We start from the raw sequence: 115,343 nt of genomic DNA on the forward strand, positions 1-115,343 counted from the left end.
TGCTTGTCATAATGAAGGTGCATAATCTGACAGCCACCACACTCATTATAAATAGTACAATCTGGAACTACTCGAAACTTGGATTTTTTATTGACCTCAAGCAGCTTAGCCTCAACGTAGTTACGCTTAACCGAAGTCACCTGACAATAGATATCTTCTCCCTTGAGGGCACCTGGAACAAAAACGAGGGTTTTCTGGTAAAATCCGATACCTTCCCCGTTTATCCCCATACGCTTGATTTTTAATGGAATTTTTTGTTTGACTTTTAGATTCATAAGTCTATTATACCACGTAGTTTCTCAATGGTTAAGAATATGTTACAATAAAACCATGAATACAAAGATATCTTTTTCCTCATTGGATTTTCCTGAGCAATTACGAACTTATATAGAGGAGGCAAGCCTTTCTGACAGCTCTTCTCATTCAAGCGCAAGGGTCCTTTATCTTGACTCAGGTTACTATTTAAAAATTGATCAAAAGGGAAGATTAGAGCGAGAAGCTAGCATTGCGAGTTGGTTTGAACAAGAGGGAATAGGAACTCCTGTTATCGACTATTTATCTACGGATAAAGACTATCTTCTGACAAAAGAAGCCATTGGCCGTGATGCTCTCGCTTTTTTAGATCAGCCAGAAAAAATCTGCCTAACAATGGCAGAGGCTCTTAAAAAGCTTCACAGCTTAAACCCACACAATTTTCCATCAGAAAATCATTTACAGACCTATAAAGACAGAGTCTTTAAAAACTATGAAAAAGGGGAGTTCTATGCCAAGGCGCTCCTAGCCCAATTCCAGATTAGCAGTCGCGAAGAGGCCTTCCAACTCATCCAAGAACAAGGGCACCTTTTAAAGACAGATGCCTTCATTCACGGGGACGCCTGTCTACCGAACTTTATTCTAAAAGATGCTAGCCATTTCTCTTGCTTCATTGATCTTGGTTTGGCTGATTTTAGTGATCGGCATATCGATCTCTTTTGGGCAATTTGGTCCCTCAATTACAACTTAAAAGATCCCAAATATGCTGAACTATTTCTCGACTATTACGGGAGAGAGCTGGTTGATAGCAACAAACTTCGACTCGTTGCTGCCTTTGAAGCATTTGGGTAAGAGGAAAACATGAAAATCACAAAACTTGAAAAGAAAAAAAGACTCTATCTGCTCGAGCTTGATAGCGACAAATCCTGCTACATTACAGAGGATACCATTGTGCACTTTATGTTGACTAAAGGGAAAGAGATCTCAGCTGAAGAACTAACTGAGATTAAATCATTTGCGCAATTTTCCTACAGTAAAAATCTAGCTCTTTACCACTTATCCTTCAAAGCCCGTACTGAAAAAGAAGTTAGAGATTATCTTGCCAAACATGAAATTGATGAGAAAATCATCCCCAAAGTTATCCAGTCTTTAAAAGATGATAATTGGATCAATGATCGCCAATATGCTCAAGCAATCATCAATTCCAATCAGCTTTCAGGAGATAAGGGAAGCTATATGCTGATGCAGAAGATTTCTCAAAAAGGTGTTGCCAAATCCATTATCCAAGAAGTCATACAAGAATTTGAAATGACGGAAGTGGCAGAGCGTACAGCTGAAAAACTATTGAAAAAATACCAGGGGAAATTACCTGCCCGTGCTCTACAGGATAAGGTTATCCAAGGTCTAACCAACAAAGGATTCTCATACTCAGAGGCCAAAACAGCCTTTGACCAATTGGACAGCCAGGTCGAAGAAGAAACCGTTCAGGAACTTATTTTTAAAGAGTTAGACAAGCAGTATCGGAAATATTCACGAAAGTATGAAGGATACGAACTGAAACAACGTTTGACCCAAGTTTTAGCTAGAAAAGGCTACGATTTTTCGGACATAGCCAGCGCTCTTAGAGATTATCTGTAACTTTTTCATGAAAAATTAAGAACTTTAAACAAAAATATGATACAATAGTAAACGATAAACTTATAAATTGTAGAAAGTTGGTTAGTTATGAAACTTCCAAAAGAAGGCGACTTTATTACAATTCAAAGTTATAAGCATGATGGGAGTCTTCACCGTACTTGGAGAGACACCATGGTACTAAAAACAACAGAGAACGCTATTATCGGCGTCAACGACCACACACTTGTTACCGAAAGTGACGGTCGTCGTTGGGTAACTCGAGAACCGGCTATTGTTTACTTTCACAAGAAATATTGGTTTAATATTATCGCTATGATTCGGGATAATGGTATCTCCTACTACTGCAATATGGCAAGTCCTTACTATCTAGACGAAGAAGCTTTAAAGTACATTGACTATGATTTGGATGTTAAAGTTTTTACAGATGGTGAAAAACGCCTCTTGGACGTTGAGGAGTATGAACGACATAAGCGAAAAATGAAGTATTCTTCTGACTTAGACTATATTTTGAAAGAGCATGTTAAGATTCTTGTTGATTGGATCAACAATGAACGAGGCCCCTTCTCAGAAGCCTATGTCAACATTTGGTACAAACGCTACGTAGAACTAAAGAATCGGTAAAGTTGTCAAAGGTCAGGAACAAAATCCTGACCTTGTTTTTATTTGAAAAAATACAAATCACCTTCGTATCAAAATAGTTAGTTTTGTCTTTCTACATAGCACCAATCCTTTAGTACAATCCTTGGAAAAAATGACTTAACAAAGAAAATGTTATTTAATCTACTAACTGATTTAATCGTTTTTGAAAATATAAAGCAATATTTTTAGACTCAATAAACTCAAAATATTTAATGACATTGTTCATTTGTTTAATTCCAGATTCTTTAGATTCTGTCAGGTATATTTTATATCCTTCTACAAATTTGAATGTAGATTTTTCAAAAACTTTTGTGTCATCTTTTAATAATTTTTTTAATTTCATTTCAAAGTAGTCTGCATATATTAGATGTGAATTTTCAAGGCAACAAAACCAAAAATTTAAACAAGCTGACACAACTAAATTCCTATTCTTGCCGATTTTTTCGTAATAATGTGTACGCTCTAGTATTTCTTTTCCGACCCTGTAAATATAATCTATTTCAAAAAGATGATATAAATTACCAATCAGCGTTATCTCATAGGACTCCCATCGTTCCTTCTGGAATAAATAGTCATATACTAAATTTAGATCATCTCTACTAACTACATGATTACAATCTATTTGATTTAATAATCCTTGAACCATAATTGTATTTATTTTATGAGTTTTTTCCCCACTCTTCTCAAAAAGTTTTTGTTGCTCATTTTTTATTTCCTCCAACCCTTTAGTATTCAAACTATAAAAATTTGGAGATAAATTAACCAAAAAATCATCAAGCTCAGATCTTTTATAATGTTCTAGGTAGTTACAAAAATTCTCTATCGAAACATTGATATTTGATAATAATTTAAAGAACGTTGAAAGAGAAATTTCATTTTCTCCCCTTTCAAATCTAGAGAGTTGAGATTTTGATATAGAATCAGCTGCAGCATACTCTAAAGAATATCCGTTTAATTTTCTAAAATATCGAAAAGCTTCTCCGTAATTTTTCATACTTTCGTTCCCTTAACTTTCTTTTCGAGCGATAAACATACCATATTCTTTAGGAATGATCAACGTACCATTATTAAACTCACTTTCCAATCTTTTACGTATTATTTCCTCTTCTAGTGAACCTATTTCTGAAATTCCTTTAAACGATTGGATGTATTTAACTAGGTCATCTATTCTAGTTACCTGTAACTCATCATCATAGAGTAATGTATCGACAGAGTTAAAATACCTACTCAGGTACCTTTTACCATTTTGTAAAGTAAACGTTTTATTTTCTAAATCTTGATTAACCTCATCTTTCAATAAACTGGCCAAAAAATCTACAACTCCATTTTCACCAAATGTAGCACAGTAAAAAATGCCCCCTGTTTTTAGAACCCTATTCACCTCAGAGAGAACTTTAGGAATATCATTCACATGATGTAGAAGCATATTAGCAATAACAATATCAAATGTTTCATTCTCAAAAGAAATCTTTTGAATATCCATTATTTCATAGTTGACATTGTCTCTATTTCCAATCACTGACTTCGTTGTTTTTACCATATCTTGAGAAAAATCTGTAACAACCAACTGCTTCATCTTGTCTATAGAATCAAGATTACTTTTCCACAGTTCTCCTGTACCACATCCCAATTCTAGAACCTTTACTTCATCAGTGATTTCGTAGTTAGAAAATATCCAATTGTTAAATCCCAATTTATTTTTTGAATACTTCTTATGCAATTCTACTCGAATATCAAGATTATCATGATTTTTATATTGTTCAATTACCTTATCAATCATTAAAAATGACCTCCACTCTATAATTTGACATTATATCACAAGAATAAAGATAGTGTAAAATAAGTTGTATAAATGCAAAAAGGAATAAATTTACCACAGCATTGCTAAACTCCCTGGATTAAAAATAAAAAATATCAATAAATTTTCCATTTTTTTCTTGAAACAGCATTAAACTGTTTATCTGTCTTCTAGATTCCAAATATCCCCAATCAAAATTTTTTCTTTTATTCACAAGTTTTAAGAATTCACATGTTTATTGAAGTCTCACAAGCTCGAACTAGGAATTCAAGACTTGCTCCATTGATTTCTATTCTACCACCTTTTGTTAGCAAAAAACCTGCCACATTAGGCAGGTTTCCCTTTAAATATCTAATTTTGTAACGGTGAACTTGATATGCGAATAGTCTTTCTCGATATCCTTATCTAGCATGAAGGCTGTTGCATCTTTCTTGACTTGTACCAGGTCGATATTCTGGGCTTGAGCTGCATATACACAACCACAGTAACATTGGCGATAGATGTCATACTCTTCACACATCTCTACAGAACGTTTGTAGCCTTGATTTTTCTTAAAGTCACTCGGAAGATAATGAGTGGTGTAGATTTTCTGCACATCAATTCCAATACTATTGATGGTTTGCGAATTTTTATGAGGACTGATCGTCAGGGCCGAACCAAAGTAGTCAAATCCTAAGTCCATGGCCACCTGCGCTGTCTTATCCAAGCGATAGTCAAAACAAACCTTGCAGCGGTCACCACCTTCAGGTTCTTCTTCCAAACCTCTAACCAGTTGACGGTATTCATTAGGCTCATAAGGTGCTTCTAGGTATTGGACATTATTGCTAGTTCGCTCATTGAAATCACTGACAAACTTTTTTGTTACATAGGCGCGCTTATGATACTCAGCTTTGGGATGGATATTTGAATTTGCAAAATAAATGGTCACATCTGCATACTTGGTCAAATACTCTAAAGTATAGGTGCTACAGGGGGCACAACAGACGTGCATGAGAATAGTTGGCCTCTCTTCATTTTTTTCCCACACTTGGACCATCTTTTGCATGACACGGTCATAGTTGATCTTTTGATTGGGATTCATCTTACTTAGAATTTCTTCTACATCGATCATACTCTTCTCCTTTTCTTCTTGTTATTTTATCACAAGAAGCCTCTTTGGGCAAATAGGTTTTCGTGCTTTACTCAGTTTTTAAGTCCTAGTCCAATACCTTGCCCATCCTTTTTAGACCGATTATTAGGATAGGGGAGGTTAAAAGCAAGATAAGACCTAGAACTAAAAAGACAGCTACAAGACCCCAATGATCGATCAACCAACCTGTCAATGGGAAAATGACAATCATAGATAAACTAAAGAGCATAGAATTGATACTAAGCATGGTGGCTCTTACACTTGAGGGTAAATAGCCTTGTAAATCATTGAAGTAGATCGGCTGATAAACTGCATAGAGTCCATTAGTCAAGAGATAGATCAATAGATAAGCCAAGGGTGTGCCAATAACTACAAATAACAAGGCCAATCCCGTTAGTACAACAAGAATCGGAAAAACTTGGTTGCTATTCCATTTTTTACCGATTTGACTAGCTACATAAACCGCAAATAGATTTAGCAAACTACCAATCAGCATGACCAATGAAACCTGCCATCCTGCTAAGTCACTTATTTTCTGCTGATAGTAAAAGTAAAACATGCACATGAGTGTCCCGACTAGCTGGTAAGCCATCATCCAGTAAAAGAGCACTGGTTTTTCTTGCCATTCTTGTTTCACTACCACCAATATCCGTTTTAAGGTCAAATGCTCTCTTTCATCACTCTTGCTCTCTGGCTCTTTCATTAGAAAAATCAAGAGAATGGATAGTGATGAAAGTCCAATAGCAATCAAATAAGTCCAAGCCAATGCTCCGTGAATAAAGAGGCCTGCCACAACTGTACCTAAGGTTCGGGTGACTTCTGCCACACCAGACAAAAAGCTAGAAATATAAAGATAACGGTCCTTTTGACCTGCTTCTACAGCTGAATCATATAAGAAAGCCGTACTGGTCCCCGAATCAAAATTGTAGGACCAAGCATTAACCATCATGGCAAGCGCATAAATCCAAAAATTCCCCTGACCAAACAAAATCAAGATAGAGGATACAATACTGGCCAAGCGAGCCAAATAGAGATTGGTCTTGTAGCTAAATCGATCGGCCAACATACCAGAGGGGATTTCACACAAGAGACTTGTACCGTGAAAGATACTTTCTAATAGACCGATTTGAAGTAAGGAAAGACCATTTTGGATGAAAAATAAAATCCAAAAACTGGTAATACCAAAATAAGATGTGAATTCCAGTCCTGCTAGGAGTGGAATATTGCGTTTGTAAGTTCTTTTAAACATTGTTTTCTCTCTTTCAATATGTAATATAATTGTTTCTAAAAGACTTACCTAGATTTGCCTACATTTTCTCCACCTCTTTCATTTAAAGTGAGAGTAGGGCTGTAAAAGCTGATGAAATCAACGTAGTAGAGCCCACTCAACCACTGCGTCTTGCTCGACAATCCAAAGATAATTGAGAGGCTAGGACTTTTGTCCCAGCCTCATCGTTATTAAGGTTTGATACGGTGCAACATACGTGGGAATGGGATCGCTTCACGGATGTGTTTAGTTCCAGCTGCGAAGGTGACCATACGCTCGATACCAATACCAAATCCACCGTGTGGAACTGTACCGTATTTACGAAGGTCAAGGTAGAATTCGTACTCTGTACGATCCATGCCAAGTTCATCCATCTTAGCGACAAGGGCATCGTAGTCTTCCTCACGCATAGAACCACCGATGATTTCTCCATAGCCTTCTGGAGCGAGCAAGTCTGCACAAAGCACGCGCTCTGGATTTCCAGGAACTGGTTTCATGTAAAATGCCTTGATGGCTGCTGGATAGTTCATAACAAATGTTGGCACACCAAAGTGATTTGAAATCCAAGTTTCATGTGGTGAACCAAAGTCATCACCATGCTCAAGATGTTCGTAGTCAGCGTCTTCATCATTTTCATGCTCTTGCAAGAGGTCAATAGCTTGATCATAAGTGATGCGTTTGAATGGCTCTGCAATGTAGCGTTTCAAAAGTTCTGTATCACGTTCCAAGGTTTCCAAGGCTTGAGGCGCACGGTCAAGAACTCCTTGAAGAAGAGCTTTTACATAAGCTTCTTGCAAATCAAGTGACTCATCGTGTGTCAAGTATGAGTACTCCGCATCCATCATCCAGAACTCAGTCAAGTGACGGCGAGTTTTTGATTTCTCCGCACGGAATACTGGACCAAAGTCGAATACACGACCAAGAGCCATAGCACCAGCTTCAAGATAAAGCTGTCCTGATTGGCTCAAGTATGCTGGTGTTCCAAAGTAGTCTGTTTCGAAAAGTTCTGTAGAATCTTCTGCTGCATTTCCTGAAAGAATTGGGCTATCAAATTTCATGAAGCCGTTCTTGTCAAAGAACTCATAAGTTGCATAAATGATTGCGTTACGGATTTGCATAACAGCGACTTGTTTGCGTGAACGCAACCACAAGTGGCGGTTATCCATCAAGAAGTCTGTTCCGTGTTCTTTTGGTGTAATTGGGTAGTCTTGAGATTCACCAATCACTTCGATGTCTGTAATGTCCAACTCATAGCCAAACTTAGAACGTTCGTCTTCTTTGACAATCCCTGTCACATAAACAGAAGTTTCTTGGCTTAAGCGTTTGATAACATCAAACTTCTCAAGTCCCACTTCTTCACCAAATTTTTCGATAAAGTTTGGTTTAAAAGCCACACCTTGGAAAAAGGCTGTTCCATCACGCAATTGTAAGAAGGCAATTTTCCCTTTTCCTGATTTGTTGGCAACCCAAGCACCGATAGTGACTTCTTGACCAACGTAGTCTTTTACTTCGATAATTGTTACACGTTTTGTCATCATTTATCTTCCTTTATTCGTTTAACTTGTCCAAAGACATTATTACTCATTATTGTACCACAAATAATGCCTGATAGCTAGCTAGTTTGACAGAAATTCCTAAGTTTTTAAAAATAAAAACCTCCGTTATTAAGACGAAGGTTAAACTTCTTATTTTTCCATAAATTGGTGCAAACGACGAATGGCTTCTTTAAGTGTATCTAGATCTGTCGCATAGCTGAGACGGACATTTTCTGGTGCTCCAAATCCAGCACCTGTTATCAAGGCTAAACCAACTTCCTCAAGGATAGCCGTTGTAAATGCTGTTACGTCTGTATAGCCTTTCATCTCCATAGCTTTTTTAACATTTGGGAAGAGATAGAAAGCTCCTTGTGGTTTGACAACTTCAAAACCAGGGACTTCACACAAGAGTGGATAGATGGTATTCAAACGTTCTTCAAATGCTTGACGCATAACTTCCACAGAATCTTGCGGTCCAGTTAGCGCCTCGATTGTTGCGTATTGTGAAACAGCGGTTAGGTTAGAAGTCGTTTGACCTGTCAATTTGCTCATGGCAGCAATGATTTCTGGATCACCCACTGCATAACCTACACGCCAACCAGTCATAGCATAGGCCTTAGACACTCCATTGATGACAATGGTTTGGTTGCGAATGGCTTCTGATAGACTAGAGATTGGGACGAATTCATTTCCGTTATAGACCAAACGACCATAAATATCATCTGCTAGGATGAGAATGTCATGTTCAACAGCCCAATTTCCAATGGCCAAGAGTTCCTCACGAGAATAGATCATACCGGTAGGATTAGATGGTGAGTTAAGAACCAAGACCTTGGTCTTAACTGTACGAGCTGCTTCTAATTGCTCCACAGTTACTTTAAAGTGATTGTCTTCTTTGGCTTGGACAAAGACTGGAACACCTTCTGCCATCTTAACCTGATCCCCATAGCTGACCCAGTAAGGTGTTGGAATAATAACCTCATCTCCAGGATTAACCACAGCCATAAAGAAAGTGTAGAGTGAGAATTTTGCACCTGTAGCAAAAGTGACTTCGTTAGCCGCTACGGAATAACCATAATAACGCTCAAAATAGGTATTGACCGCTGCTTTTAACTCAGGTAAACCTGAAGCTACCGTATAGAAAGAAGCACGTCCATCTCGAATAGCCTCAACAGCAGCATCTTGAATATTTTCAGGAGTATGAAAATCGGGCTGACCTAAAGTTAAGAAAAGAACATCTTTTCCTTCAGCCTTTAATTTCTTTGCTCTTGCATCGCTAGCCAAAGTCACACTTTCTTCCATTTCTAAGACACGTTTAGATAATTTCATAGTTTCTCCTTTTCGATTAGGGCACCAGATTCAAAATCCACTAGATAGTAGTCTCCACCAGACTTGATTTCCCAGACGGGTTTATCAGCATACCGTCCAAAGGTAACCGTATCAATTTCAGTTGCTCCTTTTTCTCTAACAACTGCTTCTGCTTTTTCTTGTGAAGTACCATTTTCTAGTTGATATACATAGATTTTTTGACTATTTTTCTCAATTAAAACGGCTACTGGCTTTTGATTCTTGTCTTGGCCAAGGACACTATAATAGCTCTCTAAACCATTGAAGAAATCAACCTGACTGACCGTTTCTAGATTCGCATACTGCTTGGCAAGCTTTTCCCCTTCTACCTTCGCTGTTTGATAAGGCTTCATGCTAAGCCACACCAAATAGAGAAAGGAAGAAGTCACAACTAGTGCCAGCAGGGTCAAGCCAATACTGTACTGAAATAATAAGGAATTTTTTTCTTTTTTCTGTCTCATTTTCACTCGTCTATTTTACCATCTATCCAAGTGAATTACAAGTGAGTAAAAGAGGAGGATTTGTCTCGGAACTTCTCTTATGACAGGAATATATGACGCTTGAATCATTGATTTCACAGACTTTTCATAATCTCTACTCCTAAAAATAATCTTGACTATCATCGATTTTTATTTTCTGGGCAAATTTCTTGCAAATGATTTTGTTTTGTTGTAACATCGTTTATAACAACAGAGAAAGCTCTGATTAAAATCTAAAGGAGACTCCCTATGTCTAAAAAAGTATTATTTATCGTTGGTTCACTTCGTGAAGGTTCTTTCAACCACCAAATGGCTCTAGAAGCTGAAAAAGCTCTTGCAGGAAAAGCTGAGGTTAGCTACCTTGACTACTCAGCAATCCCACTTTTTAACCAAGAACTTGAAGTTCCAACTCTTCCAGCTGTAGCAGCAGCTCGTGAAGCTGTTCTGGCTGCTGATGCTATCTGGATTTTCTCACCAGTCTACAACTTCTCAATTCCTGGAACAGTTAAAAACTTGCTTGACTGGCTTTCACGCGCAATTGACTTGTCTGATACACGCGGAGCATCTGCTCTTCAAGATAAGATTGTAACAGTATCATCTGTAGCCAATGCTGGTCATGACCAACTCTTTGCAATCTACAAAGACCTCTTGCCATTCATCCGTACACAAGTTGTTGGTGAATTCACTGCAGCTCGTGTCAACGATTCTGCTTGGGCAGATGGTCAATTAGTTCTCGAAGACAGTGTTGCTTCTTCACTAAAACAACAAGCTGAAGACTTGGTTCAAGCTATTCAATAATTGAATTAAAAAAGAAAGATAGTAGAAAATGTTAGTTTCTACTATCTTTTTCTTAATCAACTAATTCATCAATCATACTATGTTTCAGTGGTAAACTACACATCACTAAAAGGAAAATAAAGGAAGATTGAATCCAAAAGAGAGCCAAATCAAAAATTCCGTGCACAGCTACTACTGTCAAGAAAGAGAGGTAAAGTCCAAGGATAGGACGCTTACTAGGTACTTGACTCATATCAATCAACATTCGTACTGGAGTGGAAGAAGCAATCCCCAAGAGAACGGTACCAACAACTCCATAACTCAAAATCGTATCTATATAAATACTATGAGCATGTTCATGATAAGGTGCTCCAATACGAGGAAAAGAGTGCATATAGGTTAGCGGTCCTTCACCCCAGAATGGATTTTGCTTAAACAAGGCCATCCCAGCATTCCAGATAGAAACACGCTCTTCCATAGATGAATCTAAGGTTCCCATTCGAACACCCAAATCACTTGAAAATAGAAAAGCTAAACCAACCCCAAAAACTCCAACACTAAGCCAAAAGGCACGCCAGTTCTTAATAGTTGTGAAGAGATAAATAATCGCTCCAAAGATGATGGCTGGAAAAGCTGTGCGATTCTGCGTAAAGTTTAAACCGAATAAATTAGCAAAGATGGCAATCATAGAAAAGATTCGTAACCACCTTAACTTCGTTGTACTAATCAGATAAAAACCAATCATGATACAGAAACAACAGATAATTCCATAGTAATTGGGATTAAAGAAGGCAACCTCCGCTCGATTTTGATGCCAAACCTGCATTCGTGGTGAGAGGAAGGTATAATCAAATTTCTTTACAATTTGGAAATGTTCCAAGGCTGCAAAGGCTGCTGCAAAGACACTTAAGGCTAATATTCCTTCAATCGTCAACCTGAAAAATTTAGGAGTCAACTGGGATTGATAGTAGTAAAAGAAGATGGCAAACAGAAACATGGCCACCGAAGAAACTACTCCCATCACATTTTGTGCCAGAAGAGAAATTGCAGTGCTATAAGCAATAAAAAAGAGCAAGACAGGGTGTTGAGACAAACGTTTCAAGATCCCCTTCATCTCCCCAGTATATACTAACCAAAGTAAGTAAGAGATAAAAATAATAACAAAAAGATAAAAAGGAAGAAAAATACTCAGAATAACTCCTAAAAGAAGTCCTTCTTGTTTCGATAAACTTTTTAACTTTTCAATGACACCTATTGATTTCACAACAGATCCTTTCCTTCTGAATATCACATTCAGATAAATAAGCTATTAAAACATTTTACCATTTTTCAAGCGATTTGAAAACCTCTTTGCCTCTATCATCCTAACTAAAACTGGGTAAAATTTTATAGTTAGCTAAGATTACTCTAAAAAACGCTATCCCTTTTTTAAAAATATGGTACAATAAATCTAATTATTCCAGAAAGGGTCTAGCATGAAATCCTACCAAGAAGTCTATAAAATACTAGCTACTGAGACTGATTATCTAAGCGGAGAAAAAATAGCTGAGAGATTAAACCTATCTCGAACTTCAGTATGGAAGGCGATCCAACGTCTCCAGCAAGAGGGACTGGAGATTGACAGTATCAAAAATCGTGGGTATAAACTTCTGGACGGAGACCTTATCTTGCCTCAGGAAATCGAAGCGAATAGTCCCATTACTGTCCTGTTTAAACCCTCGACTAAATCTACCCAAACCGATGCTAAAGAGGCTATGGAAGCTGGTGCCAAAGGGGATAAACTCTACCTTTCCACTAGCCAAACTATGGGACGCGGTCGTTTTCAACGTCCCTATTATTCTCCAGATAAGGGGGGGATTTACATGTCCCTTCACCTACAACCCAATCTCCCTTATCAGAATCTTCCTGCCTATACACTTCTAACAGCTGGAGCTATCTACAAGGCTATCAAAAACCTTAGTTTAATCGACGTGGATATCAAGTGGGTCAATGATATTTATCTGAACCAGAAAAAAATTGCTGGTATTCTAACCGAAGCCATTACCTCCGTCGAAACTGGACTCGTTACAGATGTTATCATTGGGGTCGGGATCAACTTTTCGATCGCTGAATTTCCCAAGAATCTACAAACTAAAGCTGGAAGCTTATTTTCTCAAAATACTCCCATTACTCGCAATGAATTGATTGCTGAAATTTGGAAATGTTTCTATGAAACAGAAGCCGATGAACTCCTCTATCTCTATAAAAAACGCTCAATCGTTTTAGGAAAAGAGATCTCTTTCAAGAAGGATCAAGAAATAATCACAGGAAAAGCCTGTGACATCTCTGACCAAGGCCAACTGCAGATAGAATTAGCAAACGGTGAAAAGATTTGGCTCAATAGTGGCGAAGTTTCACTGACTAAATGGTAGTTTTCCTAGATCAAAAAAATCGACCTTTATTATTGAAGGTCGATTTTTGATCTGTTATTTTTTCAAACGTTCAACGTCACGCGCGATAACGAGTTCTTCATCTGTTGGGATGACAAGTACACGAAGTTTCGCAGCATCTGTAGAGATATCGCCAGTCACACCAAAGACATTTTTCTCTGGATCTACATCACAACCGAACCAAGAAATCCCTGAAATAACATCTTCACGTACATTAGTAGAATTTTCACCGATACCTGCTGTGAAAATAATAGCATCTGCTCCATTTAGGACTGCAAGGTATTGACCAATATGTTTTTGGATACGGTCAACATACATTTCATAAGCCAAAGTGGCATCGTGATCTCCTGCCTCCATAGCAGCAATTACATCACGCATGTCACTAGATTTACCAGAAACACCCATCAATCCTGACTCACGATTGAGAATACGACTGATGTCCTCAGGCTTGTTAAAGTCCTCTGTATATTGCATTAAATAAGGAATGATGGCTGGGTCAATATCCCCTGTACGAGTTCCCATCATTACACCACCAAGTGGAGTGAATCCCATTGAGGTATCAACAGATTTCCCACCCTTAACAGCTGTAATAGAAGCACCATTACCGATGTGACAGGTGATTAACTTCAACTCTTCAAGTGGACGTCCCAAGAGTTTTGCTGCTTCTTGAGCAACGTACTGATGGCTTGTACCGTGCGCTCCGTACTTACGAACCTTGTTTTCTGTGTAATATTTTGTTGGTAGAGGATAGCGATAAGCTTTCTCTGGCATTGTTGTATGGAAGGAAGTATCAAAAACAACGACACTCGTAATATCTGGCAATAATTCTTTGAAGGCGCGAATACCCGCAGCATTTGCAGGGTTGTGCAATGGAGCAAGGAGACCTAACTCTTCAACTTTTTCCAAGACATCGCCTTCAACGACTGTAGACTCTTTGAAGTACTCTCCACCTGCAACGACACGGTGTCCAACACCAGTAATTTCATCATAAGATTTAATAATATCAAAACGAATCAAGTCATCAAGCAAAATCTTAACTGCCAAAGTATGGTTGTCAATGTCAAGGACTTGTTGCTCTGAACGACCATCGAACTTAACTGTAGAAATAGAATCCTTCAATCCGATTCGCTCAATCAACCCTTTTGCAAGCACCTTTTCTTCTGGCATTTGGTAAAGTTGCCATTTCAAGCTAGAGCTTCCAGCGTTAATTGCAATGGTTTTTGTCATAATGTTTCCCCTTTTTAAGCGTTTTCAACTATTATATCAAAATTTATACTAGATTTCATGTTCTTGACACCAATTTTGAAAATTTTCCTTAAATTCCAACAAAATTTCAGGATCCCGAAGGCTAGTAAGTGGATAAACAAAGGGATCTGTACCTTCTCCCACCTTCTTTTGCAAAACAAAAATGGTCTTAGACTGGGCTCCTTGAGCGAATAGATCCTCTGGTAAAGCTAGGATAGCGACTAGTTGAGCTTGATCAGTCAGCCAAGATTTCAAGAGGTCACTCTGGGGACTCGTCAAAAGATCTGTTGGAGCAAGGAAAATAGCATAGCCTCCCGTCTTAAGATACTTGAGTGATTGCTCCATTAATAGATGATGAGCGTAAGTATGTTCATCCTTTGCTGCCACTTGGTAACGTGAGGCAATCTGATCGTCTGGGTAGTAGCCAATCGGGAGGTCGCTCACAATAATATCACTTTCTTTTAATACTTGTGGACGTACTGCATCTCCTTGGACAAAGCCCATTTGCAGATCCATAACTTCAGCCATACTTGCAGCCAAATCGATCAAGAGGTCATCTAGTTCAATCCCAAGGTAATCTACCTTTTTGTTCATGGACGTTAAGAAGCTAGCGCCCAGAATTCCCATCCCAGACCCCAACTCTAATAAACTTAGATCTTCAGCAGGCCACAGTTGCTCTATCAGAAAAATCATCAAGTGACCAATGGCATCTGGTGTAAACTGGTGATTTGCTTGGAGAGGTTCTGTTTGCGCTGCCTTCATTAACAAGAATTGGTAGGTTCGTAACCACTCTTCTTTTCGAAGAGCCAATCGTTTTAATGCTTGATTATTTTTCTTGACATCTTCCAGATTTGTCTGACCATCCAGATAGATTCCATTTTGCTCAATCAAGGCATCGTAAAAATTTGTCGTCAAATCATTTTGAATGATTTGGACATTTTCTAGTAAATAGGTATATGCTTGTTCAATTTTTTCAAAATACATACCCTTATCTTACCAAAAATAATGTCCTTTTTCCAGATTTTCATGATAGTGAAAACAAATTAAAACCTCTGAGATGACTCTCAAAGGTTTAATCATGACTATTTACTATTTTCGACAGCTGCTGTTACAAAAGCAGTGTAGAGTTCTTCTGGGCGGTTTGGACGACTTGAAAGCTCTGGGTGATACTGACAAGCCACAAAGAATTTGTTTTCTGGAATTTCCACAATTTCTACCAAGCGGTTGTCTGGTGAAACGCCTGAAAAGACAAAACCTGCTCCTTCAAACTGTTCACGGAAAGCATTGTTAAATTCATAACGGTGACGGTGACGGCGTTGCACCACCTCTTTGTTATGATAAGCTACCGCTGCCTTAGAACCACGTTTTAACTTAGAAGGATAAAGTCCCAAACGAAGGGTACCACCCATGTCCTCAACATCAATCTGATCACGCATGATATCGATGATAGGGTATTTGGTATCAGGATTTAGCTCTGCTGAATTAGCTCCTTCAAGACCTAAGACATTACGGGCAAACTCGATACAGGTCAACTGCATACCCAAGCAGACTCCCAGCATTGGTACATCATTTTCACGCGCATAGCGAATCGCTTCAATCTTACCTTCAGTTCCACGTTGACCAAAACCACCCGGCACGATGATTCCGTCAGCGTCAGATAGGAGTTCTGCCACATTGTCAGCTGTCACATCGTTAGCATTGACCCAATCAATCTTGACTTCTGCATCATTGGCATAACCAGAGTGTTTCAAAGCTTCAACAACTGAGATGTAGGCATCTTGCAACTCAACATACTTACCAACAAGGGCAATCTTGACTTGTTTTTTGAGGTTCATAACCTTGTCAACCATAGCTGACCACTCTGCCATATCTGCTGCAGGCGCATCAATTTTCAAATGGTCACAAACGATTTGATCCATACCTTGTGCTTGCAGGTTAAGTGGGATTTGGTAAAGATGATCGACATCCAAGGACTCAATAACTGCTTCTGGTGCCACATCACAGAACTGGGCTAGTTTATTTTTAATTCCTTGTCCAGCTGGTTTTTCTGTACGGATGACCAACATATTAGGCTGGATTCCCAGACCACGCAATTCTTTGACAGAGTGTTGAGTTGGTTTGGTCTTCATTTCACCAGCTGCCTTGAGGTAAGGAAGCAAGGTCGTATGGATATACATGACATTATCTGCACCCACATCTGCCTTCATCTGACGAAGAGCTTCTAAGAATGGAAGTGACTCGATATCCCCGACTGTTCCACCAACCTCTGTAATAATGACATCAGAGTCTGTCGTAAGAGCAGCACGCTTGATTTTTTCTTTCAAGGCATCTGTAATATGAGGAATAACTTGGACGGTTGCACCCAAATACTCTCCACGGCGTTCCTTACGAAGAACTTCACTGTAGATTTTACCAGTTGTCACGTTTGAGTATTTATTAAGGTTGATATCGATGAAACGCTCATAGTGACCCAAGTCCAAATCTGTCTCAGCCCCATCATCTGTTACAAATACTTCTCCGTGCTGGTAAGGGCTCATGGTTCCTGGGTCAATATTGATATAAGGGTCAAATTTTTGAATGGTCACCTTCAAACCACGGTTTTTCAAAAGACGCCCAAGGCTCGCTGCAACGATCCCTTTTCCAATAGACGATACCACACCACCAGTGACAAAAATATATTTCGTAGACATAGATTCCTCTTTCTAAAATGCTCAAGGTCTTGTTTACTAACAGGGGATTGAGGAAACAAGACCTTCATCAATAACTACACCCCAAGAAGAAAAGCTTCCTGGAAAAAACAAAAATAGCTCCCTAATAACTAGGGAGCTCCGACCTCTAAAAGAGGTGCCCGAACAATATATTACCTCAAAATGAATCATTTGTCAAATAGAACAAATCGTTGACTTGGCATTCCATCTTGCATAACTCATTCAAACTAAAAAGTAAAAAGAGGCTGGATCTAGGAAATCGAGACTTGATAGACCGATTCCAGCTCCAACTCCTTTTTATTTTTATTCTTCCTCTTCTTCAGAGTCTTCGTCGTCTTCTTCATTAAGATCGACTTCTTCATCTAGATCATCTGGGGCGATTTCATTGATTTCAGCATCGTAGGCTTCCACTTCATTCTTCTCATCATCTGGATTTTCATCATCATAAGAAAGAGCTGGATCTTCTTCGTATGCATCCTCATCTTCTGGATCATCTGCACTGTAATCAATAGCATCTGCATCACCATCCATAAAGGCGTTGACACGTTTTTTCTTAGCCTTAGGTGCTACTTCTTCATCATCACTTTCTTCAAGAGCAATGATTTCCTCATCGATTTCATCGACTCCATACCATGAACGAAGCCCCCATTTGTTATCTCCAAGTGAGATAAAGCTACCGTCAAAGTTCAACTCTGTGTAGAACAAAGGCAAAGCTTCACGAATATCGCTATTAGAGGTACCGAGATAGTTTTGGATTTCATTAACCAAATCACTAAAATGCATTTCGTGATCACGACCACGGAGTTCCAAGATGGCACGAGCCACCTCAATCATAGATAGTTCACTTTTTTCTTGCCCAGCAAATACTTCTAATTCCAAAGCGTTTCTCCTCATTTTTTACTACTAACGCCAGAGTGGATAAACTCTGATCTCATTTTATCATGTACTCTTTATTGTACGATAATTTTGCCTAATAGTCAAAGGTTTAGGAGAAATAAATGTGAAATATTTCAGCTAATTAATACTCAATGAAAATCAAAGAGCAAACTAAGAAGTTAGCCACAGGCTGCTCAAAACACTGTTTTGAGGTTGCAGATGGAAGCTGACGTGGTTTAAAGAGATTTTCGAAGAGTATAAAAGACCTGGGAGATACACTCACAGGTCCGTGACTTTATTTGTAACTTAAAGCTCGTTTAAAGGTTTTCCAGATCCCCAAATCATCTGTTTGAAGGACCAAACTAGCATACATCCGTCCGATAAAGGCTGTTGCAGTAACTGCAAAAATAACCGTTATAGCAAGCGAAATCCAAGCTTCTAGTCCATTTGCGTAACCATTGATAGCTCTGAATGGCATAAAGAAGGTTGAGACGAATGGGATGTAAGAACCGATTTTCAAAATCAAATTATCCCCAGAAGTTCCTAAGACAGTTACTCCAATGAAACCTACCATAATCAAAAGCATCAAAGGCGATAAGGCCTTACCAGAATCTTCTGGTCGAGAAACCATAGAACCTAAGAAGGCAGCCAAGACCACATACATAAAGAGACTAACCAAGACAAATAACAAGGTATTGATCGAAAATGCTTCTCCCAAGTGATTTAGAATACCTGAATTTGCCAAGATAGGCATATCCTTAAAGAAGAAAATAGCTCCAAGTCCACCTACAACATAAATACCAATATGAGTCAAAATAACTAGAAGTAAGGCAATCATGCGGGCGTAGAAATAATGGCTAGCACGAATGCTTGAGAAGACCACTTCCATGATTTTGGTTCCTTTTTCACTAGCTACCTCTTGAGCAGTGACACTAGCATAAGTAATCAAAATCATATAGAGAAAGAAACCTAGTCCTGCAGCCGCAAAGGTTTGGACCATCTTTTTATTTTCCTTGGCTTCATCAATCTGTTCTGTGAATTGAATTGTTTGAGCCAAGCGTTTTTCCTGTTCCTGAGACAAATTTGCTTCTGAACGGTTGAGTTGGGATTGAAGTTCATTCAACTTAGCGGTCACTGCTAACTTAATGCCACTCTCTAGTGAAGTCTCACCATGATAGACTGCCTTGAGGATACTATTCTCCTGGTCAATGGTTAGATAGCCTTTTATTTTTTCATCCTTGATGGCTTCTTTGGCACTTGCTTCATCCTTATAGTCAAAGTTAAGACCATTGGTCGATTTAAGTTCTTCTGTAACAAGAGGAACAGAACTAACTACTGCTACCTTACTATTTTGAGCCAAGGAAGAACCTTGGAGAACACCAATTCCTCCAGATAGACCTAAAAAGAGGAAAGGCGAAATCACCATAAAGAAGAAACTCCAAGACTTGACATGTCTTAGATAGGTTTCTTTGATTACAACCCACATATTTCTCATACTTCCACCCCTGATTCTAATTTAAAGATTTCATCGATTGTTGGAGCTTGTTGATCAAAAGTCGCGATATATTGACCTTGAGTCAATATTGGGAAGAGTTCTCTACCTGCACTTTCATCATCTAAAATCAACTTCCAACTACCTTGCTTGGTCAAGCTAACCTGTTTGACATGAGGAAGGCTCTCCAGTTCTTCCTTGCTTCGGTCACTTGAAACAAAAAGTCGTGTTTTGCCGTATTGATTGCGGACTTCTTGAACCGGTCCATGCAAGACCACACGCCCATCACGAATCATGAGGATATCATCACAAAGTTCTTCAACATTGGTCATGACATGGTCAGAAAAGATAATGGTCGCGCCACGTTCTTTTTCTTTCAAGATAACCCGCTTAAGAAGTTCGGTATTAACTGGATCCAAGCCACTAAAAGGCTCATCTAGGATAATCAAATCTGGTTCATGAATCAAAGTGATAATCAACTGAATCTTCTGTTGATTTCCTTTTGAGAGACTTTTAATCTTGTCCGTCAGTTTCCCCTTAACTTCCAGTTTTTCCATCCATTGAGGGAGTTTTTCTTTGATTTCCTTGGTGTCCATGCCTTTTAGGGTAGCCAAGTAACGAACTTGTTCAAGGACTGTCAATTTAGGCATAAGACTGCGTTCTTCAGGTAGATAACCAATGCGAGCATAGGTCTCCTGACGAATGTCTTGACCATCAAGCTCAATCTCCCCTTGATAGTCTAAAAATTTCAAAATACTGTGAAAAATAGTTGTTTTCCCAGCTCCATTTTTACCAACCAGCCCTAAAATACGCCCTGGTCTTGCTTGAAAGTCAACACCAAACAAAACTTGCTTAGGCCCAAAACTTTTCTCTAGATTTCTTACTTCGAGCATCATCCACCTCCGAAATTTATTGCACTCATTATACTCCTTTTTGATAGCATTTACAATGATTTATGTACATTTTTAAAACTTAATTTCAAGAAGGATATTTACTGGATAGGAACTTTATTGGCTCATCACCAAGCATTTTAGTCCTCCAGATTTTAAGTGATAAATTTATTATACTCATTTCTTGATAAATCCGTTGGCTATGTCCTCAAATGTTCATTTTCAGTCCTGAATTGTTACTACTAATCTTCATCATCCTGCCTAGCTTATCGTGCTATTTTATGGTATATTTTTGATAGACTATAGATTATCTTAGGCTAGGAATCTGATATGAAAAAAAGACTTAAACTCGAACCAAACAACAATAACTTAATCATTTGGGAAGCTGAACAGCCAAAAGCCATTCTTCAGCTTGTACATGGCATGGTAGAATACGTAGAACGATATGAAGAATTTGCTCTAGCCATGAATAACGAAGGCTTTACTGTTATCGGCCATGATCATCTCGGCCATGGTTATACTGCTCAAAATCCAAGTCAACTCGGAGTCTTTCCTGAATCTCCCGAGGAACTCATCGATGATATTGAAATAGTGACCTCTTTTATTCAAGAAAGCTATCCAGAACTTCCAATCGTCCTTCTAGGGCATTCTATGGGTTCTCTTATGTGTCGCTATTATGTAGCCAAACGAAAACCACCTATCAATGCCTTGATTATCATGGCGACTGGTCAACAGCCTCAATTTCTGACTCGATTGGCTCTCATCCTAACAGAATGCATTCGACTTATAAAAGGGAATAAACACCGTAGTAAACTCCTGACCTATCTATCAACTGATAGCTTTAATCGAACTATTAAGCATCCTAAAACATCTGTCGATTGGCTCTCAAAAAATGAGGAATCCAATCATGCTTATCTGAAGGATCCATTCTGTCAATTCATACCTACTATTCCCATGTACAGAGCCATTTTTTACTTCTCTAATCAAGTAGCGAGTAAACAAGTGATCGATGAGATTCCAACCCAACTCCCAATTCTCGTGATTTCAGGACAAGAAGACCCTCTAGGCGAAAATGGTAAAGGTATAGAGAGATTTGTAAAACTCCTAAAGGCTTCACATTCGAAAGTAAGCCTTCGATTAGTTGAAGAGGCTCGTCACGAAATTCTAAACGAAATCAATCGACAAGATACTTACCACTTCTTAGCTGATTGGATGGCAAAAAACATCGATGTCTGATCATCTTGTAACACTATTAAAAAAGAGTTATTTCTCCGTCAATTTGATTCAATCATCAGGCTAAAACTTGATGATTTTTTCTACTAAAAAATCCATCCCTAGGGATGGATTGAAAATTTTTAACGCACTTCTGCATTCACTTTTTCTTCGAGTGATGCTTGGATTTTTTCCATGTAGCGTGCGACTTCTTCGTCGGTTAAACTATCTTCTGGATTTTGGAAGGTCAAGCTATAAGCCATAGACTTCATTCCGATACCCAGTTTTTCACCTGAGAAGACGTCGAAGAGTTTGATATCTGTCAAACGTTTCACGCCTGCAGCTTGGATAGCGTCCACAACTTCTTGGTGAGTGACTTCTGCCTTGAGGAGAAGGGCAACGTCACGACTGACTGCTGGGAATTTAGTAATTTCCACAAATGGTGTGGCTGGTTGAAGGGTTTCTTCAATAGCTGAAAGGTTAAGCTCAGCTACATAAGTCTCTGGAATATCGTAAGCCTTAGCCGTCACAGGGTGCACTTGACCGAGGAAACCAAGAACTTGGTCCCCTAGTGAGATCAAGGCTGTACGTCCTGGGTGGAGGCTAGTGATTTCAGAGGTTGCTGTATAGGTCACTTCAAGACCCAAGCGAGCAAAGAGGGCTTCCAAAATTCCTTTGGCATAGAAGAAGTCAACTGGAACAGCTGCAGTTTGGAAGTCTTTTTCAGCGACTAAACCTGTCAAGGCAAAGGCAAAGCTGTTGATTTCAGTTGGCAATTCTTCTTTTGGATTACCAGTTTGCTCGAAGACTTTTCCAATCTCATAAAGAGCCAAGTTTTTATTCTTACGTGCTACGTTGTAGGCAACTGTATCAAGGATACCTGAAACCATATTTTGGCGGAGAACTGAACGGTCCACAGTCATTGGCCACATGAGCTCTGTTAAGTTGCTTGGCTGAATCGTAAATTCAACGGCTTTTTCAGGAGTTGTAAGAGCATAGGTGATAATTTCTGTCAAACCTGCTCCCTCAGCGATGGTACGAACTTGACGGCGGAGTTTTTGTGTCGCAGTCAATTCACCAGCTGTTCCATCATCTTTTGGAAGACTAGTTGGCAAGCGGTCATAACCATAGATACGAGCGATTTCTTCAAAAAGGTCCGCTTCGATAGTGATATCCCAACGGCGACGTGGAACGCTAACTGTGAAGGCTTCTGCATTTCCAGAAAGGCCAAAGCCAAGACGACGGAAGACATCCTCTACATCTGCGTAGGAAAGCTCTGTACCAAGGACACGATTAACGTCAGCAAGAGTTGAAGAAACTTCTACATCAGATGTATCCAACTGGCCTGCTGAAACAATGCCCTTACGCACGGTCGCACCAGCCAATTCAGCAATCATACTTGCTGCTGCATCAAGGGCTTCATTAACGGTTGCCACATTGATACCTTTTTCAAAGCGTGAAGATGATTCTGAGCGAAGGTTGAGACGACCACTTGTCTTACGGATAGATTTGCCATTGAAGATAGCAGCTTCAAGAACTACACGAGTAGACTTTTCAGAGATTTCTGTAGCTTGTCCACCCATAACACCTGCAAGAGCTACTGGTTTATCAGCAACAGTGATCACTAAGTCATTTGTTTCCAAGTCACGCTCTTCACCGTCCAAGGTTACCAATTTTTCACCTTCACGCGCTTCACGCACACGGATCTCGCTTCCTTCAAAGGTATCGAAGTCAAAGGCATGCATCGGCTGACCAAAGTAAAGCAAGATATAGTTGGTCACGTCGACCACATTATTGATTGGACGGATACCTTCGTTCATGAGAAGGTTTTGCAACCATTGTGGACTTGGTGCGATGGTCACATTATCCAAGATACGAGCAGCATAGTAAGGCGCCTTGTCTGTCTCAATGCTGACAGAAAGAGCATCGGCTGCAGCTTGGTCTGTTTCTGTTAAGGTAAATTCTTTAAAGTTGACTGCCTTGTCATAGATAGCGGCTACTTCGTGCGCTACCCCACGCATAGAAAGAGCATCTGCACGGTTTGGCGTGATAGAAAGTTCGATGATTTCATCATCCAAGTCTAGGTAAGAGAATACTTCCTCACCTGGAACGGCATCTTGAGGCAAGATTTGGATGCCATCTGCGAATTCCTTTGGTACAACTGAGTCAGAAATCCCCAATTCACCAAGTGAGCAGATCATTCCGAGAGATTCTAAACCACGGATTTTCCCTTTTTTGATTTTGTAATTGTCAGCGATACGAGCTCCCGGAAGAGCCACCATGACCTTGATGCCTGCACGCACATTCGGTGCACCACAAACGATTTGACGGGCTTCTTCTTCGCCAACGTTAACCTGACAAACATGGAGGTGAGTTTCTGGCACATCTTCGCAAGACAAGACATCACCGACGACAATTTTTGAGAGACCAGCAGCAGGTGAGTCGACACCTTCTACCTCAATCCCTGTAGTTGACATTTTCTCAGCCAACTCTTGTGATGGCACATCAATGTCCACCAATTCTTTTAACCATTTGTATGATACTAACATAATTCTGATCGTAAGATCTCATCAATCGAGACCTTTTCAATTCCTTTCTTTTTCTTCGAGTAAGCTCTTGCCATTTCTCACCGAGAGGAAATGACTAAAACTGTATAGGATTGTGTTTCAGGTTTCAAGCTTATTTAAACTGTTCTGAGAAGCGGACATCTCCTTGGTAGAATCCACGGATATCGTTGATTCCGTAACGAAGCATAGCTACACGTTCTTGTCCAAGACCAAAGGCAAAGCCAGAGTAGACAGTTGCATCGATACCACTCATCTCAAGGACACGTGGGTGAACCATACCGGCACCCATAATCTCGATCCAACCAGTTTTCTTACATACGTTACAGCCGCCTCCTCCACACTTAAAGCATGAAACATCAACCTCAACAGAAGGCTCTGTGAACGGGAAGTAAGATGGACGCAAACGGATTTGGCGCTCTTCACCAAACATTTTTTGTACAATCAACTGGAGGGTTCCTTGAAGGTCAGCCATAGAGATGTTTTTCCCAACAACCAAACCTTCGATTTGGTGGAATTGGTGACTGTGGGTCGCATCGTCCGTATCACGACGAAACACACGTCCTGGTGAGATCATTTTCAAAGGACCTTTAGAGAAATCATGAGCATCCATTGCACGCGCCTGAACTGGAGATGTGTGGGTACGGAGCAAGATTTCTTCTGTGATGTAGAAAGTGTCCTGCATATCACGGGCTGGGTGGTCTTTTGGAAGATTCATACGTTCAAAGTTGTAGTAGTCTTGCTCCACTTCAAATCCATCCACAACTTGGTAACCCATACCAATGAAGATATCTTCGATTTCTTCACTAGTTTGTGTAAGAACGTGACGGTGACCAGTCGCAACTGGACGACCTGGAAGTGTCACATCGATGCTTTCACTTGCTAATTGAGCTTCCACTTTCTTTTCTTCCAAGAGCTTAGCTGTTTCTTCAAAGGCAGCTGTTAGGACATCACGAGCCTCATTGACGTGTTTTCCGATAACAGGACGCATTTCTGCTGATACGTCCTTCATCCCTTTGAGGATTTCAGTAAGCGACCCTTTTTTACCAAGGACAGAAACACGCAATTCTTGCATCTCTTTTTCATTTTCAGCAGTAATCTGCTTCAAGCTAGCTAGCGTTTCTTCACGAAGCGCTTTTAATTGTTCTTCAATAGTTGACATAATTCCTCCATCAGTCTCTCGTAGATAAAAAGAAAACCACATGCCAAAAACTCCATTCGGAGCGTTGACACGCGGTACCATCCGTTTTTATCTGACAAGTCAGACCTTTATTTCTGAATCCATAGGCAAGTGAATTCACCCAGCTTTCATATAGAGAGCTTTCAGTCACGGCTCTCCTCCCTGATATACTTCCCCTGAGATACTAGTCTTGCAGATTCCTATTTAATTATTATTCATTTTATCAAATTTTAAGTAATCTTGCAAGATGTTTTGCGACTAATCAACATAGTCTCCACCTTCAAAACCGTAATACTCTTCCAAACTGAGGCCACTTGCTGCAATTTCTTTGGCTTCTTTGCCAACATAGCGAAGGTGCCATTCTTCAGCCATATATCCTGTTTCTTTTTCCTTACCTTTAAGATAACGAACTACAAAGCCATAGTCAGCAGCATGATCCAAGAGCCATTGAGCTGCTTTTTCTTCTGTCACTAAGTCTCCATCTGTGCCGATAAGGTCAAAAGCAAGACCAGTTTGGTGTTCACTATATCCAGGTCGTGCAGAATAGCGGTCAGCCTCTGCCTTTCCGTCTTGATTGACATAATCTTGATACAATTTAACCTGAGTCTCATAACTTCTAAATCCACTATAGTGGTCGCTGATTGGGAAACCTGCTTGCTGCATAGCTGCAATAAGTTTCAACAGTTCTGCCTTAGCGGTAGGATTTTCTCCTGGATTATAATCTTTAGATAAGGGATAGTGTTTATTAGCGATAACAATTTCATCGTACTTGCCTTGAATGCTATAGTAATCTCCCTTATTGACCACTTCCGCTTTCTTTTGACTAGCTTCCTGAGATTTACTTCCCGCGGTTCCTTCTTGTACAGTCTTTTGCTCTGAAGAAGCTTTTGCGTCAGAAGTTGCTGGTTTTTCTTGCGAACAAGCCGCCAATGTTAGGGCTAGTAGTCCAGACAAGATAAGGTATCTTTTTTTCATGATTTATCCTTTCATATGATAACTTTATCCAATTCAACGGATAAAGTTTGAATTAAGTTTTCTAATTGTTTCGGTTGCGCTTGGCAATCTTCTGCTGCCATTTCTTCCAAAGGAACCCACCAGACTGGACCACGTCCATTAAGACCGTGCCCCTTCATATCACCAGCTCGTCTAGGAAAAATATGCCAATGAACATGGGCATCTCCATTTCCCAACAACTCTATATTCATCTTTTCAGCAGAAAAAGCTTTAGAGACAGCTTCCTGCACCAAACTCATTTCCTCTAAAAAACGAAGTCTGACACTTGGATCTAGATGATGTAGTTCTGTGACATGTTCCTTGGCTAAGAATAGAGTGTAACCTTCAAAATACTGGTGGTCACCAATGACAACATATCCTGTTTCTAACTCCTTGACAAAGTAGGGATTGTCACCAGACTTGATGAGTTCAATTCGTTGACAGATGAGGCACATAAGTTTCTCCTTTCAACTCTAAAAAGGTGTGATTAAGGTCAAAGAGTCGGTGTTTATAGGTCATCATTCCCCTCCCTCTTATCTTTATGAAATAAAATCTTAATCTTATTTAAAAATGGAATAACTTTAAAATAATTTCTTAAGCGTCTCTCACTTAACTTAGGTCCCTGTAGTTTTCTATATTCTTCGATATAAATTGTAGATACTTTACCAATTTCACTTTCCCCGAAAATAATAGCTTTTGAAATTACTTCACCAAGACTTAGACAAAATGAAACCATTCCAACAAGCAGAGCAATAGAAAAATTATTATACAAATAATACGCTATTCCAGCATCAACTGCGGCAATAACGAAAAGGAGTACTGTAATGCGTATTTCAGATTTTCTATCATCGCTTTCATTAATACTCAATTCTGGGAGTAAAAAAATTAAGGTTACAATAACAATCAACCAATAAGCTAATAACAAAGAGAATCCAGTGGGTTGTTCGATAAAACTCTTATACCCAGAGTATATGAAAAATAGCTGAAGTAATAACATCGCATACTGAAATAAATTAAACCATATTTTAGCTGAATTTATGAGCGGAATATTATTTTCTACTTTAATATCTAGTAATCGTTTAGAAATTTGTATCCGATGAGCTAGTTCTTTTAAATCTTCTATTTGAAGTATTTGAGAAGCAAGTTTTTTCTCTATAATTTCTATTTGATACCACACATATCCATCATCTTCTATCCACTGATATTTTCCAAAAGTTTTTATTTTTCGTCCATACGGATTAATCTTTTGAGAAATTTTAAAAAGTAGTTTTTCTAGATCTGGATTAGTAATTCCTTTATCGACCAGTTCATCAGCATAAACAACTAGTTCTTTAAAGTTTTCTTGTTTATTTTCATACACATACTTACGATAGTCCTCTTTTTTCTTTTGAAAATAAGCATACAAACTCGAAATCAACCCTGTTATTATAGCAGGCGTTGCTATTTGTTTCAGTATTTCATACATAGTACTTTATCGACTCTTCAGTCCACCAACTCACTCTTGAGATAGGCGTCCACCATACGCTCAGTAGCCACTACAGAATCAATATGAGTACGCTCGTAAGAATGGCTTGATTCAATACCTGCTCCTAGAAGAGCATGCTTGACCTCTGCTCCAGCTGACATCGCTGCAGAGGCATCTGAACCATAAAATGGATAAATATCTAGCTTAAATGGAATGTCTTGCTCTTTTGCGAGAGCTACCAAGTGTTGACGGAATTCATAGTGGTAAGGACCAGAAGCATCTTTGACACAGATTGACACTGTGTACTCATCCGTCTGCTGGTCATCTCCCATTGCTCCCATATCTACCGCTAGATATTCGACAACTTGACTTGGGATACTTGAGTTAGCACCATGCCCCACTTCTTCAAAGACTGAAAAGGCAAAATGCGTAGTGACAGGAAGTTCAATCCCTTCTTCTTTGTATACTTTAAGGAGATTAAGGAGAATAGCTGCGCTGACCTTGTCATCCAAATGACGAGACTTGATAAAGCCTGTCTCAGTCACGACAGTTCGAGGGTCAAAGCTGATAAAATCACCAACCTCGATACCGAGTGCGCGCGTTTCTTTTTCATTGGTTACTTTTTCATCCAAACGAACTTCCATATTGTCCTGTGTGCGTTCAGCAGTTCCAGCATCTTTATATACGTGGCAAGAAGTTTGGTGGATCAAAATCGTACCTGAAACAGTTTTCCCTGTACTAGCTACATGGACCGTACAGTTTTCGCCTTCAATCATGTTCCAAGGATAACCACCGATACGGTCCATCTTGAGACGACCATCTGGTTTAACAGCGCGAACGATAGCTCCCAGGGTATCCACATGGGCGGTCACATAGCGTTGTTGCTCATTATTTTTACCTTTAATGGTAACGTTCACTCCACCCTTAGCCATGCGGACTGGTTGATAGCCTAGTTTTTCAAGCGTCTCAACTAGATAATTCGTAATTTCACGCGTAAAACCTGTTGGTGACGCAATAGCAGTTAGTTCTTTGATATATTCTACAGTTTGATTCATTTCTTCACCTCTTTTGCTACCTATTATAACACATTTATCATCGGATAAAAAAGAAAATCACTCCTGTAGACTTAGCTACAAAAGTGATTTTAGTGATTATTCCATTTCAAAAGCTTCACTTTCTTGTTTATTTGGAAGAACAAGAGAAAGTAGAATACCAATAATAGCTGGTACCAACCATGGCAGAGAAGCCTCCGCAAATGGTAGAGCGTTCACGATATTTGCAAGGATCTCAACTTTAAAAGTAGAGCCTAAAACACTTGCAATAGCAATGGCTGTGACAATACCAACAGTTAATTGCATTCCTGGTTTTGAAAGAGCAACAAACTTGTTCACAATCACAATCATGACAATGTCAATCGTAATTGGGTACAAAATAACGAGAACTGGTACAGAGTACTTAATAATAGCACTCAAACCAAGATTTGCAATAGCAAAACCAATCAAGGTAAAGACTGTTGCATAAACCTTGTAGCTGACTTGTGGGAAACGTCCGTTAAAGAACTCGGCAGTTGATACAATCAACCCTACAGTCGTTGTAAAGCAAGTAACGGTTACCATAGCTGCAAGGAAAAGCTGAGCAGTAGAACCAAAGATTTCTTGCGTTGCTTGAGACAAGATATAAACTCCGGGAGTTCCACTCTTCATTGCTTCTTCTGTTACTGGGAAATGATTGCCCAAGAAACCTAGACCGATGTAGAGAGCACTAAATCCGAGTGCTACAACAATTCCAACTACCCAAATGGTTGAAATGTACTCTTTCTTACTTGAAAAACCAAGTTGTTTCAAGGTTTGTACTGCAATAACACTGAAGGCAACCGATGCAAGCGCATCAAGTGTATTGTATCCTTCAAGGAAACCTGCACCAAAGGCTGAAGCTTGATAAGCGCCTGAAGCTGCTTGTGGTGCATTCCCACCATACTTGAAAGCTCCAAGGATAACCAGAATAACAATTAAGATGGCAAAAACTGGAGTCAAGATTCGACCGATACGATCCAAGATTTTTGAAGGATTCAGCGAGATTAGGTAGGCAGCTACAAAGTAAAGAATGGTGAAGACAATCAAACCTAAACCTTTATCTGCTTGATCCAAGAGTGGACTAATACCAACTTCAAACGATGTCGTTGCTGTACGAGGGATGGCAAAGAATGGGCCAATCGACAAGTACAAAACTGCAAGATAAATCGTCGCAAACCATGGAGAAATTTTCTTAGAAATTTCATAGATATACCCCTTAGGATTAAGGGTACCAATGATCAAGGTTAGGACGGCAATCCCAACACCCGAAAATACAAATCCTGCAATGGCAGGGAGAAAGTTTTCTCCAGACTGTGCGCCTAGAGTTGGAGGGAAAATCAAGTTACCTGCTCCAAAAAATATTCCAAACAGGAGTAATCCTGTTAAAGCACCTTTTTTAGCCATAAACTCTCCTTATAAAAAATAAAATACTTTCTTAGTATAACATGATTAAAGGCTTGAAAAGGCTATCTCGAAATAATTTTAAAATGTTTTCAATTTTCTGATTTTTAGAGCAAATAAACTCCCTTTAAAACCTTTCTTATTTTCGGTCTCAAAGGGAGATTTTCTTATTCTAAGGCATCCATGCCACCTTGGACATTGATAACCTCATATCCTTGTTCTGCTAAAAATTGACAAGCGCGTGCTGAACGCATTCCTGACTTACAGATCACGTAGTAAGGCTGGGTTTTATCTAGTTGCTCATAAGTATCTGCCAGTTGACTCAGAGGGGAATTAAGAGCACCTTCTAAATGAAGAGCCTCAAATTCCTCTACTTCTCTCACATCCAATACAGAAAGCGACTCTCTCTGATAAAGCTGATAAAAATCGTCAAAAGTAATTTCGTTCATTCTTTTTCTCCTAAAATAATTTTAATTCTTTTTTTCAAATCTGGAACCACTTCTTCCTCAAACCAAGGATTTTTTTTCATCCAAATTTGATTACGTGGTGATGGGTGTACCAGAGGGAAATAATCAGGCAAATAATCTTTAAATCGATGCACACGGTCTGTCACCTTGCCACTAACTTTCTCATGTAGATAGTAGGCTTGGGCATACTGACCAATCAAGAGCGTCAATTGAATATCTGGTAACTCCTTCAAGAGTTTTGGATGCCATTTTTCTGCAAAACCTGGACGAGGTGGCAGGTCACCCGATTTCCCATGACCTGGAAAGTAGAAATCCATGGGCAGGACTGCAAAGTAACCTGAGTTGTAAAAAGTGTCTTCATCCACACCCAACCATTCGCGCAAGCGGTCCCCACTTTTATCCTTCCAGTATAGCCCTGCTTCTTGGGTTTTGAGACCAGGTGCCTGGCCAATGATATTGATACGAGCTGTTTTTGGTGCTGCAAAGAGTGGCTCGATGCCTTGCTCAGTGTAACTGGCATTCTGTGGATCCTCTATGATAGCTTGCTTGATTCTTTCGATTTGAGACATTTTCTCCTCCAAAAAGAAGTCCAAGCATTAAATCTCAGACTTCTATAGCATTATTTGATCAATTCGTAAATAGCTTCAGCGTAGATTGCTGCTGCACGGAAAAGATCATCCAAAGCGATAAATTCGTTGGCTTGGTGCATAGTATCGATAGAGTCTGGGAACATAGCACCGTAGGCTACACCACGCTCTAACAATCGTCCAAATGTTCCACCACCGATGACTTGTTCATGACCTTTAAGTCCAGTTTGTTTTTCATAAACATTCAACAAGGTTTGGACAAGTGGATCTTCCATTGGCACATAGTGAGGTGTGTGTCCGTGTTCTGACAAGCTAACAGAATCAACAGGCAAGGTTTCAAGAACTGACTTGATTTGCTCTGGGCTTGTTCCTTTTGGATAACGGAAGTTGAGGGCAATGGTATTGTCAGCACTTGTTTCGTCAAAGCGGAAGACACCCGCATTCATAGAAAGTGCACCCATCTTTTCATCCACATGAGCTACTTTCAAGTTCTTCCCTTCGTGGTCGTTCAAAAGAATCTTACCAGCAATGTCAAGATAGTCTTTTGCAGGTCCTTCAAAAGCAAATTGGCTTAGGAAGAGGGCAAGATAAGTTGCACCATTGACACCCGAAGCAGGCATGGCACCATGGGCTGATTTACCAATTACAGTCACCTTGTACTGACCGTTCTCTTCTTGGATTTCTCCTCTGAGTTTGTGCTCTGCAACGAAAGCGTCTAGTTTCCCTTGCAAGTCAGCTAAGTCACCTGAAACGACTGCTGTTGCTGATTCAGGAACCATGTTTTCACGCAAACCACCTGTGAAGCTGTGAAGACGAACTAAACCAGTATTTTCACCAGCAAAGTGAAGGTATTCTGTGATGTTTCCTTTTTCACCATTGATGATAGGGAATTCAGCATCTGGAGAAAAACCAAAGTCTGGTTTTGCAAGTCCTACATGCTCAAAGTAGTAGTCCATATCTGCCCAACCTGATTCTTCGTCAGTTCCGACGATGAAACGAACTTTCTTAGAAGTTGGAAGTCCCAATTCTTTGATGATTTTCAAACCATAGTAACATGCTGTAGTTGGCCCCTTGTCATCAGAAGCACCACGCGCATAAAGACGACCATCTTTGATAGTTGGAGTGTAAGGGTCAGTGTCCCAACCGCTACCAGCCGGCACTACGTCCATGTGGGCAAAGATTCCAAGAACTTCTTCTCCTTCACCAAACTCGAAATGTCCTGCATAATTGTCGACATTTTTTGTTGGGTAGCCATCACGGTCTGCGATTTCAAGGAATTTTTCCAAGGCTTTTACTGGCCCAGGGCCAAATGGATGCTCAGCATCTGCCTTGCTGTCATCACGTTCTGAGTTGATTTCCAAAAGGCTAAACAAGTCAGCCAAGAGGTCTTCTTTCCGTTTTTCTACTTCTGCTGTAAAATCAATAACTGTCATTTTTTCTTCCTATCTTTTTTCGATAATTTCATCTACTGGCAAGCGATAGCTTGGTTCTAACTTCTCATCTGTGTATCCCACTGTAATCAAGAGCTCTGGACGGAAGCGTTCTTCGATTTCCAAGACTTCATTGACTTTTGATTTGTCAAAACCAAGGATAATGTTTGATCCGATTCCTTGGTCAGTCAAAGCAAGGACTAAGTTCATAGCTACAAGCCCAGCATTAAGAGCCAAGTAGTCACTGACTTGTTGTTCGTTGTAACGCGCAAATTCTGCTGGAAGATTTTTCATAAAATATTGAAGCTGCTCTTCTGAGAAATTATTGGCACCACCAATACGAGCAATCTTGCGAGCGCGTTTGGCTAAGTCTGTATCTGTAAACAAGGCAATGGTTACAGGTGCAGATGCTACTTGCTCAAAGTTTGAACCGTAAGCCAATTTTGCTAGTTCAGCATTTCTCTCACGAACCACGACAAATTTCCAAGGTTGACTGTTGTGAGCGCTTGGTGCCAAGGTTGCGATTTCGATAGCCATACGCACATCTTTAGGATCGACAGGTTTATCAATAAAATGCTTGGTCGCATGACGTTTTTTATTTAACTCAAGAAATTTCATAATTGATTTCCTTTTCTATTTCTATTGCTTCCATTTTACCACATTCTGAAAGAGCTTGCAGAGTTTTTTCATTAGTGAAACAAATTATCTTTTTTCTTACTTGAGTTGTTTACTACAAAACTGGAAATTATAATATTTCTCTATCACTTCCATAAAATATATATTAGATATCTGATTGATTATCTGTTAAGCTAGATACCATTATCTTATGAAAAAATTATTCTTATTATTAGCCATTAGTCCCTTGTTGGTCGCCTGTGGGCAATCTAAACAGGATAGTGCTTCTACTTCCACTGCTAGTCCTAAAACCATTGTTGTAGCAACTGCTGGAGACATCCCACCTTTTGATTTTGAAAAAGATGGTAATTTGACCGGATATGATGTTGAGGTGTTAAAAGCAGTCGATGAAAAACTGGATCAATACAAGATTGAATTTCAAAAAACAGCTTGGGAAAGTATCTTCCCTGGAGTGGACGCTGGCCGTTACCAAGCTGCTGCCAACAACTTAAGCTACACCAAAGAGAGAGCAGCCAAATACCTCTACTCCCTACCTATCGCTAAAAATCCTTTGGTTCTCGTGAGCAGAAAAGACAAGACTCTTACTTCTCTGCAAGACATCGCTGGTAAAACTACTCAGGATGATACAGGAACTTCTACTGCCAAAGTCGTTACAGACTGGAACCAAAGCCACTCCGACAATCCTGCAACTATCCAATACTCTGGTGAGGATGTCGCTAAACGTCTGACTGATCTTTCAAATGGCGAGTTTGATTTCCTAATCTTTGATAAAATCTCTGTTCAAAAAATTATTCAAGACCGAGGTTTAGACTTGAACCTAGTCGACTTGGAAAGCAATGACAATCCAAACAATTACATCATCTTTTCAAGTGACCAAAAAGAATTTAAAGACCAATTTGACAAGGTCCTCAAAGAACTCTACCAAGATGGAACCCTTGAAAAACTCAGCAAAACCTATCTCGGTGGTTCTTACCTACCAGATCAATCTCAATTACAATAAGATATATTAAAAACGATTGGCTAGTCCAATCGTTTTATTTAGTATCTGTTCGTTAAAGCAACTCTTACAAAAAATCAAAATAATTCTTCACATCCTCCACATAGCCATGCTTTTCAATTAGGCTAGCAAGTAATTCCCTATTATGTCCTTGATAGTTGTCCTCACGTCGTAATTCTTCATACATTTCGATAAAAGGAAGATCTTTGGTTTTGGCTGATTCTAGCTCTGCTTCATAATCATAAGCAACTTTTCGAAATTGGATATTGACCAATTCACCATTTTCAACTTCGAGTAAGGCATACTGGGCTCGGTGATTTTTCAGCTCTTTCCAGTTAAAATAAGGCATACCAATCGAACCTGGATTGATGATTTGTTGCCCTTGGCTACCATAACGAAGCAACTGCTTGTGAACATGACCATAGACCGCCACGTCCGTTACCTCATCTAGCAGTTGGTCAAATTTATCTGTATTATTTTCAACCAGCAAATCACCACCATAATTTTTCTCAGGCAAATTATGTGAAAGAGAAAAGCGCAAGCCTTCGACTTCTTTCTTGGCTATCATAGGTAGCTTTCTCAACCAATCAATATGCTCGGGGTTTATGCGCTCCATCAGATACTGAGTCATCCTGAGAAACTGAATTTCTTCGGGATCTTCTAGACCATATTGCCCACTTAAAGCCTCTAACACACAATCATCCCAGTTCCCTCGAACGGATGCTGTAATGGGAAGGTCTTTCAAAAGAGCCACCAAGTCATTTGCTCCCGGCCCAGGAAGAAAAATATCTCCCAGAAGCCAATATTCAGTCGCTCCCAATTTTTTAGCGTCTTCAAGCACTCCAGCTAAGGCGGTCGTGTTGCCATGAATGTCTGATAAAATTGCAATCTTATGGTTCATTTTCTGCCCTTTCTTTATTGGATAGCATTCAGGGTATCCAAATCACTCTTATTTTTCTTCATTATAGCATAAAATCGCTAGAAGATTTTCACATAGAAATATTATCACCAAGATTCTTTTAAAAATATGTCAAAAATAGTTGACATTATGTTCTTAAAAGAATATACTATAGTCAAATATATGTGACACAATCTAAAAAGGAGGAAGCATGAATCGTGTGAAAGAATTCCGCAAGGAACTGGGAAAGTCCCAACTCGAACTTGCCAAGGATATTGGTGTCTCGAGACAAACCATTAATATGATTGAAAACGACAAGTACAATCCTACCCTGGAACTCTGTCTCAATCTCGCCCGCAGCCTCCAAACTGACCTCAACAGTCTCTTTTGGGAGGATGATTTTTAAAAAGGAGAAGAAAAATGAAAAAAGAACCCCTCTATGAAAAACTGATCAAACGTATCTATGGCATTTCAGGGCCACTTGATGAACACAAACGGCGCGAGGCTGACCACATCGGGAATAAAGTCTTTATGGTTCTCTTTTACCTCATGACTTTAGGCAATCTTATTCCCTTTGTCCTTGCTTTTAGATATCCCCAAGTAGTCGCTTTTGGATATCCAATCATTATCTTTCTAATTTTCATGGTTTGTGCTATCTATGTCACTAGTCAAACTACAAAAACTGGTATTGCTTCTATTGATCCTGACGTGTTGAACCAGAAGGAAAAGAAACAGTTACGTAATCCTGGACTTAAAGCTGGTCTGATCTATGGAATAGTCATGTTATTTGGAATGCCACTTCTCAATATTCTAATGGATGATAGCAAAAGCTATCTTACCGCTCTTTTAAATACAAGAAGTATCTTGTCAACCATCGTTGCAGCCTTCTTTTTCGGATTAACAGTGCATATTGTCATCACTCTTCGTATTCAAAAAGCTAGAGAAGATCAAGACGACGATTAGGAGGAAACTTATGAAATCACTACAAACTTTAATTCTCAGTCATATTTTGATCAGTATCTTTATGACAGTTTTCCTAGTTTATGGCCAAATTACGCGTCCTTTTCTGATCATCTTCTTCATAGCCCTTCCTGTCTTGAACAAAGGACAAAGATTTCAGAAAATCAAATCAAAAAAAATACGCCTCTTAAACGCATCTCTCTGCTTTATCTTCGTATCTTTCCCACAACTGTTAACAAATTCTATGGATTGGAGATATCTATTATTTCTAACAATCTGTATCGTTTTTAGTCTAATCTACTTCTATACTCTCTATCAACTCTTTAAAGAAGCTAATCAAAAACAATCTTATTAAGAGGTCACTACCATGAAAAAAGAAGATTTAACAACTCGCTTAGTTCGAAATTTCTTTCATATCCAAGGACCATTTGATGAATGCCGTCAAGAGGTCATCTACAAGGCTTGCGCCCGTTCCATGGTCCAAATCTTTTACTCTTCCTTCTTTCTCTTCCTGTTCTATCTTTTGTTTGGGCGCTTTATAGAGATAGTTCGAACGGCTATGCCCTATCTCTACTTCTTGATGATTTTTGCCCTCAGTCTCAAGGCAAGATATTCTACTAGAGGGCTCCACTTAGAAGATGATGATCAATCCGAGATTCCACAAATCACTTACAGCAAGCATCAAATCAAGTTAAGAAGTTGGTTAGTTGGAATTAGCATCCCAACTCTCTACTTATTTATCCTATTTTCCAAAAAAGTAATCCTTGAAAATCACTCGATTACAGATTTCTTCTTGCAGTTTCTAGAACTCAAAATGATCGCTTTTTTCCTATTAGTAGGACTTGGAGTAGGATCAATCTTCGGTACTATGACTTATTATTTTTTATCCGAACATGAAGAACAGTAGGTATAAGCTGAACTAATTGATTATGTTTATTGTCGACAACAAACCCCTAACACTTCTCAGTGCTAGGGGCTTTTTTAGTTTCTTAAATACCGCATATATTCTACTAATACATAGACAAGGATTGTTAAACAAATGATCGTTTCCAGCCAAACGAGAAGGTTTAGGACTGGAAACTGCAGGATGCCTTGGACCATTTTCAATGAAGTTGCTGTGATGATAGTTGGGAAGGTTAGGGCTGAAAAAGCTGGTTGAAATCCCTGTTTTAAAATCCTTGGTAAACGACTGAGGACAAAGAAAAAGAAAGTTTGTGAAGCAAGGATCATGACTAGCAAAATCCAAACATGAAGACCTGAACCTCCGATCCGAACGAGTGCTGCTAACAGTAGAGAAAAGGGAGCACAGTAGATTCCTTCTTGCCCCAGTAAAGCCCGTGGCAATGGATTACTTTTCAAATCTTGATAAATCAGAGGATAAAGGAAAAGGGTTAAGGTAAATCCAAAAATCCAAGCGCCATAGGCAATCTCGACTATGCCCACCACTGGGTAGGTCAAGCTTGCTACTGCTATTCCCACATAAAGAACTGTCCAACTTGGCGTTGCGCTCGTTCTTGGTTTAGTCTGCACATAATTTTTAGTGAAGTAGATGATTAAACCTACATCTAGAAGAAAAGCAAACCACCAAAGAGCTTGCGCTATGATACTCATACTCGTAGGTAAGATTCGCAGTAAGTAGGTTGATAAAATCATCCCTGCCATGGGAAAGGTCGCCATTCCCGATAATAGAGGAGCTTTCTTAAGTTCTTGCTGGCTTTCTTGCCAATCACTAAGATGACTGTATAAAAAATAAAACCATAAAATCAAGCCTGACAAACTAAAGACGTGCGATAATAGTGGAAAAATATCCAATATGAGATTGCCTGCTCCAGCCAATCCCAATAAGCACCCTGAAAAGGCCAAGGGGAGTTTTTTCATGTGAACCTCCAATAGTCATGTTATTATCAGTATAGCATAAAAACGCTTAAATGGAGGATTAAAAAACGAAGTTTAGAAAGATAAACCTCGTTTTTATTTTCTTTATTTTTAGTTTGTCGCTAGAATATGTCGCAATTGCACAGCACTAGGAGAAACAATTGGCAAAAATGCGCCTTCATTCCAACGACGTATGAAACCGGATGTCGATTTACTAAAGTATCCTCTACCGCCACCAGCTTGTAGTTCTAATAAGAGACTTTGGGCAACAACATCAACAATATCGATTCGTAACTGGAATAGCTCACGCGGATTTCTAACGAAATAGGACTCTTCAGATAGTCCTTGATAGAGAGAATGTCGAATACCATCTAACTGTTCGACCTGATGCTGCCATTCTTCTTTCAAGACACCTCGTTTCCCCAATTCTTTTTCGACTTCTGAGAGTGAACGTTCAGCCAAACCAAAGGCTAGGCCAAATTGGTAGCCTAAAAAGGCTGGACGATTTTGCGCTAAAAATTGATGAGCATCCTTGGATAGAATCCACTCTTCCTTTAAAGGAACCTTGTTGAAAGTCAGAGCTGCAGTATTACCTCCTTGGAGAGAAACAAATTCCAAATCTTCGGAACGACTAAAGTTTTCTGCGTCCGATGGTACGACTACTACATAACTTGTACTCGGATCATCTGCAAATCCTGCTACAAAAATAGTGAGGAAGCGATCCCTACGAGCATTGGTTACCCAAGGAAGTCGGCCTTTTAGGTAATAATTCCCATTTTCTTCAAGGATTCGAACATTTAGTTCTTCTAAGTCAGATAGATACTTGACTGCATTAGATAAGGCCGTAGCACCTGCATATTCTCCTGATAAGAGTTTTTCCAAGTAAACTTCTTTGAAATAAGCATTATCAGTATGTAGAATATTGTCTATTAAAGTTCGTTGCCCCCATGAGATAAAGGAGGCTGTTAAGGAATGTTGAGCGAGTTCAGCAAGGATATCGATAACATCTTGATCATTTCCACCTAGCCCTCCAAGAACTTTGGGAACCCCTACACGAAAGGCGCCTTCTGCAGCAATTTTCTCAATCAGTTCTTCTCCAGCTTGACATGATTTTTTGTCAATTTCATCAGCGTGCTGGTCTAACCAGCTTAAAAATTCTTCTGAAAAAAATCCCATACTCTGCCCTCCTCTTATGCATAAGGTTGTAATTCTGGATTAATCGGTGTGTTAGCTAGGTTGTTGGCATAGTTACAAAGACTTGCTAGACTGACACCGAGAACAACATCCAAGGCATTTTCTTGTGTATAGCCTGCTTCAAGAAATTCTCCAAGAGCTTCATCTCCTACGCGCCCTTTGGTATTGATAACTGCCAAGGTAAACTTAGCTAGGGTATCCAGCTTAGGATCGCTTTCGATTGGAGTACGATTGCGAAGGGCTTGAAGTAGGTCATCGTTCATCTGGATTTGCTTGATAGAAAAGGCTGTATGGCCAGCGACGCAGAAGGCACAACCGTTGGTTACAGCTGCAGTGATTTGCACCACTTCTCGTTCTACAGGTGTTAGACTATTGCGACGGTTAATAGCTCCAACAGTGCGATAAGCCTCTAGGGCTGTAGGGGCATTGGCCAAAAGACCGATAAGATTTGGGATATAACCATTGTTGTCCTTTTGTACCGTTTCAAGAACTTCTTTCACTTCTGCTGGTGCTGATTCTACTGTGTGGATAGTAAATGTTGTCATAAGGGGACCTCTTTTCATTTTGTAATTAAATAGTTTCTGCGAAAATCTTACGAAGTCTCATCAGCCTATTGAACAAATCCTTGCCTTGATTGATGAGTCATTAGCTTTTCGTTGACAATAAGTCTAACACAGAATCTATACCTTGCATAATATATATTTTAAATTGCACTGATAAAAAATTTTTATGAAAACAAAAAAATCACACCAGATGTGTGATCATAACTGTTAATTTATCTGATGCTTGTTTCTTAAAACTAAGATGGACTCTACTAGCAAACAGAATATAGCCAAGCCAAAGCCAGTAAATACACCAAAATATTCTGTGATAAAACTCATTAGAAAAACAGAGACAGAAAAGGCCAATGTAGAGACAACTTCGATAACGGAGTAAACATTCACAAGTTCCTTCTCATCAACCGATTCCTGTAAAAATACGCTTTCAGGAACTTCCTTAATCTGAGATAGAAAACCAATTACTAGAGATAGGAATAGAAAAGCAGGTGGATTTGGAAATAACACTATCAACAGAGTTACTAGTGCTGTAGCTAACAAAGAAAAGGTCATAGTTTGATATTTATAGGTAACAACTTTCTCGGCTAGACGGAAGATAATAGCTCCTCCCAAGATAATCCCCAAGGAATAGGATGTATTGACGTAGCCCCAATAGCTTTCTGACCGATGTAAAATCTCAGTCACAAACACAAGTAGAACAGAAGATACCCAGATAGCATTGGCTAGAATTTCTAAGAGATTAGCTTGGACAATAAATCTTAATCTTGATTCTTTAGCCACCAATCGCCAACCCTTTGTTAGCGTCTCAAGGCTTGTTTCAGAGGACAACTCTTCTTTTTCGACTAGTGGCAAACCGAACATCAAAATCGTCGAAAATGTAAACAAGGCTAACACAATGAGCAGGCTAGGATTCATTCCCAGACTCGCAAATAAGAAGCCTCCCAAGCCCCAACCAACTAGTTGTACACTTTCACCACTCATAGAAATAGCTGCGTTCGCTTTAGCTAAATCACTTGCATAGCGTGGAACAATCGCATAGGAAACGGGCGCTGCAAAACCATCAAAAACGGAGATTAAGGTAACAATAGCATATAAAAGAGGGAGGGAAATAGTTTCAGATTGCTTGAGTAGAAAAACCAAAATCGCTAGCAGAATCGTCTTACCCAATTGAGTCAAGAAAAGAACACGATTTAAAGCTAATCTCTTCGTTACTAATGGAACTAAGAAACTGGCTAAAAAGGAGGATAGACCTATCAGAATTGGCACTAGGGAGGTTGAAATGACCGAACCAGATAAGACAAACACATTTGCAATCACAATGACTCTAAAAAAGACATCTGCTAGATTCGCTATTCCCTGTGAAATCACTAATTTTCGAATATCTTTTGACATAAACACCTCCAGTTTATTTCTCTTTCGCACATAGATGAAACAAGACATATCAGAACAGAAACAGATTTACGCTGACTATTATACAATAAATAAAAGTGCAAATAAAGGATATCATAAAAGAAGTACTCTTGAATTTCACTCATCTTATGACATAATACTCTTCGAAAATCTCTTCAAACCGCGTCAACGTCGCCTTGCCGTATATATGTGACTGACTTCATCAGTTTCATCTGCAACCTCAAAACAGTGTTTTGAGCTGACTTCGTCAGTTCTATCTACAACCTCAAAGCAGTGCTTTGAGCAACCTGCGGCTAGTTTCCTAGTTTGCTCTTTGATTTTCATTGAGTATAAAATAAAAGACTAGCCCTAGTAGTGAAAAAACTAGCATCTCACAAACAGATGCTAGTCTTATCTATAAATGGTAATATCAATCATACATTATTTATCAAAATACTTCTTAGTCTCAGCAATAACAACTGGCGACAAGGCTAAGAGTGCAATCAAGTTTGGTAGAGCCATGAGGGCATTAACAATATCCGCAATGACCCAGACCATATCCAGCTCGATAAATCCTCCCAGCAAGACCATGAGTACAAAGACCACACGATAAAGCCAGATAAAGCGAACGCCAAAGAGAAACTCAAAACAACGCTCTCCGTAATAGTTCCATCCCAAAATCGTAGTAAAGGCAAAGAGTACCAAGAAGATTGTTAGAAGAGCAGGTCCAAAGAAAGAAAATACTGTAGAAAAAGCTGACTGAGTTAGAGCAACACCATCTAAATTACCATTCCAAACCCCAGTCACCAAGATTGTCAGACCAGTCAAAGTACAGATAATCAAGGTATCAATAAAGGTTCCTGTCATAGAAATCAAACCTTGCTCCACCGGTTCGTTGGTCTTAGCTGCCGCAGCCGCAATGGGTGCTGAACCCAATCCAGACTCGTTTGAGAAGACACCACGCGCCACACCATTTTGAATAGCCATCCGAACACTAGCTCCTGCAAATCCTCCCACTGCAGCTATGGGACTAAAAGCTGATGTGAGAACCAGTGAAAGTGTTGCCGGTACTTTATCGATATTAAAGAAAATGACTGTCAAGGTTCCCAAGATGTAGACAATAGCCATAAAGGGAACAACTGTAGTTGACACCTTAGAAATAGACTTAAGTCCACCAAAGACTGCAATCCCTACAAAAATAGATAAAACAAGTGCAGTAATTGTCGGATCAATACTAGCCGTATTTTGCACGGATTCTGTAATGGAATTCACCTGGGCAAAAGTACCAATCCCCAAAAGTGCAACCAAGACTCCAGCTACAGCAAAGAAGATTGCAAGAGGGCGCCACTTTTCTCCCATCCCTAGAAGGATATAGTGCATCGGTCCTCCTGCTACCGCACCATGGTCATCCTTGGTTCGATATTTGATAGCAAGTAGTCCTTCTGCATACTTGGTTGCCATTCCAAAGAAAGCAGCCACCCACATCCAAAAAAGAGCACCTGGTCCACCAACCTTGATAGCCGTTGCAACCCCGATAATATTTCCCGTACCAACAGTTGCTGCTAGGGCTGTACACAAGGCAGCAAAGCTCGAAACATCACCATGTCCTTTATCCTTGGTAAAAATAAGCTGGAAGGCCTTAGGGAGACGCAAGATTTGTAAAAGTCCTAAACGAAGAGTCAAGTAAATCCCTGTACCAACCAATAAAATCAAAAGGGGTGGGCCCCATACCAGAGCATCTAGCTCTTTTAGCAAATTTAACATACCATTCTCCTATCTATTCAACCCCAAAAGAAAGAGTACATGTTAAAAACATGTACTCTGGAATGCATCGATAAATGCCAAAAAGCGCTCTATCATTGCTCTGTCCTTTTACCTGAGAGTTTGAGCAGTTGCCTGCCTTGCCCCTTCGGTGCCTTTACGGTCTCTCCAGAGTTCCGTCCATTTACAGTCATGAAAAATCAAACGATTTTCCACTTCTATTAAACTTCATTCGGTGTTGTATTTAATTTTTATTTATTTTACAAGAAAATTCAGCTCTTGTCAATTATTTTCAGAAAATTTTATTATACTTTTTATGATTTTTGCTTTACTGAAAGTTCTATAATGAAGTTAGCCATCCAGCCCTCCTAAAAATTAGATGCTTCAACTAGCTTATAGCTAGTACTCGATTTCATTTGATAAGCGGCTTGATGATGTTAGGCTGGTGTCCAAGGCTAAGACTAGCCTTGCTTTAGCTGACAAAACAGCTTCAGGGGCTCCTCTTGTCACATGAAATCTCTTATAGGCATAAAAAAACAGCTCTGTGTTATACTTGTTGTTCAAACACAAACACAAGAAAGGCACAGAGATTCAAAGCCATTATACTACAAAAGCCAAACATTTGACAATCGATAGCCGTCGGTTAATCGAACGATGGAAAAAAAGGGAAATCAAATAGAGAAATTGCCCCTCTACTTGGAAAAACTCCTCAAACTATCCATACTGAAATCAAGCGTGGGACAGTCCTACAATGTGTTGGAATAGGGCGCTTCTAAAAGGTTTATTCTGCCGACTATGCTCAATAGTCTTATGAAAGTGCTGGCATTAAAATATCCTCACACATCACGCAAGGAAATCGATATATCAAGCAAGCTTTGACTATGTCGGGATTGATTGCAGCAAATTCTAAGGATCCAGGCTTTTCTTCTTTTTACACTCGAATTTCCCAAATAGGAAGCAAGATGAAAGCCATCATTACTTGCGCCCATAAGATTCTCATACTCTTCGAAAATCTCTTCAAACTGCGTCAACGTCGCCTTGCCGTATATATGTTACTGACTTCGTCAGTTTCATCTGCAACCTCAAAACAGTGTTTTGAGCTGACTTCGTCAGTTCTATCTACAACCTCAAAGCAGTACTTTGAGCAACCTGCGGCTAGTTTCCTACTTTGCTCTTTGATTTTCATTGAGTATCAGAATCATTTCTCCACCAAACAGACTTATCAAACAGAAAAGGCGCTAGGACTGAGGGAACAGTTCTAACGCCCAAACTAAAAAAATTTTCAATTACAGTGTAGCACAGGAAGTGATTTTTTGCGCTTTTTTACTGTTTTTTTCAAATAAAATACTAAATTATTTTTAACAATCAACTTGAGATAATTGCCTTTAAATAAACATTTTGAATTTTCTTTGTCTTTCTTTACATTAGTAAAAATGCCGATTGCAGGGTTTGAACCTGTGACCTTCGCGTTACGAGTGCGGTGCTCTACCAACTGAGCTAAATCGGCGATTCCACTTATAGTATAGCACTATAAGGACGGATGTCAAGAGATTCTTAACCTATCTTTTTAATCAAAATCTGACAAGGATTTTGGGGTCCCCACAGTTGTGGAAAAATCTCTAATTTTTTAAAGCCAAGACTGCGATAAAAGACATTTGTTCGGTCATAATCTTTATTAGAACCTTCTGCCACTGTTTTCACCTGCAAAAAATCAACATTTTTGCTGGCTTCACTCTCTAAAGTAACAAGCAATTGACTCCCAATTCCTCTACCTTGATGAGCTTTTTTTACACCGAGACAATCAATCTCTGCACAATCTTTACTAGAATAGGAGAGACATACAAAGCCAAGCAAATCACTCTCCTGATAGGCTGCCCAAACTTGCAAGTCCTTGGCTCCTTCTATGTAGGCTTGCGTGCTTTCTGGTATTCCAAACCATTCTGGCAAATCCTTTAAAACCTCAGCAACAACTGCCATTTTTTGATTTTCATCCTTGACTGCTTCAATTACAAACATCATAAGTGCCTTTCTTGATTTTAGTCTTACTTTACCACTTACGAACCCGCACTTTCATAGGCATCCAAGCCCCTGTCCCAGAGTTTAAGGGAAATGACAAAGAAAACAAGGGAAATCAAAATCAAACCTCCGATGTTAAAGATTACATCCTTATCCTGCAAGAAATAGCTGGCAGGATAGTAGGCCGTAAAGGCGAAAGGAACGATAAAGCTAATCAACCATCGAAGAAATGAATTGTAAATAGAAATAGGATACTTGGCAAAATCATTAAACATATAGAAAATGTAAATCATGGCACCTGACTGCTTGGTCCAAAAAGCGATGCTGGCTGTCGCAATTTTCAAGGAAGTATAAATCAAGGTCGCAAAAGGAATACAGACTAGAAAAATCAGGAATTTTGGAAGAGTCCAAGCGATGCTAGTCACTGTTGTTCCTAATAGAATGCCACCGACCAAGAGTTCACCCAAGGCATCAATCTGAAAGGTCTCAACGAGGATGTGAAAGAGAGGATTGATAGGACGAGTCAGATACTTGTCAAACTCCCCTTTTCGAACTAGTCGTTGACCTAAAGCCCAGAGATTATCAAAAAAGAGATGGTCCAGTCCCTTGGGAATCAAGGAAAAACCATAGATAAAGGCAATTTCTTGAAAAGTCCAACCTTCTAGTGATGGAATGTGTTGAAAGATGACATTGAGAAATAGGAGGTTCAAGCCTTGAGTTAGAAAAACTCCCAGCACACCAACCACAAAATCCACCTTGTATTCCATGATTTGTTTGATGTATTGTCTGATAAAAATCAGATGCATACGTTGATATTTTTTCATACTAACCTCCCTGAATGGTAATGAATGACTGGACTCGTTTCCAAATCAACTGAGACAAGCCCACCATCACTAAGAGCCAGAAAAACTGGAGCAAAAGCGCCTGAAGCATCTGACTGGCATCGTATTTCCCAACAATGATCATGACCGGAGTATAAATCAAGGATGAAAAAGGCAAGAAGGAGAGAATATCTGAAACCATCTTTGGAAAGAATGCCAAGGGAATCAAACTTCCAGACATGAAAGCCACTATAGAAGTCTTAAGTAGATTGGAACCCCAAAGATTTTTAAACACAAAGGCAGAAAATCCAAAGCAGATATTAAAGAAAAAGTTAATCAGATAGGCCAGCGTTAAGCTAAAAAGATAAAGGACAGTTAATCCCAGCACTTCTACAATCCCTTGCCCAGATAAGATTTTCATTAACACGATGACACTTAAAAATGGCAGGCCAACAGAGATAAAAATCAACCACTTGGAACCAAGTTCGGTGAAAAGGTAAGAGGCCGCAAAATGCACTGGTCTCAGCAAGCGCATGATAATGGAACCATCCTTGACCTCCTCCCCAATCATAAAGGAAGAATCTGACCTAGTAAGAAGATTGGTCACAAAACTCATGATGATGTAGAGGGTGATATCTGCCATACTGAAGCCCTGAATCAAAGACTCTTGTGAGGAATCAAAGACAGCCTTCCAGAGATAAAAGGCCACAAAAGCCCCCATGACATCGCCTATTCGATAGAGAATAAAGTTTACTCGGTAGGTAATCAATTCCTGAACACCTGCATTGATAAAGGGTTTATAACGTCTCCACAATTTGACCATCTTAGAGCTCCTTTCGATAGAAGCGACGGATAATATCCTCAATATCCGTATCCACCATCTTCAAATCGCGGATTTCAAAATCAGACAGGGTTTGCTTGATAATGTCAGCTGACTGGTAGCGAGAACTATCGAATTCAATGTTGAGACTATTCCCCTGTCTATCAATGCTCATATCCGCAAAACCTTCATAGTGAGAAACGATATGACTTTGACCTGGTAGCAGTTCAAAGGAGAGTGTCTTCATCTTACCAAAGGTTTCCTTGAGCTGGCTAACCGTCCCATCAAAAATCTCCTGCCCCTTGTCTATCATAAAAATCCGATCACAGAGTTGCTCAATATCGCTCAAGTCGTGAGTGGTCAGGAGAATAGTTGTCTCTTCCTCCTGATTGATCTGGGTGATAGCACGTCGAATATTATCCTTGACCGACACATCCAAACCAATTGTCGGTTCATCTAAAAAGAGAACTTTGGGATTGTGAAGCAAGGAAGCTGCAATATCCGCTCGCATTCGTTGACCTAGTGAAAGAGTTCTCACGGGATCCTTGATAAAATCCTTCAAATCCAAGACTTCATTCAAAAAGTCCATTCGCTTATGAAAGAGCGAGTCTGGCACATCGTAAATCTCTTTCAAGACCGTGTAGGTCTCTTGCAGAGCTAAATCCCACCAGAGCTGGGTCCGTTGTCCGAAAACGACTCCAATATCCTTGACATAGTCTTGACGATTATCTTGTGGAATTTTGCCGTTAATCCGACAAAAACCAGATGTCGGTTTTAAAATCCCGGTCAGCATTTTAATGGTTGTCGACTTCCCAGCACCATTGGCCCCGATAAATCCTAAAATCTGCCCTTTTGGAACTTCAAAGGTCAAATCCTTGACTGCTTCAAAGGTCTGCTTTTCAGGATGAATAAAGGAGCGCAAGGCTCCCTTCAAGCCTGGCTCCTTGACTGTCTTCACAAAATTTTTCTGAAGGTGTTGCACTTCTATCATTGCCATATCTATCTCCCTATCGCAAGGAATAGCAGCATTGTATTTTTAACTACAAATATTCTAAATCCTTACTTTCTACACCTTCTCAATATTATTACAGAAGGATTTATACCAACCTATTATAGTCCAATAAAAAAAGGAATGCAAGCGTTTGCCTAAAATTTGTGAAATTGAAAATTTTTCTCTTAAAATAATACTTTTATTCAAAAATTCTGGCTTGATAGTTTCCTTAAAATACCAAAAAACCTGCCAAAAGGGGCAGGTTGCTGTTTTATATGGTTCAGCTAGATTAAACTTTACTTTCTTGAACCTACTGAGCAGTGTCACATGTTTTTTAGAAAGCTTTAACTACGATTTTATATAAAGTGCCATGAAATAGAATATAATCTGACTAAATACGTATACGTCAATCGGATTTGTTCCCGATTTCAAACAGTAATCTGTCCAAGCTACTTGATTGATGTAACACTCTCAAGATGGTAACTGTATCCTTATCAAAGCGATAAAACACTGAATAATTTTTTACTAGTAGTCGTCTAACTTTAATATCTAAACTGAGCAATTCTTCTACAATAGCGCATCTTTCAGGAAATATTTCTAAAGTTTTAATCCCTTCTGCAATAGCTTCAAAGTGATTCATGGAAGTTTTCGGTGATTGAAGCTCATCTGCAATATAATGATAAATGGCTTCCATATCACTTTCAGCTCTTTTTAAAATATTAATGGTTATTTTAGTCATACATTCCGTTCCTTAAATTCTTTAAAGAACTCATTGACCGATCGAACCTGACTGTTTTCTGCTTCATGATAAGCTTCAACCATCATTTGTCCAAATCGTTCAGCTGTCATTTCCTCTACATTCACTGATGAAGGTGCGTCTGGCAATGCAATATCAAAAGGGATTTTCTTCGTTAATGATACTTGTTTCAATAATAGTGTAACTAATGTTGACATCGGCATCCCAAGCTGCTTCAAAACCTGTTCAGCTGATTGTTTATCTAATTCATCAACTCGAACACTAATTGTAGCTGTTTTTCCCATTCTTATCACCTCACTTAAGATTTGTACTGTAATTGTACATCAATTTGCATTACTTGTCAATTTAATGTTTTTCTGAAAACGAAATACCACTATTACACTGTTGAAAGATTAGGCATCAAAAAAAGTGGTTATACAGAAAACTATTGATCATGTAGCGCTCTCGTAATCCTAACCCCTAAAGGTTTCAAGGACCTACTGGTTTATCGAATATTATGGATATAGAAACTAAAATGATAAGAAAAGTCTCATTTATTAAAAAATGAGGTCGTAATTTTTTCCTGACCTCATTTGTATATTTACCCCAAAAACATGAATTCTGAGGGACATTTACCACTTATTGATTTTTATAATTCATCAATTTATTTACAAAACATTAAAAGATTTTGTAGACATATATGACATTGATTTTAATTGACTAGGCTACAAAGTTTCTATGCCTTAATAAGCAGTCATTTTCTGAAATAATTTTGACAATCTGGAATTGAGAATATTTTCTTTCATTTCCTTCTGATACACTAAGAGAAATCGTTTATTACTTTCTAGTATTAAAAGCTGAAATAACAGAGCCGACAGCTGCAACACGTGCTGAACTAGCAATATCATGCTGCAAAGCGCGAGTTTCTTCTTGAATAGAAAGTTGATTTTCTTGAAATTGTTGTGTTTCTAAAAGATTATACGCCTCCTGCAATGTCAAAGCACGTCCTTCTTCAACCAGTTTATAAAGACGGTAAGTATCACTATAATTATAAAATTTCTCTGGAAAATTCTTTTTCCCATTAATGTACCCTGATTGACTGATTTCTGTATTATGTAATTTCTGAGCTTGTTCCAGTTCAGCTTCTGCTGGTTGTATCAAAAATAACTGACGACCACCAAATAATACAATTCCTATCACCAGAAATACAAAACGTTCTAAACCTCTACCACTACCAGTAATCAAAATTAGAAAAGTAAGTACAAACATTGCAATAATAGTTTTTCCTAAGAACTGCTTAGCTTTCGTTAACTTAGTTTGTTTTTCATGTAAATTTTTCAAAGTTACTGCTACTGGAGCTGTCAACTCACGTTTATCTTGTAAGTATTGTAAAATTTCCTCTCTCGTCATTTCCATTTCCTTTTCTTTCTCCTAACTCCCAATCACGGTTCATAAAGAATTTGTCCGTCTTCTTGTAAGATTACCCCGTTTTGATAGACCCAAACTACAGAACCATCTGTACTATGAACTGCGTTATAGGGGATTTCATCTGTCATACCGTAGTTTCCTGCAAATACTTCACGCTCTTTAAAACCTAGCTTTTCGTTTGCATAATCAACGGAGGACTGTCCACCACTTAACCAAACACCAGTATTACGCCGTTTACGTGCATCATCTCCACTACGTTTCACAGTAGTTCCCGTCGTATCTAAAAGCTCCGTGCTCATCTTGTAGTAAAAATCATTTGCATCTGAAAATATACCTTGTTGTCCAGTCCAGATTCTATCTTTTGAACTATCAGAAGCATCATGTTTTCCATCTACTCCATCTGGAAAAACTGTTCCACTGGGCGCCAAGTAAATCATTGAACCAGTAAATCCATGCTGTAAACTAGCCTTTAAAATCCCTCCTTCAAGAGTAGAACGATTTGTATTCAAGCGCGTATCTTGTGGCTCGACAAGACCTTGTCGATCAAATTTCAAGACTTTTCCGTTAGCATTCTGCCAGGTTCCAACTAGACTAGAAAACTCTCCTGACTGGATAGCAGTCACATCCAAAGACTTCGAGGCCCCTTTTTCTTTAGAACTAGTGTTTTGCGAGCTGCTGTTAGTCGATGATTTTGTTGACGTTCCAGCATCTTCACTCCGAGTTGAAGAAGATTGCTTTTCTGATTCTTTTTGACCATTTCCGGTTATTTTTTTCATTACAACTGAGTCTGATGTAATCTTTAAAGCTCCTGAATTTTTCGGTGTTAAAGTAAGAGCCTCCTCCTTCATTTCATAAGATAAGCTTACTTCGTCATCCCTATATGTTCCAGTTAACTCCTTATTTTTAGAATCAACAGACAGATCCACATTATCCTCAAAAACCAAGGCATTCATTCTCAAAGATGCTACTTTATCTTTAATCTCCAAGCGATATGAAACTATCCCATTTTTCCCTTCATAAATACCGTTAAGGTTCTTACTACAACCTGTTAACAAAACAAGTAAGAATATCAATGAAACAAATATATTGACTCTTTTCATTATCTATCCTCTTTTTTACGTTTTGAACGTGTTACTCCAAGTAAGCTAAGCGCACCTAGGCCAATCAAGGTTAAAACAGAGCTTGCACTACCAGTTTTTGGCAATTCTTTATTTCTAGCTACACGGCTATAGCTAACAACCTGATTCGCACTTGGAGTCTCTTTTTTCCCTTTCAGATTTTGCTCTTTACTATCTTTTACATCTGTTGATGGTTTTAGGCGTGCTTGGTATGCTTCGTATTGAGCTTTAATTACTTGATATTCATGAGTTGCGTTAGTAAGCTCAGAAATTGCCTTTTTCAATTCTAGTTCACTTGTATGTTGTAAGTCTAGAGCTTTTTCATACTCTTGTGTGAGTTGATCAAGCGCATGTTTCGCATCTTCTAATCGTTTCGGTGCATTTTTCAATGCATCAACTTTATCTTGTGCACGTTTAAGATCTTGTTTCGCATCTGTTAATACATTTAATGTGATATTAAAGTTTTCTTCTGCATCTGCTAATTGTTTAACGGCTTCCTGATACTTTCTTTCAACTGTTAAAAGGTTATCTTGACGAGATTTTAATTCTTTCTTATCTTGACTTAACTGTTCTTTAGCTGTAAGTAGATCTTTTTCTTTTTCTTCTTTTGTTTTAGAAAGAGATTTAAGTTTTTCTTCTGCAGTTTCTTTTTCAAGTTCAGCTTTACGAAGGTTATCTTTAGCTAATTCTAGTTTTGTTAATGCATCAGGAGTCTGTTCTTTAGATTCCTTAGCTTCTGTAAGTGCTTCTTTTGCCTGTGTAAGAATGAGACCTGCTGCTTGAGCCTGTTCTTTTGCAGTTTCTAATTCAGTTTGTTTTTCAGCTAATTCAGTCTTTGCATTAGAAAGAGTAACTTCTGCATTTTTAATGTCAGTCTTTGCTTTTTCAATACGTTCTGTTGGTGACTCAACTTTAATTTCAGTAGTATCGAATTTTGATGGATCTTTAATATAACGTGGTTCTACATATTCGAAATGTACTTTCCCTACTGCTAATCCATGGCCAATTGCAAGACCAAAGTATGCTGGTTCATTTGTATAACCTACAACACTTCTAGCATGTTGCCATTCATATCCATTAAACAAGAATGCTTCTAATGATTTATAAATTCGTCGTTTAGCTTCATCCATTGTTTTAGTATCAAATTGATCAGCATTTACACCCAAGTGTTTGTATTCATTTTCGTACTCATCATCATTTAATCCATATGAAAATAAGTTTTCATAAAATTGAAGTTTTCCACCAGTTGTTAGACCAAATTCACGTGCAACTTCATTGATAACTTTAACATCATGCCCATCATCCATTTGATAACCATTTGCTTCATCTCTACGTACAACTGTATTTGCAAATTTAAGAGAGTCTTTTGTAATTGTAACAAGTGGTGAACCATATTGCTTACGTACTTGATTAATCAAATCAGCTGCAAATTGTGTTAACTCTAATTGTTGATCGTATGTTAAATTTCGAATATCAATATTTCGAGTTTTGTCAACTTCATTTGACTTGTATTCGTTTTTATCACCAACAATTTCATTAATACGTTTCAAGGTTACTTCATCATCTTCTTTTAGTGCTTTAATATATTCTTCACTAAGAGTTAATGTATTTACAACTTGATTTGTTAATGTTTTTAGCGTTGTAGTAGCATTAGTAAGTGTTTGTTGCGCATCTTGAACTCGTTGTTCTGCTACCTTAACCTCTGCTTCTTTGTTTGTTACTGTATTATTTGCAATAACATTATTGGTTGTTGCTTGGGTAACTTTTTCATCTAAGATATTGATTGTTTCATTACGTTTTTCATCAGCTTCTTTTGCAATTTCTACTTGATGCTCAGCTACTGTAACAGCTTCTTTTGATTGCTCAACAACTGTTGTTGCTTGAGTAAGTGCATCAGTTAGTTCACGTTCATTTGTATGATGAATAGATTCTTCAATTTCTTGAACACGATCTTGTGCTGATTGAACGATATGTTCTTGTTCGTTTACTTGTTCAGTTGCTTGTTTTAGTTTTGTTGTTTGTTCGTCAACTGTTTGCTTAGCATGGGTTACTTGATCTGCTGATACAGAATGTTGCATTGTTGCATTTGTAACATGGTCAGTAGCATTTGTCAGTTCAGTCTCCGCTTTAGCGATTGATGTATCAGATGCATGTTGAGTTTCTTCTGCATCTTGTACATTTTGTTTGGCTACTGATACTTGTTGCTCAAGTTCTTTTACTGTTTTATTTACAGTTTCATTTTCTGTACGTGCATTTTCAACGGTTTGTTCGGCATGTTTTACGTTTTGTTCTGCTTGATTAACTTGTTCTTTTGTAATCTCTACGGTTTTAGTTGATGTTTGCTCTGTGATTACTTGAGAAGAAAGTCCTTGTTCAGTTAATTCCTTAGCATTGACATCTTCAACCTTTGCTAGGCTAGCAGTAACAAGTGCAGCTGCTGCTAAACTCCATTTTGTGCGTTTATCCATATTTCACTCCTTATAAGTCGTTCTTCCATTAGTTTAATACAAAATACCTATTTTGTAAAGTGATTTAAGTATAATTTTAACTCTATAGAGGGGATTTGTGGTGATAATTTAAGAGTTACAATAGAGAAATTAGGGGATTATATGAACAAATACACATTACAAAAACATATCTCTCTTCGAATCCGACATTTAAGAAAGCAGAAAAAAATGACACAGTGGGAGTTGAGTGAGAAAGCCAATCTAGGTATTAATTATATCTATAATATTGAAAATAAAAATTTAAATATAAAATTAGAAACGTTAGAGAAAATTATCATTGCTTTGGAAGTCACTGAAGCTGAATTTTTTAACTTTTTTAATCAAGAAGCTGATTTTGAGACGTCAAAAACATTTGAACTGATTTCTGAACTACCCATTTCAAAACGAAAAAAACTACTTGATGCTATTAACCTCATCTTAGAAACTTTAGAAGAATAAAATGCTAGACTTTTTTATCTAGCATTTTTCTGTTGACACTTCAATTTTATAGTGTGTTGAATAAACAATAGTACAGTCTGGCTTCTAAAATATTACTAGAAATTGATTTGATTTTCCTAGTCAATTTGTTCAGATTTTATTTCATTACACTATATATCTGATAAAAATATGATTCAAATTAGGTCGATGCATCCTTGATGTAACTAGGTTACTGACTTTATCAGTTTTATATAAAATTTAAGGCAGTTCTTCAAGTTGACTTTGTTAGTCATATGAAGTAGGTTAGATAAAAAATTAAATCTACCATATAAGTTAGTGAATATTCCCAAAATGAAACGCATATTATCAAGTTTTTTACCACCTGATAATATACGTTTTTCTGATTTTAAAGACTTGTTTATCAACATCTTTGATTTACATTTATTCTCACAAGTCTATAAAACATTAAATTGAAAAAAACCCACCTTCACAGGCAGGTTTCTGTTTTATATGGTTAAGCTAGATTAAGCTTTACCTTCTGAACCGAATACGTCGATACGTTCTTCAACTGATGCTTGGATAGCTTTTACACCGTCAGCCAAGAATTTACGTGGGTCGAAGAGTTTTTTCTTGTCGTATTCTGCCTCGTTTGCTTCGTAGTCACGAGCAAATTTACGAGTTGCGTTAGCGAATGCGATTTGGCATTCAGTATTAACGTTAACTTTAGCAACACCAAGTTTGATAGCTGCTTGGATTTGGTCATCAGGAATACCTGATCCACCGTGCAATACGATTGGGAATCCTGGTACAGCTTCAGTCAATTTTTGCAAGTGGTCAAGGTGAAGACCTTTCCAGTTTGCAGGGTAAGGACCGTGGATGTTACCGATACCAGCTGCCAAGAAGTCGATACCAGTTGCAACCATTGCTTTAGCGTCTTCGATTGGAGCCAATTCGCCATCACCGATGATTCCGTCTTCTTCACCACCGATAGTTCCAACTTCAGCTTCTACTGATACACCATTTGCATGAGCAAATTCTACAACTTTACGAGCTTTTTCAAGGTTTTCTTCAACTGGAAGGTGTGAACCGTCAAACATTACTGAAGTATAACCAACTTGAATACACTCAAGTGCATCTTCGTAGTGACCGTGGTCAAGGTGGATAGCTACTGGTACAGTGATACCCATTGATTCAACAAGGTTAGCGATCAAGTTGCGAGCAACTTTATAACCACCCATGTATTTAGCAGCACCCATTGAAGTTTGGATCAAAACTGGAGCTTTTTTAGCTTCTGCTGCGCGCAAGATGGCTTGAGTCCACTCAAGGTTGTTTGTGTTAAATCCACCAACTGCATAACCGTTGTCACGAGCTGCTTGGACAAATTTTTCTGCTGAAACGATTGCCATTTTATCAGGCCTCCTGTATATTTTTATGGGACATCCCATTTACATTGTTCATTTTATCACTTTTTAGCAAAAAAAGCTAGTTTTTCCCGTAGTTTCGATTGAATTTCTTCTATTTTTAGATATGTAAACCTTTTCCCACTTGGTCTAATCCTTGTTCTGAGGCAGGTTCATGTAAAATGCCAAGTGGTCGTTATATCTTTCGAAACGATAGTCGATTTCTTCATTTTCTAATAAACTTTTAACTACGAAGAGTCCCAATCCAGCTCCCTTACTTTGTCGATTAGAAGCCGTGAAGGACTGTTCAAATTTATCCTGCTCCTCAGGTGTACAGGCGTTCTCAATAAACATCCAACCATTCTTTTCACCAATTTTTAAATAACCACCTTGAACAGAGTGTTTCACAGCATTACTGATAAGATTTGAAAGAATCAGCTTGAGTACTGAAGGATTTAGATAAACGTGCTGATCAGTTAGCTGGTTCTCTACTGAGATTTTTCTCTCCTTGGCTAACAAGTCATAGTCCTTCAATAGAAGATTGGTCATATCAAGAAGGTTGATTTCTTCCTTCTTATCTCGCAATTCTTGCACTGAAGAAAGAGATAAGATTTGCTGGACATGGTGAGTCAAATCATCCACGATACCCAAAGAAACTCCCAGATAATGGTCCCGATCTTTATAGCGTCCAATATTGGCTTTCATATTCTCCAGAAGAATCTTTAGACTAGCTAGAGGTGTTTTCAGTTCGTGGGAAGCACCTCGCAAAAACTCAACCTTCATCTTTTCCAGCTGGAGGATGGCCTCGTTCTTTTCATGCAAGTCTGCAATGACCGTCAAGAGATGCTGATAAAGGCTATTGATTTGTTCTTTGAGATCGCCAATTTCATCCTTAGAATCCACGCGCAACCTCACTTCTGCATCCAAATCCATCATCCGTCGAGTCACTCGTTTGATTTCCAAAATAGGAGCAACAATGGTTCTAGCATAGATAAAGGCGATGAGGAGCGAAATGATGAAAGACGCTAATAAAGTATAAGGCAGAAATTGAAGACTGATGTCTTCTGCTTCTTTCTGCAAATCCATAGAAGCTAAAAACTGTAAGGTCATGGTCTGACCATCCTTAGTTTGAACTTCTCTTTCCTCAATTACCAAGGAAGCCGTCTGTCGTTGTTTATCAATGGGAAGATTATCATTGACTTCCAACTTATCCTGAGTCATCTCTCCCTTAACAGCTCCCTTAATATCACTGCTTTTTGAATAAAGTTCAAGGACTTCCTGAATAGCTTGACTGTCCTTTCCTTGGAGGGACTGGGCAATTTCTGTAGCCTTGAGCCCTATGCTCTCCTGACGGTGACTGAGATAGGTTGATGGAAAGAGGAAATAGATGGCCAAATGCAAACAAATGACCAAGGTAGAAAATACCGAGAAGGTATAGAGAAAAATTTTTTTAAATAAACCTGAACGTCTCATTTTCTCTCCAATTTATAACCAACATTGCGCACGGTAAGAATACAGTCTAAATCCAATTTTTTCCGTAGTTCCTTGATATAGACATCGATCACTCTGTCAAAAGGAACCTCATCTGTCATCTTCCATACAGCATCGATAATCTGCGACCGTGTTAAGGCTCGACCTTCATTTTTTACCAGATAATCTAAAATTTCCAGCTCTTTTGCATTTACTGCAACTTCTTGACCAGCCACTTTGGCACTATAGCTGTCAAAGTCTACCTGGGTGTCTCTATAGGTAAAAATACGACCAGTATCATAATAACGTTTAAAGATGGCATCCACTCGTACTTTTAACAACGATAGAGAAAAAGGCTTTTCCAAATAACCATCTGCTAATGCAGCAAAGGCACTCATCTTATATTCTTCGTCCTGAAAGGCTGTCAACATCAAGACCGGAACTTGGCTGCTTTTACGGATTTCTGACAAAACCTCTAAACCATTGAGTTTCGGCATTTGAATGTCCAAGAGAATCAAGGCAACTTGGTGATTCGAAAATTGTTCTAAGGCCTCAAGGCCATCTGCTGCCTGAATGGTTTCATAGCCGCAATCCGTCAAATAGTCACTAATCCCCTCGCGGATCATGTCTTCATCTTCTACAATTAGAATTTTCATATAAATCCTTTTCTATCAAAAATGCTACCTATATTATATCTCATTTGACTGAGAATAGGTAGCAGGTTTTTTATTCACTATCCAACAAGAGTTCTTTTGGTTGTTTAAAGAGGAGATTGCTTGAAGCAAGTGCCATAACTAGTACCACTAGAACTAAGCCAAGTACAAAGATGATGGCAAAGTCAGAAGGTTGAATGGAAATATCCAGACTTGAAAGTGTCTTGCTAAAGCCGTCGACTTCTGCACCACCACCAAGATTAGAGGCTTGGGCTGCCTTACTTGCCTGTTTAGCCACATCTGATGTGACATTTGCAAGAACTGTATTTCCAATAGTACGAGCAGTATAGTTGGCTAGGAAATAAGCTGAAATTAGTGCTGGAATTGCAATCATAACTGCTTCTGTGATAAATTGTCCTAGAATACTTGCTTGTTTTAGACCAATTGAAAGGAGAATTCCAACCTCTTTACGACGGGCGTTAATCCATAGTGTCAGTAAGAGAGCAAGTAGAAGAACAGAGAAGCTCAAGCTACCCCAGAAGAGAAGATTAGCCATCTTGTACATGCCTGAGATAGATTGTTCGAGGGCAGGATAGTTAGATGAACTCTTAATCAAGCTATACATCTTCCAGTTGATACCGTTGATCGACCCTAGTTCTTGCATAACAGTATCTAGGTTCTTATCTCCAGCTACAAAGAAGGTAGCATCTCCATAAATAGCTGTATCTTCTGTATAACCATAGAGTTGGGCTGCTGTGTGAATATCTGTGATAGCTGTATTCTCATAAAGTTCTTGTGAGTAGGTTACAGCAGATTTGTTGTGTCCATCAAAAAGTCCTTTGATCGTTACTTCTACTGTTTCCTTGGCACCTTTTTCATTATCTGCATCGTAGATATTGGAGTTCAGTTTGACCTTGTCGCCAACTTTCCAGCCATGTTTAGCAGCCAAGTCTTTGTGCATGAGAATCTGGTATCTGTCATCGTTTGTTAAATGCTCACCTTCGACCAGTTTGTAAGAGCCTGACACAAACTTGTCTTCTTTAGCCGAATCATTAACTCCTGTTATCATCAAGCTACTTCCAAAACGTTGAGCACGATCTGCAGTTAGATTTTTCTTGGTTTCAGGCGTTTCAATAAGTTCATAGCCTGTCAAATCACCGATAGCATTAATCCGTTTGATGTAGGATTCAATGGCCTTGTTCTCGGTAATTTTTTTGATATCTTCACCCTTGATATTCCCAGCACCACGTGGAGTTCCTTGATTGACCCTACGGTTGATTTGCATGGAGAAACTATTGGTGATATTTTTAAAGGTTTCTTGAGAAGCCTTGGCTGTCGCACCCTTGATAGATAAGCCGACCAAACTCAAACTAGCCATCAAGAGAATGATAAGAAAGATCACAAGCGACTTAAAAAATTTTCTTGTGACATAGGCAAATGCGTTGTGTAACATAAGATTCCTTTCTAGATTTACTTCCGTTTTTAATATGTTTAAAAGTTTTAGTTACTGTTTGTTCTTATTTCAGTCAGTTTCTTATCCTTCAATTCAAGTGTAATATCTGATGCTTGTGCCACTTCCTTACTGTGGGTTACAACGATCACACACTTGCCTGTTTTCTCAGCGAGAGATTTGAGCAAATCGATGATATCTCCAGCAGTCTTAGGATCCAAGTTCCCTGTTGGTTCATCTGCTAAAATCACTGGTGCTTCCGATACAAGACTACGAGCAATGGCAACCCGTTGTTGCTGCCCACCTGATAATTGGAGAACATTCCGCTTGATTTGACTTTCATCTAAACCAAGTTCAAGAAGAGTCTCCTTACTGGCCTTTTTATTAACCAAGCGGATATTTTCTAATGGAGAAAGATAATCAATGAGGTTATAGTTTTGAAAAACTAGCGAGATATGGTGCATGCGATGATAAGAATATTCTTGTTCACGAATATCCTTGCCTTCGAATAGGATAGCTCCTTCGACTGGGCTATCAAGTCCTGCTAAGAGAGACAAGAGTGTTGACTTCCCAGCTCCTGATTCTCCGATAATACTATAAAACTTGCCTGGTTCAAAATCGTAATTGATTTTATATAATACAGCTTCTGCAGTGTTCTTGTAACGATAAGTAAGATCTTGTAATTGTAGTAAAGTCATGATTTCTCCTTTATTAACTGATGGATGATAAAATTTCTTTCGGTGATTTTCTAAATAAAAATAGGAAACAAAGTGCAACTGACAAGCAGCTGATGATAAGTAGGAAGATATAAGATTCTCCAAATGATAGAAGACTTGTTGAAAGGTTCGTTGCTTTTGCTAGCGTATCTTGTAGTGCAGCTTGGTCACCACTTGCTAGTACAGTCTTCAAGAGATAGGAAGTAATGGCATTCCCAGCCACAAATGCCGGCAGAATAGATGCCAATGAAACTATGATGACTTCCAGGCAGAATTGGCTAAAGATTGCTCCTTTTCCCTTACCTAGTGCCAATAAAATACCAACCTCGTAGACTCGCTCTCGTAACCAAAGTGACAAGACCAAGATCAGCGCTCCTACACCAGCAATCATAATGCCATAGAGGAAAATCTGTAGGAAGGTTTGGAAGGTCGAAACTGAATCCTTGATTTGTTCAAAAGCCTTATTTTCCTTTTCGACTTGATAACCTTTAGTTTCTAGGGATAACTTTTCAACCTCTTGGATGATACTATCCATATCTTTTGGATTTTCTAGATAGAAACGAGCGGCAGTAACTTGAGCTTCCTTATTTCCAAGAAGAGTTTGGCTACTTTCGTAGTCTGTATAGATCGTGTTTTCACTAAAGTCTGATGAGAGACCGGTAAATTTCTCTTGCTTCTTACCTGAGAAAATACCTACGATTTCATAGTCTAGCCTTTGTCCACTATTTCCTTCAACTTGACCAGGATTTAAACTAATCTTATCCCCAAGTTTTAAGTTATTCTTCTTAGCCAATTCCTCGTGGACTAAGATTTTCTGACTATCTCCTTTTTCTAAATGCCTTCCTTCTTTAAGGGTAAAGGCAGAGCTAGTAAAGGAGACATCCTTAGAGGAATCTTCTAAAGCTATCAAACTGATGAGATTTTTTTCAGCCTCTGTCAAATCATCCCTTTGAATACTTTGTTCTCCAGTAACGACTTCTTTGTCAGTCAACTTAGCTATTGTTTCAAGCTCTGGGGAAATCTCCTCAAGACCCTTTATCTTTTTAAGGTCATCTAGTTGAGACAGTTGAAAAGTCTGATCTGCTTCTATTCTTTTAATAGAAAAAGACGTATTCAGTGAGCGATAGAGATTATTTTCTACTGTTTTGTTGGACTTCATGAGCGTCAAACAAGCCGATATTCCAGCCAATAAGACAAATAGAATCAAGAATAATATGAGACTTCTCAGTCGTTTTCTGCTGACGTAAGCCCAAGCTCTTCGAGTGGGATTCATATAGCACCTCCATATTTGTAAAACCATTATAATATTCAAATATGAAATGTTTATGAAATCACAAAAAAGAGCAAAATCTTTGCCCTTGTTTATATAAAAATAAAGAGCTAGCCGAAGCTAACTCTTTTCCTATGCGGAGAGAGGGACTTGAACCCTCACGACCTAAAGCGGTCACAGGATCCTTAGTCCTGCGCGTCTGCCAATTCCGCCATCCCCGCGTCGATTACTTTACTAGTATATCAACTTTCACAAACTTTGTCAACACTTTTTTCAGATTTTTTTCATTTTTTTTGAATACATTATTCTTTGATTTCAACTAGGTTTTCATCAAGGAGTTCCACTCCTAATGTATTCTTAAAATGTCCAAGTGCAAACTGATGGTTTTCAGGCCAAATGGATGCGACTGCTGGCTTGACAACTTCTATCTGATAACCCAGATTATAGGCATCGATAGCCGTATGCAATACACAGATATCTGTCAGAACACCTGTTAAGATGACTGTATCCACGCGACGCTCTCTCAAACGAATATCTAAATCAGTGCCAGAAAAAGCCGAATAGTGACGTTTGTCCATCCAGAAAACACGACTATCGCCAGCATATTCCTGATAGAACTCGGCTAACTTACCATATAGATTACGCCCGCTAGTCCCAATCAGATTATGAGGGGGAAATAGTTTACTTTCTGGATGAAAGACATCATTTTCCTCATGAGCATCAATGGTAAAGAAAATATAATCTCCACGGTCAAATGCTAATCTAGTCACCTGATTGATCGCTTCTGATATAGCTTGAGCGGGAGCTCCAGCTGTCAATTTTCCATGTTCCGCTACAAAATCTTCTGTATAGTCAATCGAAATTAAAGCCTTAGCCATTAATAGTCCCTCTTTTTCACTTCTTCAAAGATGTCTGGAATCAAGACCTTAAGATAAGTTCCCTTCATCCCCAGTGAACGACTTTCAATAATTCCTGCTGATTCGAGTTTTCGAAGGGCATTGACAATCACAGAACGCGTAATACCGATACGGTCTGCAATGACTGACGCAGTTAACTGTCCTTCATTGCCATTCAATTCACTCAAAATAGCTGACACTGCTCGTAACTCAGAGTAAGAAAGAGTGTTGACTGCCATCGTTACGGCTGTACGACGACGGATATTTTTCTCGTCTTCTTCACGTTGGAAGTTCAAAAGCTGAATACCAACCACCGTACTAGCAATCTCAACAAGAATCAAATCCTCATCTTCGAATTTCTTGTCATTTCGCCAAATAATCAAAGAACCCAAACGAATCCCAGAAACATGGATTGGAGCAATTGTTGTCAAACCTTCTGGAAAATCAGAACGACTCTCAACTGGAAAGATGCTTAATTCGTGATCTACAGTCAGATTTGCTTCTGTATCGTAAATCATGTTTGCACCTTGTACATAGTCATCCGGGAAAATCTTAGTTTGGAAGAACTGCTCTACGCGATCTGTATTGGTTTTGTAACGCATAAAATAGCCAAGGAGGCGCCCCTTGCTGTTAACAATACAAGCGTTGCAATCAATAATATCCGCTAATTGGCGTGTGATGGCATTATATGGAAGATCATCTTGTAATTTCTCCTCCGCACGCTTCAGGATAGACGTAATTTTTCTCGTTTTTTCTAATAAATGTGCCATTTTTCACCTCGTATTTAATCGCTTCCATTATACCATAAATTGATCATTATTTCAATAATTATCTGAAAATTGTTTATTGAATTGCAATTCTCTTACATTTGCAATTTTTTATATTTTTTTCAATTTTCTTGTTGACAGGTCCCTCGTTTTTTGATAATATAATATTACAAGATAACAAATATATAGATATCACTTCTAGTATTGATTTTTACGTAACTCTCGGTCTCCTTATATATAAAAGCGATCCACCACAGTGAACCGCTTTTTTTATTATTTATCACCCTTGTTACGAATAACGAAGCCTGTTTTCTTTTCGCTAGATGTTGTGCGAGGTTTTTTGTTGTCCTTACGGTAACGTTTTTCCTTATCGAAGCGGTCGTTTTTGCGACTGCCTTTTTTGAAATCATCCCGACGTTCACCACGACGATTGTCACGACGGCGTTCACGATCACGACGGTCATCTCCACGACGACCTCCCTTACCTTTACCACCGAAGCCATTACCTGATGGTTTAAATGGCAGTGGTTTCTCACGCGCAATTTCAACTTCTGGAAGACTATCTGGATCCTGAACTGTCAAACTTAGGATGTACATTGCCAATTCTTCTGGGCTGAATTCAGCTGCCAATTTACGGGCATCTTTTGCGAATTTATCAAAGTTACCACGAACAGTCTCATCGGCAAAGTCACGTTCAATTTTCTTAAGTGCAACATGCTTTTTAGCTTGGAAGGCTTCTTCTGCACTTGCAGGTTTGAGACCTTTCATGCGTTTCTTTGTCAAGTTCTCGATGATTTGGAGGTAACCCATTTCATTAGGTGAAACGAAGGTAATAGACTGACCTGACTTACCAGCACGACCTGTACGCCCGATACGGTGAACATAACTTTCAGGATCTTGTGGAATATCGTAGTTGTAGACATGGGTCACACCTGAAATATCCAAGCCACGCGCTGCAACGTCCGTCGCAACTAGAACATCCAGATTACCGTTTTTAAAATCACGAAGGACACGAAGACGTTTGTTTTGATCCAAATCTCCATGAATACCTTCTGCACGGAAACCACGGATTTTAAGCCCACGAGTTAACTCGTCTACACGACGTTTTGTACGACCAAAAACGATTGACAACTCAGGTTGATCAACATCCATAAGACGAGTCATGGTGTCAAATTTTTCTTGTTCCTTGACCCGGATATAGTACTGGTCTACCAGTTCTGTTGTTAATTCTTTAGCAGCAATCTTCACATGCTCAGGTTCATTCATGAACTGAACACCAATACGTTTGATAGCATCTGGCATAGTTGCTGAAAAGAGCAAAGTTTGACGATTTTCCGGTACACGAGAGATGATGGCTTCGATGTCTTCAAGGAATCCCATGTTGAGCATCTCATCTGCTTCGTCAAGGATGAGAGTTTCAATGTCCTGCAATTTCAAAGCCTTTCGTTTAATCAGGTCAAGAAGTCTTCCTGGTGTTCCCACCACGATATGGGCACCAGATTTAAGAGCCTTGATTTGTTTTTCAATACTTGAACCACCATAAACAGAACGGACTTTTACACCCTTGCTTCGACCAAAGCGGAAGAGTTCTTCCTGACTTTGCACAGCTAGTTCACGGGTTGGTGCAATGACCAAAGCTTGAATGGTTTCTTCTTCTGTACGAATCTTTTCAAGGGTTGGCAAGCCAAAGGCAGCAGTTTTTCCTGTACCAGTTTGGGCTTGTCCGATAACATCTTTTCCTTCAAGAGCCAAAGGAATAGTTTGCTCTTGGATAGGACTTGCTTCCACAAATCCTGCTTTATCGACTTCTGCTAAAAGGTCAGCAGACAAGTTAAATTCATTAAATTTCACGTTTTTCTTCTTTCTAAAGGTGGTGCGAAGCCACCCTATAGCGCTTAGTTTATACTTTTCTTTTCATGACGTATTTTCATATCTTCTATGAAAGATCGTGTTGCTTCTTTTCCACTAAAGAAAAGTACTGCTTTCTTTGCAACTTATCTAGTATAACACAAGACATGAGTAAAAGATAGTCAAACCCTCTGAGAAAATCATGTAAACGATTTTTCTATTTTTTGAACTTGATTCTCAAAAGCTTTCGTGAGACTAAATTAGTCCAAAATTTTTTCCCGTAGCAGAATTGTGAAAAAAATTTTTTCTTGTGCTAGAATGAAATCAAACAGGAGGATTTAAAAATGTTAACATACGATTTAATTGTTATTGGATTTGGTAAGGCAGGTAAAACTCTGGCTGCTAAGCTGGCTTCTGCTGGAAAAAAAGTTGCCCTTATCGAGCGCAACAAGGCTATGTACGGTGGAACTTGTATCAACATCGGTTGTATTCCAACCAAAACCTTGTTAGTTGCTGCAGAAAAGGACTTGTCATTTGACGAGGTTATGGCAACAAAAAATACGATTACCAGTCGTCTCAATGGTAAAAACTACGCTACGATCGCTGGTACTGGAGTTGATATCATTGATGCCGAAGCTCACTTTGTTTCAAACAAGGTAATCGAAATTCAAGCAGGTGACGAAAAACAAGAACTAACAGCTGAAACAATTGTTATCAACACTGGTGCTATTTCAAACGTTTTGCCAATTCCAGGTCTTGCGACTAGTAAGAATGTCTTTGACTCAACAGGTATCCAAAACTTGGAACAATTACCAGAAAAACTTGGAATTCTTGGTGGTGGTAATATCGGTCTTGAGTTTGCTGGTCTCTACAATAAACTCGGAAGCAAGGTAACAGTCTTAGATGCAATGGACACTTTCTTACCTCGTGCAGAACCTTCCATCGCAGCTCTTGCTAAACAATACATGGAAGAAGACGGCATCGAATTACTTCAAAACATCCATACTACTGAAATCAAAAACGATGGTGACCAAGTTCTTGTTGTGACTGAAAATGAAACCTATCGTTTCGATGCCCTTCTCTATGCAACAGGACGTAAACCAAATGTTGAACCACTTCAACTTGAAAATACAGATATTGAACTTACTGAACGTGGCGCTATTAAAGTAGACAAACATTGTCAAACAAACGTTCCTGGTGTCTTTGCAGTTGGAGATGTCAACGGTGGCCTTCAATTTACTTACATTTCACTTGATGACTTCCGTGTTGTCTACAGCTACCTTGCTGGTGATGGCAGCTACACACTTGAAGACCGTCTCAATGTACCAAACACCATGTTTATCACACCAGCACTTTCACAAGTTGGTTTGACTGAAAGCCAAGCAGCTGATTTGAAACTTCCATACGCTGTTAAGGAAATCCCTGTCGCTGCTATGCCTCGTGGTCACGTAAACGGAGACCTTCGTGGAGCATTCAAAGCTATTGTCAACACTGAAACTAAAGAAATTCTAGGTGCAACTATCTTTTCAGAAGGATCACAAGAAATCATCAATATCATTACTGTTGCTATGGACAACAAAATCCCATACACTTACTTCACAAAACAAATCTTCACTCACCCAACCTTGGCTGAGAACTTGAATGACTTGTTTGCGATTTAAGTTAATTCAGGCAGCCCTCCTTGGGCTGTTTTTCTTTTTCTAAAATCTCAAATCTGTCTTTTTCAGCTTTTATGATATAATAGAAACATGAAATTAAAAACTACTTTTGGGCTCCTTGCTGGACGTTCTTCTCACTTTATTTTGAGTCGTCTCGGACGTGGAAGTACGCTCCCAGGGAAACTTGCCCTCCAATTTGATAAAGATATTTTACAACATTTAGCAAAGAATTACGAGATTGTTGTGGTAACTGGAACCAATGGAAAAACCTTGACAACCGCTCTCACTGTCGGTATCCTAAAGGAAATTTATGGTCAAGTTTTAACTAATCCTAGTGGTGCCAACATGATAACAGGAATCACGACTACTTTCTTGACTGCAAAATCTTCAAAAACTGGAAAAAATATTGCAGTTCTTGAAATCGACGAAGCTAGTCTCTCACATATCTGTGACTACATCCATCCTAGTCTTTTCGTTATCACCAATATTTTCCGCGATCAGATGGACCGATACGGTGAGATCTATACGACCTATAACATGATTTTGGATGCTATTCGAAAAGTTCCTACTGCTACTGTTCTGCTAAACGGTGATAGTCCGCTTTTCTACAAGCCTGTAATTTCAAATCCTGTTCAGTATTTTGGTTTTGATCTAGAAAAAGGTCCAGCGCAACTTGCTCACTACAATACTGAAGGTATTCTCTGCCCTGAATGTCATAGCATTCTTAAGTACGAGCTCAATACCTATGCCAACTTGGGTGCCTACATCTGTGAAAATTGTGGATGCAAGCGTCCTAACTTGGATTACCGTCTGACAGAATTGGTTGAGTTAACAAACAATCGCTCTCGCTTTGTCATCGACGGCCAAGAATACGGTATTCAAATTGGCGGACTCTACAATATCTACAATGCTCTGGCTGCTGTCGCTATTGCCCGCTTCCTCGGAGCTGAGCCACAACTAATCAAGCAAGGATTTGACAAGAGTCGCGCAGTTTTTGGACGACAAGAAACCTTCCATATCGGTGACAAGGAATGCACACTGGTTCTCATCAAGAATCCTGTCGGTGCTACACAAGCTATTGAAATGATTAAGCTAGCTCCTTACCCATTTAGTCTATCTGTTCTTCTCAATGCTAACTATGCTGACGGTATTGATACCAGCTGGATCTGGGATGCGGATTTTGAACAGATAACTGACATGGATATCCCAGAAATCAACGCCGGTGGCGTTCGTCATTCTGAAATCGCTCGTCGTCTTCGAGTAACTGGTTATCCAGCTGATAAAATCACTGAAACAAGTAGTCTGGAACAAGTTCTTAAAACGATTGAAGCCCAAGACTGCAAACATGCTTATATCCTTGCGACTTATACTGCTATGCTGGAATTCCGAGAACTACTAGCCAATCGTCAGCTTGTTAGAAAGGAGATGAACTAATGGTTTATACTTCACTTTCCTCAAAAGACGGCAACTATCCTTACCAGCTAAATATCGCCCACCTCTATGGTAACCTCATGAATACCTACGGAGATAACGGGAATATCCTTATGCTCAAGTATGTAGCTGAAAAGCTGGGTGCTCATGTTACAGTTGACATCGTTTCTCTCCACGATGATTTCGATGAAAATCACTACGACATCGCCTTTTTCGGCGGTGGTCAAGACTTTGAACAAAGCATCATTGCTGGTGATTTGCCTGCTAAAAAAGAAAGCATTGGCAACTTTATCCAAAATGATGGTGTCGTCCTAGCTATCTGTGGCGGTTTCCAATTACTGGGTCAATACTATATCGAAGCTTCTGGAAGACGTATCGAAGGTCTAGGTGTCATGGGACACTACACACTCAACCAAACCAACAACCGCTTTATCGGTGACATTAAAATTCATAATGAAGAATTCGATGAAACCTATTATGGTTTTGAAAATCATCAAGGCCGTACCTTCCTCTCAGATGACCAAAAACCGCTCGGTCAGGTTGTTTACGGAAATGGAAATAATGAAGAAAAAATCGGTGAAGGTGTTCACTATAGAAATGTTTTCGGTTCTTATTTCCACGGACCTATTTTATCCCGTAATGCAAACTTAGCCTATCGCTTAGTAACCCTTGCCCTCAAAAAGAAATACGGTCAGGATCTTGTCCTTCCGGCTTACGAGGACATTCTCAATCAAGAAGTCGCTGAAGAATACAGCGATGTGAAAAGTAAGGCAGAATTCAACTAAACTTCCTATTCCAGCATGCCATCGGCTGTTGGAATTTTTTTAAGCTCTTTTCCCCTTCTCCCTTGCATTTTCTACTATTTTTTGCAAAAATAGAGGGGTAGAAAGAAGGTAACATATGTCTAAATTACAACAAATTGTAACATATCTCGAATCTGAAAAGTTAGACGTCGCAGTCGTATCTGACCCCGTCACTATCAATTACCTCACTGGTTTTTACAGTGATCCACACGAACGCCAAATGTTCCTCTTTGTCCTTGCTGACCAGGAACCACTCCTCTTTGTTCCAGCTCTTGAAGTTGAGCGCGCAACTAGCACTGTCTCTTTTCCAGTCGTTGGTTATGTGGACTCTGAAAACCCTTGGAAAAAAATCCAAAACGCCTTACCACAGATTGATTTCAAACGTGTCGCAGTTGAGTTTGATAATCTCATCTTAACTAAATACCACGGTTTGAAATCTGTCTTTGAAACTGCTGAGTTTGAGAACTTAACTCCATTAATCCAACGCATGCGCTTGATCAAATCAGCTGACGAAGTACAAAAGATGATGGTAGCAGGTGTCTATGCAGACAAGTCTGTTAAAGTTGGTTTTGACAATATCTCTCTTGATAATACGGAAACTGATATCATTGCACAGATTGATTTTGCCATGAAACGCGAAGGCTATGAGATGAGTTTTGATACTATGGTTTTGACAGGTGATAACGCTGCAAATCCACACGGTATTCCTGGAGCTAACAAGGTTGAAAACAATGCCCTTCTCCTCTTTGACCTCGGTGTAATGGTGAATGGTTATGCATCAGATATGACTCGTACAGTCGCTGTTGGTAAACCTGACCAATTCAAGAAAGACATTTACAACTTGACTCTTGAAGCCCAACAAGCTGCCCTTGATTTTATCAAACCTGGTGTCACTGCGCATGAAGTAGACCGTGCTGCCCGTGAAGTTATCGAAAAAGCAGGTTATGGTGAGTACTTCAACCACCGTCTCGGTCATGGTATCGGTATGGATGTCCACGAATTCCCTTCAATCATGGAAGGAAACAACATGATTATCGAAGAAGGTATGTGCTTCTCAGTTGAGCCTGGTATCTATATCCCTGGTAAAGTCGGTGTCCGCATCGAAGACTGCGGTGTTGTAACCAAAGACGGCTTTGACCTCTTTACAAGTACCAGCAAAGATTTGCTTTACTTTGATTAAAAAATATTTTATAAAAAATAAGATGGAAAAGCTTAACTTTCCATCTTATTTTTTGATTTGATAATAAATTTTATCAGCTATATAACCTTTTCGTTCAACTGCATTTGGGATCGTCTTCCAACAAGTCATACCCGCCTTTTCCATAACACGACCAGATGCTGGGTTTAGACTTACATAGCAAGCATCAACCTCTTCAAATCCAATCTCATCTAGACAGTATGATAAAACTGCCTTCAAGGCTTCTGTCATGAGTCCTCGTCCCCAGTAGTCCATCCCTAAGATATATCCAATCTCACAGCTAGAGTTTTCTTCATCCACACTGACCAGACTAATATCTCCAATGACATATTCTGGATTTTCTTTGAGACTAATGGCCCATTTGTAGTAATTTGGATTGTCATAGGATGCTACCCAAGTTCTTATTGAGTTCTTTGTAAAATCAACATTTGGATGAGGATCCCAAGTAACATAGGTTAGATTATCTAGACTAGAAGCCCAATTTTCAAACATGGCTTGAGCATCAGTTTCACAAAAGCGTCGCAATAGCAACCGTTCAGTATGTAATGTCTTTGTACCTATGGATTTCATAATTCAACCTCGCTTTTTTATTTTCAGGCTCGGGCTAAAAAAGTCCCCCGGACCTGCCTCGTTCTCCTGTTTCAAGACTCGGGGTAAAAACCTCCACTGGAGATTTTTACTCCCAAAACGTATCAAACACTGTGATTGGTAAGTGGCGTTTGTGTTGGCCTTTATACCACCATTTTTCAATGGTTGCTTGGGCTTCTTGGCTTACTTGCTTACCTTCGAGGTAATCATCGATTTCATTGTAAGTGACTCCCAAGGCTACTTCATCTGCCAATCCTGGTTTCTCTTCTTCTAGGTCTGCGATTGGTACTTTCTCATAGAGGGCTGGATCAGCTCCAAGTTCCTGCAAGAGTTGTTTTCCTTGACGTTTATTGAGGCGATAGAGAGGAAGAATATCTGCACCGCCGTCACCAAATTTGGTAAAGAAACCTGTGACATTTTCTGCAGCATGGTCAGTACCAATAACTGCTCCACTATGAGCTCCTGCGAGTGCATATTGGGCAATCATCCGGCTTCTAGCCTTGATATTCCCTTTATTAAAGTCTGACATTGGACTACCAGTAGCCTCTACTGCCGCTGCCATTGCATCTACAGAATCTTTGATATTGACCACCAAACTCACATCTGGCTGGATAAAAGCTAGTGCTTTTTGCGCGTCATCCTCATCTGCTTGAATTCCATAAGGCAGGCGAACCGCTATAAATTTATAAGAATCATCACCAGTTTCAGCTCGCATTTCTTCCATAGCTAGTTGGGCAAGGCGACCAGCTAAAGTCGAGTCCTGTCCCCCAGAAATTCCTAAGACAAATGTCTTTAAAAAAGGATGTTTTTTCAAGTATCTTTTCAAAAAGTCAATCGAACGACGGATTTCTTCCTGGGCATCAATGACTGGTTTAACACCCAGTTGTTGGATAATGGTCTCTTGCAAACTCATTCTTCTTCTCCTTCACCTAGAGCTTCCTTACGCATTTTATCAATCAAGTCCATCTTGTCTTGCCATACATCACGAGCCAAGTCGACAGGGTAATGTTGTGGGTTCAGAACACGTTTGTATTCATCCCAAAGCTTGTCAAATTCCTTACGAGCATAAGCCTGAATCTCAGTCAAGCTAGGCAGGTTGTAAATCAATTTTCCGTCTTTGAAGATATCCACTAAGAGAGGAACAGCGTCAAAATTACGAACCGTCTTCTTGATGTATGTATAAGTCGGATGGAACATCTTGATTTCTGTCATGTCACTCACATCCACACCGTCATAAGTGATGTAGTCACCTTCTGACTTGCCTTTTTCACGACTGGTAATGCGCCACACCTGCTTCTTACCTGGCGTAGACACTTTTTCGGCATTATTAGACAGCTTGATTGTATTGCGTATGTTCCCATTTTCATCTTCGATGGCAACAATCTTATAAACTGCCCCAAGAGCGGGCTGGTCATAAGCTGTAATCAGCTTGGTTCCCACACCCCAGACATCAATCTTGGCCTTTTGCATCTTAAGGTTGAGGATGGTATTTTCGTCCAAATCATTAGAAGCATAAATCTTAGCCTCTGTAAATCCAGCCTCGTCCAATTGCTGACGGACTTTCTTGGAAATGTAGGCGATATCCCCAGAGTCAATCCGCACACCCATAAAGTTAATCTGATCACCCAGCTCACGCGCCACCTGAATGGCAGCTGGTACCCCAATGCGAAGGGTATCATAGGTATCCACAAGAAAGACGCAATTTTTATGGGTCGCAGCATAAGCCTTGAAAGCTTCATAGTCATTTCCATAAACCTGAACCAAAGCATGGGCATGGGTTCCCAAAACAGGAATGTCAAAGAGTTTACCAGCGCGCACGTTGCTGGTTCCATTGGCTCCACCAATCACCGCTGCGCGTGTTCCCCAGATAGCCGCATCCATTTCTTGAGCCCGACGTGTCCCAAACTCCATCAAGGGTTCATCTTCGATGACCGAACGAATACGAGCTGCCTTAGTCGCCACCAAGGTCTGGTAGTTGACGATGTTCAAAAGAGCCGTTTCGACCAACTGACATTGGGCTAGAGGACCTTCCACCTGCACAATCGGTTCATTGGCAAAAACCAAATCCCCTTCTTGGGCAGAACGAACGGTCAACTCCAACTGGAAATTGCGAAGGTAATCCAAGAATGCTCCATGATAGCCTAGAGACTCCAAATAGGCAATATCACTATCTGAAAAACGCAAGTCTTCAAGATAATTCACAATTCTTTCCAAACCTGCAAAAACCGCATAGCCATTCTTAAAAGGCTGTTGGCGGAAATAAACCTCAAAGACCGCCTTTTTATTGTGAATTCCTTGGTCAAAGTAAACCTGCATCATGTTAATCTGGTACAAGTCCGTGTGCAATGTCAAACTATCATCTGGATACATACTTTTCCTACTTCCTTAGCTAGAAACCCATGAAAATTTTCAAGAACTTTCATGTATTCCAATAAATTAGTACTATTATATCACATTTTATCTGGATTGAGAAAAGAGTAACAAGCTATTCTCCACTCTCCAGTTCATCCATGTCTTGCTCAAATTTTTTCTGAGCCCATTCGCCATAGCTCTTAAGACCAAGATTGCCAATAAAGACCCAGGGAAGATAAATAACATAAGTAATTGCCCAAGCAGATAGGTATTTAACGTTCAAAGGATTGTGCTGATAAACTTCTATGTTGAATTGATAATTCTGTAACATCAAAAGAGCCGTAATAGCCAAGGTTAAGAAAAAACAACCCAAAATCGTAAAATGAAAACGACTATAGTAGGTTACTCCCAGATAACGGGCACGATTGAAAAAGAAGAAAATTCCTACTATCAGAGTATACACTAGAAAATTCGGATTAAAAAGAGATGGAGATAACACTGCTACTAAATAGCTTAGAAGTACAAGCCCAATAAAGAGTGAAAAAGACTCTGCCCCAGCTTTATTGATTAGTTGTTCTTCTCTTTCGTCAAGTAATTGATAATGAATGAATTTATTTACCATCTTCTTCCTCCCAAAATAGTTGGTCTAGGGTTTTTCCTAAACATCTGCAAATAGACTGGCAAAGCGAGAGACTGGGATTGTATTTTCCCGCCTCTATCAAACCAATAGTCTGGCGCGTCACCCCCACAGCCTCTGCCAGTTGACCTTGAGTTAAATCAAGCTCTACACGAGCTAATTTCAATTTTAAATTTTTAGCCACCTGCGTCCTCCTTATAGTTTTAATACTCATCTACTCTTAAAAAATCCAAAACCAACACAAGCTGTCAGCTATTTATTATAACCTCATTAATTAGCACTCCAATATTATCTTCAGCCTAAAATCAGTATGTTGGATTGTTTGAAATAAACTTCCTAGTTTGCTATTTGATTTTTTGTTTAGTATTAGCTTTAGTAGGGTCTTTTAAACGAGTTTTGATTGCTTATATTTCTTATTTAGTTGATTTCATATCACTATTATATAATGCTTTTGGAAATGAGTCTAGCATAAGACAAAAACGTGTACACAACAAGAGCAGGAGCATACCAAGATGACTGATTTTTTGCTGGATTTTAAGTCTGTAAAATAATACTAAATGAAACTAAAATGAATACTTCTTGCTTTTCTTGAGAGTGAAAAAGTACAATAAAATGATTGTAGTGATTACCACAAGATACTGACTAATAGACATCGTATTTGAAGCAACAAATACAGGTAAGGAATAAAAAGGAAGAAGTTCAATTGCTTTGATAAACAAATCATTACTAGTATTCATCATAATCGTATTTAATATATTAGGGACAAAGAGTAGTAAAGCTACTAAAATACCAAATACCAAGCCACTTTTCAATTTGTATAAATAGAAAATGTAAGATAATAGAAAATAAAATAGGACTAACAAAATTGTATTGACTACAATGACTGCTATAAAATCTAATCCTAAATCACCTGGAACACCCAATTTACTTACGATGACTAGTAGCACAATGCCATTCAAAGCATAAATAATGGAAACTGAGATGGCATATAGAAAATTAGACAAGACATAAATCATCCGATTTTTCTGTTGATTATAAAACAAACTTACCGTATTGTGGGAAAAATCTCTACTAATGACTCGGTTAGCATGTATAACAGCCATTAACATACCGAGCATAGCATAAAAGTTTGAAATATGCTTAATACCAAGCAATGTCCCTTGAGTATTTAGAATAAAGAATGTAACCAATATCGGCGGTATAAACGAGATAAGCAAACCGAGATATATTACGCCTGATGAATATAAATCTCTTATATTTTCCTTAAGAAAATTCAATTTATTTAATTTCATGATTATAACCTTCCTTTATTTTGAACGATTTAGATAAATATCTTTAAGCGTTTCTTTTTTAGTTTCAAAATCAACTACTTTAATAGAGTTTTCGTTAAAAAATTTAAAAAGCTCACTACTTTGAATATTCCCAGACATAGTAATTCTCAGTCCCTCTTCCTGAACAATATCCCCAAATTCTTGTTTGGTAATGAAAATGTCTCTATCTGTAGCTGATGAAAAAGCTATCTCAAACAAGCAATTATGACTATCTTTTCCTACTTTTTGAAATGTCAAAAGCCCGTTCTCCAAGAAAAGAACCCTCTCACAAATTTCTTCAATATCTTCTAATTTATGACTCGATATTAAAATTCCAACATTTTCATGTAAAGCTAAATTTTTTAGAACCGCTAAAACTATTTGTGATGATTCAATATCTAAACCATTAGTCGGTTCATCTAAAATCAATATATCAGGTTCCGTAACAAGAGTTAGAAGCAAAGCTAATTTTTGTTTTGTACCCAAAGAATAGGTCTTTACTTTTTTATTAATAGACTGAGTCGAATCTAACTCTTGGATCAAACTTCCAAATCTTTCTTGATTGTAGTCAACACCATATAAGTTTGACAAATATTTTAAATTCTCTAAACCTGTTTTAGATAAAAATAATTTTGGTTCTTCGATTAAATACCCAACATTATCACTACTTATAATATTCCCTGAAGTCGGTTGATTATTCTGAACAAGAATTTTCATCAACGTACTCTTACCAACTCCGTTTCTCCCTACTAGACCAACAATTTCACCCTTGTTAAGTGCGAAATTTATATCTTTGAGAATGGTTGAATGACCATAATGCTTACTTACATTTATAACTTCCATTTTTTATTCCTCCATTAATATTCTTGGTTTTCTCTTTGATTCTCATTAATTTTAAAAAGTTGCGCCTCTTTTTAACAACATTATATCATATATCTAACTTAATGCAATATATAAATGTCATTTTGTAAAATTTTATTAACAAAAAACTCTCTACCATAAAAAATAGAGAGTGTTAAGTTTAAATATAGGGTTTCAAAATATCGACGACATCACTTCTTTTCTTAACCTGATAAGACTTGATTCCCAATTTCTCAGCTGCAATTGTATTGTCCTCAATATCACCTAGAAAGACACAATGTGTAGGATTTAACTGGTATTTATCGAGAATCTACTTCATACTTATGTCAAGCCCCCCTCTTTGATTTATGCTTTCATATTCTCCTTACAAATCCTTTTGGTAATAATATCTTTGCCCAATGTAGGGATAGTCTTGTAACCTAAAGACTTCCTTGTAGCCATGCCTTTTATAAAAATCAGGAGCTTGAAACTGGTAGGTATTGACAAAAGCAAAACGACAGTTTCGATTCTTAGCTTCACTTTCTGCTTGTTGCAATAGTTGGGAGCCGATTCCTTGTCCTCGCAACTCCTCTTTCACAAATAAATACTCGATTTCTAGCCAATTTCCGAAAGTCTCTGCTACTAAGCCAGCCAGGAGTCGACCATGTTCATCTTCGATATACAGATTAAGTGACTCACTTTCAGCTGCTTCCCTTTTGGAACGATTATAAGAGCGAACCAACTCTCCGATTTTTTGCGCTTTCTGAGACTCTGTATTCTCCAATCTAATGTGCATCAAAACCTCCTCAAAGACACTTACGCCTTGATTATATTCCTATTTTAAAGAACTGTCAAACTAAAAAACTCACCAACCTGAGTTGATGAGAATATAACTTATTTTCTAAATTTCCATTGGCTATAAATACCAAAAGCGACAATCCAGATCGCTGAACCCCTAGCTCCCATTACAGTCGATTCTTGTAAGAAGAGAGTTCCAAATACAAAGATAAAGAATAGCATAGTTAGAGGATTTAGCAAGCGATATCGAGGCATGAGATAGCCATCTGACATAAAGTCTTTAGACTTACGATATTTGAGATGGGCTACCATGATCAAGATGTAGATGGCGATGTAAACACCTGATGAAGAAGCTGTAATCAAAGCAAAGGCATCTGATACGCCTGGAAGAACATTGATGAAGGCTGCAAAACCAATCAATACTGCAGAAGCAATGATAGCATTCTGAGGAACGTTGTGACGTGAGAGTGTATCTGCCTTAATAGCTTTCAAGAAACGATTTGGTGAATCATGGGCAATTTGGTACAAATGACGACCTGTTGAGTAAAGGGTTGAATTCAAGGCTGATGCAGCTGAAGTCAAAACTACAAAGTTAATTAAAGCTGCCGCCCACTTAAGACCAACAAGTTCAAATACCGTTACAAATGGTGAATCCGCTGCAGAAAGCTCACGCCAAGGAATAATAGACATGATTGCTAAGAGAGCTCCACCGTAGAAAAAGATAATTCGCAAGGGAATTTCCTTAACAGCCTTAGGCAATACTTTTCGAGGCTCCTTGGTTTCAGATGTGGTAACACCGATAAATTCAATCATTAAGTATGCAAAGAAAACCATCTGGAAGGCCATGACAAAGTTCATAGCACCATTTGGGAAAAGTGAGAACTGCTCACTAATATTAGCGAGACTTGCTGAACCATATGGAGTTTCAAAGCCAGTCAAAACAAGAAAGACCCCTGTTGCAATCATAGCGAGAATGGCCACGATTTTGATCATAGCAAACCAAAATTCTACTTCACCAAAGATTTTAACGGCAATCAAGTTCACCAAGCCGAGTATTGTCAGAAATACAACCTGAATCAACCAAGATGACCAGGATGGAAACCAAAACTGAACATAGTGAGCAATAGCTGTAATCTCAGCCATACCGATAAAGACTACTGAGAGCCAGTAAGACCAGACTGAGAAGTAACCCCAACCCTGACCTAGATAACGGGTGATAAAGTTGATAAAGGTATGTTGCTCCGGATCTTGGTACAACATTTCCCCGATAGCACGCATCATAAGATACATAAAGCCACCTGTAATCATATAGACCAAGACGATTGACGGACCTGTCAAACTAATTGAACGTCCAGCTCCTAGAAAAAGTCCTGTTCCAATTGTTCCTGCAATCGCCATAACCTGAACATGGCGATTGGTTAACCCACGTTCCATTTTATTTTTCTTTTTGTGCTTATTTTCTGAATTCATATAGTCTCCTCTAGTTTTTAGAATGAAGAAAAGGAGTGATAGGAAGCGCTTTCCCCATATCTACTCCTTCTTTTCATTCCTATTAAACTGTTTTTTCTACTTTTAAGATTTTAACATCATAGCTTCCTACAGGTGTTTCAATCGTAACAGTATCACCTGTTTTCTTACCAATCAAGGCTTGCCCAATTGGGCTTTCATTTGATACTTTACCTGCAAAGGCATCTGCACCCGCTGATCCCACGATGATATATACTTCTTCGTCGTCTTCACCAATTTCTTGGATAGTGACTGTTTTCCCGATAGCAACTTCATCTTGAGCAACTGCATCGCTATTGACAATCTCAGCATAACGGATTTTTGTTTCCAAGCTAGAGATTTGTCCTTCAACGAAGGCTTGCTCGTCCTTAGCTGCTTCATACTCACTATTTTCTGACAAGTCACCGTATGAACGCGCAATCTTGATGCGTTCTACAACTTCTGGACGACGAACTAGTTTCAACTCTTCTAATTCTTTTTCGAGTTTTTCCTTTTCTTCAAGGGTCATCGGATATGTTTTTTCTGCCATTTTTCTCAACTTTCTTTTGATTAAATTTAAATTTCTTTAGGTAGTAAAGCAAAATTATGTGGTAAACCACATAATTTTACAATGAAGACAAAGTCTTTTTAAAGCTTTCCTTAAATGATTTTAGTCAGTATCGACCTTTTAAAATCTGTGCCTAAACCGAATGATTCTATCACTGCTAGACTCAGGTTCAAATAAGAGGTAGGTTTTTACTTTCGTAATTTCCGAACGCCTAAAACTTGTGAATTTCAGGCGTTTCTAATCATAGCGGAAAGACTGGTGTGACTTGCTATTCCCGTAAAAAGAGAGTTTCTCTTCTACACTCACGGATTTAATAGCAAATCTTGTTCTAAGAGTTAGTTTGAACTACTTGATTGTGTCAATTTACTATTAACATGCTCTGCAACGTTTCGATCATGTTCTTCTCGTGTCGTTGCAAAGTAAACCTTGCCATCTTGTACGTTGGCTACAAAGTAGAGATTGTCACTCTTAGTTTGATTGATACTAGCTTCAATTGCATCCAGACTTGGACTGTCTACTGGACCAGGCATTAAGCCAAGGTTTGTATAAACATTATATGGTGAATTGATTGTTGTATCAATTGCTGCATCATCTGCCAAGCTAATATTTTGTCCTAGCTTACCTTCTGCATAGAGAATAGCAATATTACTCTGAAGTGGCATACCAAGGTTCAAACGATTATAGAAAACTCCAGCGATCAGTTTGCGATCGTCAGTTTTCAAACCTTCTTTTTCCACAAGTGATGCAATGGTGAGGAGTTCATTCACTGTCAAGTTCTTTTCTTTGATTGCAGAGTAATGTGCTGACAAGTTTTTGTCCATAGTTGCCACCATTTCATCAATCAAGCTTTCAATAGTTGTGCTTTCTTTGATAGCATAAGTTGCTGGGAAAAGATAACCTTCTAAACGATAACGAACACCACTTTCTTTAGTTGGTAGACTTCCGAGAAGGGTTGGATACTTAGCAACTAATTGAGAGATGAAGGTTTCATCTTGCACTTTTGCCAAGAAGGCATCAGCCGTCAAAGGTTCTTTAAACTCTCCTTGAAGCTGACCAACTGTTTGTGCGATTTGATCAATGGTATAACCTTCAGGGATTGTAAGATTTGCAAGTGCAACCTCTTGAGGTTGAGGAGTTCCACCCTTTTGCAATTCTTTGATGATATCATCTGTACTCATGCTCTTTTGCAAATTGTAGTAACCAGATTTCAAATCATTGTAGTTTTTATACTTAGCATAAAGGCTAAAGATAAAACCGTGTTTTACCAATTCAGATCTTTCTAAGGTATCCCCAATTTGCTGAAGATTAGCTCCTTCTGGAATCTGAACAGTGACATACTGTTTTGAATTAGCATCAACCGGTTGGAGTGCAGACTCGACATAACGGTAACCGAAGAATCCACCCGCACCTAGTAAAATCAATAAAACAAATACTGTTACGAAAAATCCTTTCAAGCGTGATTTTTTCTTTTTCTTGATTGGTTTCACTGATTCTTTACGACTTCTTCTAGGAAGTTCAGGTCTAGTTTCAACTGGAGCAACCGGTTCTTGACTTGGAGTTTCTTTTGCAAGAACTGTTGGTTTCGGTTGAGGTTTAATATTCTTTCGAGCAGGACTTGGTTTGGCCTGATTCGTACGATAAGAAACTGGAATCCTTGTCGAATTGGCATTGAACTCTTTCTCTTCTTGAACGGGCTGAGCAGGTACATGAGATTCAACTCGATCTACAGTAGGTACTACTGGTTCTGTAGCTACTGCGGATTCTGTAGGTGTAACTTTTTCTAGAGCTACAGCTGGTTCTTCAGATGTAACTTCTGCTGGAACTACAGCTGGTTCCGCAGGTGTAACTTTTTCTGGAACTACAGCTGGTTCAACAGGTTCTTCTGATGACAAAGACGGACGTGGTGGAACTGTTGGAGCATTAGCAAATAGTTCATCCACTAATGAAACTGAATCTTCCATCAAGTCTTCTACAGACGGCTCTTTCACTAGTTCATCTGTCTTTGAAAGAGTACTAAAATCAGAGAAAAGCACATCCTTACCACTCTCGGTAGCGCTAAGCTCTTCTTCTCTTTTCAATCTTTCTAAGTCTCTTAAAATTTGTTCTTTAAAACTTAACTTTTCTTCTTCTCTTGAATTTTCGCTCAAAGGTATTACCTCCTTCTTGATAATCCATAATATTATATCTTAAAAACTAAAGAAAAGCAACCATAGATGCCTTTCTAATGCCTAATTCGTGTTTTCCCAGACCATATCATACCATTCTTCACCAGCAAAAGTCGACTTGGATTTTCCTTCATTCACAAAACCATGTTTTTCATAATATCCAATGAGATAGTCATGGCAGGTTAGATTGATTCCCTCACGCTCATGCTCAAGAGCGAGCTCTTTTAAGGCGGTCAATAATTTTCGTCCAACACCTAAAGCTTGAGCTTTCTTAGCAATGGATAGACAAGTCACAGAGATATAGCCACCTTTTTGACGGCTATAATCTTTAATGTCTTCTGTAAAGGACTGGTCTTGTAAATGTCGATGAGGCATTACCGGCCCTTCAACGTAACCAAGGATTCGTCCCTCCTTTTCAGCCACTAAGAAACTGGTCTTAATTTCCTTCAGATGAGCTTCAAAGACAGATCTTGGAATAGCCTCCTCAGCAGAGAAATTTTCCAACTCAATCTCTAGGATACGATCAAGGTCTGTAAGCCTTGCTTGTCTAATAATCATCTTTCCTCCTGAAAATAGGGATTTGCCCAAAACATATGAAAATAAGTTTCACTACTAGTTGGCACATCAGCTAAACCTCGGTCAAGAAATCCATTCATTTCAAAGTAGGCTAGCAACTCATCCTCACAAAGCAGATAGATACCTGGTCTATCTTGCTGACGGGTAACTTCCTTCAAAGCTGCTAGCAACAAAGTTCCAAAACCTTGCCCTTGGTAATCTGGATGAACAGCTAAATCTTCAAGGATGATTGCGCTCTCATTAATGAATTCCTCATCTCTGATCTCAAGCATCCATTGTCTTAAAGAGGGAATAGGAGGTGTCGTCGCAGTGATACAAGCAATCCCTTGATCATCCAAGCTAGCTAAGAGAAACGTACCCGCATGGTTGCGGATACGTTCTTCTATTATTTCTCTATTCAATATTTCTAGGGAATTTGAAATACTTTCTTGTATCAAGCAAATCTGATTTATATCTGATTGCTGTGCTTCCCTGATTTTAATTGGAAATTCCATGTTCTTCCTTACTGAACATTGCTTGTCAAATTAGACAAGAGACGTTCGAATGAATATTCATAAATTTGGATATCGCCAGCTCCCATGAAAACATAGACAGCATTGTCATGGTCTAGGAGTGGAGAAACATTTTCAACTGTGATAACTTGATGTTTCTTGTTGATTTTATTGGCAAGGTCTTCTACCTTGACATCACCATGGTCCACCTCACGAGCTGAACCGTAGATTTGTGCGAGGTAAACTGCATCAGCCTGATTCAAGGCTTGGGCAAAATCATCCAACAAGGCGATTGTACGAGTAAAGGTATGTGGTTGGAAGATAGCCACGATTTCCTTGCTTGGGTATTTTTGACGTGCAGCATCTAGCGTCGCAATGATCTCAGTTGGATGGTGAGCAAAGTCATCAATGATAACTGTATTATTAACAACCTTTTCTGTAAAGCGACGTTTCACTCCACCAAAAGTCTTCAAGTGTTCACGTACTAAATTCAAGTCAAAACCAGCAGTATAAAGCAAACCAATCACTGCTGTAGCATTCATGATATTGTGGCGACCGAAAGTTGGAATGTGGAATTGGCCCAACTCTTGACCACGGAAGTGAACGGTAAAGGTTGAACCTGTTGTAGAACGAAGCAAGTCACTTGCTACAAAGTCATTACCTTCTGCTTCAAAACCGTAATAATAGATTGGGGCATTTGCTGTAATCTTACGCAACTCAGCATCTTCACCGTAAACGAACAAGCCTTTAGTAATTTGTTTGGCATAATCATTGAAGGCGTTGAAGACGTCCTCTAAGCTTGTGAAATAGTCAGGGTGGTCAAAATCAATGTTAGTGATGATAGAGTACTCTGGATGATATGGCATGAAATGGCGCTCATACTCGTCTGATTCAAAGACAAAATACTTGGCATTTTCAGAACCACGACCTGTACCATCTCCGATCAAGTAGCTAGTATCAGTGATGTGTGACAAGACGTGAGAAAGCATCCCAGTTGTTGAAGTCTTACCGTGTGCACCAGCAACTCCCATACTGATAAAGTCACGCATAAAACTACCAAGAAACTCATGATAACGTTTATAGCTGATACCATTTTGGTCCGCGTAAGCAATTTCAACATTGTTATCTGGGCGGAAGGCATTACCAGCGATAATTTCTAAATCTCCTTGAAGATTTTTTTCATCAAACGGTAAAATTGTAATCCCTGCTTGCTCTAGTCCACGTTGTGTAAAGTAGTACTTTTCAACGTCAGAACCTTGAACTTTATGCCCCATTTGATGCAACATCAAAGCCAAGGCACTCATACCTGATCCTTTGATTCCGATAAAATGATAGGTTTTTGCCATTTTCTTCCCCTCTATTCGCTCATTCTAGTCAAGTTAAGCTCTTGGGCCACTTGACGTTCTTGTTCTTTTTGTTTACTTTTTTTGTTATAAATTTGGCTTTTCTTTAAAAAGTCATAATTGTTTTTCTTGGAACGACTTGTTTCACCATCTGAAATTGGATGTTCCACTTGAGAAACTGTTTCTGCCAAAATATAGTGAGACTGACCTAACTTCTGACTATATTTCGCAAATTCTCCTGGATTTTCCTTTTGAAAAGGTGCTGTCGGTTGATTTGCTGGACGCACATGGCTTGTTTTCGTTTGACGTCTCGTATGACTCACATCCTGAGTCAAATATCTAGCCGAGCGCTTCTTTTTCAAATCCGCGCGAGCTTCTTCACGCGCTAATTCAGCATAGGATTTTTCTTTTTTCTCAATCGGTTTTACAAAAGGTTTGACTTTCTCTTGCTTTTTGTCTTCAGTGATTGGAGACCATTCCAAGTAGTTTTTGTCTTGGTAATCACCTTTTATATTACTGATGAAATCAGACTCATCGTAGAGATTCATAACTGGCATTTCTGTCAACATGACTTCATCATCTGCCACTATTGGAAATCGTTTTTGTGTCATATTTATTTCCTTTCAATACTCCATTATAGCGTAATGTCTTGATTTTTCAAGTATAGGCTCATGAAATCCCTAAAATTTCTCGTATTTCAGCTAGACTCAGACTGCCACGAGACTCTGTTCCATCCAAGATTTCAGAAACAAGATTTTTCTTTTTCTCTTGTAATTCTTGAATCTTTTCTTCAATTGTACCTCGAGTCACAAGGCGATAAACTTCAACAGCTTGCTCTTGCCCCATACGATGGGCGCGACCGATAGCCTGCGATTCAACTGCAGGATTCCACCATAAGTCTACTAGAATGACTGTATCGGCACCAGTGAGATTGAGACCGACCCCGCCAGCCTTTAGGGAAATTAAAAATACATCGCGCTCTCCTTGGTTAAAGGCCTTGGTCATTTCCTGACGTTCTTGCGAAGGTGTTGAACCCGTAATTTTAAAGGAAGTCAAGCCTAAGTCAGGCAGCTCTTGCTCAATCCGATCCAACATACCTCTAAATTGTGAGAAAATAAGTACACGGTGTCCACCTTCAGCAATCTGAACCAGCAAATCTCGTAAACTATCCAGCTTTCCGCTCTCTCCTTGGTAGTCCTCCATAAAGAGCGCAGGCGTATCACAAATCTGACGCAGACGCATGAGTCCAGTCAAAATTTCGACACGATTTCGTTGAAATTCCGAATCGCTTACCTGTCCCAAACGTTCCTGCATCCGTTGCAGTTGAGCAAGATAGATAGCTTTTTGTTGATCCTCCAGTTCATTCTTATAGACAACTTCAATCAAGTCAGGTAACTCTGTCAAAACCTCTTCTTTCTTACGTCTCATGACAAAGGGTTTGATAAATTGAGCCACTCTCTCGGTTGATAGTTTCATAAATTCCTTCTTAGCAGGTAAGAGGCCTGGTAAGACAATCTGAAAAATCGACCAGAGTTCTCCCAGATGGTTTTCAATCGGTGTTCCTGATAGTGCAAAGACAGATGGAACCACAAATCGTCGTAAACTTTGAGCAATCTTCGTTTGTGCATTTTTCATCACTTGAGCTTCATCTAGAAAAAGAAAATCAAAAGATAGGTCTCGATAAATTTCACTATCTTGACGGAAAGTAGCATAGCTTGTCACATAAATCTGATGATTTTCTGCCAAAATTGACTCTCGATGAGATTTTAAGCCATGCACGACCACGACATCCAAATCTGGAGCAAACTTTTGAAATTCATCAGCCCAGTTATAGATTAAGCCAGACGGAGCAAGGATTAGGACACTAGTATCTGCTTGAACCTGACTACTTAAAAAGGCGATAGTTTGCAAGGTCTTCCCAAGTCCCATATCATCTGCTAAAATCCCACCAAAGCCATAATGGTGAAGCATTTGAAGCCACTGAATTCCCTTTTTCTGATAGTCTCTAAGTTCTGCTTGGATATTCAGCTCTTTCATCGGAAAATCTTCTGGATGCGTCAAATCATGGGCCAGATTGCGAAATTCTTCGGTGAAAGAAATTTGATCCTGATTCTTAAATAGATGAGATAGGGTATAAGCTAGGGATTTACGAGCTCGAAAAGCTCCATCTTGTAGGTCCTCTATCCCTAATTCTTCTAAATCCTGACGGATACGCTTGGTCTGATCATCGAAATAGTAAACCTGATTCGAAGAGCTGATGTAATAATCCTGCTTCTCAACTAGCGCTTTCATTGCTCTATCGATTTCTTCTTGATCTATATTTTGAAAATCAAATTGAATTTCTAATAGGCTTCCCTTGGATGAGATGTGTACTTGAGGCTTCTGAACCTGATAGAGATCTTGCAAGCTCTCAGAAATCCTTAATTCTCCAAGTGCTGCAAAGGATGGCAAAACTTCCTGAAAGAAGGCATGGACTGCATCAGCTTTCAAACTTTGACGCCATGAACGAAAATCTGCTTCAAATCCAGCAGATAGAGCCAACTGAAAGACTTGCTTCTCCAGTTGAATATCACTAGCAAAAGGAAGACTCTCTAGTTCATTGCGATTTGTTACTAAGCAAGTTTCATACTGAAACTGCATATCCAAACGGATAGAACCGTCCTCTTCTCCTTCCATGTAGAACGAAGGACGGAAAGTCTGAATTTGAAGCGCATCAGGGGCTTTTACCTCTCCTATGTCTTTAAACTGCGACAAGGTCGAAGCTAGAAGATCTCGATCACTTGTATCAAATTGTAAAATCTTTCTACCACTTTTATCGATAGATACTTTTTTTAATTTTTCTATAAGTCTAGCTTGTTCTTTAGACAGAAGATAAAATGTACCTTTTGTAAACAAGACTTGTCCCTTATAAAATGAATTGAGTCCTACCTGTTGGACAATTTCCATCTCATAATAGTTGGATTTTTCTTCAATTTGAAAGGTAAATAAGCCTGCTTGACCATTAAAATCTTGAAATACAAGATGAGGATAGCTTGAAATCTGATGGTCAAATTGGAATGCATCTAAGCCCATCAGCAGACTAACACCCTGCTCAAAAAAAGACAGCGGGAAATCGAGATGACGACCTTGATTTTGGAAAAAGAGGGCATTTTCAACCTCATCTTCTACAATTCCTTGAAGGAAATTCAGAACAAATTGGCTACTTTCATCAAACTGACGAATATTCAAGGAAGTTTCATATAACTTTCCAATCATGTAGGGTTTACTAGTTTCTAAAACCTTCAGAAAAAGGGGAATATCTCGGATTACATAAAATTTCTGCGTCTGGATAAGACCGACTCTCAAAGTCCAAATAATGCGATTAGTCCCTGCTTCAATCTGCCCCTGAGCAGACAACTGATAGATTTCAGAAAGTTTCGGAATTTGGACGGATTCTAAAAACTTTCCTCCAAAAGTAACCTGAGTTTCAACTTCTTCTTTCTGTTCGTACACATTTTCCAGATTTCCCAAGAGTTCCTGACCAATCGGATCATTTTTCAGGTAATGCTCTAGTGCTGCCAAATGCACACAAAACCCTCTTTTTTGGAAAAAATCACAAGCACAAAAAACCAAATCATCATCCAGGCTATAGCGAATTTCTTCATCTGCTACACGCGCATAGAGGCGATGGTCTCTCTCTTTGATAATTTCAATCTGACTAGTTTCGTAGAGTTGAGCTCCCTCCATTCGAAGCTTCCCTGGAATCAATTTAGCCATATTTTCCCCTTTACTTTATCTCTTAATTATACCACATTTCTTCCTATGAAAATAGCCTTCTAGGAGTACTTTTCTCCTAAAAGGCTAGCTTCTTAAAATTTAGCGAAAGTAGCAATGATTCGCTGGCAAACTTCTTCCAAGACAGATGTCGGCATGGCTACATTTAAGCGAGCATGGAGGGCTCCTTCTTCGCCAAAGTCCAAGCCTCTGTTCAGGATAACCTTGGCTTCGTCTCTTAAAAGGCTTCTTAATTCTTCATCACTAATATCGTAGGCTGAAAAATCAAGCCAAATGAGATAGGTCCCTTGAGGTTTCATGACCTTGATCTTAGTTTCTTTACCAAACACATCGACGACATAATTGATGTGTTTCTCAATCAGTTCTTTGAGTTCAGATAACCAATCCTCTCCATAACGATAAGCAGTTTCTGTCGCCAAATAGCCCAAACCTGAGATTTCATGTTGATTATTAGCTAGCTGGCGTTTTTGGAAAGCCACTCTTAACTTAGGATTCTCGATAATAGCGTAGGAATTCTTTGTTCCCGCAATATTGAAGGTCTTGGTAGCGCTGCTTAAAATCAGTGAAAATTCTTTAAAATCTTCATTTACCGTATTGAATGACTGGTGCTTGTTTCCAAACAAGGCTAAGTCTTGGTGAATCTCATCAGACACCAACAAAACTCCATGTTTTTGACAAAGTTGTCCAATCTTCTCTAAGACTTCTTTTTCCCAAACACGTCCACCAGGATTATGAGGATTGCAAAGAACGTAAAGTTTCACATCCTCTTCAACAAAGTCTTTCTCTAATTGATCAAAGTCAATCTCAAAAAGTCCGTCTTTTTCTACTAGAGAGTTGGTGATTAGTCTACGATTATTGAGCTTAATGCTGCGAGCAAAAGGAGGATAAACGGGTGTATTAATGAGTACTGCTTCTCCTTCTTTGGTAAAGGCTTGAATGGCTGTTGAAATGGCTGGTACTACTCCTTCGATAAAGACTAGAGCATCCTTATCAAAACGATAGCCATGGTGTTTTTCTTCCCAGTTTTGAACGGCTTCAATCAAGCCATCACTAGCATAGGTATAGCCATAGACTAATTGCTCTGCATAATCATGGACTGTCTGACGAATCTCAGGTAAGACTTCAAAGTCCATATCAGCAATCCAGGCCGGCAATACTTGACGGTCAGTCTCTGCTTCTTTCCATTTATAGGTATGATGTCCAAAACGATTGGGCAAAGTCGTAAAATCATATTTTCCCATAGTCTTATCCTTCCAAGGCTTGACGCAAATCTTCAATCAAATCTCTGGCATCCTCAATACCAATAGACAAGCGCAAGAGGTCATCTGTCAATCCATAAGAATGGCGAACCTCTGCAGGAATGTCTGCATGGGTTTGAGTAGTTGGGTAGGTAATCAGACTTTCAACACCACCCAGGCTTTCAGCAAAAGAGAATACTTGCAAAGTATTTAAGATATGAGGGATGCGCTTCTCATCTGCCACTTTAAAGGAAATCATTCCCCCACGACCTGTATACAAAACTTCTTTGACTGCAGGTGATTGTTCCAAAAAGGCTACGATTTCCTGAGCATTAGCTGTTGAGCGCTCCATACGAAGTGACAAGGTCTTGAGACCACGAATCAATTGATAACTATCAAATGGTGACAAGACAGCCCCTGTCGTGTTGAGATTGTAAAAGAGTTTTTCATACAAATCAGCATTATCTGTCACAACTACACCAGCTAGAACATCATTATGGCCTGCAAGGTATTTTGTCGCCGAATGAAGGACAATATCTGCTCCATCTTCAATTGGACGTTGGTAAATCGGGCTATAGAAGGTATTATCCACGACAACTGTCGCTCCTTTAGCATGAGCTAATGTTGACAATTTTTCAATATCAAATTCCAACATCAAAGGGTTGGTTGGTGTTTCGATATAAAGTACATCCACATCCTTTTCTAGCTCGGCAATTAGCTCTTCTTCTGTGTTCGCATAGGTAAAGTTGAAACGACCTTCCTGTTCCACTTGATTGAACCAACGGAAAGAACCACCGTAAAGGTCACGGACAGCCAAAACCTTGCTTCCTACTGGGAAGACACTAAAGGCCAACACAATCGCAGACATACCTGAACTAGTTGCTAGAGCATAGTGGGCAGATTCAATAGCTGCTAAAACTTCCTCTGCCTTGCTACGAGTTGGGTTTTTGGTGCGGGTATAGTCAAATCCAGTTGATTGACCAAATTCTGGATGCTGATAGGTCGTTGAAAAGTGAATTGGTGTTACCAAAGCACCTGTCGCTTTATCTGACTTAATACCTGCTTGGGCTAAAATTGTGTTGATATGAAATGATTTGCTCATACTTTACCTCCAAATCTATAGTAACTATTGTACCACTTATTTTGGATCCTTCGTTTTCTTGTTTTCAAGAGCTAGTTATAGTTTCAAACTATACAAAAACGATAGCTTCCTGAGAAACTATCGTTTTTCCTGTTGAATAGACTGATTACTTAACGTGTTTAGCAAAATCTTCTTGGGCTTTTTTATTAGATTCTTCTTTTTCTTTCAGCCATTTTTGTCTAGCTTCTTCATACTCAGCTGTTGTGACAATCTTATCTTGCAATTTCACGTATTTGTAGGATTCAACACCCTTATTACCAGCTTGAGAGAAGGCGGCAGAGAATGGAACTGTTTTTCTCAATGTAGGTGTTCCACCTTTAGAAACGTTTGGAATTGCAAGGGCGCTATCAACGAGCCAAGCTTGAACTTCAGCATATTTTTCATAACGTTTCGCTGGTTCTTGCTCCTTGTTAGCATCTTCTAACATTTGAGTGTAAGTATCCAGACCAACTGCCTTAGCCTTGTCATTGACCTCACCTGGTTCTAGACCAATGTTTTGCAACATACCACCGTTATTGACATTTAGGATATCTAAATAGCTTGATGGATCCAAGTAGTCCGCACTCCAACCGCCATTATAGATATCAAAGTCTTTTTGAGCTGCAGTTTGAGCTAGGTAGCTAGAGTTGTCAAAGTCATCTGTTGATAGCTGTTGGATATCGATAACCACATTCTCAGCTCCTAGAACAGATTCGATGGATTGTTTCAAAGAGCTTGCTTCAAGTACACCTTTTTTAGCTGATTGGTCAACTGATACATCCAAGTGGATTGGGAATTGCACACCCTTAGCTTCCAATTCTTTCTTGGCTTCCGCAAATTTAGCCTTAGCTTTATCAGGATTGTAGTATGGGTCTTGTGCATCTGCAAAGTTGATTCCTTGCCATTCTTGGCCATAGTTGACCATCTTTTCTGAAACAACATCGCCAAAGTCTTTTCCGTTGATGGTTACAAATGTAGGGGGTACAACTAGGTTACGAATAATCTTCGTTGCTCCGTCCTCCCCTTGAGATTGTGCTCCATAGGCTGTACGGTTGTATGCATAGTTGAAGGCTTGACGGAAGTTTTTATTCAGAACTGCTTCTTGAGTTGATTTCTTTTCGATATCTGAGGACTTAGACGTGAAGTTATAAGATTTTCTGTCCAAGTTGAAGTTCAAGTAATAAGAAGTTGCATTTTGCATACTATAGATGATGTTATCCTTGTTCTTCTCTTTAATTCCTTCAAAGCTTGAGCTATTTGGATAAAGACGTGCGTAGCTGTAGACTCCTTCTACAAAGTTACGAGCTAGTGCATCTTGGTCACTACCATCATAATAGGCCAATTTCACATCATCTACAAAGACATTTTTTTCATCCCAGTAGTTCGGATTTTTCTTGAATTCGATGACAGATTTTGAAACAAAGGATTTCATCAAGAAAGGTCCATTGTACAAAATACTAGAAGGATCCACCTTACCAAAATCATCCCCTTTTGATTTCAGGAAGTCTGCATTGACAGGGAAGAGAATGGTTGATGTTGTTTTAGAATTCCAATAAGATTCTGGTCGTGTCAAAGTGTACTGAACTGTTTGGTCATCAAGAGCCTTGACTCCGACAGTTGAAAAGTCGCTTGTTTTCCCGTTGATATAGTCATCCAAACCTGCTACAGAATCTTGAACCAGGTACAAAGCTTCGGATTTTTTATCAGCAGCATATTTCAAACCAGTTACAAAATCTTGGGCAGTTACTGGAGCATATTCTTCACCTTCAGAGGTATACCACTTAGCATCTTTACGAAGTTTATAAGTGTATGTCAAACCGTCCTGAGAAACACTCCAATCCTCTGCTAAGGATGGAACGTAGTTACCGTATTGGTCATTTTCCATCAACCCATCTACCAAATTGGTAACGATGTCATTGGTTGTTGCACGGTTTTCTGCAAGATAGTTCAAACTAGACGGATCGCTAGAATAGACATAGTTGTATGTTTTAGTTGAACTAGCTGAGTTGCTACAAGCCGCCAATAGTAGACCAGCACTTAGGGCAAGGCCTGCCAGCGTCAGATATTTTGCCTTAGACTTTTTCATTTCCAGAACCTCCAAATTTAAATATTTGTATCATTATACAGCTATTGTTTTTTTTAGTCAAGCGATTATAGACATAAATTAATCTTTTTTCTACAATTTTTATTTTTTTCTCTCTTTTTTAAATAAAAAATGAACAATTTAAACTTTTTTAGAGTTGAAAGTTCAAATTGTTCATTTTATTTATAAACTATTATGATATTTTCAAGCGTTCTCGCAACTGGTCCGCTTTTGCCTGTCCAATAACCTTATCCAAGAGACGAGTATAGAGACTCATGAATCCGTAGAGCCCACCACCGATTGTACCAATTAAGGCGACATATAGGAAACTCCAGAAACGTCCAGTTGGTTGGAAGACAAATCCAATCATCCATTGTAAGAAGCCTACCAGAATAAACATGACTAGAGTCAAAATTGTGACTAAAATTGTTCGCTTCAAGATAATTTTTCGACGTGCACCTGTCACCTCACAGATATCTCGGTACATCAAGACATTTGGAATGATGAGACCGATAGTCGTTGAAATGAGAGGACCATAACTATGGAAAATAACTATTGATGGTAATTGTAGAACAATCTTAGCAATTGAGCCATAAACAAAATACAAGACTGCCTTGCGGTTACGAAACATAGCCTGAAGCATAGGGGACAAGACCATGTACAAGCCTAGAATTGTTGATTGCAAGACCGCAAAGACAAACAAGCCCATCGCCAAGCCATCTGGCTTACCGTAAAAGACTGTATAGAGAGGTTCACCAACCATGACTACTCCAACAGTTGCTGGAAGTAAGAATAAGAAGAGCATGGTGATACTATCTTGCACCAAACGAGCAGCTGCCTGCAAATCCCCCTTGACATAGTTCTCAGTTAAAAGTGGTAATCCTACACTACCAATGGAAACTCCAACCGATATGAGAATCATGGTGATTTTATTTGGATTGGCAGAAAAATAAGAAAACATGACAACCAAGTCTTCATTACTGTAGTTGGTAAACCACTTCATGCTATTGATAAAGGTCATCTGGTCCAAGATTTGGAAAAGCTGAATAGCCGAACCAGTCAAGATAAAAGGAATAGCTTCCTTAATGGTATCAATCAAGAGACCTTTACTATCAATCTTATCTCGGGTTTCAAAAACTTTTTGAAGCAATCCTTCCTTATAAAGGAAATAAAGCAAAACTGCAAAACTAGCTACCATTCCCACAAAGGCCGCAAAGGTAGACTGGGTAACTGCTGATAGATAATCTTTTGAACCCAGCTTCATGATGATAAAGGTTGCTAAGAGCATCCAGATAACACGAATAACCTGCTCAGCAATTTGACTCATGGCATAAGGTTTAAGATTATTCATCCCTTGGAAAAATCCACGAATCACACTCATGGACGGAAAAATCAAGACTGCCCAAGCTAGACTCTGCATAATGGGGATGAGCTCCTTACCAACACCAGAAAGATCTGCTAACCAAGGGGCAAAGAGATACAAGATTAAAGCAAAGACCACACCAAGTCCTGTCATAAAGCCTAGGAAACTCCGAATCAGGGCAAAACTATGCTCTTCCTCATGCATGGTATTGTATTTAGCGACCTGCTTTGCGACCGCAACAGGAATACCTGCTGTTGAAATCAACAAGAACCAGGCGTAGATATTGTAGCCCATGGTGAAAAGTCCATTTGCCTTAGCGGCATAAGTTCCCATCCAAATATACCAAGGGATGATGTAGATGGCCCCGAGCAAGCGACTGATAAAGTTACTAGCCGTTAGCCAGGCAGTCCCTCGTAACATCTGGGCCTGCTGATGATTATTTTCGTTAGACATAACTTCCTCATTTAATTTTAATAACGGAAATGTTCCTTATCTTCCATTATAAACTTTTCCTTGTTACTTGTAAAATTCAGACTTTCGGTTTACAATAGAAAGTATGATAAAGATTGAAACTATATTAGATATTTTAAAGAAAGATGGTCTCTTCCGTGAGATTATTGACCAAGGACATTACCATTATTATTATAGTGATGTCGTTTTTGATAGCATCTGCTATGATAGCCGAAAAGCAAAAGAAAATAGTCTCTTTTTTGTCAAAGGAGCAGCCTTCAAAAAAGAATTTCTACTTTCGGCAATTGAACAAGGACTTGCTTGGTATGTAGCAGAACAAGACTATGAAGTAGGTATCCCTGTTATTGTCGTTAGCGATATCAAGAAAGCCATGAGTTTGATTGCCATGGAGTTTTATGGCAACCCTCAGAAGAAATTAAAATTACTTGCTTTCACTGGTACTAAAGGAAAAACAACCGCAGCTTACTTCGCCTACAACATCTTAAGTCAACAACATCGTCCAGCTATGTTATCAACCATGAATACGACCTTGGACGGCAAGACTTTCTTTAAATCTGCCCTGACTACTCCTGAGAGTATCGACCTCTTTGACATGATGGCCCAGGCTGTTGATAATGGAAGAACTCACCTTATCATGGAAGTATCCAGTCAAGCCTACTTGGTTAAACGAGTCTACGGACTGACCTTTGATGTCGGTGTCTTCCTCAACATTAGTCCTGACCATATTGGTCCTATTGAGCATCCAACCTTTGAAGACTACTTCTACCACAAACGTCTCTTGATGAAAAATAGCCGAGCAGTTGTCATTAATAGCGATATGGACCACTTCTCTGTCTTAAAAGAGCAAGTTGAGAACCAAGAGCACGACTTCTACGGTAGCCAATCAAGTAACCAAATTGAAAACTCCAAAGCCTTTAGCTTCTCAGCTACTGGTAAATTAGCTGGAGACTATGATATTCAGTTGATTGGGCACTTCAACCAAGAAAATGCCGTCGCAGCTGGGCTGGCTTGTCTTCGTCTAGGTGCTAGTCTGGATGACATCAAAAAAGGAATTGCAGCAACACGTGTTCCTGGTCGAATGGAAGTCCTCACTCAGAAAAATGGTGCAAAAGTTTTCATTGATTACGCCCACAATGGTGACAGTCTTAAAAAACTAATCTCTGTCGTTGAAACACATCAGACCGGAAAGATAGCTCTAGTTCTCGGTTCAACTGGAAACAAGGGAGAAAGCCGTCGCAAGGACTTTGGACTTCTCCTCGATCAACATCCTGAAATTCAAGTCTTTCTAACAGCTGATGATCCAAACTACGAAGATCCAATGGCCATTGCAGATGAAATCAGTAGCTATATCCATCATCCTGTTGAAAAGATTGCCGACCGTGAGCAAGCTATCAAGACTGCTATGGCTATTACGAGCCAAGCTGAAGATGCGGTCATTATCGCTGGTAAAGGAGCTGATTGCTACCAAATCGTCCAAGGCAAGAAGGAAGACTACCCTGGAGATGCAGCTATCGCAGAACGTTATCTATAGTAAATTTAAAGAAGGCTAGGAAAATCCCTAGCCTTTATTTTTTTATAAAGATGAATCGTTCCTTATCAAATTCGACAGCCAACTCATATTTCCCATCTACATTTTGAACGATGTAGCCTAACAAAACTAAACTATCTACAAAGATATCACGACGTTTCTGCATTAGTTGGTCTTTTTTGAGGAATTTGAGCAAAAAGGTTGTCATATACTTGAGAGCATACTCAGGATTGACATCCCCCAAAACAGCATAGAGTTTCTGCTGTTCTTCTGTCAGCGGATACTGGTGCTTAACCTTATAAAAATAATTAGACAAGGTCATTTTTTCCCTAGCAAAATCCGTATACTCTTCTAGGATAGCTGCATTGGTTTGATTGCGTAATTCCGTCTGAAAATGTTTCTCCAGGATTTCTAGATAGATAGGACTATCATCTCTCACAAAGACTTCTTGGTCTAGTTCAAGAGATTCTGTAGATTCTAGAAATGGGAGATTGAGATAATAGCGTTTGTTTTCTCGAAGAATGAAACCAGCTTTAATGTATTCCTCCAAGTACTTGTCAACTGCAACCCCTGGAAACTGAGCCTTGATTTCACGGAGAATAACATCATCATGCTGATCAAGATAGTCAACCAAATCTCTAAAGAATGGTTGACGCGTCAAGCGAGATGAATTAAAAATCTGAATCATGAAGATTCCTTTCTTTACAAACTAAAAGTGGTGATGCTGCTAATTGACTCGGGTTAGTACCAGGCTGATTCAGAGGTACAGGAAGCCCCAACTCTCGATAATATTCTCTCCAGAAATCACTAATTTCCTGTGTATCATTCCCAAACTTCATGGGAATGGTCCCAAAAATAGGGAGTAGTTCAGCAATGAACTGGGAACAGTAATAACCATCTCCGTCGGGATAAAAAGAGAAATTGTAGGGAGACCCTAAAAGTCTCTCTGCCAGTTTTTTAACCTCTTTGAGATCCATTTTCGGATAGCGATAAAGGTCATATACTTTCTCAGCTTCAAAGAAATCTTCAGGGGATTGGGCAATGACACCGCCTTCCGTAGTTGTATGATAGACCTGTCCGTCCAAAAAGAGGGCCACATGGCTATAGTTGCCAGTAGATTCCTGGATGGCCTGTCCTATATCCGAATCATCCTTAACAAAAATCAAATCACCATTTTCTAACATACTTCTCTCCTAGCAAAAAAGGAGTCGAAACTCCTTTTTAACAATGGGTTTCCCCATCAATCATTAAGCATTGAAGCTTTCAGTCAATTGTGGTACTACTTGTTTCTTACGTGAAACAGCACCTGGAAGGAAGGCATGGTTGTTTTCAAGTTTGAAGTTGAAAGCTGCTTCTACCTTGTCCATATTAGCACCAAGAGCCAAAATTTCTGAGTTTGAGTTGACGATATCTGTAATCATCAAAACAAAGTCAGAGTATCCGTTAGCTGCATTTGCTGCTTGGATAGCTGCTTCAATTTCAGCTTGGCGTTCCAAGACTTCAGCGATATCAACTGTATTGACTTGAGCCACACGAACATTGTTTCCGTTCAATTCAAAAGTCTTAGCATCGATGTCAATCAATTCTTCTGCTGATTTGCTTGCCAAGTTAGTACCAGCCTTGAGCATGGCAAGACCGTATTCTTCCAAGTTCACACCAGCCAATTCAGCCAATTCAGGCGCAATCACCTTATCAGATGGGTGAGTTGTTGGAGATTTCAAAAGAAGGGTATCTGAAATCAAACCTGAAAGCATCAAACCTGCAATTTCTTTTGGAACAGTTACACCGTGTTCTTTGAACATACGGTATACGATTGAAGATGCTGAACCAACTGGCTCCAAACGCATGTAAAGTGGGCTTGCAGTTTCAAAGTTAGCTACACGGTGGTGATCCACAACACCGTAAACTTCTACTTCAGCGATATCTGAAACTGATTGTTGGAATTCATTGTGGTCAGTCAAGATAACTTGGTCTGCACCTTCTGCCTTAGCTGAAGTGATAACACGTGGTGCTTCAACACCAAAATAGTTCAATACAAAAGCTGTTTCTTCATTTGGAGCACCAAGAGCCACCGCTTCTGTATCCAAACCATAAGCTTCTTTTGCAAGATAAGCAAAGGCTACAGATGAACCGATAGCATCCGAATCTGGATTTTGGTGACCAAATACTAGAATCTTAGACATGATAATACCTCGTTTCTTTATTCTCTTTATTGTAGCATTTTTTTTAATTTTTGACAAAAGTAAGAGGAGTCAAAGAACTCCCCACTACTCTTCTAAATGACTGAGTAAATTTTTTTCTTGGTTTTCAGATAAAAATCTTTCCTTTTGCGCTCTCTTCTTACGTTTGAGAAGTGCCTCAGCCGACATAGCTTCTTCTTTACTATCGAAACCTTGAGCATAGATGAGTTTTACTGGCAACCGAGCTCGTGTGTACTTGGCACCTTTCCCACTATTGTGGACAGCGACACGTTTCTTGACATCCGTTGTATAACCAGTATAGTAGGAACCATCCCGACACTCAACTACATACATATAAGCTTTATGATCCATAATAGATTTCTTGAATTTCTGGAGTATAGGAACCATCATCATTATGAACAATGAGTGGTGGCAGAACCTTAAAACCACTAGTGGAGCCGTCCTTGATAGCCTCGATCAAAAGCATATTGGCTTCTTTCTCTCGTTTAGGGTAGACAAATTGCAGACGTTTTGGAGCCAAATTGTGTTGTTGAAGCGTTTCTAAAATATCTAACAAACGATCAGGACGGTGAACCATGGCTAAACGCCCATTGGATTTGAGAATACTTTGGGCACTACGGCAGATTTCCTTGAGATTGGTCGTAATTTCGTGCCGAGCCAACAAGTAGTGCTCACTCTCGTTCAGATTAGAATTTGGGTCCACCTTAAAATAGGGAGGATTGCACAAAATCAAATCAACCTTACTCCCCTGAATGTAAGCAGGCATATTTTTCAAATCATCACAGATAACCTGCATCTGCTCTTCCAAGCTATTTAAACGGACTGATCGTTCAGCCATATCTGCCAGGCGTTCTTGGATTTCAACAGACAGAATTTTCGCCTTAGTACGACTACTGGCAAAAAGCCCAACAGCTCCATTCCCAGCACAAAAATCCACTATCAAGCCATTTTTAGGAAAGCGAGGAAAGCGTGACAAAAGTACACTATCCACCGAATAGCTGAAAACCTCTCTATTTTGAATAATCTTGATATCTGTAGAAAAGAGCTGATTGATTCTCTCTCCTGATTTTAATAATTCTTCTACCATACTTCTATTATAACAAACTATATTAACATTTCAAGAGAGAAAAAATCAATTAAGACTTTTTCTTATTTAGATTAGAAATAGCTTCCTTGGTCCAGATAGGCATCATGCGAGCCAAAGGAGCAAATCCGTATTTGACACGGTCACTTGAAAAACGTCTCCGTCTCGGTAACTGATGTTTCTCTTCTTCCAAAGTCCGAATAGAAAGACTTGCTTTACCTGTATATTCGTCCAAATCGACAACCTGAACTTGAACTTCTTCACCGATTTTTAGTATATCATAGATATTCTCAATAAATCCTGTGCGAATTTCAGAAATATGAATCAAACCTGTGATACCAGTCTCTAGCTCCACAAAGGCTCCATAAGACTGAATCCCTGTAATTCGCCCTGTTAGCTTATCACCTATTTTCATCTTAGTCCTCGATTTCAATCGTTTCGATGACGACATCTTCAACTGGCTTGTCCATTGCACCTGTTTCTACACCTGCAATTACATCCAGAACTTCATAAGAAGCTTCATCTGCAAGCTGTCCAAAAACTGTGTGACGACGATCTAGATGAGGAGTTCCACCTTGTTCTGCATAGATTTCTGCAATTGGTTCTGGCCAACCACCACGAGCAATTTCTTTCTTAGAGTATGGCAAGTGTTGATTTTGCACGATAAAGAACTGGCTACCGTTTGTATTTGGTCCAGCATTAGCCATAGAAAGGGCTCCACGGATATTATAAAGTTCTTCTGAAAATTCATCTTCAAATGACTCACCATAGATAGATTCGCCACCCATACCAGTACCAGTTGGATCTCCACCTTGAATCATAAAGTCTTTGATAATACGGTGGAAAATGACCCCGTCATAGTAACCATCTTTTGAAAGAGCGATAAAGTTGGCTACTGTTTTTGGTGCATGTTCAGGGAAAAGCTTAATACGCATATCTCCATGATTTGTTTTAATAGTCGCAATCGGACCTTCTACTGCTTCAATGTCTACTTGCGGAAAATGTAATTCTTTTTCTACCATACCAAATCCTTCTAAGGCATCAAAGATGCCATCTTCTTCTAATTTTTTTGTAATATAATCTGCTTTTTCTTTGATTTTGTCATGAGAAATCCCCATAGCAACACTAATACCTGCATAATCAAAAAGCTCCAAATCGTTAAGACCGTCTCCAAAGACCATGATGTTCTCAGGTTTAAGACCTAAATGTTCTACAACTTTTGCAACCCCAGCTGCTTTTGAGCCAGAAATAGGCACCACATCTGACGAATATTCATGCCAGCGTACCATACGCAAAGTCGATGCTAAACTTTCAGGCAAAATCAGGTCATCTCCCTGATCCTCAAAAGTCCACATCTGATAGATGTCTTCTTTTTCATAAAAATCAGGATCAACATCCAAGTCAGGATAAATTGGATCAATGGCCTCACTAATCAACTCAGTTCTAGTGGAGAGTTTAGCAGTATGACTACCAACTAAACCATATTCAATCCCAACTTCCTTGGTCCAAGCAATATACTCTTCTACCTTATCCTTAGCAATTTTGTTACTATAAATGACATTGCCCTTTTTATCCTCAATATAGGCACCATTCAGAGTAACAAAAAAGTCAGGTTTAAGCTCGCGAATCTCTGGCACGACACCGAAAATCCCACGACCAGTCGCAATCCCAGTTAAAACACCTTTTTCACGCAATTGTTTAAAAACAGTTGGAATTGAGGTAGGGATAAAACCAGTCTTTGAGTTTCTCAACGTATCATCAATATCAAAAAAAATAACCTTTATCTTTTTTGCCTTATATCTTAATTTCGCGTCCATCACAATGCCTCCTTCAATTCACTCTTTCCATTATACCATAAAGTAGAGAAATCCCACATCCCCAATAAAATCCTTGTCTCTTATCCAAATTCCTTTACTAGATACAAAACCAAATCATCATTATTTTGGCTAGTTGCATTCATTTCCAAGGGTTGATTTCGATACCAGACACCTGTCCCATCTGGAATGTAGCCCCGTCTGATATACAATCTCTGGGCAGGGCCATAGCCTAAGTGCAAACCTACACCAAGAGTGACCTTACTCGAAACAAACTTGACTCGTTTTTCTGCTTCTTCTAGCAGTTGATTCCCAATCCCTTGATTTCGAAAAGGCTCAAACACATTAAAATCTGATAATTCTGGATAGACTTCTGCAAAAGGACCATGTTTAGCAGAGGGCAAAATGGTAACGTAGCCCGCTACAGCACCATCAATCTCTGCAACTAAGACTTCTCTCTCCCCACTTTCCTGTTCCAGAAAATATCTAGCCAAAATATCCTCTCTACCAGGCCAACCTTGATTCATAAATCCATGAGATAAGGATTCAATATCAGACTTAATCATATTTCTAATCGTACAATTCATCTTTGACTTACCCACCTTTACTCTTTCTATTACCATTATAGCACGCCAATGTCAGAAAAAAATTATCTCGTGAGAAAAGACCCACCCGGGCTTTAATTCGCTTTCTTGTTTTCAAGCTAATGAAAAAGAGAGCCACTCGGACCCAAACTCGCTCTCTCATTTCAAAGCTCGTGAAAAAAAGACCCGTCGGGGTCTTAATTCGCTTTCTTATTTTCAAGCTCATGAAAAAGAGGTCCACTGGACCTGAAAAAAAGATCCAAACGGGTCTGAAAAAGAGGTCCCCCGGACCTCAACTCGCTTTCCTATTTCCATGCTCGTGAAAAAAGGTCCCTCGGACCTCAACTCGCTTTCTTATTTTCAAGCTCATGAAAAAGAGGTCCACTGGACCTCTTTTTTAATCTTCGTTTACGAAAGGCATCAAAGCCATTACGCGAGCGCGTTTGATAGCTGTTGTTACTTTACGTTGGTTTTTAGCTGAAGTTCCTGTTACACGACGAGGAAGGATTTTCCCACGTTCTGAAACGAAACGGCTAAGAAGCTCAGTATCTTTGTAATCAACATATTCAATTTTGTTTGCTGCGATGTAATCAACTTTTTTACGGCGTTTGAATCCGCCACGACGTTGTTGAGCCATGTTTTTTTCTCCTTTATAGTATTAATTGTCCATTAGAATGGTAAATCATCATCTGAAATATCCAAAGGATTCGTTGTTCCGAATGGATTTTCATCACGTGAAAAGTCAGGTACTGATTGAGTAGGTGCTGAATAGTTTGAACTTGGTGCTGAATAAGCTCCACCAGTATGTCCTTCACGCACACTACGGCTTTCCAACATTTGGAAATTCTCAGCCACGACTTCCGTCACGTAGACACGTTGTCCTTGCTGGTTATCGTAACTACGAGTCTGAATACGACCTGTCACCCCGATAAGCGAGCCTTTTTTAGCCCAGTTAGCAAGGTTCTCAGCCTGTTGGCGCCACATAACGACATTAATAAAATCAGCCTCACGTTCGCCATTTTGACTCTTAAATGTACGGTTTACTGCAAGAGTAAAAGTCGCAACTGCTACATTTGATGGGGTATAACGCAACTCAGCGTCACGAGTCATACGCCCTACAAGTACAACATTGTTAATCATAATCTACCTTCTTACGCGTCAAGTTTGACGATCATGTGACGAAGAATGTCAGCGTTGATTTTTGAAAGACGGTCAAACTCTTTAAGAGCTGCGTCGTCGTTTGCTTCAACGTTAACGATGTGGTAAAGTCCTTCACGGAAATCTTGGATTTCGTATGCAAGACGACGTTTTTCCCATGTTTTTGATTCAACAACAGTTGCACCGTTGTCAGTCAAGATAGAGTCAAAACGTGCTACCAAAGCGTTTTTCGCTTCTTCTTCAATGTTTGGACGAATGATATAAAGAATTTCGTATTTAGCCATTGATATGTTCCTCCTTTTGGTCTAATGACCCCAAGACATTGCAAGGGGTAAGTGAGGTTTGCTCACAATAAATTATTATACTAGAAAAAAATTTTTTTAGCAAGTAAAAACTGCTTCTATTTTATTTTTTACAGTTTTTTTGCTAAAGTTTGTGTAATTTCTTCAACTTGAATATTCTCAGATTCAAATTTCTGTTTAAAGGTAGCTAGATCAACCGTTCCCTCAATTTGAACTTCGATAACAATCTTACCATCTTTACGTGGAATATTAACAGTATGAGAAATATTGAGATTTTCCTCAACGATTAAAGAAACAATCTTACCAAGTACCCCAACTTCATTTTCTGTGATAAAACGAACACGGATTCCCTCTTCGCCATAACCAGAAATTTCAAGAAATGCTCTGAATACATCACGGTCAGTAATGACACCATAGACTTGTCCATTATCGATAACTGGCAAGATTCCAATCTTATTTTTCAGCATAAGGTAGGTTGCATCTTCCAAACTTGCATAACCTGAGACAGTTACAACATCACGAATCATGACGTCCTTTACTTTTGTTTTATTGAGCAAGTAATTCATCTCGAAGATTGAAAGACTCGTTGCTTTTGACGGACTGGCTTCAGCAATTGTTCCTTCTGTTACTAGACCAACTAATTTATCATTTTCAATAACAGGAAGACGATGCAAACCTTGTTCGCGCATCAAGTCTGCTGCATGTGCTACAGTCGTATCTGGGCTAATATATACGACCTTTCGTGTCATAAAATCTTTAACTGCCATAGGAACTCTCCTTTATGTTTATAGCTTTATTATACACTTTTTACGAAAATCAATCAAACGCTTTCATCTCTTTTTCAAGATTCTGAAAACTCTGAAATACTATAAAAAGGCTCTATAATATTTGTAGTGGGTAAATCCCCTATAGATATTATGGAGCCTATTTTGTTGTAGAAAAAAAGTCCCATATGACCTATAATGAAAAGCGACAAAACAACTCATTAGAAAGATTCATATGGAACAATTACATTTTATCACAAAACTCCTTGATATTAAAGACCCAAACATCAAGATTGTAGATATCATCAATATGGATACACACAAGGAAATCATCGCCAAACTGGACTACGATGCTCTATCTTGTCCTGATTGTGGAAGTCAAATGAAAAAATATGACTTTCAAAAACCGTCGAAAATTCCTTATCTTGAAACAACTGGTATGCCTACTAGAATCCTCCTTAGAAAGCGTCGATTCAAGTGCTATCATTGCTCGAAAATGATGGTCGCTGAGACTTCTATCGTCAAGAAGAATCATCAAATTCCTCGTATTATCAACCAAAAAATTGCGCAAAAGTTAATTGAAAAGACTTCTATGACTGATATTGCCCATCAGCTATCCATTTCAACTTCAACTGTCATTCGAAAGCTCAATGATTTCCACTTTAAGCATGATTTTTCTCGTCTTCCTGAGATTATGTCCTGGGACGAGTATGCCTTCACTAAGGGAAAAATGAGTTTCATTGCACAAGATTTTGATAATCTCAACATCATCACTGTTCTTGAAGGCAGAACACAAGCTATCATCCGCAATCACTTTCTTCGCTACGATAGAGCGGTTCGCTGTCAGGTGAAAATCATTACTATGGATATGTTTAGTCCTTACTATAACTTGGCTAAACAGCTTTTTCCTTATGCTAAAATCGTTCTAGATCGTTTTCACATTGTGCAACATCTTAGCCGTGCTATGAGTCGTGTCCGTGTTCAAATCATGAATCAATTTGATAGAAAATCCCATGAATACAAAGCTATCAAGCGCTACTGGAAGCTCATTCAACAGGATAGTCGTAAACTAAGTGATAAACGTTTTTATCGCCCTACTTTTCGCATGCACTTAACAAATAAGGAGATTCTAGACAAGCTTTTGAGCTATTCAGAAGACTTGAGACACCACTATAATCTCTATCAGCTCTTGCTTTTTCACTTTCAGAACAAGGAGCCAGACAAATTTTTCGGACTCATTGAGGACAATCTTAAACAGGTTCATCCTCTTTTTCAGACTGTCTTTAAGACATTTCTCAAGGACAAAGAGAAAATTGTCAACGCCCTTCAACTACCCTATTCCAACGCCAAATTGGAAGCGACCAATAATCTCGTTAAACTTATCAAACGAAATGCCTTTGGATTTCGGAACTTTGACAACTTTAAGAAACGAATTTTCATCGCTCTGAATATAAAAATGAAGAGGACATCAATTGTCCTCTCCAGATGTTAGTTTTTATTCAACCCACTACAGTTGACAAAGAGCCTATAAAAAGAGCCCTATATTAGGGCCCTCAATCTTATGATTATGCAATTTATTCGACAATCTTTCCCGCAGACTAAAACAATCCACTGGATTTGATGATTGCCAAGCAATCTCTATCTGCCGACTAAAAAGGTCCCTCGGACTAAATGTGGATTGCTGGCGCAATTTTTATCCGCAACCTAAACTAGTCTCCCAGACTAGTTTAGCCACCTAGATATGCTTTTCTGACTTCATCTGATGCGGTGAGTTCTTTTCCTGTTCCTGATAGGACAATTTTTCCTGTTTCAAGAACATAGCCTCGATCTGCGATGGCAAGTGCTTTATTGGCATTTTGCTCGATCAAAAGAACGGTCGTACCTTGTTTTTGAATATCTTGGATGATATCAAAAATTTCTTGGATAAAAATTGGAGCAAGCCCCATTGATGGTTCATCTAAGAGAAGAAGCTTAGGCGTTGACATAAGCGCACGTCCCATAGCAAGCATCTGCTGTTCACCACCTGATAGGGTAGCTGCATCTTGGTTTTTACGTTCTTCCAAACGCGGGAAACGTGAAAATACTTTTTTCAGATTTGCTTGATTTTCTTCACGATTTTTCTTAAGGAAGGCTCCCATTTCCAAGTTTTCCATAACTGTCAAACCAGGGAAGACGTGACGTCCTTCTGGTACTTGAGAAAGTCCTGATGCCACAATTTTTTGTGCGGGCATCTTTTGGATTTCTTGTCCTAAAAATTCAATCCGACCAGAACTTGGACGAACAAGGCCTGATAAGGTACGAAGGATGGTTGTTTTACCAGCACCGTTTGCACCGATAAGGGAAACAACTTCTCCTTCATTTACTTCAAAGCTCACATCACGTACAGCTTGAATCATACCATAGTGTACTGAGAGGTTTTCAACTTTTAACATAGACATTAGGCTTCACCTCCAAGATAAGCTTCGATAACACGTTTATTACTCTTGATTTCATCTGGTGTCCCGTGAGCAATCAAACGACCGTACTCAAGAACATAGATACGCTCCGTAACTTCCATAACCAAGTTCATATCATGTTCAATCAGCATAATAGTAATCTTGAATTCATCCTTGATGCGACGAATCAACTCAGTCAATTCTGCAGTTTCTTGTGGATTCATACCCGCTGCAGGCTCATCCAAGAAAAGGATTTTAGGTTCTGTAGCAAGGGCACGCACAATCTCTAAGCGACGTTGTTGACCATAGGCTAAATTTTTAGCGAGAGTTTCAGCATCTCCATCCAAATCAAAGATTTTTAGTAATTCTAAGGCTTTAGCTTTCAATTCTTTTTCATTCTTATAAAAAGCTGGTAAGCGCAAGAAACTTGCAAAAACATGTTGTTTATGATGATTACTAAATGCAATCAGAACATTGTCTAATACAGTTAAGTCTTTAAAGAGACGAATATTTTGGAAAGTACGTCCTAAACCAAGAGCAGCAATTTTATAGGGCTGCTTGCCATTTAACAAGTGACCATCCAAGGTTACTGTTCCTTCGCTTGGTTCATACACACCTGTCAAGAGGTTGAAGAGAGTTGTTTTACCAGCTCCGTTCGGTCCAATCAAGCCAACAAGTTCACCTTCATTCAATTCAAGAGTTACATCTCCAACAGCCGTTAGACCACCAAAATGCTTGGTTAACTGTTTTACTTCAAGTAATGCCATTAGTTTTGTTCCTCCTTCTTAGTTTTTTTAAAGAAACTAGATAGACTTAATTCCCATGTTCCAAGAAGACCACCTGGTCTGAAAATCATTACAAGTACCAAGGCTAGGGCGTAGATGATCATACGAATACTTGCTACATCCTGTAGAAGCATGTTTAAAATACCAAGAACAATGGCAGCAACAATCGCTCCTGTAATGGATCCCAAACCGCCAAATACAACAATAATCAAGACGTTGATAGAGTTGATAAAACTATAATCTTTAGGCACAACAGAACCGATAAATCCTGCTTGAAGCGAACCTGCAATACTTGCAGTCATCGCTCCGAATACAAAAGCAATAATTTTGATTTTGGTTGTATTTACCCCAACTGATTCAGCAGCGATTTCATCTTCACGAACGGATAAAGTTAGACGACCGATTGGACTACGAAGGAAATTAAGTGTTGCAATTGTTGTAATCACAGCAAAGAAATATACCATTTGCCAGTTAGTAAAGTTTGGAATACCTAGAATACCAGCTGCACCATTAGTTAGTTCACCACCATTAACAATACAGATTCGAATAATCTCAGCAACACCTAGGGTTGCTACTGCAAGATAGTCCCCTTTCAAACGAAGAGTTGGAATCCCAACGACTAAAGCCACTAATCCTGAGATAAGTGCTCCAAGAAGCATAGCTCCAAAGAAGGCTCCATAGGTTGGAGATTTAGAACCAATAATTGCAGCCGCATAGGCACCAATAGCCATAAATCCTGCGTGCCCTAGAGAAAATTGTCCAGAAAAACCTACGATAAGGTTAAGACCAACTGCAAGTATGATGTTAATCCCAATTTGCTCTAAAATTTGAATATAAAAGAGATTGAGCACTCCAGCTGAAACAAGTACGCTGATTAAGCCATAGCCTGCTAATAAAAGGAGCAACCATAAAATATTAACTTTTAAATTTTCTTTCATTGTTTACACCTTCTCTTTCACATTCTTACCGAGGATACCAGCTGGACGTACAATCAAGATTAAGAGCAAGATTCCATACACGATAGCATCACGGAAATCTGACATTCCGAAGGCGGTAGCAAATGTTTCTAAAAGACCAATAACAAAGCCACCCAGAGCCGCACCAGGGATGATTCCGATACCACCTAGAACGGCAGCCACGAATGATTTAATACCTGGAGTCATCCCCATCAATGGTTCAAGAGAGTTATAGTAAAGTGCAATCAAGACACCCGCTGCACCAGCTAGGGCTGAACCCAAAGCGAATGTAAAGCTGATAGTACGGTTTACATTGATTCCCATCAACTGAGCAGCATCACTATCTACAGATACAGCACGCATGGCTTTCCCCATTTTTGTTTTTTGTACAATGAGTTGCAGAAGAACCATCAAAACAAGTGAGACAGTCAAAATCAACAATTGAATATTGGTCAGACTGATTGGACCTAAGTCATAACGCACTGTTTGGATTGCTTGAGGAAAGGCACGTGTGTTGGCTCCGACTAGATAAACCATCCCATACTCAAGTAAGAAGGAAACCCCAATCGCTGTAATCAATACAGAGATACGAGTTGAATGACGTAATGGGCGGTAAGCTAGAAACTCAATGATAACACCAAGAATTGCTGTGCCTGCCATTGATAAAATCAAGGCAACAAAGAAATTTAATTGCAAGGAATTAATCAAAAAATAACCCATGAAAGCACCTATCATATAGATATCACCGTGGGCAAAGTTAATCAGCTTGATAATTCCATAAACCATAGTATAACCTAGGGCTAGCAGCGCATAGACACTACCCAAGATTAAACCATTTACAAGTTGTTGAAGCATATGGTTCACTCTTTCTAATTTATATTTTTAGAATTTTATAAAAAAATAATCCTTTCATAAACACCGAAACAGGGAGTGAGTAGAAGCTCATTCCCCATTTACGATATCTACTAGATTAAGGTTTAACCGACTCAACTGACTCAACTTTACCATCTTTTAAGCCAATCATAAGTGCAGATTTAACCGGATTATGGTCTTTGTCAATAGACATTGTACCAGTAACACCTTCCAAGTCTTTCAACTTCGCAAGGTTGTCTTTCAATTCGACAGAGTTCTTAGCACCTTTAGATGCTTCCGAAATCATGTAAACTGAATCATATGCCAAGGCTGCAAACATTGAAGGTTCTTCGTTGTATTTCGCTTTATAAGCTTCTACGAATTTCTTGGCTTTATCAGTCATTTCACCTTCAGTAGAGAATCCAGTTACGTAGTAGATGTCTGTAGCTGCAGCAGGTGTTGCTTGTTCAACGAATTTAGCATCACTAAATCCATCACCACCGATGATTGGTTGTTTGATTCCCATACCACGTGCTTGGTTTACAATTTTACCAGTTTCAGTGTAGTACCCTGGAAGGACAATGGCATCGAAGTCTTTATCTTTGATTTTTGTAAGTGCGGCTTGGAAATCTGTATCCTTAGATTGGAACGTTTCTGTCGCTACAATTTCACCTTTATAAGATTTCTTGAAGGCTTCAGCAATCCCTTTAGCATAGTCAGATGAGTTATCGTAGTATAGAACGACTTTCTTCGCTTTCAAGTTATCAGTTGTGTATTTAGCAATGATTTGTCCTTGGAAGCTATCGATGAAGGTTGCACGGAAAAGGTAATCTTGACCTTTTGTCAAATCATCTTGAGTTGCTGATGGGGTTACCAATGGTACACCTGCTTTACCAGCATTGGCAACCGCTGCGGCAGTGGCACCTGAAGTTGCAGGTCCTACAAGAGCGTTCACTTTTGATTGGGTAACAAGGTTTGTTGTAACGGTAGCCGCTTCAGCTGTCTCAGATTTGTTATCTTTGTCTACAACTTCGATTTGTTTTCCATCGATACCACCAGCTGCGTTGATTTCATCAACGGCCAATTGAGCACCTTTTTGTTCAGCGCTACCGTAGGCTGCTACTTCACCAGTTTTTTCAAAATTAAAACCGATTTTTAGTTCTTTGTCGATTTCGTTACCAGCAGCGTTTGACGCTCCAGACTTCACTTCTCCGCAGGCTGCAAGAAGTGCTACACTTGCAAGCGCCACAAACGATAGGGCAAATTTTTTCTTCATCTTTTTGTCTCCTTATTTCTTAAATAAATAGCATGTTAAGAATATACCGAATTATCAGAAAATTGTCAACACATTTATCTAAAATTTTACATGATAACGTTTTCGTTATTTCTGTAGAGACTACCAACAAAGGGAGTTTCCAATTCTTGGATATGACATTGTCTCACTTTTTTGACAAATTTCTCTTTTCCTAAACGGCTAACCAGTTCTTCCACTTCTTCTGTTGGAACATAAAGTTGCAGATAACGGTGTTTTTTAGAGTGGTAACAAATATCACCATAATTATCGAGTTTTTTTGCATCACGATTATAGTATAGGTAGATAATCAGACCAGACCGATTCTCTTTTTGAAACATATTACAACTTCCTTCTAACAATCTTCTTACTATTATATCAAAAAAAGCAAACTCAGTCGAGTTTGCTTCAAAAGATTAATTCAAAGAATTATTAGCCATGATTTCATCAATGAAACCATATTCAAGTGTTTCTTGAGCGCTCATCCAGTAATCACGTTCAGCATCTGCATGGATTTGCTCAACTGATTTACCAGAATTATCTGCAAGAATTTGCTCCAAAGACTTACGAGTTTTAAGCAAGTGCTCAGCCGCAATAGCCATATCTGTCTGTTGCGTACCACCACCAGTACCACCCATCGGTTGGTGAATCATGTACTCTGCATTTGGAAGCATGAAGCGTTTGCCCTTAGCACCACTTGATGCGATAATAGTTCCCATTGAGGCAGCCATACCCATAACAATCGTTTGTACGTCTGCTTTGATGAAATTCATAGTATCTACAATTGCCAAACCAGCTGAAACTGATCCACCTGGTGTATTAACATAGAGGTAGATATCTTTAGTGCTGTCTTGAGCATCCAAGAAGAGCAACTGAGCAATAACTGAGTTTGCCATATTGTCTTCAACTGGACCTGTCAGCATGATGATGCGGTCTTTCAAAAGACGAGAGTAGATATCGTAGGAACGTTCCCCACGACTTGTTTGTTCAATTACTACAGGAATCATTGATTTCTCCTTTTAACTTTTATTTTTGTTAGTCACATGACTGAAGTTATGACTATTATAATACCTTGGTCAAAAAAGGTCAAATTTTTGATATATTTTCATATATACTTTTAAATTAAGTGATGAAAATTACTTTTTCCAATTAGAAGGAGAAAAACCTACATACTTAGTTCCCTTGTATTCTAAATGCTCCAATTTCCCAATAACATCCTGCTCATTTTTAGTCACAGTACATCGAAAGCGGATTTCTTTGCCACTTAATAAATCATCTATTTCTTGTTCAGAAAATTCATGATTACACCATTTATGTTTAAAACGAACTTTCTTCCCATTCCAAACACCAACGACATAATGGCCATTATTACTACGTTGCCATTCATCTGATTCATCTAGATAATCATCCATGGCTTCATTAACTAAATCATCGTAAGACTCGGCGATATTCTCTTCTACACCTAAAATCTCTTCCCAATCGATTCCCATGTCAAATTTCTCTATTCTTTATTCTTATTTAGTACCGAACAAGCGGTCTCCTGCGTCACCAAGACCTGGAACGATATAGCCATGTTCGTTCAAACGTTCATCCAAAGCTGCTGTAAAGATTTCTACATCTGGGTGAGCTTCTTGAAGAGCTTTTACACCTTCTGGAGCAGATACAAGGCAGACAAATTTGATGTTTGATGCTCCACGTTTTTTGAGGGAATCAACAGCAAGGATAGCTGAACCACCTGTCGCAAGCATTGGGTCAACAACAAAGATTTGACGTTGGTCGATATCTTCTGGTAATTTTACCAAGTATTCAACAGGTTGAAGAGTTTCTTCATCACGGTACATACCGATATGTCCAACCTTAGCAGCTGGAACCAAGCTCAAGAGACCGTCAACCATACCGATACCAGCACGCAAGATTGGTACAATTGCTAATTTTTTACCTGTCAATTGTTTTTGAACGGTTTTAGTAATTGGTGTTTCAATTTCCACATCTTCAAGCGGAAGATCACGAAGTACTTCATATCCCATCAACATAGCAATTTCATCTACTAATTCACGAAAAGCTTTTGTAGAAGTGTCTGTACGACGCAAGATTGACAATTTGTGTTGAATGAGTGGATGATTAATGACTTCAAGTTTTCCCATTTTCTGAATTCCTTCTTTCAATTTATTCTTCTTATTATATCAAAAAATGGTTTAAAAATCCTTCTAAACCATCTTTTTTTTTAATTTTTAAATCAAGTTAGCTTCTTGAAGAGCTGCTTGTACTGTCTCAAGCGGTAAGTGGGTCAACTCAGTCCCTTTTTCACGATAGAGATACTGGGCGTAATCGTCCATACGGTACTGGTTAATATAAACGACACGCTCACATCCTACCTGAAGCAATTGCTTGGTGCAGTTGAGACAAGGAAAATGAGTAACGTAAGCTGTAAATCCTTTTGGAACGCCACGTTCGGCTCCTTGTAAAATAGCATTCACCTCTGCATGAAGGGTACGGACACAGTGACCTTCAATCACCAAACAGTCATGGTCAATACAATGCTCTGTTCCTGATACAGAGCCATTATAACCTGTTGAAATAACCTTATTATCCTTGACTAAAACAGCTCCTACCTTGGCGCGTTTACAGGTTGAACGATTGGCAATCAATAGGGCTTGAGCAGCAAAATACTCATCCCAAGCCAGTCTTTTTTCTGTCATAACTTCTCTCCTCCTGATCTATTTTTTGAAAAATGGTAGGCGTAAATCTGCGATTTTTTCAGCAGGAACCTTCATTCCATCCTTGATCCATTTAAGCAAAACTGATACGATGGCAGAACTCCAAAAAGAATGCAGGTAAGAGCTGACTCCTTTTGATTTTCCATAGTATTTTTCTAAAAACTCTTGCATGGCTTGCACAAAGATTTTTTCCAAGTGATAGTCCAGGGCAAGCTGAATAACCTTGGCTTCTTTTCTGGCTTCACGAAAGAGATGAACCCAAACCAGATAGAGATCTGTTTTGACATCGTAATGACTCAGCTGCTCCATGATATTATGGACACTGCGTTTAAAGACGCTTTCTAAAATCTCTTCTTTGGAGTCATAGTTTCGATAAAAGGCGGCACGAGAAACACCAGCACGTTTGACTAACTCAGAAATGCTAATCTTAGCCAACTCCTTCTTCTCCAAAAGTTGCAAAAGAGCTGTTTCGATAGCTTCTCTGGTCAGTAAATTGGATTCTTTGTTTGATTTTCTGAGATTTTCAAGTGAATTTTCGGAAATTCTTCGTTCGGCCATAACACTTCCTTTCTACTTGTGACAACAGAGTGACGAGACTTTTGTTTTAAGATTTTTCATGATATAATTGTAAAAAAAGACAGAACCTTTGTCAATGTATAAGTGATAAAGATGGAGAATTTCTATGACTTGGAAGATTGTAGCTGACTCTGGTTGTGATTATCGTCAACTGGCAAATCCAGCAATTGATACTGAATTCATCAGTGTTCCCTTAACCATTCAAGTGGCTGATCAAGTCTTTATTGACGATGCTAGTCTTGATATTGACAAAATGATGGAAACCATGTATGCAACTTCTGAAGCTTCAAAATCAGCTTGTCCTAGCCCTGATGATTACTTGCGAGCATTCGAAGGTGCAAACCATATTTTTGTAGTGACCATTACCGGAACTCTTTCTGGTAGTCAAAACAGCGCTCAATTAGCTAAGAATCTCTATCTCGAAGAACATCCTGATACTCAGATTCATGTTATTGACAGCTTATCTGCTGGTGGAGAAGTTGATCTAATCGTTGAGAAAATCAATGATTTGATTGACCAAGGACTTTCTTTTGAAGAAGTGGTTAAAGCTATTACTGCCTACCAAGAAAAAACTAAGTTACTATTCGTCCTCGCTAAGGTTGATAACCTCGTTAAGAATGGTCGCTTGAGTAAGCTGATCGGTACAGTTGTTGGGCTCCTTAATATTCGTATGGTCGGGGAAGCAAGTGAAACTGGAACCTTGGAACTCCTACAAAAGGCTCGTGGTGCTAAGAAGTCCCTCCAAGCTGCTTATGAAGAGTTAATCAAGGCTGGCTACGCTGGTGGGCGTATCGTCATGGCTCACCGTAGTAATGATAAATTCTGCCAACAACTCTCAGAACTCTTGCGTGAAAAATTCCCACAAGCTGAAATCAAGATTATCCAAACCTCTGGACTCTGCAGTTTTTATGCAGAAGAAGGTGGACTCCTCATGGGATATGAAATTGACTAATAAATCAAACAAGAGATGACTTATCATCTCTTGTTTTTTTTATGGTACAATACTTTTATGAAACATTTTGACACTATTGTAATTGGGGGAGGCCCTGCTGGTATGATGGCTACGATTTCAAGTAGCTTTTATGGGCAGAAAACCCTTCTCATCGAAAAAAATCGAAAACTTGGAAAAAAATTAGCTGGTACTGGTGGTGGTCGCTGCAACGTGACCAACAATGGAACTCTAGATGACCTATTAGCTGGCATCCCTGGGAATGGCCGCTTTCTATACAGTGTCTTTTCCCAGTTTGATAACCATGATATCATCAACTTTTTTACTGAAAATGGCGTAAAACTCAAGGTCGAAGACCATGGTCGCGTCTTTCCAGCCAGCGACAAATCTCGAACCATTATCGAAGCACTGGAAAAGAAAATCATGGAGCTAGGTGGGCAAATTGCCACTCAAACAGAGATTGTTTCTGTTAAAAAGATAGACGACCAGTTTGTCCTCAAGTCAGCAGACCAAACCTTTACTTGTGATAAACTCATTGTCACAACAGGTGGAAAATCCTATCCTTCTACTGGCTCTACTGGTTTTGGTCATGAAATCGCCCGACATTTCAAACACACTATTACCGAACTCGAAGCTGCTGAAAGTCCATTGTTGACTGATTTCCCGCATAAGGCCTTGCAGGGAATTTCCCTAGACGATGTAACCCTAAGCTATGGCAAGCACGTCATCACTCATGATTTGCTCTTTACCCACTTTGGTTTGTCAGGTCCTTCTGCACTACGCATGTCTAGCTTTGTCAAGGGTGGGGAAATTCTCTCCCTAGATGTCTTGCCACAATTTTCTGAAAGCGAATTGTTATCATTTCTAGAAGATAACCGTGAAAAATCCTTGAAAAATGCCTTAAAAACCTTGCTCCCTGAACGCTTGGCAGAATTTTTCGTGCAAGGATATCCTGAAAAAGTCAAACAACTAACAGAAAAAGAACGCGACCAACTTGTCCAGTCCATCAAGGCTCTTAAAATCCCTGTAACTGGCAAAATGTCATTAGCTAAATCCTTTGTAACTAAAGGTGGCGTTAGTCTCAAGGAAATCAATCCTAAAACGCTGGAAAGTAAGCTAGTCCCTGGACTCCACTTTGCTGGTGAGGTACTAGATATCAATGCCCATACGGGGGGATTTAACATCACTTCCGCCCTCTGCACCGGCTGGGTGGCAGGCTCAAACTAGAACTATAAATGATATAGTATCTAAAGATATTGGATAAGAAAGGAGCTATTTTGGAACATATTATTTTACTGAGAGGTGTTACACCGAATGGACAAAATGCTATCCCTAAAATGTCTTATCTGGTAGATATCTTAACAGAGGCTGGTTTTCAACACGTTCGAACTTATATTCAAAGTGGAAATATTATTCTTGAAAGCGACTTAGCCATAGAAGAAATACGAGAACAAGTCCATACTCTAATAAAAGAAAAAATCGGAGCCGACTTGAAAATGGTTATTAAAAATAAGAGTGATTTTACAAAAATTGTCCAAGAAAATCCGTTTGGAGAACATTATCTTTATGACCGTATACATATAATTCTTTTCCAGAATGCTATCCAAAGTCTACCATTTGAAAAATTGGATAGTGACTATGGTGAAGAAGAAATTTGTATCGGCAACCATTGTCTTTACCTCTATCTCCCTAGAACTGCAAAACGAAAAAAGCTTAATACCAACTATCTTGAAAAACTGTTCGGCGTTGATCTGACCATGCGAAAGTTAAACGTGGTAGAAAAATTACTAACAAAATAGGAAAAATAATATGAGCAGAAGAGAATCAGTCGAATTTGTCAACATGTGTATGATTAAAAATGGGGGCAAGGTCCTAATTCAAGACCGAATTAGCCCTGACTGGCCTGGCATTACTTTTCCTGGTGGTCATGTTGAACGTGGCGAATCCTTTGTCGATGCTGTCATTCGCGAAGTGAAGGAAGAAACTGGTCTGACCATTTCTAAGCCTCAACTCTGTGGTATCAAAGATTGGTATGATGACGAGGACTATCGTTATGTTGTCCACTTTTACAAAACAGAACACTTTACTGGTGAGCTCCAATCTTCAGACGAAGGAAATGTCTGGTGGGAGGATTTTGAAAATCTATCTCATCTAAAATTAGCTACTGAGGATATGTCTGACATGCTTCGTGTTTTTCTCGAAGAGGACCTCAGTGAATTCTTTTACTATAAGGATGGAGAAGACTGGTCTTACCAACTCAAATAACAGTAAATCGGCAGAGAACACTCCGCCGATTTTTATCTTATCTAAGTCTGTGTCTTCCTGCTAAAATCTGTTACTGGTTTTGTCAGCCTTAGCTTGGTCTTTGAGTTTTATCGAGTTTGTTTGCTTACATAGTGAGCAATGACATCTGATGTGTACTGGGCTGTTCCCTGTCCAAACTTATCAATGTTTTCCTTAAACTCTGGATTATAGACATAGCCTTTTCCGATATGACCAAAGACCTCGATAGAGCAGTCAAATCCATAAGTACGGATGGCTTGCAAGAGTTTGCCTGCTTCCTCTTGATTTTCAGATGCTGTTGCAGGTAG

Annotated in this window: 116 protein-coding genes, 2 tRNA genes, 1 pseudogene and 1 riboswitch (2 of these 120 cut by a window edge); of the genes and pseudogenes, 23 read left to right on the top strand and 96 right to left on the bottom strand. The window is 39.1% G+C overall.

Features of this window, described 5'->3' with window-relative positions; all coding sequences use genetic code 11:
• On the bottom strand, window positions 1–275 hold the beginning of the coding sequence (gene rlmD, locus RRU92_RS09190; RefSeq protein WP_315639475.1) for a 23S rRNA (uracil(1939)-C(5))-methyltransferase RlmD. It extends 1,093 nt beyond the left edge of the window; 275 of the gene's 1,368 nt are visible here — the first part of the coding sequence; its start codon is at window positions 273–275; the stop codon falls past the left edge of the window.
• Window positions 276–330: 55 nt separating this feature from the next.
• Between rlmD and RRU92_RS09195 the strand changes: the two genes are divergently transcribed.
• The 3 genes from RRU92_RS09195 to RRU92_RS09205 all read left to right on the top strand — a co-directional run bounded on the left by RRU92_RS09195 (window position 331) and on the right by RRU92_RS09205 (window position 2,511).
• Window positions 331–1,104 carry an aminoglycoside 3'-phosphotransferase gene (locus RRU92_RS09195; RefSeq protein WP_315639477.1) on the top strand — a complete coding sequence of 258 codons (774 nt, stop codon included), beginning with the start codon at window positions 331–333 and terminating at the stop codon, window positions 1,102–1,104.
• A gap of 9 nt (window positions 1,105–1,113) precedes the next feature.
• Window positions 1,114–1,890 (top strand): recombination regulator RecX, encoded by a 777-nt coding sequence (gene recX, locus RRU92_RS09200; protein WP_315639478.1) that lies wholly within the window; start codon window positions 1,114–1,116, stop codon window positions 1,888–1,890.
• An 87-nt stretch (window positions 1,891–1,977) separates the two neighbouring features.
• Window positions 1,978–2,511, top strand: a complete 534-nt coding sequence (locus RRU92_RS09205) for a DUF402 domain-containing protein (RefSeq protein ID WP_049504712.1) — start codon at window positions 1,978–1,980, stop codon at window positions 2,509–2,511.
• A 154-nt stretch (window positions 2,512–2,665) separates the two neighbouring features.
• Here the strand turns inward: RRU92_RS09205 and RRU92_RS09210 are convergent, their stop codons facing one another.
• From RRU92_RS09210 to RRU92_RS09240, 7 genes are all read right to left on the bottom strand, one after another.
• Entirely contained in the window at window positions 2,666–3,523 is an 858-nt protein-coding gene (locus tag RRU92_RS09210; RefSeq protein WP_315639479.1) for an Rgg/GadR/MutR family transcriptional regulator, read from the bottom strand.
• Between the two features lie 12 nt (window positions 3,524–3,535).
• Window positions 3,536–4,309, bottom strand: a complete 774-nt coding sequence (locus tag RRU92_RS09215) for a class I SAM-dependent methyltransferase (RefSeq protein WP_315639480.1) — start codon at window positions 4,307–4,309, stop codon at window positions 3,536–3,538.
• A 361-nt stretch (window positions 4,310–4,670) separates the two neighbouring features.
• Window positions 4,671–5,438, bottom strand: coding sequence for an epoxyqueuosine reductase QueH (locus RRU92_RS09220; protein WP_153225213.1), 768 nt, complete (start codon window positions 5,436–5,438; stop codon window positions 4,671–4,673).
• Between the two features lie 85 nt (window positions 5,439–5,523).
• On the bottom strand, window positions 5,524–6,705 hold the full coding sequence (locus RRU92_RS09225; protein ID WP_315639482.1) for an MFS transporter: 1,182 nt from the start codon (window positions 6,703–6,705) through the stop codon (window positions 5,524–5,526).
• A 209-nt stretch (window positions 6,706–6,914) separates the two neighbouring features.
• On the bottom strand, window positions 6,915–8,258 hold the full coding sequence (asnS, locus tag RRU92_RS09230; protein WP_410530776.1) for an asparagine--tRNA ligase: 1,344 nt from the start codon (window positions 8,256–8,258) through the stop codon (window positions 6,915–6,917).
• A gap of 150 nt (window positions 8,259–8,408) precedes the next feature.
• Window positions 8,409–9,587, bottom strand: coding sequence for a pyridoxal phosphate-dependent aminotransferase (locus RRU92_RS09235; protein WP_315639484.1), 1,179 nt, complete (start codon window positions 9,585–9,587; stop codon window positions 8,409–8,411).
• Complete coding sequence (locus tag RRU92_RS09240; protein ID WP_315639485.1) at window positions 9,584–10,072, bottom strand: DUF5590 domain-containing protein; 489 nt, start codon at window positions 10,070–10,072, stop codon at window positions 9,584–9,586. Before RRU92_RS09240 ends, RRU92_RS09235 begins: the two co-directional genes overlap by 4 nt.
• 261 nt (window positions 10,073–10,333) lie before the next feature.
• Here RRU92_RS09240 and RRU92_RS09245 point away from each other — a divergent pair, with 261 nt between their 5' ends.
• On the top strand, window positions 10,334–10,882 hold the full coding sequence (locus RRU92_RS09245) for an NADPH-dependent FMN reductase (protein WP_315639486.1): 549 nt from the start codon (window positions 10,334–10,336) through the stop codon (window positions 10,880–10,882).
• A 52-nt stretch (window positions 10,883–10,934) separates the two neighbouring features.
• On the opposite strand, the gene RRU92_RS09250 is transcribed toward RRU92_RS09245, so the two are convergent.
• A complete protein-coding gene (locus RRU92_RS09250; RefSeq protein ID WP_315639487.1) occupies window positions 10,935–12,125 on the bottom strand; it encodes an O-antigen ligase in 1,191 nt (396 codons plus the stop codon).
• Between the two features lie 211 nt (window positions 12,126–12,336).
• Between RRU92_RS09250 and birA the strand changes: the two genes are divergently transcribed.
• Window positions 12,337–13,272: a bifunctional biotin--[acetyl-CoA-carboxylase] ligase/biotin operon repressor BirA gene (gene birA, locus RRU92_RS09255; RefSeq protein ID WP_315639488.1), complete on the top strand. Its 936-nt coding sequence runs from the start codon at window positions 12,337–12,339 to the stop codon at window positions 13,270–13,272.
• Between the two features lie 54 nt (window positions 13,273–13,326).
• Here birA and RRU92_RS09260 read toward each other — a convergent pair whose 3' ends face one another.
• From RRU92_RS09260 to RRU92_RS09285, 6 genes are all read right to left on the bottom strand, one after another.
• Complete coding sequence (locus tag RRU92_RS09260) at window positions 13,327–14,517, bottom strand: acetate kinase (protein WP_315639490.1); 1,191 nt, start codon at window positions 14,515–14,517, stop codon at window positions 13,327–13,329.
• 48 nt (window positions 14,518–14,565) lie between these two features.
• Window positions 14,566–15,519, bottom strand: a complete 954-nt coding sequence (locus RRU92_RS09265; RefSeq protein WP_315639491.1) for a class I SAM-dependent methyltransferase — start codon at window positions 15,517–15,519, stop codon at window positions 14,566–14,568.
• Window positions 15,520–15,617: 98 nt separating this feature from the next.
• Window positions 15,618–17,225, bottom strand: coding sequence for a CTP synthase (locus RRU92_RS09270; protein ID WP_315639492.1), 1,608 nt, complete (start codon window positions 17,223–17,225; stop codon window positions 15,618–15,620).
• Between the two features lie 321 nt (window positions 17,226–17,546).
• On the bottom strand, window positions 17,547–18,122 hold the full coding sequence (gene rpoE, locus RRU92_RS09275; protein ID WP_000418422.1) for a DNA-directed RNA polymerase subunit delta: 576 nt from the start codon (window positions 18,120–18,122) through the stop codon (window positions 17,547–17,549).
• A 292-nt stretch (window positions 18,123–18,414) separates the two neighbouring features.
• Complete coding sequence (locus tag RRU92_RS09280) at window positions 18,415–19,614, bottom strand: ABC transporter permease (RefSeq protein WP_315639494.1); 1,200 nt, start codon at window positions 19,612–19,614, stop codon at window positions 18,415–18,417.
• Window positions 19,611–20,504, bottom strand: coding sequence for an ABC transporter ATP-binding protein (locus RRU92_RS09285; RefSeq protein WP_311523577.1), 894 nt, complete (start codon window positions 20,502–20,504; stop codon window positions 19,611–19,613). Before RRU92_RS09285 ends, RRU92_RS09280 begins: the two co-directional genes overlap by 4 nt.
• Window positions 20,505–20,831: 327 nt before the next feature.
• On the opposite strand from RRU92_RS09285, the gene RRU92_RS09290 reads away from it, so the two are divergent.
• The gene (locus RRU92_RS09290; protein ID WP_315639496.1) at window positions 20,832–21,737 is read left to right on the top strand and encodes an alpha/beta hydrolase; all 906 of its coding nucleotides are present in this window, start codon (window positions 20,832–20,834) and stop codon (window positions 21,735–21,737) included.
• Between the two features lie 119 nt (window positions 21,738–21,856).
• Here the strand turns inward: RRU92_RS09290 and pheT are convergent, their stop codons facing one another.
• The 11 genes from pheT to RRU92_RS09345 form a co-directional block, all read right to left on the bottom strand.
• Complete coding sequence (gene pheT / locus RRU92_RS09295) at window positions 21,857–24,262, bottom strand: phenylalanine--tRNA ligase subunit beta (RefSeq protein WP_315639498.1); 2,406 nt, start codon at window positions 24,260–24,262, stop codon at window positions 21,857–21,859.
• A gap of 130 nt (window positions 24,263–24,392) precedes the next feature.
• Window positions 24,393–25,439: a phenylalanine--tRNA ligase subunit alpha gene (pheS, locus tag RRU92_RS09300; protein ID WP_315639499.1), complete on the bottom strand. Its 1,047-nt coding sequence runs from the start codon at window positions 25,437–25,439 to the stop codon at window positions 24,393–24,395.
• 276 nt (window positions 25,440–25,715) lie between these two features.
• On the bottom strand, window positions 25,716–26,432 hold the full coding sequence (gene ldcB, locus RRU92_RS09305; protein WP_315639506.1) for an LD-carboxypeptidase LdcB/DacB: 717 nt from the start codon (window positions 26,430–26,432) through the stop codon (window positions 25,716–25,718).
• Window positions 26,433–26,443: 11 nt separating this feature from the next.
• Window positions 26,444–26,905 carry an HIT family protein gene (locus tag RRU92_RS09310; RefSeq protein WP_315639525.1) on the bottom strand — a complete coding sequence of 154 codons (462 nt, stop codon included), beginning with the start codon at window positions 26,903–26,905 and terminating at the stop codon, window positions 26,444–26,446.
• Window positions 26,906–26,958: 53 nt separating this feature from the next.
• A complete protein-coding gene (locus tag RRU92_RS09315) occupies window positions 26,959–27,915 on the bottom strand; it encodes a hypothetical protein (protein WP_315639542.1) in 957 nt (318 codons plus the stop codon).
• A 17-nt stretch (window positions 27,916–27,932) separates the two neighbouring features.
• On the bottom strand, window positions 27,933–28,970 hold the full coding sequence (locus tag RRU92_RS09320; RefSeq protein ID WP_315639549.1) for a M42 family metallopeptidase: 1,038 nt from the start codon (window positions 28,968–28,970) through the stop codon (window positions 27,933–27,935).
• A gap of 96 nt (window positions 28,971–29,066) precedes the next feature.
• Window positions 29,067–30,392 carry a branched-chain amino acid transport system II carrier protein gene (gene brnQ / locus RRU92_RS09325; protein ID WP_075232143.1) on the bottom strand — a complete coding sequence of 442 codons (1,326 nt, stop codon included), beginning with the start codon at window positions 30,390–30,392 and terminating at the stop codon, window positions 29,067–29,069.
• A gap of 164 nt (window positions 30,393–30,556) precedes the next feature.
• A complete protein-coding gene (locus RRU92_RS09330; protein ID WP_075232144.1) occupies window positions 30,557–30,838 on the bottom strand; it encodes a rhodanese-like domain-containing protein in 282 nt (93 codons plus the stop codon).
• Window positions 30,835–31,425 (bottom strand): uracil-DNA glycosylase family protein, encoded by a 591-nt coding sequence (locus RRU92_RS09335; RefSeq protein WP_315639559.1) that lies wholly within the window; start codon window positions 31,423–31,425, stop codon window positions 30,835–30,837. The genes RRU92_RS09330 and RRU92_RS09335 overlap by 4 nt, the downstream gene beginning before the upstream one ends.
• 50 nt (window positions 31,426–31,475) lie before the next feature.
• Window positions 31,476–32,876 (bottom strand): dipeptidase PepV, encoded by a 1,401-nt coding sequence (pepV, locus tag RRU92_RS09340; RefSeq protein ID WP_315639561.1) that lies wholly within the window; start codon window positions 32,874–32,876, stop codon window positions 31,476–31,478.
• Window positions 32,877–32,885: 9 nt separating this feature from the next.
• Window positions 32,886–33,491 carry a nitroreductase family protein gene (locus RRU92_RS09345; protein ID WP_315639562.1) on the bottom strand — a complete coding sequence of 202 codons (606 nt, stop codon included), beginning with the start codon at window positions 33,489–33,491 and terminating at the stop codon, window positions 32,886–32,888.
• A 208-nt stretch (window positions 33,492–33,699) separates the two neighbouring features.
• On the opposite strand from RRU92_RS09345, the gene RRU92_RS09350 reads away from it, so the two are divergent.
• Window positions 33,700–34,509, top strand: coding sequence for an amino acid ABC transporter substrate-binding protein (locus RRU92_RS09350; RefSeq protein ID WP_315639565.1), 810 nt, complete (start codon window positions 33,700–33,702; stop codon window positions 34,507–34,509).
• A 64-nt stretch (window positions 34,510–34,573) separates the two neighbouring features.
• Here RRU92_RS09350 and RRU92_RS09355 read toward each other — a convergent pair whose 3' ends face one another.
• Window positions 34,574–35,407 (bottom strand): metallophosphoesterase family protein, encoded by an 834-nt coding sequence (locus RRU92_RS09355; RefSeq protein WP_315639568.1) that lies wholly within the window; start codon window positions 35,405–35,407, stop codon window positions 34,574–34,576.
• 208 nt (window positions 35,408–35,615) lie between these two features.
• On the opposite strand from RRU92_RS09355, the gene RRU92_RS09360 reads away from it, so the two are divergent.
• The 4 genes from RRU92_RS09360 to RRU92_RS09375 are packed head-to-tail and all read left to right on the top strand — an operon-like array spanning window position 35,616 to window position 37,271.
• Window positions 35,616–35,810, top strand: coding sequence for a helix-turn-helix transcriptional regulator (locus tag RRU92_RS09360; RefSeq protein WP_006152985.1), 195 nt, complete (start codon window positions 35,616–35,618; stop codon window positions 35,808–35,810).
• A 14-nt stretch (window positions 35,811–35,824) separates the two neighbouring features.
• Entirely contained in the window at window positions 35,825–36,367 is a 543-nt protein-coding gene (locus tag RRU92_RS09365; protein ID WP_315639571.1) for a DUF3278 domain-containing protein, read from the top strand.
• Between the two features lie 10 nt (window positions 36,368–36,377).
• A complete protein-coding gene (locus RRU92_RS09370) occupies window positions 36,378–36,719 on the top strand; it encodes a hypothetical protein (protein WP_315639573.1) in 342 nt (113 codons plus the stop codon).
• A 12-nt stretch (window positions 36,720–36,731) separates the two neighbouring features.
• On the top strand, window positions 36,732–37,271 hold the full coding sequence (locus RRU92_RS09375; RefSeq protein WP_315639574.1) for a DUF3278 domain-containing protein: 540 nt from the start codon (window positions 36,732–36,734) through the stop codon (window positions 37,269–37,271).
• Window positions 37,272–37,345: 74 nt separating this feature from the next.
• Here the strand turns inward: RRU92_RS09375 and RRU92_RS09380 are convergent, their stop codons facing one another.
• The 5 genes from RRU92_RS09380 to RRU92_RS09400 all read right to left on the bottom strand — a co-directional run bounded on the left by RRU92_RS09380 (window position 37,346) and on the right by RRU92_RS09400 (window position 43,143).
• Window positions 37,346–38,242 (bottom strand): TDT family transporter, encoded by an 897-nt coding sequence (locus RRU92_RS09380; protein ID WP_315639576.1) that lies wholly within the window; start codon window positions 38,240–38,242, stop codon window positions 37,346–37,348.
• A 108-nt stretch (window positions 38,243–38,350) separates the two neighbouring features.
• Entirely contained in the window at window positions 38,351–39,415 is a 1,065-nt protein-coding gene (locus RRU92_RS09385) for an acyl-CoA dehydrogenase family protein (RefSeq protein ID WP_315639578.1), read from the bottom strand.
• Window positions 39,416–39,429: 14 nt separating this feature from the next.
• Complete coding sequence (locus tag RRU92_RS09390) at window positions 39,430–39,978, bottom strand: carboxymuconolactone decarboxylase family protein (protein ID WP_045763587.1); 549 nt, start codon at window positions 39,976–39,978, stop codon at window positions 39,430–39,432.
• Window positions 39,979–40,203: 225 nt separating this feature from the next.
• The gene (locus RRU92_RS09395; protein WP_315639582.1) at window positions 40,204–41,382 is read right to left on the bottom strand and encodes a ryptide export MFS transporter; all 1,179 of its coding nucleotides are present in this window, start codon (window positions 41,380–41,382) and stop codon (window positions 40,204–40,206) included.
• 438 nt (window positions 41,383–41,820) lie between these two features.
• On the bottom strand, window positions 41,821–43,143 hold the full coding sequence (locus RRU92_RS09400; RefSeq protein WP_281334743.1) for an alanine/glycine:cation symporter family protein: 1,323 nt from the start codon (window positions 43,141–43,143) through the stop codon (window positions 41,821–41,823).
• 90 nt (window positions 43,144–43,233) lie between these two features.
• Window positions 43,234–43,322: riboswitch (glycine riboswitch) on the bottom strand.
• A 407-nt stretch (window positions 43,323–43,729) separates the two neighbouring features.
• Here RRU92_RS09400 and RRU92_RS09405 point away from each other — a divergent pair.
• A pseudogene (locus tag RRU92_RS09405) lies at window positions 43,730–43,913 on the top strand (helix-turn-helix domain-containing protein); the annotation flags it as partial.
• A 661-nt stretch (window positions 43,914–44,574) separates the two neighbouring features.
• Here the strand turns inward: RRU92_RS09405 and RRU92_RS09410 are convergent.
• The 10 genes from RRU92_RS09410 to RRU92_RS09455 all read right to left on the bottom strand — a co-directional run bounded on the left by RRU92_RS09410 (window position 44,575) and on the right by RRU92_RS09455 (window position 53,538).
• Window positions 44,575–44,647, bottom strand: a tRNA-Thr gene (locus RRU92_RS09410).
• 47 nt (window positions 44,648–44,694) lie between these two features.
• Window positions 44,695–45,156, bottom strand: coding sequence for a GNAT family N-acetyltransferase (locus RRU92_RS09415; RefSeq protein ID WP_315640926.1), 462 nt, complete (start codon window positions 45,154–45,156; stop codon window positions 44,695–44,697).
• A gap of 38 nt (window positions 45,157–45,194) precedes the next feature.
• Window positions 45,195–45,980: an ABC transporter permease gene (locus RRU92_RS09420; RefSeq protein WP_315639584.1), complete on the bottom strand. Its 786-nt coding sequence runs from the start codon at window positions 45,978–45,980 to the stop codon at window positions 45,195–45,197.
• Window position 45,981: 1 nt separating this feature from the next.
• A complete protein-coding gene (locus RRU92_RS09425) occupies window positions 45,982–46,800 on the bottom strand; it encodes an ABC transporter permease (protein ID WP_315639586.1) in 819 nt (272 codons plus the stop codon).
• Window position 46,801: 1 nt separating this feature from the next.
• Window positions 46,802–47,794, bottom strand: coding sequence for an ATP-binding cassette domain-containing protein (locus tag RRU92_RS09430; protein WP_315639587.1), 993 nt, complete (start codon window positions 47,792–47,794; stop codon window positions 46,802–46,804).
• Window positions 47,795–48,194: 400 nt separating this feature from the next.
• Complete coding sequence (locus RRU92_RS09435) at window positions 48,195–48,527, bottom strand: type II toxin-antitoxin system RelE/ParE family toxin (protein WP_315639588.1); 333 nt, start codon at window positions 48,525–48,527, stop codon at window positions 48,195–48,197.
• On the bottom strand, window positions 48,524–48,829 hold the full coding sequence (locus RRU92_RS09440) for a type II toxin-antitoxin system RelB/DinJ family antitoxin (RefSeq protein WP_315639589.1): 306 nt from the start codon (window positions 48,827–48,829) through the stop codon (window positions 48,524–48,526). The genes RRU92_RS09435 and RRU92_RS09440 overlap by 4 nt, the downstream gene beginning before the upstream one ends.
• Window positions 48,830–49,361: 532 nt before the next feature.
• Window positions 49,362–49,940, bottom strand: coding sequence for a hypothetical protein (locus RRU92_RS09445; protein ID WP_315639591.1), 579 nt, complete (start codon window positions 49,938–49,940; stop codon window positions 49,362–49,364).
• Window positions 49,941–49,966: 26 nt separating this feature from the next.
• Entirely contained in the window at window positions 49,967–51,052 is a 1,086-nt protein-coding gene (locus tag RRU92_RS09450) for a DUF6287 domain-containing protein (RefSeq protein ID WP_315639592.1), read from the bottom strand.
• Window positions 51,052–53,538 (bottom strand): SEC10/PgrA surface exclusion domain-containing protein, encoded by a 2,487-nt coding sequence (locus RRU92_RS09455; RefSeq protein ID WP_315639593.1) that lies wholly within the window; start codon window positions 53,536–53,538, stop codon window positions 51,052–51,054. Before RRU92_RS09455 ends, RRU92_RS09450 begins: the two co-directional genes overlap by 1 nt.
• A gap of 141 nt (window positions 53,539–53,679) precedes the next feature.
• Here RRU92_RS09455 and RRU92_RS09460 point away from each other — a divergent pair, with 141 nt between their 5' ends.
• Window positions 53,680–54,015, top strand: a complete 336-nt coding sequence (locus RRU92_RS09460; protein WP_315639596.1) for a helix-turn-helix transcriptional regulator — start codon at window positions 53,680–53,682, stop codon at window positions 54,013–54,015.
• 503 nt (window positions 54,016–54,518) lie between these two features.
• Here the strand turns inward: RRU92_RS09460 and RRU92_RS09465 are convergent.
• The 10 genes from RRU92_RS09465 to RRU92_RS09510 all read right to left on the bottom strand — a co-directional run bounded on the left by RRU92_RS09465 (window position 54,519) and on the right by RRU92_RS09510 (window position 64,467).
• Window positions 54,519–55,400, bottom strand: a complete 882-nt coding sequence (locus RRU92_RS09465; RefSeq protein WP_001019005.1) for a class II fructose-bisphosphate aldolase — start codon at window positions 55,398–55,400, stop codon at window positions 54,519–54,521.
• Window positions 55,401–55,544: 144 nt separating this feature from the next.
• Window positions 55,545–56,867 (bottom strand): sensor histidine kinase VncS, encoded by a 1,323-nt coding sequence (gene vncS, locus RRU92_RS09470; RefSeq protein WP_315639597.1) that lies wholly within the window; start codon window positions 56,865–56,867, stop codon window positions 55,545–55,547.
• A complete protein-coding gene (gene vncR / locus RRU92_RS09475; protein WP_315639598.1) occupies window positions 56,864–57,520 on the bottom strand; it encodes a response regulator transcription factor VncR in 657 nt (218 codons plus the stop codon). Before vncR ends, vncS begins: the two co-directional genes overlap by 4 nt.
• A gap of 70 nt (window positions 57,521–57,590) precedes the next feature.
• Window positions 57,591–58,970, bottom strand: coding sequence for an ABC transporter permease subunit Vex3 (vex3, locus tag RRU92_RS09480; RefSeq protein ID WP_315639599.1), 1,380 nt, complete (start codon window positions 58,968–58,970; stop codon window positions 57,591–57,593).
• Between the two features lie 47 nt (window positions 58,971–59,017).
• Window positions 59,018–59,665 carry an ABC transporter ATP-binding subunit Vex2 gene (gene vex2, locus RRU92_RS09485; protein WP_315639600.1) on the bottom strand — a complete coding sequence of 216 codons (648 nt, stop codon included), beginning with the start codon at window positions 59,663–59,665 and terminating at the stop codon, window positions 59,018–59,020.
• 13 nt (window positions 59,666–59,678) lie between these two features.
• Window positions 59,679–60,956, bottom strand: coding sequence for an ABC transporter permease (locus RRU92_RS09490; RefSeq protein WP_315639601.1), 1,278 nt, complete (start codon window positions 60,954–60,956; stop codon window positions 59,679–59,681).
• A gap of 132 nt (window positions 60,957–61,088) precedes the next feature.
• Window positions 61,089–61,174 (bottom strand) — tRNA-Leu (locus RRU92_RS09495).
• A gap of 81 nt (window positions 61,175–61,255) precedes the next feature.
• Entirely contained in the window at window positions 61,256–61,831 is a 576-nt protein-coding gene (locus RRU92_RS09500) for an isochorismatase family cysteine hydrolase (protein ID WP_315639603.1), read from the bottom strand.
• Complete coding sequence (codY, locus tag RRU92_RS09505; protein ID WP_075232172.1) at window positions 61,831–62,619, bottom strand: GTP-sensing pleiotropic transcriptional regulator CodY; 789 nt, start codon at window positions 62,617–62,619, stop codon at window positions 61,831–61,833. Before codY ends, RRU92_RS09500 begins: the two co-directional genes overlap by 1 nt.
• Window positions 62,620–62,889: 270 nt before the next feature.
• Window positions 62,890–64,467, bottom strand: coding sequence for a DEAD/DEAH box helicase (locus RRU92_RS09510; protein WP_315639605.1), 1,578 nt, complete (start codon window positions 64,465–64,467; stop codon window positions 62,890–62,892).
• 341 nt (window positions 64,468–64,808) lie between these two features.
• Between RRU92_RS09510 and RRU92_RS09515 the strand changes: the two genes are divergently transcribed.
• From RRU92_RS09515 to RRU92_RS09530, 4 genes are all read left to right on the top strand, one after another.
• Complete coding sequence (locus RRU92_RS09515) at window positions 64,809–66,125, top strand: FAD-containing oxidoreductase (protein ID WP_315639607.1); 1,317 nt, start codon at window positions 64,809–64,811, stop codon at window positions 66,123–66,125.
• Between the two features lie 87 nt (window positions 66,126–66,212).
• Window positions 66,213–67,556, top strand: a complete 1,344-nt coding sequence (murT, locus tag RRU92_RS09520) for a lipid II isoglutaminyl synthase subunit MurT (RefSeq protein ID WP_315639609.1) — start codon at window positions 66,213–66,215, stop codon at window positions 67,554–67,556.
• The gene (gatD, locus tag RRU92_RS09525; protein WP_248035991.1) at window positions 67,556–68,338 is read left to right on the top strand and encodes a lipid II isoglutaminyl synthase subunit GatD; all 783 of its coding nucleotides are present in this window, start codon (window positions 67,556–67,558) and stop codon (window positions 68,336–68,338) included. Before murT ends, gatD begins: the two co-directional genes overlap by 1 nt.
• A gap of 115 nt (window positions 68,339–68,453) precedes the next feature.
• Window positions 68,454–69,536, top strand: a complete 1,083-nt coding sequence (locus tag RRU92_RS09530) for a Xaa-Pro peptidase family protein (protein ID WP_315639614.1) — start codon at window positions 68,454–68,456, stop codon at window positions 69,534–69,536.
• A 45-nt stretch (window positions 69,537–69,581) separates the two neighbouring features.
• Here RRU92_RS09530 and RRU92_RS09535 read toward each other — a convergent pair whose 3' ends face one another.
• The 20 genes from RRU92_RS09535 to RRU92_RS09630 form a co-directional block, all read right to left on the bottom strand.
• Window positions 69,582–70,124 carry a GNAT family N-acetyltransferase gene (locus RRU92_RS09535; RefSeq protein ID WP_315639617.1) on the bottom strand — a complete coding sequence of 181 codons (543 nt, stop codon included), beginning with the start codon at window positions 70,122–70,124 and terminating at the stop codon, window positions 69,582–69,584.
• A 106-nt stretch (window positions 70,125–70,230) separates the two neighbouring features.
• Window positions 70,231–71,055: an ammonia-dependent NAD(+) synthetase gene (nadE, locus tag RRU92_RS09540; protein ID WP_315639618.1), complete on the bottom strand. Its 825-nt coding sequence runs from the start codon at window positions 71,053–71,055 to the stop codon at window positions 70,231–70,233.
• A complete protein-coding gene (locus RRU92_RS09545; RefSeq protein WP_023943214.1) occupies window positions 71,052–72,512 on the bottom strand; it encodes a nicotinate phosphoribosyltransferase in 1,461 nt (486 codons plus the stop codon). Before RRU92_RS09545 ends, nadE begins: the two co-directional genes overlap by 4 nt.
• 115 nt (window positions 72,513–72,627) lie before the next feature.
• Window positions 72,628–73,116: a DUF6773 family protein gene (locus RRU92_RS09550; RefSeq protein ID WP_023943216.1), complete on the bottom strand. Its 489-nt coding sequence runs from the start codon at window positions 73,114–73,116 to the stop codon at window positions 72,628–72,630.
• A complete protein-coding gene (locus tag RRU92_RS09555) occupies window positions 73,106–73,315 on the bottom strand; it encodes a helix-turn-helix transcriptional regulator (RefSeq protein WP_001107500.1) in 210 nt (69 codons plus the stop codon). The genes RRU92_RS09550 and RRU92_RS09555 overlap by 11 nt, the downstream gene beginning before the upstream one ends.
• 379 nt (window positions 73,316–73,694) lie before the next feature.
• Window positions 73,695–74,423 carry a hypothetical protein gene (locus RRU92_RS09560; RefSeq protein WP_315639621.1) on the bottom strand — a complete coding sequence of 243 codons (729 nt, stop codon included), beginning with the start codon at window positions 74,421–74,423 and terminating at the stop codon, window positions 73,695–73,697.
• 15 nt (window positions 74,424–74,438) lie between these two features.
• Complete coding sequence (locus RRU92_RS09565; protein ID WP_023943222.1) at window positions 74,439–75,284, bottom strand: ABC transporter ATP-binding protein; 846 nt, start codon at window positions 75,282–75,284, stop codon at window positions 74,439–74,441.
• Between the two features lie 382 nt (window positions 75,285–75,666).
• Window positions 75,667–76,077, bottom strand: coding sequence for a GNAT family N-acetyltransferase (locus tag RRU92_RS09570; RefSeq protein ID WP_315639622.1), 411 nt, complete (start codon window positions 76,075–76,077; stop codon window positions 75,667–75,669).
• Window positions 76,078–76,175: 98 nt separating this feature from the next.
• Window positions 76,176–77,549 (bottom strand): amino acid permease, encoded by a 1,374-nt coding sequence (locus RRU92_RS09575; protein WP_315639623.1) that lies wholly within the window; start codon window positions 77,547–77,549, stop codon window positions 76,176–76,178.
• 82 nt (window positions 77,550–77,631) lie between these two features.
• Window positions 77,632–78,114 (bottom strand): transcription elongation factor GreA, encoded by a 483-nt coding sequence (gene greA, locus RRU92_RS09580; protein ID WP_315639624.1) that lies wholly within the window; start codon window positions 78,112–78,114, stop codon window positions 77,632–77,634.
• 353 nt (window positions 78,115–78,467) lie between these two features.
• Window positions 78,468–80,285 carry an endolytic transglycosylase MltG gene (mltG, locus tag RRU92_RS09585; RefSeq protein ID WP_410530777.1) on the bottom strand — a complete coding sequence of 606 codons (1,818 nt, stop codon included), beginning with the start codon at window positions 80,283–80,285 and terminating at the stop codon, window positions 78,468–78,470.
• A gap of 75 nt (window positions 80,286–80,360) precedes the next feature.
• Window positions 80,361–80,855 carry a GNAT family N-acetyltransferase gene (locus RRU92_RS09590; RefSeq protein WP_315639626.1) on the bottom strand — a complete coding sequence of 165 codons (495 nt, stop codon included), beginning with the start codon at window positions 80,853–80,855 and terminating at the stop codon, window positions 80,361–80,363.
• On the bottom strand, window positions 80,852–81,367 hold the full coding sequence (locus RRU92_RS09595) for a GNAT family N-acetyltransferase (protein WP_315639627.1): 516 nt from the start codon (window positions 81,365–81,367) through the stop codon (window positions 80,852–80,854). The genes RRU92_RS09590 and RRU92_RS09595 overlap by 4 nt, the downstream gene beginning before the upstream one ends.
• Window positions 81,368–81,375: 8 nt before the next feature.
• Complete coding sequence (gene murC, locus RRU92_RS09600) at window positions 81,376–82,710, bottom strand: UDP-N-acetylmuramate--L-alanine ligase (protein ID WP_315639629.1); 1,335 nt, start codon at window positions 82,708–82,710, stop codon at window positions 81,376–81,378.
• Between the two features lie 11 nt (window positions 82,711–82,721).
• Window positions 82,722–83,318: a cystathionine gamma-synthase gene (locus tag RRU92_RS09605; protein WP_315639630.1), complete on the bottom strand. Its 597-nt coding sequence runs from the start codon at window positions 83,316–83,318 to the stop codon at window positions 82,722–82,724.
• Between the two features lie 58 nt (window positions 83,319–83,376).
• A complete protein-coding gene (locus RRU92_RS09610; protein ID WP_315639632.1) occupies window positions 83,377–86,463 on the bottom strand; it encodes a DEAD/DEAH box helicase in 3,087 nt (1,028 codons plus the stop codon).
• Window positions 86,464–86,555: 92 nt separating this feature from the next.
• Window positions 86,556–87,722: a MalY/PatB family protein gene (locus RRU92_RS09615; RefSeq protein WP_315639635.1), complete on the bottom strand. Its 1,167-nt coding sequence runs from the start codon at window positions 87,720–87,722 to the stop codon at window positions 86,556–86,558.
• A 4-nt stretch (window positions 87,723–87,726) separates the two neighbouring features.
• Window positions 87,727–88,821 carry a cystathionine gamma-synthase gene (locus RRU92_RS09620; protein WP_315639637.1) on the bottom strand — a complete coding sequence of 365 codons (1,095 nt, stop codon included), beginning with the start codon at window positions 88,819–88,821 and terminating at the stop codon, window positions 87,727–87,729.
• Window positions 88,822–88,966: 145 nt separating this feature from the next.
• The gene (locus RRU92_RS09625) at window positions 88,967–90,925 is read right to left on the bottom strand and encodes a peptide ABC transporter substrate-binding protein (protein ID WP_315639640.1); all 1,959 of its coding nucleotides are present in this window, start codon (window positions 90,923–90,925) and stop codon (window positions 88,967–88,969) included.
• Between the two features lie 190 nt (window positions 90,926–91,115).
• The gene (locus tag RRU92_RS09630) at window positions 91,116–92,738 is read right to left on the bottom strand and encodes a polysaccharide biosynthesis protein (RefSeq protein ID WP_315639641.1); all 1,623 of its coding nucleotides are present in this window, start codon (window positions 92,736–92,738) and stop codon (window positions 91,116–91,118) included.
• Between the two features lie 103 nt (window positions 92,739–92,841).
• On the opposite strand from RRU92_RS09630, the gene RRU92_RS09635 reads away from it, so the two are divergent.
• Window positions 92,842–94,287, top strand: coding sequence for a UDP-N-acetylmuramoyl-L-alanyl-D-glutamate--L-lysine ligase (locus RRU92_RS09635; RefSeq protein WP_315639642.1), 1,446 nt, complete (start codon window positions 92,842–92,844; stop codon window positions 94,285–94,287).
• Window positions 94,288–94,321: 34 nt separating this feature from the next.
• Here RRU92_RS09635 and RRU92_RS09640 read toward each other — a convergent pair whose 3' ends face one another.
• From RRU92_RS09640 to RRU92_RS09695, 12 genes are all read right to left on the bottom strand, one after another.
• Window positions 94,322–94,972: a DUF1803 domain-containing protein gene (locus tag RRU92_RS09640; RefSeq protein ID WP_315639643.1), complete on the bottom strand. Its 651-nt coding sequence runs from the start codon at window positions 94,970–94,972 to the stop codon at window positions 94,322–94,324.
• Window positions 94,956–95,468, bottom strand: a complete 513-nt coding sequence (locus tag RRU92_RS09645) for a YiiX/YebB-like N1pC/P60 family cysteine hydrolase (RefSeq protein ID WP_315639647.1) — start codon at window positions 95,466–95,468, stop codon at window positions 94,956–94,958. The genes RRU92_RS09640 and RRU92_RS09645 overlap by 17 nt, the downstream gene beginning before the upstream one ends.
• A 63-nt stretch (window positions 95,469–95,531) precedes the next feature.
• The gene (locus RRU92_RS09650; protein ID WP_315639650.1) at window positions 95,532–96,467 is read right to left on the bottom strand and encodes a manganese-dependent inorganic pyrophosphatase; all 936 of its coding nucleotides are present in this window, start codon (window positions 96,465–96,467) and stop codon (window positions 95,532–95,534) included.
• 84 nt (window positions 96,468–96,551) lie between these two features.
• Complete coding sequence (locus RRU92_RS09655; RefSeq protein WP_315639652.1) at window positions 96,552–96,836, bottom strand: GIY-YIG nuclease family protein; 285 nt, start codon at window positions 96,834–96,836, stop codon at window positions 96,552–96,554.
• Complete coding sequence (locus tag RRU92_RS09660; RefSeq protein WP_000229055.1) at window positions 96,826–97,572, bottom strand: tRNA1(Val) (adenine(37)-N6)-methyltransferase; 747 nt, start codon at window positions 97,570–97,572, stop codon at window positions 96,826–96,828. Before RRU92_RS09660 ends, RRU92_RS09655 begins: the two co-directional genes overlap by 11 nt.
• A 49-nt stretch (window positions 97,573–97,621) precedes the next feature.
• Window positions 97,622–97,984 (bottom strand): S1 RNA-binding domain-containing protein, encoded by a 363-nt coding sequence (locus RRU92_RS09665; RefSeq protein ID WP_060956020.1) that lies wholly within the window; start codon window positions 97,982–97,984, stop codon window positions 97,622–97,624.
• Between the two features lies 1 nt (window position 97,985).
• Window positions 97,986–99,386: a bifunctional Cof-type HAD-IIB family hydrolase/peptidylprolyl isomerase gene (locus tag RRU92_RS09670; protein ID WP_315639654.1), complete on the bottom strand. Its 1,401-nt coding sequence runs from the start codon at window positions 99,384–99,386 to the stop codon at window positions 97,986–97,988.
• 80 nt (window positions 99,387–99,466) lie between these two features.
• On the bottom strand, window positions 99,467–99,970 hold the full coding sequence (locus RRU92_RS09675) for a GNAT family N-acetyltransferase (RefSeq protein ID WP_049530705.1): 504 nt from the start codon (window positions 99,968–99,970) through the stop codon (window positions 99,467–99,469).
• Between the two features lie 394 nt (window positions 99,971–100,364).
• Window positions 100,365–100,604, bottom strand: a complete 240-nt coding sequence (gene rpsR, locus RRU92_RS09680; RefSeq protein ID WP_000068664.1) for a 30S ribosomal protein S18 — start codon at window positions 100,602–100,604, stop codon at window positions 100,365–100,367.
• Window positions 100,605–100,636: 32 nt separating this feature from the next.
• A complete protein-coding gene (ssbA, locus tag RRU92_RS09685; RefSeq protein ID WP_000609604.1) occupies window positions 100,637–101,107 on the bottom strand; it encodes a single-stranded DNA-binding protein SsbA in 471 nt (156 codons plus the stop codon).
• 11 nt (window positions 101,108–101,118) lie between these two features.
• Window positions 101,119–101,409 (bottom strand): 30S ribosomal protein S6, encoded by a 291-nt coding sequence (gene rpsF / locus RRU92_RS09690; RefSeq protein ID WP_049530661.1) that lies wholly within the window; start codon window positions 101,407–101,409, stop codon window positions 101,119–101,121.
• A 128-nt stretch (window positions 101,410–101,537) separates the two neighbouring features.
• Window positions 101,538–102,194 (bottom strand): CBS domain-containing protein, encoded by a 657-nt coding sequence (locus tag RRU92_RS09695; protein WP_000268637.1) that lies wholly within the window; start codon window positions 102,192–102,194, stop codon window positions 101,538–101,540.
• Window positions 102,195–102,426: 232 nt separating this feature from the next.
• On the opposite strand from RRU92_RS09695, the gene RRU92_RS09700 reads away from it, so the two are divergent.
• The gene (locus RRU92_RS09700) at window positions 102,427–103,683 is read left to right on the top strand and encodes an ISL3 family transposase (protein ID WP_315639098.1); all 1,257 of its coding nucleotides are present in this window, start codon (window positions 102,427–102,429) and stop codon (window positions 103,681–103,683) included.
• Between the two features lie 235 nt (window positions 103,684–103,918).
• On the opposite strand, the gene RRU92_RS09705 is transcribed toward RRU92_RS09700, so the two are convergent.
• The 11 genes from RRU92_RS09705 to RRU92_RS09755 all read right to left on the bottom strand — a co-directional run bounded on the left by RRU92_RS09705 (window position 103,919) and on the right by RRU92_RS09755 (window position 111,785).
• On the bottom strand, window positions 103,919–104,629 hold the full coding sequence (locus RRU92_RS09705; RefSeq protein WP_075232203.1) for an ABC transporter ATP-binding protein: 711 nt from the start codon (window positions 104,627–104,629) through the stop codon (window positions 103,919–103,921).
• Entirely contained in the window at window positions 104,629–105,393 is a 765-nt protein-coding gene (locus tag RRU92_RS09710) for an ABC transporter ATP-binding protein (protein WP_075232204.1), read from the bottom strand. Before RRU92_RS09710 ends, RRU92_RS09705 begins: the two co-directional genes overlap by 1 nt.
• On the bottom strand, window positions 105,393–106,349 hold the full coding sequence (locus tag RRU92_RS09715; RefSeq protein ID WP_075232205.1) for a branched-chain amino acid ABC transporter permease: 957 nt from the start codon (window positions 106,347–106,349) through the stop codon (window positions 105,393–105,395). Before RRU92_RS09715 ends, RRU92_RS09710 begins: the two co-directional genes overlap by 1 nt.
• 3 nt (window positions 106,350–106,352) lie before the next feature.
• Window positions 106,353–107,222: a branched-chain amino acid ABC transporter permease gene (locus RRU92_RS09720; protein WP_075232206.1), complete on the bottom strand. Its 870-nt coding sequence runs from the start codon at window positions 107,220–107,222 to the stop codon at window positions 106,353–106,355.
• Between the two features lie 115 nt (window positions 107,223–107,337).
• Entirely contained in the window at window positions 107,338–108,495 is a 1,158-nt protein-coding gene (locus tag RRU92_RS09725) for an ABC transporter substrate-binding protein (protein ID WP_075232207.1), read from the bottom strand.
• Between the two features lie 86 nt (window positions 108,496–108,581).
• Window positions 108,582–108,851, bottom strand: a complete 270-nt coding sequence (locus RRU92_RS09730; RefSeq protein WP_049549362.1) for a YlbG family protein — start codon at window positions 108,849–108,851, stop codon at window positions 108,582–108,584.
• A 75-nt stretch (window positions 108,852–108,926) separates the two neighbouring features.
• Window positions 108,927–109,517: an ATP-dependent Clp protease proteolytic subunit ClpP gene (gene clpP / locus RRU92_RS09735; RefSeq protein ID WP_075232208.1), complete on the bottom strand. Its 591-nt coding sequence runs from the start codon at window positions 109,515–109,517 to the stop codon at window positions 108,927–108,929.
• 129 nt (window positions 109,518–109,646) lie between these two features.
• The gene (locus RRU92_RS09740; protein ID WP_075232209.1) at window positions 109,647–110,000 is read right to left on the bottom strand and encodes a DNA topoisomerase I; all 354 of its coding nucleotides are present in this window, start codon (window positions 109,998–110,000) and stop codon (window positions 109,647–109,649) included.
• Window positions 110,001–110,024: 24 nt separating this feature from the next.
• Window positions 110,025–110,654, bottom strand: coding sequence for a uracil phosphoribosyltransferase (gene upp / locus RRU92_RS09745; protein WP_315639667.1), 630 nt, complete (start codon window positions 110,652–110,654; stop codon window positions 110,025–110,027).
• An 87-nt stretch (window positions 110,655–110,741) separates the two neighbouring features.
• Window positions 110,742–111,209, bottom strand: coding sequence for a deoxycytidylate deaminase (locus RRU92_RS09750; protein WP_000136981.1), 468 nt, complete (start codon window positions 111,207–111,209; stop codon window positions 110,742–110,744).
• An 18-nt stretch (window positions 111,210–111,227) separates the two neighbouring features.
• On the bottom strand, window positions 111,228–111,785 hold the full coding sequence (locus tag RRU92_RS09755) for a TetR/AcrR family transcriptional regulator (RefSeq protein WP_315639670.1): 558 nt from the start codon (window positions 111,783–111,785) through the stop codon (window positions 111,228–111,230).
• A 124-nt stretch (window positions 111,786–111,909) separates the two neighbouring features.
• Here RRU92_RS09755 and RRU92_RS09760 point away from each other — a divergent pair, with 124 nt between their 5' ends.
• The 4 genes from RRU92_RS09760 to RRU92_RS09775 are packed head-to-tail and all read left to right on the top strand — an operon-like array spanning window position 111,910 to window position 115,017.
• On the top strand, window positions 111,910–112,755 hold the full coding sequence (locus RRU92_RS09760; RefSeq protein ID WP_153225536.1) for a DegV family protein: 846 nt from the start codon (window positions 111,910–111,912) through the stop codon (window positions 112,753–112,755).
• A gap of 57 nt (window positions 112,756–112,812) precedes the next feature.
• Entirely contained in the window at window positions 112,813–113,979 is a 1,167-nt protein-coding gene (locus tag RRU92_RS09765; RefSeq protein ID WP_153225291.1) for an NAD(P)/FAD-dependent oxidoreductase, read from the top strand.
• 50 nt (window positions 113,980–114,029) lie between these two features.
• Window positions 114,030–114,551 carry a DUF1697 domain-containing protein gene (locus RRU92_RS09770; RefSeq protein WP_061862833.1) on the top strand — a complete coding sequence of 174 codons (522 nt, stop codon included), beginning with the start codon at window positions 114,030–114,032 and terminating at the stop codon, window positions 114,549–114,551.
• 10 nt (window positions 114,552–114,561) lie between these two features.
• Complete coding sequence (locus RRU92_RS09775; protein ID WP_315639671.1) at window positions 114,562–115,017, top strand: 8-oxo-dGTP diphosphatase; 456 nt, start codon at window positions 114,562–114,564, stop codon at window positions 115,015–115,017.
• 107 nt (window positions 115,018–115,124) lie between these two features.
• Here RRU92_RS09775 and RRU92_RS09780 read toward each other — a convergent pair whose 3' ends face one another.
• Window positions 115,125–115,343, bottom strand: partial view of a MerR family transcriptional regulator gene (locus RRU92_RS09780; RefSeq protein ID WP_153225293.1) — the final stretch only. Its footprint extends 522 nt past the window's final position; the window shows 219 of its 741 coding nt (coding positions 523–741); the start codon falls outside the window, past its right edge; it ends in the stop codon at window positions 115,125–115,127.

It is taken from the genome of Streptococcus sp. DTU_2020_1001019_1_SI_AUS_MUR_006, assembly GCF_032340315.1.
Lineage (GTDB): Bacteria > Bacillota > Bacilli > Lactobacillales > Streptococcaceae > Streptococcus.

Coding starts and splice junctions, on each gene's coding strand:
- RRU92_RS09445 (WP_315639591.1), bottom strand. CDS start 49,940: ATGGAAATGACGAGAGAGGAAATTTTACAATACTTACAAGATAAACGT.
- RRU92_RS09660 (WP_000229055.1), bottom strand. CDS start 97,572: ATGGTAGAAGAATTATTAAAATCAGGAGAGAGAATCAATCAGCTCTTT.
- RRU92_RS09655 (WP_315639652.1), bottom strand. CDS start 96,836: ATGGATCATAAAGCTTATATGTATGTAGTTGAGTGTCGGGATGGTTCC.
- pepV (WP_315639561.1), bottom strand. CDS start 32,876: ATGACAGTTATTGATTTTACAGCAGAAGTAGAAAAACGGAAAGAAGAC.
- RRU92_RS09620 (WP_315639637.1), bottom strand. CDS start 88,821: ATGAGCAAATCATTTCATATCAACACAATTTTAGCCCAAGCAGGTATT.
- RRU92_RS09460 (WP_315639596.1), top strand. CDS start 53,680: ATGAACAAATACACATTACAAAAACATATCTCTCTTCGAATCCGACAT.
- RRU92_RS09490 (WP_315639601.1), bottom strand. CDS start 60,956: ATGAATCCCACTCGAAGAGCTTGGGCTTACGTCAGCAGAAAACGACTG.
- RRU92_RS09450 (WP_315639592.1), bottom strand. CDS start 51,052: ATGAAAAGAGTCAATATATTTGTTTCATTGATATTCTTACTTGTTTTG.
- RRU92_RS09360 (WP_006152985.1), top strand. CDS start 35,616: ATGAATCGTGTGAAAGAATTCCGCAAGGAACTGGGAAAGTCCCAACTC.
- RRU92_RS09220 (WP_153225213.1), bottom strand. CDS start 5,438: ATGATCGATGTAGAAGAAATTCTAAGTAAGATGAATCCCAATCAAAAG.
- RRU92_RS09715 (WP_075232205.1), bottom strand. CDS start 106,349: ATGAAAGAAAATTTAAAAGTTAATATTTTATGGTTGCTCCTTTTATTA.
- clpP (WP_075232208.1), bottom strand. CDS start 109,517: ATGATTCCTGTAGTAATTGAACAAACAAGTCGTGGGGAACGTTCCTAC.
- RRU92_RS09670 (WP_315639654.1), bottom strand. CDS start 99,386: ATGGACGCGAAATTAAGATATAAGGCAAAAAAGATAAAGGTTATTTTT.
- brnQ (WP_075232143.1), bottom strand. CDS start 30,392: ATGGCTAAAAAAGGTGCTTTAACAGGATTACTCCTGTTTGGAATATTT.
- ssbA (WP_000609604.1), bottom strand. CDS start 101,107: ATGATTAACAATGTTGTACTTGTAGGGCGTATGACTCGTGACGCTGAG.
- RRU92_RS09605 (WP_315639630.1), bottom strand. CDS start 83,318: ATGACACAAAAACGATTTCCAATAGTGGCAGATGATGAAGTCATGTTG.
- RRU92_RS09725 (WP_075232207.1), bottom strand. CDS start 108,495: ATGAAGAAAAAATTTGCCCTATCGTTTGTGGCGCTTGCAAGTGTAGCA.
- RRU92_RS09385 (WP_315639578.1), bottom strand. CDS start 39,415: ATGGGATTTTTTTCAGAAGAATTTTTAAGCTGGTTAGACCAGCACGCT.
- RRU92_RS09435 (WP_315639588.1), bottom strand. CDS start 48,527: ATGACTAAAATAACCATTAATATTTTAAAAAGAGCTGAAAGTGATATG.
- RRU92_RS09775 (WP_315639671.1), top strand. CDS start 114,562: ATGAGCAGAAGAGAATCAGTCGAATTTGTCAACATGTGTATGATTAAA.
- RRU92_RS09215 (WP_315639480.1), bottom strand. CDS start 4,309: ATGATTGATAAGGTAATTGAACAATATAAAAATCATGATAATCTTGAT.
- RRU92_RS09245 (WP_315639486.1), top strand. CDS start 10,334: ATGTCTAAAAAAGTATTATTTATCGTTGGTTCACTTCGTGAAGGTTCT.
- RRU92_RS09375 (WP_315639574.1), top strand. CDS start 36,732: ATGAAAAAAGAAGATTTAACAACTCGCTTAGTTCGAAATTTCTTTCAT.
- RRU92_RS09400 (WP_281334743.1), bottom strand. CDS start 43,143: ATGTTAAATTTGCTAAAAGAGCTAGATGCTCTGGTATGGGGCCCACCC.
- RRU92_RS09705 (WP_075232203.1), bottom strand. CDS start 104,629: ATGTCTATGTTAAAAGTTGAAAACCTCTCAGTACACTATGGTATGATT.
- RRU92_RS09195 (WP_315639477.1), top strand. CDS start 331: ATGAATACAAAGATATCTTTTTCCTCATTGGATTTTCCTGAGCAATTA.
- nadE (WP_315639618.1), bottom strand. CDS start 71,055: ATGAGTTTGCAAGAGACCATTATCCAACAACTGGGTGTTAAACCAGTC.
- RRU92_RS09465 (WP_001019005.1), bottom strand. CDS start 55,400: ATGGCAATCGTTTCAGCAGAAAAATTTGTCCAAGCAGCTCGTGACAAC.
- RRU92_RS09315 (WP_315639542.1), bottom strand. CDS start 27,915: ATGTATGAAATACTGAAACAAATAGCAACGCCTGCTATAATAACAGGG.
- RRU92_RS09260 (WP_315639490.1), bottom strand. CDS start 14,517: ATGACAAAAACCATTGCAATTAACGCTGGAAGCTCTAGCTTGAAATGG.
- RRU92_RS09560 (WP_315639621.1), bottom strand. CDS start 74,423: ATGAAATTAAATAAATTGAATTTTCTTAAGGAAAATATAAGAGATTTA.
- RRU92_RS09740 (WP_075232209.1), bottom strand. CDS start 110,000: ATGGGAATCGATTGGGAAGAGATTTTAGGTGTAGAAGAGAATATCGCC.
- upp (WP_315639667.1), bottom strand. CDS start 110,654: ATGGGAAAACTTGAAGTCATTAATCATCCACTCATTCAACACAAATTG.
- RRU92_RS09235 (WP_315639484.1), bottom strand. CDS start 9,587: ATGAAATTATCTAAACGTGTCTTAGAAATGGAAGAAAGTGTGACTTTG.
- RRU92_RS09665 (WP_060956020.1), bottom strand. CDS start 97,984: ATGAAAATAGGTGATAAGCTAACAGGGCGAATTACAGGGATTCAGTCT.
- RRU92_RS09710 (WP_075232204.1), bottom strand. CDS start 105,393: ATGGCATTACTTGAAGTAAAACAGTTAACCAAGCATTTTGGTGGTCTA.
- RRU92_RS09290 (WP_315639496.1), top strand. CDS start 20,832: ATGAAAAAAAGACTTAAACTCGAACCAAACAACAATAACTTAATCATT.
- RRU92_RS09270 (WP_315639492.1), bottom strand. CDS start 17,225: ATGTCTACGAAATATATTTTTGTCACTGGTGGTGTGGTATCGTCTATT.
- RRU92_RS09380 (WP_315639576.1), bottom strand. CDS start 38,242: ATGAAAAAACTCCCCTTGGCCTTTTCAGGGTGCTTATTGGGATTGGCT.
- vncS (WP_315639597.1), bottom strand. CDS start 56,867: ATGAGACGTTCAGGTTTATTTAAAAAAATTTTTCTCTATACCTTCTCG.
- RRU92_RS09425 (WP_315639586.1), bottom strand. CDS start 46,800: ATGGTCAAATTGTGGAGACGTTATAAACCCTTTATCAATGCAGGTGTT.
- ldcB (WP_315639506.1), bottom strand. CDS start 26,432: ATGAAAAAAAGATACCTTATCTTGTCTGGACTACTAGCCCTAACATTG.
- RRU92_RS09535 (WP_315639617.1), bottom strand. CDS start 70,124: ATGAAATCCATAGGTACAAAGACATTACATACTGAACGGTTGCTATTG.
- birA (WP_315639488.1), top strand. CDS start 12,337: ATGAAATCCTACCAAGAAGTCTATAAAATACTAGCTACTGAGACTGAT.
- RRU92_RS09205 (WP_049504712.1), top strand. CDS start 1,978: ATGAAACTTCCAAAAGAAGGCGACTTTATTACAATTCAAAGTTATAAG.
- RRU92_RS09590 (WP_315639626.1), bottom strand. CDS start 80,855: ATGATTATTAGACAAGCAAGGCTTACAGACCTTGATCGTATCCTAGAG.
- RRU92_RS09355 (WP_315639568.1), bottom strand. CDS start 35,407: ATGAACCATAAGATTGCAATTTTATCAGACATTCATGGCAACACGACC.
- RRU92_RS09545 (WP_023943214.1), bottom strand. CDS start 72,512: ATGTATCCAGATGATAGTTTGACATTGCACACGGACTTGTACCAGATT.
- vex2 (WP_315639600.1), bottom strand. CDS start 59,665: ATGACTTTACTACAATTACAAGATCTTACTTATCGTTACAAGAACACT.
- RRU92_RS09550 (WP_023943216.1), bottom strand. CDS start 73,116: ATGGTAAATAAATTCATTCATTATCAATTACTTGACGAAAGAGAAGAA.
- RRU92_RS09610 (WP_315639632.1), bottom strand. CDS start 86,463: ATGGCTAAATTGATTCCAGGGAAGCTTCGAATGGAGGGAGCTCAACTC.
- RRU92_RS09760 (WP_153225536.1), top strand. CDS start 111,910: ATGACTTGGAAGATTGTAGCTGACTCTGGTTGTGATTATCGTCAACTG.
- RRU92_RS09635 (WP_315639642.1), top strand. CDS start 92,842: ATGATAAAGATTGAAACTATATTAGATATTTTAAAGAAAGATGGTCTC.
- RRU92_RS09695 (WP_000268637.1), bottom strand. CDS start 102,194: ATGGCAGTTAAAGATTTTATGACACGAAAGGTCGTATATATTAGCCCA.
- RRU92_RS09285 (WP_311523577.1), bottom strand. CDS start 20,504: ATGCTCGAAGTAAGAAATCTAGAGAAAAGTTTTGGGCCTAAGCAAGTT.
- RRU92_RS09350 (WP_315639565.1), top strand. CDS start 33,700: ATGAAAAAATTATTCTTATTATTAGCCATTAGTCCCTTGTTGGTCGCC.
- RRU92_RS09720 (WP_075232206.1), bottom strand. CDS start 107,222: ATGCTTCAACAACTTGTAAATGGTTTAATCTTGGGTAGTGTCTATGCG.
- RRU92_RS09345 (WP_315639562.1), bottom strand. CDS start 33,491: ATGAAATTTCTTGAGTTAAATAAAAAACGTCATGCGACCAAGCATTTT.
- RRU92_RS09455 (WP_315639593.1), bottom strand. CDS start 53,538: ATGGATAAACGCACAAAATGGAGTTTAGCAGCAGCTGCACTTGTTACT.
- RRU92_RS09365 (WP_315639571.1), top strand. CDS start 35,825: ATGAAAAAAGAACCCCTCTATGAAAAACTGATCAAACGTATCTATGGC.
- pheT (WP_315639498.1), bottom strand. CDS start 24,262: ATGTTAGTATCATACAAATGGTTAAAAGAATTGGTGGACATTGATGTG.
- RRU92_RS09675 (WP_049530705.1), bottom strand. CDS start 99,970: ATGAATTGTACGATTAGAAATATGATTAAGTCTGATATTGAATCCTTA.
- codY (WP_075232172.1), bottom strand. CDS start 62,619: ATGGCACATTTATTAGAAAAAACGAGAAAAATTACGTCTATCCTGAAG.
- murC (WP_315639629.1), bottom strand. CDS start 82,710: ATGGCAAAAACCTATCATTTTATCGGAATCAAAGGATCAGGTATGAGT.
- RRU92_RS09650 (WP_315639650.1), bottom strand. CDS start 96,467: ATGTCTAAGATTCTAGTATTTGGTCACCAAAATCCAGATTCGGATGCT.
- RRU92_RS09755 (WP_315639670.1), bottom strand. CDS start 111,785: ATGGCCGAACGAAGAATTTCCGAAAATTCACTTGAAAATCTCAGAAAA.
- RRU92_RS09335 (WP_315639559.1), bottom strand. CDS start 31,425: ATGTCTCAAATCGAAAGAATCAAGCAAGCTATCATAGAGGATCCACAG.
- vncR (WP_315639598.1), bottom strand. CDS start 57,520: ATGAAAATTCTAATTGTAGAAGATGAAGACATGATCCGCGAGGGGATT.
- RRU92_RS09310 (WP_315639525.1), bottom strand. CDS start 26,905: ATGTGCCTCATCTGTCAACGAATTGAACTCATCAAGTCTGGTGACAAT.
- RRU92_RS09570 (WP_315639622.1), bottom strand. CDS start 76,077: ATGCACATTAGATTGGAGAATACAGAGTCTCAGAAAGCGCAAAAAATC.
- RRU92_RS09265 (WP_315639491.1), bottom strand. CDS start 15,519: ATGTATTTTGAAAAAATTGAACAAGCATATACCTATTTACTAGAAAAT.
- RRU92_RS09730 (WP_049549362.1), bottom strand. CDS start 108,851: ATGTTTCAAAAAGAGAATCGGTCTGGTCTGATTATCTACCTATACTAT.
- RRU92_RS09530 (WP_315639614.1), top strand. CDS start 68,454: ATGTCTAAATTACAACAAATTGTAACATATCTCGAATCTGAAAAGTTA.
- RRU92_RS09330 (WP_075232144.1), bottom strand. CDS start 30,838: ATGAACGAAATTACTTTTGACGATTTTTATCAGCTTTATCAGAGAGAG.
- RRU92_RS09630 (WP_315639641.1), bottom strand. CDS start 92,738: ATGTCTAACGAAAATAATCATCAGCAGGCCCAGATGTTACGAGGGACT.
- RRU92_RS09320 (WP_315639549.1), bottom strand. CDS start 28,970: ATGAATCAAACTGTAGAATATATCAAAGAACTAACTGCTATTGCGTCA.
- RRU92_RS09370 (WP_315639573.1), top strand. CDS start 36,378: ATGAAATCACTACAAACTTTAATTCTCAGTCATATTTTGATCAGTATC.
- RRU92_RS09390 (WP_045763587.1), bottom strand. CDS start 39,978: ATGACAACATTTACTATCCACACAGTAGAATCAGCACCAGCAGAAGTG.
- RRU92_RS09645 (WP_315639647.1), bottom strand. CDS start 95,468: ATGTTAGAAAATGGTGATTTGATTTTTGTTAAGGATGATTCGGATATA.
- RRU92_RS09440 (WP_315639589.1), bottom strand. CDS start 48,829: ATGGGAAAAACAGCTACAATTAGTGTTCGAGTTGATGAATTAGATAAA.
- RRU92_RS09700 (WP_315639098.1), top strand. CDS start 102,427: ATGGAACAATTACATTTTATCACAAAACTCCTTGATATTAAAGACCCA.
- vex3 (WP_315639599.1), bottom strand. CDS start 58,970: ATGTTACACAACGCATTTGCCTATGTCACAAGAAAATTTTTTAAGTCG.
- rpsR (WP_000068664.1), bottom strand. CDS start 100,604: ATGGCTCAACAACGTCGTGGCGGATTCAAACGCCGTAAAAAAGTTGAT.
- murT (WP_315639609.1), top strand. CDS start 66,213: ATGAAATTAAAAACTACTTTTGGGCTCCTTGCTGGACGTTCTTCTCAC.
- RRU92_RS09430 (WP_315639587.1), bottom strand. CDS start 47,794: ATGGCAATGATAGAAGTGCAACACCTTCAGAAAAATTTTGTGAAGACA.
- RRU92_RS09280 (WP_315639494.1), bottom strand. CDS start 19,614: ATGAGAAATATGTGGGTTGTAATCAAAGAAACCTATCTAAGACATGTC.
- gatD (WP_248035991.1), top strand. CDS start 67,556: ATGGTTTATACTTCACTTTCCTCAAAAGACGGCAACTATCCTTACCAG.
- greA (WP_315639624.1), bottom strand. CDS start 78,114: ATGGCAGAAAAAACATATCCGATGACCCTTGAAGAAAAGGAAAAACTC.
- RRU92_RS09565 (WP_023943222.1), bottom strand. CDS start 75,284: ATGGAAGTTATAAATGTAAGTAAGCATTATGGTCATTCAACCATTCTC.
- RRU92_RS09595 (WP_315639627.1), bottom strand. CDS start 81,367: ATGGAATTTCCAATTAAAATCAGGGAAGCACAGCAATCAGATATAAAT.
- RRU92_RS09765 (WP_153225291.1), top strand. CDS start 112,813: ATGAAACATTTTGACACTATTGTAATTGGGGGAGGCCCTGCTGGTATG.
- RRU92_RS09500 (WP_315639603.1), bottom strand. CDS start 61,831: ATGGCTAAGGCTTTAATTTCGATTGACTATACAGAAGATTTTGTAGCG.
- RRU92_RS09420 (WP_315639584.1), bottom strand. CDS start 45,980: ATGAAAAAATATCAACGTATGCATCTGATTTTTATCAGACAATACATC.
- RRU92_RS09615 (WP_315639635.1), bottom strand. CDS start 87,722: ATGGGAAAATATGATTTTACGACTTTGCCCAATCGTTTTGGACATCAT.
- RRU92_RS09225 (WP_315639482.1), bottom strand. CDS start 6,705: ATGTTTAAAAGAACTTACAAACGCAATATTCCACTCCTAGCAGGACTG.
- RRU92_RS09515 (WP_315639607.1), top strand. CDS start 64,809: ATGTTAACATACGATTTAATTGTTATTGGATTTGGTAAGGCAGGTAAA.
- RRU92_RS09575 (WP_315639623.1), bottom strand. CDS start 77,549: ATGAATTCAGAAAATAAGCACAAAAAGAAAAATAAAATGGAACGTGGG.
- recX (WP_315639478.1), top strand. CDS start 1,114: ATGAAAATCACAAAACTTGAAAAGAAAAAAAGACTCTATCTGCTCGAG.
- RRU92_RS09625 (WP_315639640.1), bottom strand. CDS start 90,925: ATGAAAAAGTCTAAGGCAAAATATCTGACGCTGGCAGGCCTTGCCCTA.
- RRU92_RS09210 (WP_315639479.1), bottom strand. CDS start 3,523: ATGAAAAATTACGGAGAAGCTTTTCGATATTTTAGAAAATTAAACGGA.
- rpsF (WP_049530661.1), bottom strand. CDS start 101,409: ATGGCTAAATACGAAATTCTTTATATCATTCGTCCAAACATTGAAGAA.
- RRU92_RS09750 (WP_000136981.1), bottom strand. CDS start 111,209: ATGACAGAAAAAAGACTGGCTTGGGATGAGTATTTTGCTGCTCAAGCC.
- RRU92_RS09415 (WP_315640926.1), bottom strand. CDS start 45,156: ATGTTTGTAATTGAAGCAGTCAAGGATGAAAATCAAAAAATGGCAGTT.
- pheS (WP_315639499.1), bottom strand. CDS start 25,439: ATGTCAACTATTGAAGAACAATTAAAAGCGCTTCGTGAAGAAACGCTA.
- RRU92_RS09640 (WP_315639643.1), bottom strand. CDS start 94,972: ATGATTCAGATTTTTAATTCATCTCGCTTGACGCGTCAACCATTCTTT.
- RRU92_RS09395 (WP_315639582.1), bottom strand. CDS start 41,382: ATGTCAAAAGATATTCGAAAATTAGTGATTTCACAGGGAATAGCGAAT.
- asnS (WP_410530776.1), bottom strand. CDS start 8,258: ATGACAAAACGTGTAACAATTATCGAAGTAAAAGACTACGTTGGTCAA.